This is a genomic window from Erysipelothrix aquatica, assembly GCF_009828825.1.
GTDB classification, from domain to species: domain Bacteria; phylum Bacillota_I; class Bacilli_A; order Erysipelotrichales; family Erysipelotrichaceae; genus Erysipelothrix; species Erysipelothrix aquatica_A.
This window is the reverse complement of sequence record NZ_WTTA01000001.1, coordinates 1-115,343: the sequence shown is the minus strand read 5'-3', so window position 1 is coordinate 115,343 and position 115,343 is coordinate 1. Positions and strand designations below refer to the sequence as shown.

121 protein-coding genes, 2 tRNA genes, 1 rRNA gene and 1 other annotated feature (1 of these 125 running past the window's edge) are annotated in these 115,343 nt (G+C 38.2%); of the genes, 11 read left to right on the top strand and 113 right to left on the bottom strand.

Annotated elements, in window-relative coordinates; translation table 11 throughout:
• The 12 genes from GVV22_RS00615 to GVV22_RS00560 all read right to left on the bottom strand — a co-directional run.
• A protein-coding gene (locus tag GVV22_RS00615) for an LPXTG cell wall anchor domain-containing protein (RefSeq protein ID WP_159648278.1) crosses the window boundary here: on the bottom strand, positions 1-4,727 show its 5' portion. Its footprint begins 3,178 nt before the window's first position; 4,727 of the gene's 7,905 nt are visible here — the first part of the coding sequence; it begins with the start codon at positions 4,725-4,727; its stop codon lies off the left edge, out of view.
• A 503-nt stretch (positions 4,728-5,230) separates the two neighbouring features.
• Positions 5,231-6,661, bottom strand: a complete 1,431-nt coding sequence (locus GVV22_RS00610) for a 6-phospho-beta-glucosidase (RefSeq protein ID WP_159648277.1) — start codon at positions 6,659-6,661, stop codon at positions 5,231-5,233.
• Between the two features lie 152 nt (positions 6,662-6,813).
• Positions 6,814-7,263, bottom strand: coding sequence for a hypothetical protein (locus GVV22_RS00605; RefSeq protein WP_159648276.1), 450 nt, complete (start codon positions 7,261-7,263; stop codon positions 6,814-6,816).
• 102 nt (positions 7,264-7,365) lie between these two features.
• Entirely contained in the window at positions 7,366-9,093 is a 1,728-nt protein-coding gene (locus tag GVV22_RS00600; protein WP_159648275.1) for a BspA family leucine-rich repeat surface protein, read from the bottom strand.
• 128 nt (positions 9,094-9,221) lie between these two features.
• Entirely contained in the window at positions 9,222-10,292 is a 1,071-nt protein-coding gene (locus GVV22_RS00595) for a M50 family metallopeptidase (protein ID WP_159648274.1), read from the bottom strand.
• A gap of 12 nt (positions 10,293-10,304) precedes the next feature.
• Entirely contained in the window at positions 10,305-11,072 is a 768-nt protein-coding gene (locus GVV22_RS00590) for a phosphatidate cytidylyltransferase (RefSeq protein ID WP_159648273.1), read from the bottom strand.
• 1 nt (position 11,073) lies between these two features.
• Positions 11,074-11,754 (bottom strand): isoprenyl transferase, encoded by a 681-nt coding sequence (locus GVV22_RS00585; RefSeq protein WP_159648272.1) that lies wholly within the window; start codon positions 11,752-11,754, stop codon positions 11,074-11,076.
• A gap of 2 nt (positions 11,755-11,756) precedes the next feature.
• Entirely contained in the window at positions 11,757-12,302 is a 546-nt protein-coding gene (gene frr, locus GVV22_RS00580) for a ribosome recycling factor (RefSeq protein WP_159637823.1), read from the bottom strand.
• Between the two features lie 2 nt (positions 12,303-12,304).
• Positions 12,305-13,015 carry a UMP kinase gene (pyrH, locus tag GVV22_RS00575; protein WP_159648271.1) on the bottom strand — a complete coding sequence of 237 codons (711 nt, stop codon included), beginning with the start codon at positions 13,013-13,015 and terminating at the stop codon, positions 12,305-12,307.
• A gap of 46 nt (positions 13,016-13,061) precedes the next feature.
• On the bottom strand, positions 13,062-13,949 hold the full coding sequence (gene tsf / locus GVV22_RS00570) for a translation elongation factor Ts (RefSeq protein ID WP_159648270.1): 888 nt from the start codon (positions 13,947-13,949) through the stop codon (positions 13,062-13,064).
• Between the two features lie 3 nt (positions 13,950-13,952).
• On the bottom strand, positions 13,953-14,882 hold the full coding sequence (gene rpsB, locus GVV22_RS00565) for a 30S ribosomal protein S2 (protein WP_159648269.1): 930 nt from the start codon (positions 14,880-14,882) through the stop codon (positions 13,953-13,955).
• A 159-nt stretch (positions 14,883-15,041) separates the two neighbouring features.
• Positions 15,042-15,428 carry a hypothetical protein gene (locus GVV22_RS00560; protein ID WP_159648268.1) on the bottom strand — a complete coding sequence of 129 codons (387 nt, stop codon included), beginning with the start codon at positions 15,426-15,428 and terminating at the stop codon, positions 15,042-15,044.
• A gap of 134 nt (positions 15,429-15,562) precedes the next feature.
• On the opposite strand from GVV22_RS00560, the gene GVV22_RS00555 reads away from it, so the two are divergent.
• Positions 15,563-16,915: a D-alanyl-D-alanine carboxypeptidase family protein gene (locus tag GVV22_RS00555; RefSeq protein ID WP_159648267.1), complete on the top strand. Its 1,353-nt coding sequence runs from the start codon at positions 15,563-15,565 to the stop codon at positions 16,913-16,915.
• 56 nt (positions 16,916-16,971) lie between these two features.
• Here the strand turns inward: GVV22_RS00555 and GVV22_RS00550 are convergent, their stop codons facing one another.
• From GVV22_RS00550 to pyrR, 13 genes are all read right to left on the bottom strand, one after another.
• Positions 16,972-17,553 carry an ECF transporter S component gene (locus GVV22_RS00550; RefSeq protein WP_159648266.1) on the bottom strand — a complete coding sequence of 194 codons (582 nt, stop codon included), beginning with the start codon at positions 17,551-17,553 and terminating at the stop codon, positions 16,972-16,974.
• Positions 17,540-18,280, bottom strand: a complete 741-nt coding sequence (locus GVV22_RS00545) for a type III pantothenate kinase (protein WP_159648265.1) — start codon at positions 18,278-18,280, stop codon at positions 17,540-17,542. Before GVV22_RS00545 ends, GVV22_RS00550 begins: the two co-directional genes overlap by 14 nt.
• Entirely contained in the window at positions 18,277-18,822 is a 546-nt protein-coding gene (locus GVV22_RS00540; protein ID WP_159648264.1) for a phosphopantothenoylcysteine decarboxylase, read from the bottom strand. Before GVV22_RS00540 ends, GVV22_RS00545 begins: the two co-directional genes overlap by 4 nt.
• Positions 18,804-19,493 (bottom strand): phosphopantothenoylcysteine decarboxylase, encoded by a 690-nt coding sequence (locus GVV22_RS00535; RefSeq protein ID WP_159648263.1) that lies wholly within the window; start codon positions 19,491-19,493, stop codon positions 18,804-18,806. Before GVV22_RS00535 ends, GVV22_RS00540 begins: the two co-directional genes overlap by 19 nt.
• Positions 19,494-19,574: 81 nt before the next feature.
• Positions 19,575-20,303 (bottom strand): tRNA (guanosine(37)-N1)-methyltransferase TrmD, encoded by a 729-nt coding sequence (trmD, locus tag GVV22_RS00530; protein WP_159641522.1) that lies wholly within the window; start codon positions 20,301-20,303, stop codon positions 19,575-19,577.
• Complete coding sequence (rimM, locus tag GVV22_RS00525; protein ID WP_159648262.1) at positions 20,303-20,800, bottom strand: ribosome maturation factor RimM; 498 nt, start codon at positions 20,798-20,800, stop codon at positions 20,303-20,305. Before rimM ends, trmD begins: the two co-directional genes overlap by 1 nt.
• 38 nt (positions 20,801-20,838) lie before the next feature.
• Positions 20,839-21,087, bottom strand: coding sequence for a KH domain-containing protein (locus GVV22_RS00520; RefSeq protein ID WP_159637838.1), 249 nt, complete (start codon positions 21,085-21,087; stop codon positions 20,839-20,841).
• A 2-nt stretch (positions 21,088-21,089) separates the two neighbouring features.
• Positions 21,090-21,362, bottom strand: coding sequence for a 30S ribosomal protein S16 (rpsP, locus tag GVV22_RS00515; protein WP_159637840.1), 273 nt, complete (start codon positions 21,360-21,362; stop codon positions 21,090-21,092).
• A 280-nt stretch (positions 21,363-21,642) separates the two neighbouring features.
• Entirely contained in the window at positions 21,643-22,401 is a 759-nt protein-coding gene (locus GVV22_RS00510; RefSeq protein ID WP_159648261.1) for a hypothetical protein, read from the bottom strand.
• Positions 22,402-22,476: 75 nt separating this feature from the next.
• Positions 22,477-23,277: a DUF2785 domain-containing protein gene (locus tag GVV22_RS00505; protein ID WP_159648260.1), complete on the bottom strand. Its 801-nt coding sequence runs from the start codon at positions 23,275-23,277 to the stop codon at positions 22,477-22,479.
• A gap of 141 nt (positions 23,278-23,418) precedes the next feature.
• Complete coding sequence (locus tag GVV22_RS00500; RefSeq protein ID WP_159648259.1) at positions 23,419-24,357, bottom strand: 3'-5' exoribonuclease YhaM family protein; 939 nt, start codon at positions 24,355-24,357, stop codon at positions 23,419-23,421.
• Entirely contained in the window at positions 24,347-26,329 is a 1,983-nt protein-coding gene (locus GVV22_RS00495) for a glycosyltransferase (RefSeq protein ID WP_159648258.1), read from the bottom strand. The genes GVV22_RS00500 and GVV22_RS00495 overlap by 11 nt, the downstream gene beginning before the upstream one ends.
• A gap of 50 nt (positions 26,330-26,379) precedes the next feature.
• Complete coding sequence (gene pyrR, locus GVV22_RS00490; protein WP_159637848.1) at positions 26,380-26,886, bottom strand: bifunctional pyr operon transcriptional regulator/uracil phosphoribosyltransferase PyrR; 507 nt, start codon at positions 26,884-26,886, stop codon at positions 26,380-26,382.
• Positions 26,887-26,965: 79 nt separating this feature from the next.
• Here pyrR and GVV22_RS00485 point away from each other — a divergent pair.
• A tRNA-Trp gene (locus GVV22_RS00485) sits at positions 26,966-27,039 on the top strand.
• Between the two features lie 146 nt (positions 27,040-27,185).
• On the opposite strand, the gene GVV22_RS00480 is transcribed toward GVV22_RS00485, so the two are convergent.
• The 6 genes from GVV22_RS00480 to GVV22_RS00455 form a co-directional block, all read right to left on the bottom strand.
• Positions 27,186-27,461, bottom strand: coding sequence for a hypothetical protein (locus GVV22_RS00480; protein WP_159648257.1), 276 nt, complete (start codon positions 27,459-27,461; stop codon positions 27,186-27,188).
• A gap of 446 nt (positions 27,462-27,907) precedes the next feature.
• Positions 27,908-28,666 (bottom strand): hypothetical protein, encoded by a 759-nt coding sequence (locus GVV22_RS00475; RefSeq protein WP_159648256.1) that lies wholly within the window; start codon positions 28,664-28,666, stop codon positions 27,908-27,910.
• Positions 28,667-29,485: 819 nt separating this feature from the next.
• Positions 29,486-30,439: an SH3 domain-containing protein gene (locus GVV22_RS10950; protein ID WP_201290675.1), complete on the bottom strand. Its 954-nt coding sequence runs from the start codon at positions 30,437-30,439 to the stop codon at positions 29,486-29,488.
• A 140-nt stretch (positions 30,440-30,579) separates the two neighbouring features.
• Positions 30,580-30,792, bottom strand: a complete 213-nt coding sequence (locus tag GVV22_RS00465) for a hypothetical protein (protein WP_159648255.1) — start codon at positions 30,790-30,792, stop codon at positions 30,580-30,582.
• Positions 30,793-30,908: 116 nt separating this feature from the next.
• Positions 30,909-31,148 (bottom strand): hypothetical protein, encoded by a 240-nt coding sequence (locus GVV22_RS11160; protein ID WP_159648699.1) that lies wholly within the window; start codon positions 31,146-31,148, stop codon positions 30,909-30,911.
• Positions 31,149-31,483: 335 nt separating this feature from the next.
• Positions 31,484-32,062, bottom strand: a complete 579-nt coding sequence (locus tag GVV22_RS00455; protein WP_159648254.1) for a hypothetical protein — start codon at positions 32,060-32,062, stop codon at positions 31,484-31,486.
• Positions 32,063-32,294: 232 nt separating this feature from the next.
• Between GVV22_RS00455 and GVV22_RS00450 the strand changes: the two genes are divergently transcribed.
• The gene (locus GVV22_RS00450) at positions 32,295-32,453 is read left to right on the top strand and encodes a hypothetical protein (RefSeq protein ID WP_159648253.1); all 159 of its coding nucleotides are present in this window, start codon (positions 32,295-32,297) and stop codon (positions 32,451-32,453) included.
• Between the two features lie 108 nt (positions 32,454-32,561).
• On the opposite strand, the gene dinB is transcribed toward GVV22_RS00450, so the two are convergent.
• The 7 genes from dinB to GVV22_RS00420 all read right to left on the bottom strand — a co-directional run bounded on the left by dinB (position 32,562) and on the right by GVV22_RS00420 (position 39,670).
• On the bottom strand, positions 32,562-33,926 hold the full coding sequence (dinB, locus tag GVV22_RS00445) for a DNA polymerase IV (RefSeq protein ID WP_159648252.1): 1,365 nt from the start codon (positions 33,924-33,926) through the stop codon (positions 32,562-32,564).
• A 9-nt stretch (positions 33,927-33,935) separates the two neighbouring features.
• A complete protein-coding gene (locus GVV22_RS00440) occupies positions 33,936-34,175 on the bottom strand; it encodes a hypothetical protein (protein ID WP_159648251.1) in 240 nt (79 codons plus the stop codon).
• 111 nt (positions 34,176-34,286) lie between these two features.
• On the bottom strand, positions 34,287-34,469 hold the full coding sequence (locus GVV22_RS11145; protein WP_328603010.1) for a GDCCVxC domain-containing (seleno)protein: 183 nt from the start codon (positions 34,467-34,469) through the stop codon (positions 34,287-34,289).
• Between the two features lie 88 nt (positions 34,470-34,557).
• Entirely contained in the window at positions 34,558-36,876 is a 2,319-nt protein-coding gene (locus GVV22_RS00435; protein ID WP_159648250.1) for an HAD-IC family P-type ATPase, read from the bottom strand.
• A 13-nt stretch (positions 36,877-36,889) separates the two neighbouring features.
• Complete coding sequence (locus GVV22_RS00430) at positions 36,890-37,699, bottom strand: LicD family protein (protein WP_159637862.1); 810 nt, start codon at positions 37,697-37,699, stop codon at positions 36,890-36,892.
• A gap of 193 nt (positions 37,700-37,892) precedes the next feature.
• On the bottom strand, positions 37,893-38,441 hold the full coding sequence (gene rsmD, locus GVV22_RS00425) for a 16S rRNA (guanine(966)-N(2))-methyltransferase RsmD (protein ID WP_159648249.1): 549 nt from the start codon (positions 38,439-38,441) through the stop codon (positions 37,893-37,895).
• Positions 38,438-39,670 carry an FtsW/RodA/SpoVE family cell cycle protein gene (locus tag GVV22_RS00420; RefSeq protein WP_159648248.1) on the bottom strand — a complete coding sequence of 411 codons (1,233 nt, stop codon included), beginning with the start codon at positions 39,668-39,670 and terminating at the stop codon, positions 38,438-38,440. The genes rsmD and GVV22_RS00420 overlap by 4 nt, the downstream gene beginning before the upstream one ends.
• Positions 39,671-39,807: 137 nt before the next feature.
• On the opposite strand from GVV22_RS00420, the gene def reads away from it, so the two are divergent.
• The 4 genes from def to GVV22_RS00400 are packed head-to-tail and all read left to right on the top strand — an operon-like array spanning position 39,808 to position 43,684.
• Entirely contained in the window at positions 39,808-40,380 is a 573-nt protein-coding gene (def, locus tag GVV22_RS00415; RefSeq protein ID WP_159648247.1) for a peptide deformylase, read from the top strand.
• An 8-nt stretch (positions 40,381-40,388) separates the two neighbouring features.
• The gene (gene rnjA, locus GVV22_RS00410; RefSeq protein WP_159648246.1) at positions 40,389-42,341 is read left to right on the top strand and encodes a ribonuclease J1; all 1,953 of its coding nucleotides are present in this window, start codon (positions 40,389-40,391) and stop codon (positions 42,339-42,341) included.
• On the top strand, positions 42,331-43,131 hold the full coding sequence (locus GVV22_RS00405; RefSeq protein ID WP_159648245.1) for a metallophosphoesterase: 801 nt from the start codon (positions 42,331-42,333) through the stop codon (positions 43,129-43,131). The genes rnjA and GVV22_RS00405 overlap by 11 nt, the downstream gene beginning before the upstream one ends.
• Before the next feature lie 25 nt (positions 43,132-43,156).
• The gene (locus GVV22_RS00400; protein WP_268890707.1) at positions 43,157-43,684 is read left to right on the top strand and encodes a class I SAM-dependent methyltransferase; all 528 of its coding nucleotides are present in this window, start codon (positions 43,157-43,159) and stop codon (positions 43,682-43,684) included.
• Here the strand turns inward: GVV22_RS00400 and GVV22_RS00395 are convergent.
• The 9 genes from GVV22_RS00395 to trmB form a co-directional block, all read right to left on the bottom strand.
• Positions 43,650-44,156 (bottom strand): NUDIX domain-containing protein, encoded by a 507-nt coding sequence (locus GVV22_RS00395; RefSeq protein ID WP_159648243.1) that lies wholly within the window; start codon positions 44,154-44,156, stop codon positions 43,650-43,652. The two genes, GVV22_RS00400 and GVV22_RS00395, sit on opposite strands and share 35 nt — an antisense overlap.
• Before the next feature lie 262 nt (positions 44,157-44,418).
• The gene (locus tag GVV22_RS00390) at positions 44,419-45,414 is read right to left on the bottom strand and encodes a LacI family DNA-binding transcriptional regulator (protein ID WP_159648242.1); all 996 of its coding nucleotides are present in this window, start codon (positions 45,412-45,414) and stop codon (positions 44,419-44,421) included.
• 1 nt (position 45,415) lies between these two features.
• Complete coding sequence (locus GVV22_RS00385; RefSeq protein WP_159648241.1) at positions 45,416-46,102, bottom strand: hypothetical protein; 687 nt, start codon at positions 46,100-46,102, stop codon at positions 45,416-45,418.
• Positions 46,095-46,538 (bottom strand): hypothetical protein, encoded by a 444-nt coding sequence (locus GVV22_RS00380; RefSeq protein ID WP_159648240.1) that lies wholly within the window; start codon positions 46,536-46,538, stop codon positions 46,095-46,097. Before GVV22_RS00380 ends, GVV22_RS00385 begins: the two co-directional genes overlap by 8 nt.
• Before the next feature lie 47 nt (positions 46,539-46,585).
• Complete coding sequence (murC, locus tag GVV22_RS00375) at positions 46,586-47,911, bottom strand: UDP-N-acetylmuramate--L-alanine ligase (protein ID WP_159648239.1); 1,326 nt, start codon at positions 47,909-47,911, stop codon at positions 46,586-46,588.
• Positions 47,898-48,533 carry a hypothetical protein gene (locus tag GVV22_RS00370; RefSeq protein ID WP_159648238.1) on the bottom strand — a complete coding sequence of 212 codons (636 nt, stop codon included), beginning with the start codon at positions 48,531-48,533 and terminating at the stop codon, positions 47,898-47,900. Before GVV22_RS00370 ends, murC begins: the two co-directional genes overlap by 14 nt.
• A 15-nt stretch (positions 48,534-48,548) precedes the next feature.
• Positions 48,549-49,241 (bottom strand): hypothetical protein, encoded by a 693-nt coding sequence (locus tag GVV22_RS00365; protein ID WP_159648237.1) that lies wholly within the window; start codon positions 49,239-49,241, stop codon positions 48,549-48,551.
• A complete protein-coding gene (locus GVV22_RS00360; protein WP_159648236.1) occupies positions 49,234-50,301 on the bottom strand; it encodes a M42 family metallopeptidase in 1,068 nt (355 codons plus the stop codon). Before GVV22_RS00360 ends, GVV22_RS00365 begins: the two co-directional genes overlap by 8 nt.
• Positions 50,291-50,932 (bottom strand): tRNA (guanosine(46)-N7)-methyltransferase TrmB, encoded by a 642-nt coding sequence (gene trmB / locus GVV22_RS00355; protein ID WP_159637895.1) that lies wholly within the window; start codon positions 50,930-50,932, stop codon positions 50,291-50,293. The genes GVV22_RS00360 and trmB overlap by 11 nt, the downstream gene beginning before the upstream one ends.
• A 95-nt stretch (positions 50,933-51,027) precedes the next feature.
• Here trmB and GVV22_RS00350 point away from each other — a divergent pair, with 95 nt between their 5' ends.
• Entirely contained in the window at positions 51,028-52,089 is a 1,062-nt protein-coding gene (locus GVV22_RS00350) for a nucleotidyltransferase family protein (protein WP_159648235.1), read from the top strand.
• Between the two features lie 68 nt (positions 52,090-52,157).
• Here GVV22_RS00350 and metK read toward each other — a convergent pair whose 3' ends face one another.
• Positions 52,158-53,252: a methionine adenosyltransferase gene (gene metK / locus GVV22_RS00345; protein WP_159648234.1), complete on the bottom strand. Its 1,095-nt coding sequence runs from the start codon at positions 53,250-53,252 to the stop codon at positions 52,158-52,160.
• A gap of 385 nt (positions 53,253-53,637) precedes the next feature.
• Here metK and GVV22_RS00340 point away from each other — a divergent pair, with 385 nt between their 5' ends.
• Positions 53,638-54,255: a hypothetical protein gene (locus GVV22_RS00340; protein WP_159648233.1), complete on the top strand. Its 618-nt coding sequence runs from the start codon at positions 53,638-53,640 to the stop codon at positions 54,253-54,255.
• Positions 54,256-54,277: 22 nt separating this feature from the next.
• On the opposite strand, the gene GVV22_RS00335 is transcribed toward GVV22_RS00340, so the two are convergent.
• From GVV22_RS00335 to rdgB, 7 genes are read right to left on the bottom strand one after another with little or no spacing between them, the layout of a single operon-like run.
• Entirely contained in the window at positions 54,278-55,138 is an 861-nt protein-coding gene (locus GVV22_RS00335) for a YitT family protein (RefSeq protein WP_159648232.1), read from the bottom strand.
• A gap of 36 nt (positions 55,139-55,174) precedes the next feature.
• Positions 55,175-55,618 carry a RidA family protein gene (locus GVV22_RS00330; protein ID WP_159648231.1) on the bottom strand — a complete coding sequence of 148 codons (444 nt, stop codon included), beginning with the start codon at positions 55,616-55,618 and terminating at the stop codon, positions 55,175-55,177.
• A gap of 11 nt (positions 55,619-55,629) precedes the next feature.
• On the bottom strand, positions 55,630-55,770 hold the full coding sequence (locus tag GVV22_RS00325; RefSeq protein ID WP_159637907.1) for a mechanosensitive ion channel protein MscL: 141 nt from the start codon (positions 55,768-55,770) through the stop codon (positions 55,630-55,632).
• Positions 55,771-55,808: 38 nt separating this feature from the next.
• Complete coding sequence (locus GVV22_RS00320; protein WP_159648230.1) at positions 55,809-56,321, bottom strand: hypothetical protein; 513 nt, start codon at positions 56,319-56,321, stop codon at positions 55,809-55,811.
• The gene (locus GVV22_RS00315; protein WP_159648229.1) at positions 56,318-56,830 is read right to left on the bottom strand and encodes a tRNA (cytidine(34)-2'-O)-methyltransferase; all 513 of its coding nucleotides are present in this window, start codon (positions 56,828-56,830) and stop codon (positions 56,318-56,320) included. The genes GVV22_RS00320 and GVV22_RS00315 overlap by 4 nt, the downstream gene beginning before the upstream one ends.
• On the bottom strand, positions 56,827-57,504 hold the full coding sequence (locus tag GVV22_RS00310) for a TIGR01906 family membrane protein (RefSeq protein WP_236261896.1): 678 nt from the start codon (positions 57,502-57,504) through the stop codon (positions 56,827-56,829). Before GVV22_RS00310 ends, GVV22_RS00315 begins: the two co-directional genes overlap by 4 nt.
• Positions 57,505-57,506: 2 nt before the next feature.
• Positions 57,507-58,085, bottom strand: coding sequence for an RdgB/HAM1 family non-canonical purine NTP pyrophosphatase (gene rdgB, locus GVV22_RS00305; protein WP_159648228.1), 579 nt, complete (start codon positions 58,083-58,085; stop codon positions 57,507-57,509).
• A gap of 51 nt (positions 58,086-58,136) precedes the next feature.
• Between rdgB and GVV22_RS00300 the strand changes: the two genes are divergently transcribed.
• Positions 58,137-58,973: a choline kinase family protein gene (locus GVV22_RS00300; protein WP_159648227.1), complete on the top strand. Its 837-nt coding sequence runs from the start codon at positions 58,137-58,139 to the stop codon at positions 58,971-58,973.
• Between the two features lie 14 nt (positions 58,974-58,987).
• Here GVV22_RS00300 and GVV22_RS00295 read toward each other — a convergent pair whose 3' ends face one another.
• The 48 genes from GVV22_RS00295 to GVV22_RS00060 all read right to left on the bottom strand — a co-directional run bounded on the left by GVV22_RS00295 (position 58,988) and on the right by GVV22_RS00060 (position 105,719).
• Positions 58,988-59,428, bottom strand: a complete 441-nt coding sequence (locus GVV22_RS00295; RefSeq protein WP_159648226.1) for a MarR family winged helix-turn-helix transcriptional regulator — start codon at positions 59,426-59,428, stop codon at positions 58,988-58,990.
• Between the two features lie 9 nt (positions 59,429-59,437).
• Positions 59,438-59,797, bottom strand: coding sequence for a 50S ribosomal protein L20 (rplT, locus tag GVV22_RS00290; RefSeq protein ID WP_159637919.1), 360 nt, complete (start codon positions 59,795-59,797; stop codon positions 59,438-59,440).
• Positions 59,798-59,811: 14 nt separating this feature from the next.
• A complete protein-coding gene (gene rpmI, locus GVV22_RS00285) occupies positions 59,812-60,009 on the bottom strand; it encodes a 50S ribosomal protein L35 (protein WP_159637922.1) in 198 nt (65 codons plus the stop codon).
• Positions 60,010-60,032: 23 nt separating this feature from the next.
• Complete coding sequence (gene infC / locus GVV22_RS00280) at positions 60,033-60,566, bottom strand: translation initiation factor IF-3 (protein ID WP_201287539.1); 534 nt, start codon at positions 60,564-60,566, stop codon at positions 60,033-60,035.
• Between the two features lie 36 nt (positions 60,567-60,602).
• Positions 60,603-60,718, bottom strand: a sequence feature (ribosomal protein L20 leader region).
• 85 nt (positions 60,719-60,803) lie between these two features.
• Positions 60,804-60,983: a hypothetical protein gene (locus GVV22_RS00275; protein ID WP_159641491.1), complete on the bottom strand. Its 180-nt coding sequence runs from the start codon at positions 60,981-60,983 to the stop codon at positions 60,804-60,806.
• Positions 60,984-61,056: 73 nt separating this feature from the next.
• Entirely contained in the window at positions 61,057-61,542 is a 486-nt protein-coding gene (locus GVV22_RS00270) for a hypothetical protein (protein WP_159648225.1), read from the bottom strand.
• Between the two features lie 12 nt (positions 61,543-61,554).
• Positions 61,555-62,559 (bottom strand): helix-turn-helix domain-containing protein, encoded by a 1,005-nt coding sequence (locus GVV22_RS00265; protein ID WP_159648224.1) that lies wholly within the window; start codon positions 62,557-62,559, stop codon positions 61,555-61,557.
• Between the two features lies 1 nt (position 62,560).
• Positions 62,561-63,781, bottom strand: a complete 1,221-nt coding sequence (locus tag GVV22_RS00260) for an MFS transporter (RefSeq protein ID WP_159648223.1) — start codon at positions 63,779-63,781, stop codon at positions 62,561-62,563.
• Positions 63,782-63,894: 113 nt separating this feature from the next.
• Entirely contained in the window at positions 63,895-65,634 is a 1,740-nt protein-coding gene (gene aspS / locus GVV22_RS00255) for an aspartate--tRNA ligase (RefSeq protein WP_159648222.1), read from the bottom strand.
• 1 nt (position 65,635) lies between these two features.
• Entirely contained in the window at positions 65,636-66,928 is a 1,293-nt protein-coding gene (hisS, locus tag GVV22_RS00250) for a histidine--tRNA ligase (protein ID WP_159648221.1), read from the bottom strand.
• A gap of 258 nt (positions 66,929-67,186) precedes the next feature.
• A complete protein-coding gene (locus tag GVV22_RS00245) occupies positions 67,187-69,382 on the bottom strand; it encodes a RelA/SpoT family protein (RefSeq protein WP_159648220.1) in 2,196 nt (731 codons plus the stop codon).
• Between the two features lie 47 nt (positions 69,383-69,429).
• Positions 69,430-69,942, bottom strand: a complete 513-nt coding sequence (locus GVV22_RS00240; protein WP_159648219.1) for an adenine phosphoribosyltransferase — start codon at positions 69,940-69,942, stop codon at positions 69,430-69,432.
• A 30-nt stretch (positions 69,943-69,972) separates the two neighbouring features.
• Positions 69,973-71,589 (bottom strand): Ig-like domain-containing protein, encoded by a 1,617-nt coding sequence (locus GVV22_RS00235; protein WP_159648218.1) that lies wholly within the window; start codon positions 71,587-71,589, stop codon positions 69,973-69,975.
• A 33-nt stretch (positions 71,590-71,622) separates the two neighbouring features.
• Positions 71,623-73,167 (bottom strand): single-stranded-DNA-specific exonuclease RecJ, encoded by a 1,545-nt coding sequence (locus GVV22_RS00230; protein WP_236261895.1) that lies wholly within the window; start codon positions 73,165-73,167, stop codon positions 71,623-71,625.
• The gene (locus GVV22_RS00225) at positions 73,148-74,845 is read right to left on the bottom strand and encodes a hypothetical protein (protein WP_159648217.1); all 1,698 of its coding nucleotides are present in this window, start codon (positions 74,843-74,845) and stop codon (positions 73,148-73,150) included. The genes GVV22_RS00230 and GVV22_RS00225 overlap by 20 nt, the downstream gene beginning before the upstream one ends.
• Positions 74,845-75,126, bottom strand: a complete 282-nt coding sequence (locus GVV22_RS00220) for a post-transcriptional regulator (RefSeq protein WP_159648216.1) — start codon at positions 75,124-75,126, stop codon at positions 74,845-74,847. The genes GVV22_RS00225 and GVV22_RS00220 overlap by 1 nt, the downstream gene beginning before the upstream one ends.
• Positions 75,127-75,182: 56 nt before the next feature.
• Entirely contained in the window at positions 75,183-76,466 is a 1,284-nt protein-coding gene (murD, locus tag GVV22_RS00215; RefSeq protein WP_159648215.1) for a UDP-N-acetylmuramoyl-L-alanine--D-glutamate ligase, read from the bottom strand.
• Positions 76,463-77,425, bottom strand: a complete 963-nt coding sequence (mraY, locus tag GVV22_RS00210; protein WP_159648214.1) for a phospho-N-acetylmuramoyl-pentapeptide-transferase — start codon at positions 77,423-77,425, stop codon at positions 76,463-76,465. Before mraY ends, murD begins: the two co-directional genes overlap by 4 nt.
• A gap of 37 nt (positions 77,426-77,462) precedes the next feature.
• Positions 77,463-79,622: a penicillin-binding protein gene (locus GVV22_RS00205; protein WP_159648213.1), complete on the bottom strand. Its 2,160-nt coding sequence runs from the start codon at positions 79,620-79,622 to the stop codon at positions 77,463-77,465.
• Positions 79,623-79,624: 2 nt separating this feature from the next.
• Positions 79,625-79,924 (bottom strand): cell division protein FtsL, encoded by a 300-nt coding sequence (locus GVV22_RS00200; RefSeq protein WP_159648212.1) that lies wholly within the window; start codon positions 79,922-79,924, stop codon positions 79,625-79,627.
• Between the two features lie 2 nt (positions 79,925-79,926).
• On the bottom strand, positions 79,927-80,838 hold the full coding sequence (rsmH, locus tag GVV22_RS00195; RefSeq protein WP_159648211.1) for a 16S rRNA (cytosine(1402)-N(4))-methyltransferase RsmH: 912 nt from the start codon (positions 80,836-80,838) through the stop codon (positions 79,927-79,929).
• Positions 80,835-81,266: a division/cell wall cluster transcriptional repressor MraZ gene (gene mraZ / locus GVV22_RS00190; protein ID WP_159637956.1), complete on the bottom strand. Its 432-nt coding sequence runs from the start codon at positions 81,264-81,266 to the stop codon at positions 80,835-80,837. Before mraZ ends, rsmH begins: the two co-directional genes overlap by 4 nt.
• A gap of 138 nt (positions 81,267-81,404) precedes the next feature.
• The gene (locus GVV22_RS00185) at positions 81,405-82,523 is read right to left on the bottom strand and encodes a VanZ family protein (RefSeq protein ID WP_159648210.1); all 1,119 of its coding nucleotides are present in this window, start codon (positions 82,521-82,523) and stop codon (positions 81,405-81,407) included.
• Between the two features lie 74 nt (positions 82,524-82,597).
• Positions 82,598-84,130 (bottom strand): murein biosynthesis integral membrane protein MurJ, encoded by a 1,533-nt coding sequence (murJ, locus tag GVV22_RS00180; protein WP_159648209.1) that lies wholly within the window; start codon positions 84,128-84,130, stop codon positions 82,598-82,600.
• A gap of 13 nt (positions 84,131-84,143) precedes the next feature.
• Positions 84,144-85,028: a UDP-N-acetylmuramate dehydrogenase gene (gene murB, locus GVV22_RS00175; protein ID WP_159648208.1), complete on the bottom strand. Its 885-nt coding sequence runs from the start codon at positions 85,026-85,028 to the stop codon at positions 84,144-84,146.
• Positions 85,029-85,086: 58 nt separating this feature from the next.
• Positions 85,087-85,800: a CBS domain-containing protein gene (locus tag GVV22_RS00170; RefSeq protein ID WP_159648207.1), complete on the bottom strand. Its 714-nt coding sequence runs from the start codon at positions 85,798-85,800 to the stop codon at positions 85,087-85,089.
• On the bottom strand, positions 85,800-87,185 hold the full coding sequence (locus tag GVV22_RS00165) for an LCP family protein (protein ID WP_159648206.1): 1,386 nt from the start codon (positions 87,183-87,185) through the stop codon (positions 85,800-85,802). Before GVV22_RS00165 ends, GVV22_RS00170 begins: the two co-directional genes overlap by 1 nt.
• A gap of 63 nt (positions 87,186-87,248) precedes the next feature.
• On the bottom strand, positions 87,249-87,395 hold the full coding sequence (rpmF, locus tag GVV22_RS00160) for a 50S ribosomal protein L32 (RefSeq protein WP_159637968.1): 147 nt from the start codon (positions 87,393-87,395) through the stop codon (positions 87,249-87,251).
• A gap of 14 nt (positions 87,396-87,409) precedes the next feature.
• Positions 87,410-87,922 carry a YceD family protein gene (locus GVV22_RS00155; RefSeq protein ID WP_159637970.1) on the bottom strand — a complete coding sequence of 171 codons (513 nt, stop codon included), beginning with the start codon at positions 87,920-87,922 and terminating at the stop codon, positions 87,410-87,412.
• Between the two features lie 157 nt (positions 87,923-88,079).
• A complete protein-coding gene (locus tag GVV22_RS00150; protein ID WP_159648205.1) occupies positions 88,080-88,769 on the bottom strand; it encodes a winged helix-turn-helix domain-containing protein in 690 nt (229 codons plus the stop codon).
• Between the two features lie 505 nt (positions 88,770-89,274).
• Positions 89,275-89,934, bottom strand: coding sequence for an ABC transporter ATP-binding protein (locus tag GVV22_RS00145; RefSeq protein ID WP_159648204.1), 660 nt, complete (start codon positions 89,932-89,934; stop codon positions 89,275-89,277).
• 9 nt (positions 89,935-89,943) lie between these two features.
• Entirely contained in the window at positions 89,944-91,407 is a 1,464-nt protein-coding gene (locus GVV22_RS00140; RefSeq protein WP_159648203.1) for an ABC transporter permease, read from the bottom strand.
• A gap of 102 nt (positions 91,408-91,509) precedes the next feature.
• Positions 91,510-92,877, bottom strand: coding sequence for a sensor histidine kinase (locus tag GVV22_RS00135; protein WP_159648202.1), 1,368 nt, complete (start codon positions 92,875-92,877; stop codon positions 91,510-91,512).
• Positions 92,874-93,548: a response regulator transcription factor gene (locus GVV22_RS00130; protein WP_159648201.1), complete on the bottom strand. Its 675-nt coding sequence runs from the start codon at positions 93,546-93,548 to the stop codon at positions 92,874-92,876. The genes GVV22_RS00135 and GVV22_RS00130 overlap by 4 nt, the downstream gene beginning before the upstream one ends.
• 524 nt (positions 93,549-94,072) lie before the next feature.
• The gene (locus GVV22_RS00125) at positions 94,073-94,276 is read right to left on the bottom strand and encodes a hypothetical protein (RefSeq protein WP_159637983.1); all 204 of its coding nucleotides are present in this window, start codon (positions 94,274-94,276) and stop codon (positions 94,073-94,075) included.
• A gap of 107 nt (positions 94,277-94,383) precedes the next feature.
• Complete coding sequence (locus GVV22_RS00120; RefSeq protein ID WP_159648200.1) at positions 94,384-94,614, bottom strand: alpha/beta fold hydrolase; 231 nt, start codon at positions 94,612-94,614, stop codon at positions 94,384-94,386.
• 119 nt (positions 94,615-94,733) lie between these two features.
• Entirely contained in the window at positions 94,734-95,021 is a 288-nt protein-coding gene (locus GVV22_RS00115) for an alpha/beta fold hydrolase (protein ID WP_159648199.1), read from the bottom strand.
• A 2-nt stretch (positions 95,022-95,023) separates the two neighbouring features.
• Positions 95,024-95,674: an HD domain-containing protein gene (locus tag GVV22_RS00110; RefSeq protein ID WP_159648198.1), complete on the bottom strand. Its 651-nt coding sequence runs from the start codon at positions 95,672-95,674 to the stop codon at positions 95,024-95,026.
• A complete protein-coding gene (ptsP, locus tag GVV22_RS00105) occupies positions 95,664-97,367 on the bottom strand; it encodes a phosphoenolpyruvate--protein phosphotransferase (RefSeq protein WP_159648197.1) in 1,704 nt (567 codons plus the stop codon). The genes GVV22_RS00110 and ptsP overlap by 11 nt, the downstream gene beginning before the upstream one ends.
• 129 nt (positions 97,368-97,496) lie before the next feature.
• Positions 97,497-98,087, bottom strand: a complete 591-nt coding sequence (locus GVV22_RS00100; protein WP_159648196.1) for a V-type ATP synthase subunit D — start codon at positions 98,085-98,087, stop codon at positions 97,497-97,499.
• Positions 98,087-99,532, bottom strand: coding sequence for a V-type ATP synthase subunit B (locus GVV22_RS00095; protein WP_159648195.1), 1,446 nt, complete (start codon positions 99,530-99,532; stop codon positions 98,087-98,089). Before GVV22_RS00095 ends, GVV22_RS00100 begins: the two co-directional genes overlap by 1 nt.
• Before the next feature lie 10 nt (positions 99,533-99,542).
• Entirely contained in the window at positions 99,543-101,267 is a 1,725-nt protein-coding gene (locus GVV22_RS00090; RefSeq protein ID WP_159648194.1) for a V-type ATP synthase subunit A, read from the bottom strand.
• A gap of 11 nt (positions 101,268-101,278) precedes the next feature.
• The gene (locus tag GVV22_RS00085; protein ID WP_159648193.1) at positions 101,279-101,845 is read right to left on the bottom strand and encodes a hypothetical protein; all 567 of its coding nucleotides are present in this window, start codon (positions 101,843-101,845) and stop codon (positions 101,279-101,281) included.
• Positions 101,846-102,154 carry a V-type ATP synthase subunit F gene (locus tag GVV22_RS00080; protein ID WP_159647267.1) on the bottom strand — a complete coding sequence of 103 codons (309 nt, stop codon included), beginning with the start codon at positions 102,152-102,154 and terminating at the stop codon, positions 101,846-101,848.
• A complete protein-coding gene (locus tag GVV22_RS00075; protein ID WP_159638001.1) occupies positions 102,151-102,582 on the bottom strand; it encodes an ATP synthase subunit C in 432 nt (143 codons plus the stop codon). The genes GVV22_RS00080 and GVV22_RS00075 overlap by 4 nt, the downstream gene beginning before the upstream one ends.
• A 14-nt stretch (positions 102,583-102,596) precedes the next feature.
• Entirely contained in the window at positions 102,597-104,387 is a 1,791-nt protein-coding gene (locus GVV22_RS00070) for a V-type ATP synthase subunit I (RefSeq protein ID WP_159648192.1), read from the bottom strand.
• Between the two features lie 11 nt (positions 104,388-104,398).
• Complete coding sequence (locus GVV22_RS00065) at positions 104,399-105,409, bottom strand: V-type ATPase subunit (RefSeq protein WP_159648191.1); 1,011 nt, start codon at positions 105,407-105,409, stop codon at positions 104,399-104,401.
• On the bottom strand, positions 105,399-105,719 hold the full coding sequence (locus GVV22_RS00060) for a hypothetical protein (protein WP_159638007.1): 321 nt from the start codon (positions 105,717-105,719) through the stop codon (positions 105,399-105,401). Before GVV22_RS00060 ends, GVV22_RS00065 begins: the two co-directional genes overlap by 11 nt.
• A gap of 105 nt (positions 105,720-105,824) precedes the next feature.
• Between GVV22_RS00060 and GVV22_RS00055 the strand changes: the two genes are divergently transcribed.
• A tRNA-Ser gene (locus GVV22_RS00055) sits at positions 105,825-105,914 on the top strand.
• 323 nt (positions 105,915-106,237) lie between these two features.
• On the opposite strand, the gene GVV22_RS00050 is transcribed toward GVV22_RS00055, so the two are convergent.
• The 10 genes from GVV22_RS00050 to rrf form a co-directional block, all read right to left on the bottom strand.
• Positions 106,238-107,446, bottom strand: coding sequence for a diphosphate--fructose-6-phosphate 1-phosphotransferase (locus GVV22_RS00050; RefSeq protein WP_159648190.1), 1,209 nt, complete (start codon positions 107,444-107,446; stop codon positions 106,238-106,240).
• A 64-nt stretch (positions 107,447-107,510) separates the two neighbouring features.
• Positions 107,511-109,367, bottom strand: coding sequence for an ABC-F family ATP-binding cassette domain-containing protein (locus GVV22_RS00045; RefSeq protein WP_159648189.1), 1,857 nt, complete (start codon positions 109,365-109,367; stop codon positions 107,511-107,513).
• A gap of 8 nt (positions 109,368-109,375) precedes the next feature.
• On the bottom strand, positions 109,376-110,650 hold the full coding sequence (locus tag GVV22_RS00040) for an N-acetylmuramoyl-L-alanine amidase (protein ID WP_159648188.1): 1,275 nt from the start codon (positions 110,648-110,650) through the stop codon (positions 109,376-109,378).
• 13 nt (positions 110,651-110,663) lie between these two features.
• Positions 110,664-112,046 carry an asparagine--tRNA ligase gene (asnS, locus tag GVV22_RS00035; RefSeq protein WP_159648187.1) on the bottom strand — a complete coding sequence of 461 codons (1,383 nt, stop codon included), beginning with the start codon at positions 112,044-112,046 and terminating at the stop codon, positions 110,664-110,666.
• A gap of 13 nt (positions 112,047-112,059) precedes the next feature.
• Complete coding sequence (locus GVV22_RS00030; protein WP_159638018.1) at positions 112,060-112,692, bottom strand: redox-sensing transcriptional repressor Rex; 633 nt, start codon at positions 112,690-112,692, stop codon at positions 112,060-112,062.
• 57 nt (positions 112,693-112,749) lie between these two features.
• Entirely contained in the window at positions 112,750-113,754 is a 1,005-nt protein-coding gene (gene tsaD, locus GVV22_RS00025) for a tRNA (adenosine(37)-N6)-threonylcarbamoyltransferase complex transferase subunit TsaD (RefSeq protein ID WP_159648186.1), read from the bottom strand.
• A complete protein-coding gene (rimI, locus tag GVV22_RS00020) occupies positions 113,751-114,176 on the bottom strand; it encodes a ribosomal protein S18-alanine N-acetyltransferase (protein WP_159648185.1) in 426 nt (141 codons plus the stop codon). The genes tsaD and rimI overlap by 4 nt, the downstream gene beginning before the upstream one ends.
• Positions 114,173-114,736 (bottom strand): tRNA (adenosine(37)-N6)-threonylcarbamoyltransferase complex dimerization subunit type 1 TsaB, encoded by a 564-nt coding sequence (gene tsaB, locus GVV22_RS00015; RefSeq protein ID WP_159648184.1) that lies wholly within the window; start codon positions 114,734-114,736, stop codon positions 114,173-114,175. The genes rimI and tsaB overlap by 4 nt, the downstream gene beginning before the upstream one ends.
• Positions 114,733-115,158: a tRNA (adenosine(37)-N6)-threonylcarbamoyltransferase complex ATPase subunit type 1 TsaE gene (tsaE, locus tag GVV22_RS00010; RefSeq protein ID WP_159648183.1), complete on the bottom strand. Its 426-nt coding sequence runs from the start codon at positions 115,156-115,158 to the stop codon at positions 114,733-114,735. The genes tsaB and tsaE overlap by 4 nt, the downstream gene beginning before the upstream one ends.
• A gap of 90 nt (positions 115,159-115,248) precedes the next feature.
• Positions 115,249-115,343: ribosomal RNA gene (gene rrf / locus GVV22_RS00005) — 5S ribosomal RNA — on the bottom strand; the annotation flags it as partial.

Sequence of the window (115,343 nt, the reverse complement as noted above, 5' to 3'; positions counted from 1 at the left end):
ACAAGATTTCCAGATGCAAGTTGACTTGCATTAATTTCAACGGATTTATCTTTATTTGTATTTCGTCCGGTTTCAACATAACCCAATGAGTTTGGAACTGAATATCCGTCTGCTACATTAAATTGTTTAACGATATAGTTACCTTTTTCAATATTCTTGAATTCAAGGTAACCATTTTCATCCGGTTGTCCGATACGATAAACGTGGTTGTTTTCAACAAATTTGTTTTGGTAACGGTACAGCACGATAATGGATTGCTCAACATTATTCCCTGTTATACGTTCACCTTTATCCAAATCGGTTGGTAATGCCGGTTGATTGTTGTTGTAACGCATTGTTAATCCAATATCAAAGCGTTCATCATCATAACCACCCGCTTCGTCATTTACTTTAAATGTTACAGCCGCAGTTACTTTGTGATTAATTGGTTGTGCTGCATCAGTGGTGTAAGAAAGATCCGCATGGTTTTTCAATGGAATTTCTTTATTGTCTACAACATGACCAAATGTAGCATATTGAATGCGGATTGGGTTTGACATCGCTTCGCTGAAACGAAGGATAAATCCACTTTCTCCAGTTGTCCAGTTATCTAATGGTTTATTTGCATCTCCATCAGCATTTGTGAGGACATATTTATCGCTTGGAATGGTTCGCCAACTTGATCCTACAAGTTCTTGAATCGAGAATCGATCCAAGACGGCATTTCCTGTACCACTTTGTTCCAAGTCATTGTGATCTTTAATGAATTTGAAAGTATGTTTACTTTCGAGTGTATCCTTAATCACAATATTAGACATATTTTCATACGTTTCATTTAATGTAAGTGTCCATTGAACTTGCTGACGTGACCCTGGATAACTTCCAGAAACAAGGGACCCTGTTTTTTGAACACGGTTCCGATTTCCTAAGTTCGCAGTTGCGATTGCAACACCGGGTTCTGGTAAATCGACTTGATCGGGTTTGTGACCACGTGTATATGTCACTTTGTTTTCAAACTCACCTGTCGCAACAGTATTGGATACTTCGCCTGTTGCATCTGGAATCACTGCTTCATGACTCTCAACGAGCGTGTTGATTTCAAAACGGTATACATATTTCGGATCAAGATGTTTCTTAATCGTATATGTAATTGTATCATTTGAGTCTTCAACAACGAGTTCTCCTGAAGCTTTTGTAACCTCAACAGTTTCGTTAGTTGGTTTCAGATTTCCATCTTTATCAACTTCAAATTTTGCGAGTGTAATCGCATCAATTTCTTGTGGAACAAGGTGTTTATTCCCAAGTGTAAAATCTCCTAGATCACGTGTTTTATCTATGGTATCAACAACAACCATTGGCACTTCATCAACGCGTCGCGTATCAACATCGTAATTAAATGTAATATTCCAATTTGCAGCAAGGCGTTGCCGTCCAGTTGTTGGATCATTGATAACTTTAACGGTTCCCTCTTTCTTCGGTACCGTGTTATATTTAGCAACTTCACCGAGCTCTTTCGACGCTTCAATGCCGCCGCCAGTCCATGTAATGGTGTTTCCTTCACCAATGACCCACGTTGCGAAGGTTAAAGCACCGGCATTTTTTACGGTCTCCATTGGTGCATCGCTTGATAATTTTGTCTTATATAAAATATAGTAAGCATTATCATCTTCGCCGCCAGCTGGTCCGATAGCCTTGTTTGATTCAATAAAATCAATGCGTAAGTCTGTATTTTTAAGAAGTTCTGATTTTGTCGGTGTTGAAACAAATGGATCACCGGGTTCACCATTAACTACTTTACCTTTTAATTGGTTGACATAACCAGGATATTCTTTCGGTTGACTAAGGGCAAATTTTTCATTTGTAAGGGTCGATGAACTGTCTTTTAAATACGCAATATCACTTGGATTCACGTAATTGACGATATCACCATACGTTTTAGAATCTGGTTCCTCTTCATCAAGTTTTTGTTCTAACAGTCCACCTGCACCAACAATTGCATTCGGAATCTCATCCGAATAAATATCGGCGTTATCCATGATTTTCTTAACTTCCGAGATAAATTTCGAATACTCCCCATGAGATGTTTGTGGGGTCTTGGTTGGATCAATTTGGAACATTAAGATTGGATTATTTTCATCCATTGGTTCAAAGAACATACCCGGTGATTTAAAGGTATCAGAATATGTAATGCCTTCCAAACCAATGCGATTTGCTGTTACGGTATTAATCGCAACGCCCCAAATTACTTCTTTGGTACGGTAGTCAATCATCACAGGACGTTTGTCTAGAAGCACAAGGTAGTTAAGCGCTTGTTGTGCTTTTAATTCTTCTTCAGTTGGTTTTGTAGGTTCAATTTCAACTCCGTTAGTGAATGATTTAACGTTTGCATTCCCTTCAAATTTTAATTTTGATGATGTTAATAATTCATCACGAATTGCTTTATCACCTGAATATGGCTCGACAACATCAATTTCATATTTAAACTGGAACTTAACTTCTTTATCAAGAGGTTCTGCAAGTCCTGGTTTCAATCGAATTTTTGCTTCTGTAAAATCTGCATTCCATTCAACTGAGAATCGACCATCTTTAGAAATTTCTTTCCCATCAACAAATACTGTTGTTTTGATCTTCATCTGGTTGTAAGCGACATTAATCTCGCTGTAACTATCTCCAGAGCCGTTATAGCGGTATGCTTTTACTTTGCTTGCGTCAAGATAGAAATTAAAACCATCATTGGGTTGGCGAATCAACTTATTGTTGTTGAACACAACATCCCAATGCAAGCTTGTCGGCGCACCTTCCGCACCTTTAAGACCGTTAATAACGATTGAACGTGGGAATTCTTTTTTGTTTTCAGCGGATTTATTGAATTGATTCTTATTAATTGCTGCACTCAAACGAGCAACTTGATTTCCTTCAATTTCAAGGTTAAGATCCGTATTTGTGTAAGTTTGAGTTACATCGTATTTAATAGCAACATTTTGCCCGTGTGTATCAATGGAAATTGGTTCAATCTTGTCTGTTGCAGCATTTACTTTTTCAATACGTTCTGGAGTTAATGTTGAATTAGGCACGAGTGTCCCGTCATTAAGCACATCAAAATAAGATACATTCACAACTGTTTTAATATTCCAGTTTGATAAACCAGATGTCTTAACAACCGTAGGGGCATCAAATGATAAGTCTAAAGTATTAAGGGTTGATTTACGATTTGTGTTCGCAATGCCATCCCAAACTAATTCAAATCCATTTGGAATTTGTTCAAATGATTTTGCTTCAAGGTTGTTATCAATGCCACCGATTGGTGTAACGGGTAGATTTTGTTTAATATCCTTTTGCGAGTTTAAGATGTTCTTAATCTCTAACGGGTAAACATTTAATTTCTCAAAGCTTGCTTTCGGACTTTGTTGGTAGCGATAGTCATCAACTTTATATTGATCTTCTGTCACAACAATTCCCTGTTTTAAGGCTGCTTTGATATCAGTTAATGATTTTCCTGCTTGCAATTCTTCATAAATATAGTTACTAATTTGTGTTGAAATAAAGTCTTGGAACTTATATTGAACTGCAGCACCTTCAACATTAGATTCAATTTTAATTTCTTCGATATCTAATTTGAATGGTCCTTCGTTAGTACCCGGAGCAACACGTTTAAATGAAGACGTACTATAATCTGATAGTTTCGTGCTCGCTAAAATACTATCGCCTGTTTGATCATAAAATTTAATAACTTCTGGGAATGCATATTCATACTTGAATGGAACTTGTTCTCCATTTTTTTTGTATCGGAAATCCAACGCATTCGTTTTATTCTCTTCAGTGATAAGAGCGAGTGATTGATCATCTAACTTTATGACATAGGAAACACCTAAATGTGTAGGGTTCTCGTCCGTAAATAGATCAATTGAATAATTTGTTGCGGTTTCAGAGTAGTTATTCATCACAATAGGGTTTGAATCATTAATTTCTCTGTTTGCGTGTTTCACGCGAGCCTGTGGATTTCCAACTAATTCAATGTTGATATCCCCTGAGACTTGCGTTTTTACAGTTTCATTGATTTCTTCTGAGACACCATTTTCACCCTTAGGCTTTGTTGTTTCCGGATTACCCACATCAGGTGTTTCTGTCGGTGTTGTTTCAGATTCTTTATCTGAAATCACGTTAAGGGTATTTGTTTGATTCCCTTCAACATTTTTAATAAATGCAATCGTATCTTTAATCAACGGTGCAACTATTGGAAAGTCTTTAAGATCAATCGCTTCAATCAGTTTGCTATCTTCCGCAACATCAAGTTCAAATACTAATCTGAAATCTTCCGGACGTTGTGTGAGATCTTTAAAGTCTATCGCAATCGTGTTATTTTCAGTTTTAATGCGTGTGTCATCTAAAGACTGATAAACGTTGTTTTTAAAGTTTTTATCTGTATTTGCGAACTTTAGATTTTGCTTTGGTGTAAGTTTCATTGAATTTGGAAACTTCATTTCCAAGGGATCTGTTAGGCTTTGAATCGTCACCCAATCCGCATCTTTAACATGAAAATCCATGGTTACTTCAGCTTTATATCCTTCTGAAGTATTTGTCAATGACACTTTAGTATCTTTATCATTGATAATTGCTTGAACGAGTTCATCATTTGTCTTTGGTTTAGTCTCCGTTGCTGCACTAACGGTTAAGCTAGACAGTGTGAGCACAAACGCTAATGCTACGACACTAAAAACGCGCCCAAGTCTTTTCTTTGACTTAAACATATTTCCTCCTTTTTGATGTCGACAGGTAAACTGTGACACACTACCTCGGTACCCCCCTATAGAGTAGAAGATAGTTTTTTGTGCATAGTACTTCACTGATGTATCTTTATAAAAGACATAGTACATACATATATTAATTATACCTTTCATTACGAAAATTCAGATTTTTCTTTTGAACTTCTTGTTCAAAACATAATCCTAACAATCTTAAGATCACTAACGTTTGAATTACCATTGTGTTTATATATTAAATGCATGTTATTTCGAGCCTTTAATACGGCGTTATCGTTCTCACTTCTATTCACAGACATTAAGTTTGAATTGTCACCACTCTATAGGTTTATTGTTTACTTATTATGCTATTGTAATTTATTGCCTTTGTCTGTGATTTCTTTTCGATTTTTCACAATACTACATTGTAAAGTATGTGTAAATTTCTTATATAGCCCTATTCTTAAACCTTATCATAAAAATAACGCAGGAAGCTTCCTGCGTTAAAGTCATTATTTGTCAAACATCGCACCATTTGATGCAATAACATCTTTATACCAATAATACGATTGCTTTGGAATTCGTTTGCCCGTTCCCTTGCCAGAGTCATCATAATCTACATAAATGTAACCATAACGTTTTGACATTTCACCTGTGGACGCACTCACTAAATCAATACAACCCCACGATGTATAGCCCCATAATTCAACTCCATCATGCTTTATGGCATCATGCATTGCTTGAATATGAGCTTGAAGGTAATCAATACGATACGAATCGTGGATTTCTTGTGTTTCCGTTACAGTATCCATTGCACCGAGACCATTTTCAACGACAAATAAAGGTTTTTGATAGCGATCGTACAACTGGTTCATCGTTGTTCGGAATCCTTTTGGATCTATTTGCCAACCCCATTCCGATACCTCAAGGTATGGATTTCTCAATGATGCAAAGACATTCGCATCTGCTGTTTCTTGGTTCGATGATGTTGCAGCTGCAACACGTGACGAGTAGTAAGAAAACGAAATGAAATCAACGGTATGCTCACGCAACAAATTAGCATCCTCAGAATCCATCTCTAAGAAAACACCGAGCTGTTCCATTTTTTTTAACGCGTACGATGGATAATAGCCTCGTGATTGTACATCAATAAAGAAATATCCTTCTCGATCACGCTCCAATGCTTCGAAGACATCATCAGGATGAGGTGTATTGGGATAATTCGCGCCCGCAGCTAACATACACCCCACTTTGTTATTTGGATCAATTTCATGGGCAATTTTTGTAGCAAGTGCACTCGCTACGAGCTCATGATGAATTGCTTGATACTTTATCTGATCCGCATTCTCATGCGACTCAATAATAAGTCCCGCAGCCATGAATGGGGCATGAAGAATCATATTGACTTCATTGAAAGTTAACCAATACGTTACGAGGCCTTTATATCTCGTAAACAGGGTACGCACAAGACGTTCATAAAACGTGATCATTTCTCGACTACGCCATGAACCATATTGCTTCGTCAGATGAATGGGAACATCGAAGTGTGTAATTGTAACTAATGGTTCGATACCATACCGATGACATTCTTTGAACACGTCTTCATAGAATTTGAGTCCTTCTTCGTTCGGAGTCAATTCATCGCCTTTCGGATAGATTCGAGACCACGCAATAGATAGACGATATGTTTTAAACCCCATATCAGCAAACAGTGCAATATCTTCTTTAAAATGATCGTACATATTAATACCTTGCTTTGCGGGATAGTAATATCCTTCCTCGAACTCTAGCATTTTTCGTGTACCCATCGCAACATCCCATCGCTCTTGTCCGTGAGGAATCAAATCGACATTTGCAAGTCCACGTCCGCCCCTGTTATAACCCCCTTCACACTGATTGGCAGCAGTTGCACCACCCCACATAAAACCTTTTGGAAATACCATATGACATCCTCCCGTAGTTGTTTGCAAACATTATAACAAATGAATGATGCAACATTGTGATGACCTATTGAAATTTTTATAATTTCAAAAAATAAAAAAAACATCAAACAGTGTTTGATGTCAAAATTACAATTTTAATTAATGTGAATTTACTATTCGTCAGAATTTTTGACTGGACTATCAAAAACAAGACGTGTTGAATCCTTCACAAGGACACGGCGAACGTCACCATCACCAACATAATCATTGTCATGCATCCATTCCGCAAGACCTGTGTGTACATCCTCAAACGAATCGGTTTCGATACGGATTATCTCACGTGTATCGTTTTTTTCAATGAATGTGAGTGTTGTTTCTTTATCTGTCGGTGCTTCGATAGCTACAAATAATTTAACATCCACAACTTCAATACGATCATCAGAGTCATACCCGATCATATAGTTATATTCTGGCGATGCAAGTTCTATACCCAGACGCGCTAATTCCGAACGCATTGAGTACATCGCACGCACATCTGTGTCGCGAGAAAAGTCTGGTATGGTAAAATCCATGACGGCAAACCATTGTGGTTTTGATTCAATTTTATTTACTGTATAAGCCATAACTTACTCCTTTTGTATCATTATACCATAGATAGAAAAAAAAGGCTTACGCCTTTCTTTCATTCTACGATTCTAATGTCTCAATCTTAGACACTATCAGAATCACGAGTTACTTTCTTTTCGACCATGCGTCTTTGGTTTCAACATAATCAACAAGAAGCCGCCCATTGATGAGATTGCGGCACCTAACCAAAGCATATGCCCTGGATTCTGACCCGTATTGGGCAATGTTTCAACTTCTTTAGGACTCGGATCGACGGGTTTCGGACTTGTTGGATCAACAGGACCTGGAACTTCAGGATCTTCATCCTTTGAATAGATAAATTTTACATGTTTAACTTCAGTTGTATATTGGCCTGTTTCAAATCCGATAATTTCTTTTAATGTATAGCCATTAATAGTCTTGCTTTTAGCAATATATGAACTCCCTATCGGACCATGTGATATGGATTGCTCTGCCAAGACATTACCTTCTGTATCAACAAACTCAACGATTAATTGGCCATTTTTGATAGGCCTTTCCCAAACATACGTTCCAGCAAGATTCCCATTAAAACTTTCCATAAAAATATCGCTTGAACTATAAGTTGTGAAGGGACTCTCAGGTATAATTCGAATCCAACCTCCTGTATACGCACCACTTTCTGTAGAAATTAGCGGTAATCCAGTATAGAATGACTGAAACGTCGTTTTCGCACCGAGCGTAATGCGATTTAATTTTTCATCCATTCCAAAAATATTCTCAGCATTGGTCACCTTTGACGTATCAAAGCTACCAATATCTAGGGTTTCCAAATTTTCCATGCCGCCAAACATTCCGTACATATCTGTAACATTTGACGTATCAAAGTTACTCAAATCTAACTCCGACAATCCGCTAAAGATAAACATACCATTCATATCTGTGACTTTGGATGTATCCCAATTCAGTTTTCCTTCTAAATGAGTTAGAGATTGTGTCATTGCAAACATATTCGCCATTGTTGTGGCATTCGATGTATCCCATTTATGAACATCCAATGATTTTACAGCAGTATAACTAAAAACATATGACATTATGGATACACTTGATGTATCCCATTCACTAACATCAAGTTCTTTTAAAAACCCTGTACCATTAAAGGCCTGATTCAAGTTCACGACATTACGCGTATCCCACTTTGAAACATCTAAAGCGGTAACACCAGACTGTGAGAAAAGAAACGCCATGTTTGTCACATTAGATGTGTCCCACTGACTTACATCAATCGTTTTAAGGGTTCTTTGTCGTTCAAACATGCCCATCATCGATTCCGTCAGCGAGGTATTAAGGTGTCCATTAATCGCTTCCAAGCTCGACCACGAATAGGAGAAGAATAGTTCTGCATTTTTCGGAGTAAAAACGTTACCATGTAAGTTTATCGTTTTTACCTGGCTTTTGACTATTTGATTTTGATTATCAAGAAATTCATAACCTGCTTTATTTTCCAAAAGTCCATCATACACATCTAATGTTGCAGTGTCGACATTGTAGATAACTTTACTACTACCCCATACAGACTCAACAACGTTTGCTTGATTGATTGACATTTCAGTCGTTTCTATTGTTTCATGTGCATCAACACTGTCTTCCTCTTCTAACTGATCCCTCTCATTTAATGTATTTTTCGAATTCAACACGTCCGGATTTAGTTCTAGTCCTTCATCTGCGATTTCGAGATGGGTACTGGATACGTTCTCATCTTGCGAAGCATCGTTCATCGACTGAACAGATAATATTCCTGGAGTCACACTGCTTCCAACAACTCCAAGTACGATTAATATTGAAATAATTTGTATATGTTTACGCATTTGTATATCCCCCCCTTATATTAAAATATTAGACAAATCACACTTCTAAAGATAAAACGATTATACTTGTTTTCTAGATAAATTACGAATTAATTGCATATTTTCGAAAAAAAAAGGCGAACGCCTTTTTAATTTGGAATAATTCTCATCACATCTTGAAAAGATATATACACGAAGAATACAAGGACGAGTGCTACACCAGCAATCATCAAAGCATTTTCCAATTTTTCTGGAATTGGTCTTCGAATTATCATTTCAATAAGTGTAATAACAACCCGTCCACCGTCCATAATTGGAATTGGTAACAAGTTTACAACTGCCAGGTTAACAGATAATAGTGCTACTAGATTAAAGAAATAAACGGCACCATAGGTATTTACTTGAGACGTTGCACCAAATATTGCAATTGGACCACCGAGGCTGTCCAACCCTATTCCTCTAAAGACACGATTCAAAATAAAAATCATTTGCGCAATGACACTGCCTACTTCCGCAAATGCAAAAGGCACAGCCTCAAAAACATTTACATTACGTAGCGTTGCGGCAGGCGCTTGAATTCCTATTACATACACATCTTTATTTCCTTTTGATGGTTCTGGAGTCACCGTGACTGTTTCACTTATACCGTTTCGATCTAGTTTAATAGTCATTGGCTTATCCTTGTACATTGCCATACCTGTTTGTAGGTCAGAAAATGTTTTGGGATGTACAACACTTCCATCCGCAAATGTGATTTCCGTCATGACATCATTTGTTTTCATGCCCGCTTTATCCGCTGGCATGCCTTCAACGACAGCAGCAACGATAGGTTTCGGTACTTCAACGACACCATTCATACTAAACATTCCAGCATAGACAACAACCGCCAACACAAGATTCATAAAAATTCCGGCAAGCATAATAATCAGACGTTTCCAACGGGCGATTCCGATCATCGAACGCTCAACTGGAACACCCATATCACCTTCACCTGGCTCACCCGCCATCGAAACAAACCCTCCAAGCGGCAATGCACGAATACTATAGGTTGTTTCCCAGTGTGGTTTCTTAATTGAAAATACTTTTGGACCCATTCCAATTGCAAATTCTTGACAATATACGCCAAACATTTTCGCTGCAATAAGATGTCCTAACTCATGCACAAACACGAGGATACTTAGAACGAGTGCGAAGTAAATAATTGACATTATGATACTCATATTGACAGCCTCCTAGACAAAAATCTGTAAGAGGATATTGAATGTAAAGAGTGCAAAGATAACGCTATCCACACGGTCTAAGATGCCACCATGACCTGGGAAGATATATCCAAAATCTTTCACATTAAAATATCTCTTGATTAAACTAAATGCTAAATCACCAAATTGACCCATGATAGGAATCAGAACGGCACTTAAATATACAACGATTGCGGGAACATACTCAATTACAAAGATATGGCCAAAGATTAACGCAATTGTCGCGGAAGCAACATATCCAATCACTGCCCCTTCAATTGTTTTCTTTGGTGAAATACGTTCAATAAGTTTATGTTTCCCAAAATGACGACCACCAAAATATGCTGCAGCATCTGTTACATACGTTGCTAACAAAATGAACAAGAAAGTAATCGTGTTAAAGGATAACACCACTTTAACCGCTTGGATTGCAGCCACAAGCATCATTACCATGACAAAAATATAGTTTACATGACTGAAATCAAACCAGTCAAACACTACGGTAAGCACAAATAGGGTCATGATCCATCCCATGATAAACACACTAAGATATTCGGGTCCTAATAACCCACCTAAAATTGTCGAAACAATCAATAACGGTAAGATTATGGGTTTCATCTCGTCTTTTTTTAGACGATAGATTTCATAAGCTCCAATTGTAACTACTGCAAGCAGTAATAAAAAAAGAGCTTGATTACCCATCAAAATTGCCGTTCCGAAAACAACAATTAGTGCAATTCCTGTAATCAAACGCTCTTTCATACTAAAGTCCTCCAAATCGTCTTTGACGTTTTTGATATGCATCAATACATGATTCAAATTGGTCAGGACCAAATTGTGGCCATTCATCATCAACAAAAATCAACTCAGCATACGCCAATTGCCATAATAAATAGTTCGAGAGGCGCTCATCGCCACCTGTACGAATTAATAAATCAACAGCTGGCATTCCCGCTGTATCTAGGTAACTTTCAAAGACTTCTTCAGTAATATCCGTCCGTCCGTCTTGAATAATTTTTCGTGTTGCGCGAACGATTTCATCACGTGATCCATAATTAAGTGCAAAATTAAGGATTAAAGCCTTATTGTCTTTTGTTTTTTCGACAGCGTTTTCCATTACTTTCCGAGTCTTCTCAGGCATCATTGATAAATCGCCAATTGTGCGAATTTGGATTTCCTTTTCGTTAAGTTCTTTAAGAAAGCGCTCAAAAAAGACTGCAGGTAACTTCATTAAGTAATCAATCTCTTTTTGCGGGCGTTTCCAATTTTCCGTAGAAAATGCATAAAGTGTTATGGCTTCGATGCCCAAATCCAACGCTTTCAAGGCTATTTCACGAACATTTTCACTACCAAAGTAGTGTCCAACCGTACGTTCCTTACGTTGTTTTTGAGCCCAACGGCCGTTGCCATCCATGATGATGGCAACATGTTTTAGACTCTCCATAATTAGAGTGACATAATCTCCGCTGATTTCGCTTTCGCAATTTCATCAATTTTCTTGATGAATTCGTCGGTGAGCTTTTGAACATCTTCAAGTAATGCACGCTCTTGATCTTCTGGAAGATCATCTGCCTTTTTCACTTCATCGTTCAAGTCACGACGAACATTTCGAACAACAACTTTTGCGTCTTCTGCGAAGGTTCCAACTGATTTTGAAACTTCACGACGTGCATCTTCTGTTAGTTGAGGTACGTTAATACGTAGAACAGAACCATCGTTTTGAACTGGTAAATTCAATGTTGATTCATTAATTGCACGTTCCATATCTTTCATACTTGATGGGTCAAAAGGTTTCACAACGATTTGACGTCCTTCAACGATTGATAAAGATGCGATTTGTTCAATTGGTGTTGGTGATCCATAGTAATCAACCATAATTCCGTGAAGAATTGATACGTTTGCACGTCCTGTACGAAGTGTTCCTAAACGACCTTCGTATGACTCAATCGCATCTTGCATTAACATGCGACCATCTGTGATAATTGCTTGCATGATTATACCTCCCTAGCAACACGTGTTGCGGTTGCTTCGCCTCTTGCAGCTTTAATTATATTATTTTTTTCATTCATATTAAACACTATAAGGTCAATATCATTATCCATACACATTGATGTTGCAGTTGAATCCATTACCGCAAGTTCTTGCTGTAACACGTCTTTGTAGGATAATGACTCATAGCGCTTAGCATTTGGATTCAAACGTGGGTCTGAATCGTAAACACCATCAACGCCATTTTTAGCCATTAGGATGACATCTGCTTTAATTTCAGATGCTCGTAATGCTGCTGTTGTATCAGTAGAGAAGAATGCAGATCCTGTACCTGCCCCAAATACTACTACGCGTCCCTTTTCGAGATGACGCACTGCACGACGTGGAATATACGGCTCTGCAACTTTAATCATATCAATTGCTGTTTGAACACGAGTTGGTACTCCTTGCGCTTCAAGTGCACCTTGAATAGCAAGTGCGTTGATGACCGTACCAAGCATCCCCATTGAGTCTACTTGTGTACGATCAATCCCTAACTCATCGGCCATACGACCGCGTACAAAGTTTCCACCGCCAACGACGATTGCAACTTCGATACCATCTTCAACAACTGTTTTAATTTGAGCTGCTACATCTTCGAGAACTTCACGACTGAAAATACCCGAATCGGATGCAAGTGCCTCTCCACTCAGTTTTAATAATACCCGTTTGTACATGAGATTTACGCCCTTTCAAAAAGGACACTAAAGAGTGTCCTTATTTTTATTTAACTTGTGATGCTTTTGCAACTTCAGCTGCAAAATCTTCTTCACGTTTTTCGATACCTTCACCGACTGCGTAACGTACAAAGGTTACAACGTCTGTTCCAGCGTCTTTAAGGATTTGTGAAACTTTAGCTTTTCCATCTTTGAAGTAGATTTGGTCTACTAATGAGATATCTTGCATTTGTTTGCTTACGCGTCCTTTAATAATTCCTTGAACAACTTGCTCAGGTTTTGAAGCTAATTCAGCATCATTTTTAACGATTTCCACTTGGATCGCTGTTTCGTGATCTACGATTTCGCTTGGGATTTCTTTTTGTGAAACATATTGTGGGCTCATTGACGCAACTTGCATTGCAATATCACGTGCTAATTCTGCATTGTCACCGTTTAATACAGTAACAGCTGAAATTTTACCACCCATATGGATGTATTCACCGAATACTTGGTTATCTTCTTTTTCTACAACTGCAACGCGACGAAGTGTAATTTTTTCTCCGATGGTTGCTGTAGCTGAAATGATTGCATCATTTACTGTTTGTCCTTTAAGATCGAGTGCTAAAGCAGCATCTAAATCCGCAGGTTTGTTTGCAAGGAAAACTTCTGCTAAATCTTTAACTAATTCTACGAATTGTTCGTTCTTAGCAACAAAGTCTGTTTCTGAGTTAACTTCAAGAATTACTGCTGTATTTCCTGATGATAATACTGTACTTGTTCCTTCTGCAGCGATACGTCCTGATTTTTTAGCGGCGCTTGCCATACCTTTTTCACGTAACCAATCGATTGCAGCTTCGATGTTTCCATCTGTTGCTTCAAGAGCTTTCTTGCAATCCATCATTCCGGCACCAGTACGTTCACGAAGTTCTTTTACTAAACTTGCTGTAATCATAGTTTACGCCTCACTTTTTTCTGTTTTTTTCTCTTCTGTACGTGCTTCACGTTGTTGTTGTGGAGCACCTTCACGGTTGTCATTACGTGGTGTAAAACGTTGTTGACGACGACGGTCATCACGTTTACGACGTTCGTCCATACGTTGACGACGACGACGATCGTTTTCTGCAGCTTGTTGTTCTACGTTAACGATAACATCTTCCATTGTAATGTCTTCTTGGTCTTGGTCTTGGTATGCAACTTGTAATACGCCACCTTTTGGTTCAACCATAGCATCAGCCATAGCACCAACAATTGTACGGATTGAACGAATTGCATCGTCATTTCCAGGAATTGCGAAGTCAACTGTATCTGGATCACAGTTTGTATCGACGATACCAAATACTGGGATTCCTAATTTACGTGCTTCAGCAACTGCGTTTGCATCTTCGAGTGGGTCAACAACGAATACTGCATCTGGAAGTTTCTTCATTTCTTTAATTCCGCCTAAGAAGTTTTCTAAACGGTCTTTTTCTTTAAGTAATAAAGCAATTTCTTTTTTAGTATAAACTTGGATTGATCCACTTGCTTCCATCTCTTCGATTTCTACAAGACGACGGATACTTTTTTGGATTGTACGGAAGTTTGTTAATGTTCCACCTAACCAACGTTGGTTGATAAAGAATGAACCACTACGTAATGCTTCCTCTACAACGATTGTTTGTGCTTGTTTTTTAGTACCAACAATCAATAATTTTCCATTTTTTTCAGCAATTTCTTTCATTGCTGCGTATGCTACATCTAATTTGTCTTGAGTTTTGTTCAAGTCAATGATGTAAATACGGTTTTTAGCTGCATAGATATACGGCTTCATTTTTGGGTTCCAACGACGTGTTTGATGTCCGTAATGAACCCCACTTTCTAATAATTTGCGCATTGTCACAACTGACATAACTAAATTCCTACCTTTCCGTTAGTCCTCCATCACTTCCAAGACGAGACGACTCATATTTGAGCACGGAGTCCGTCAATCCATGATGTGTGAATATAGGTGTCTTTGCACCGTTTATTATTTTAACATATTAATATAGGGAGTTCAAGGTTTTATCCTTTACACATTTTTGATTGATTTGTAGTCTTCTAATTGCGATACCGCATACAGTTTTACAGGCTTTTGATCAATAGTAATCGTTGTAACGCCATAGTCATTTTCGCGTTGGTTATTCCAAGAATTAAACTGTCCAAAAAAACGTGTAATAATTGTTCCCAGCCATAGGTAACCCTCAAGTTTTCCAACAACAATTATTTCATCAGGGCTCTCCGCAATTATAGCTTCTCGAACTTTTGTTATTAATTCTGGCTTCATCGTCTCATAGAGATCCATTAAGTTTTCCACCTCTTGATGACCTCTTCTGAGATCAATGTAAGGCGCATCATAACCTTGTTTTTTCATTTCGTTTTGGATGGTTTCGCCATCCCCAATAATTAGTCGTTTCATAAAAACCTCCACCTACATATTCTATCATAATTCAAAGATTCTTTGGATTATGATGCAGTTTGGTGCAATTCCACCTTTTTTACACAATACCGTTTCTGCTTTTATGGTATATTATTTAAGAAAGGAAATTGTCCATGAAACGAATATTTACTTTACTACTTGTAGGTGCCTTATGTTTTTCTACACCAACGACTGCTTATGCACAAGCACCTACAACTGCCTATCAAACACAAGAAGACCTTATCTCTGTACAAAATATCATGATGTACAGCTCTAATTATCTTTTAATGGATATGGAAAGTGGCCAGGTTCTAACACAAAAGAATGGGTATTCAAAAATTCATCCTGCTTCCATTACCAAAGTACTTACTTTAATTACAGCACTCGAAATGCTTGAATCCCAAAATATATCTCTCAAAGAAACCTATACAATTCCTGCAGAGGTTGTTGATGATTTAACGAGTATTGCATCTGTTGCCGGATTCGAAGGCGGCGATACCGTCACAATTGAAGACATCCTCTACGCTATTATATTACCGTCTGGTGCTGATGCGACACGTGCAATTTCAATGCGCCTCACACAAGATCCTGAGGGTCTTGCACAACACATGAATGCAACCGCAGCAAAAATCGGCATGAAAGATTCTAATTTTCTAAATACCAGTGGCCTCGATGAAGATGATCATCTCTCGACACCCTACGACCTTGCATTACTAGTCCAATACGCAATGAAAAACAAAACATTTGCGAAAATATACAGCACAGTTACGTACACAACATCACCGACACCTACAGCACCAAATGGCATAGAACTTGTAAATCGGTCTTTAGAAGCAGCTCATGACAAAGGGTTTACCGATTTGTATGGCGCTAAGTCTGGTTACACCGAGATGGCTGAACGCTCACTTTCAAGTGTAGCAAAACGTGGAGACTCCCACTTAATTTTTATTAGCACCAATGCACCTAATGAAGACTTACTCTTCACAAACGTAATTGATGCCATCAACGTTTACTCACGTGTCTTTGACGATTTTAAACGAACCACGCTTGTAACTCGCAATACCATCCTACAAGAAATTCCTATACTGCATGCGAGTTCACCCTTTCCGGTAATGCTCGACTACGACATTGTGACCTATTTACCAAACGGAATCGCTCCACAGGATGTCGCTATTGATGTAACAGCAACTCAACCAAACTTTATCGCACCCGTTGCACAAAATACAGATATGGCAAAAATCAAAGTATCCTATAACACTAAAACCGTTTTTGAAACCCAAGTGTTAGCACCCTTAGACATCAATATAAAGGGTACAAAGGTCTTTATGGATTTCATGAAATCCATAGGCCAAGTTGTATTTATCGTCTTCTTGATCCTCGGTGCACTCATTATCACGATTCGCGAAATTAATCGTGTGAGACTGCGCAAGCGCCGAATGCTCCGACGCCAACAAATGGAAATGCAACGTCGAAACCAAAACCATTAAACATGCATTCCTATGACCCCACTAAAGAAAGTAAAAAACATGGCTAGCCCATGTTTTTATTTGTGATCTCGAGGAACACCGTATTTTGTTATGATGCCAGCCGTAAAGGCTTCTGGAATGGCGTTTGTTAAAAGAAGCGTCCCCAAAAACAAAAATAAACCAGAAACAGATACATGCAGTACCTCTTGGAGGACAGGGGCAAAGAAAAGCAACATGCCTCCAAAGACTAGCATCGTATGGATCAGTGTAACACAAACACCCAGCTTAAATCCTCTGAAGTCTTTTTGATACAAATATCCAGATAAGAATCCTAGTAGCATCCGTGGTCCAAAACATATAACCATTGCCCACATCGATCCTTGAGTTGTCCCCGGAAGTGGAATTAAAGGCGAAAACATAAATGATAAAAGGGATGGTGCCATCGTATTCGTCCAAAGACTCGCAAGCCCAAAGATGAACCCCATAATCAACCCACCTTTGGTCCCAAGTAAAATCCCCCCCACAATCACAGGGAGATGGATAAATGTTAAACGGACAGGTCCTATTTGTAGAAATCCTAATGGCGTTAATGCCAACATCATAAGCAGCGCACATAGCAATGCAAGGGTCGTTAGATTCTTAGTTTTATTCTGCATCATAATTTAATAAACTCCTTAGAATTAAATCATCAATAACTTTAATATCGCTAGTCACTAACGATTGTATCGATTTATAACCACCACCCGTTGCAACTACATTTAAAGGCATGAAGCGTGTGGCCATTGTCTTTATTAGTGAATTTACGTAACTTGCAATCATATAAGCAGTTCCTGATTGCATCGCTGACTGTGTCGAATCACCAAGCCAATCATGGGATGTACATTCCGGAAGCAATTCGGGTAATGCCGCAGTACTAATATGCATAGCATTAAGCATCGCTTGATGTCCAGGAACTATGGTTCCACCAACAAAGACTCCTGTTTTATCGATGACGTTGACAGTCATCGCTGTACCAAAATCGATGATTATTGCTGCGTTTTTAGTTGTCCGAAAAACCTCATGAACGATGAGAGCGCGATCAATCCCAAGACCATCGTACACGGTGAAATCGACCTTTTTTAAATCATTAAGTCTTACCTGGTCAACTGCACTTAAATAAGTACCTTCTAACAAATTAATTTGGTGGTCTGTGCGTGATGGAACTACCGATGCTATTTTGATTGTATCAAATCGAGCCGAAAGATTCGTAGTTGAATCCGTAATCGCCTGATTCACTGTTTCGACCGTCTCTGCATTCGCAATTTTAAATTGTTTTAGGATTCCATTATGCATAAATCCCCATCGGGTATGGGTATTACCTATACTAATGACAAGACGGTTCATCATTGTAAATTCTCGAGGACTGTTTGCACAATCACGTCTACATCTGCTAACGCACCTTTACCAACATCTCCACACGCCAATAAAGATGTGCGTGGTTCAATCTCAAGCCATCCTAACTCTTTAAGTTGTTGTAAGTTTTTTTGAACCACGGGATTTCCATACATATTTTGATTCATGGCCGGTGCTATTATTTTCTTCACATTTTGATCAAGCGCCAATGCCGACGTGCTAAGCATATCATCAGCAATACCGAGTGCCAATTTACCAATTGTATTAGCGGTCGCTGGTGCAACAATCAATAGATCCGCCTTTTTGGTAATATCTATGTGAGCAATTTCGGTCGCAATTTTTTCTTCCAGTACATTAAAGTGAACTGGATTCTTCGATAATGTCTGCAATGTTAATGGCGTTATAAAAGCTTGGGCTGCCTGTGTCATCATGACATGAACATCAACATTACTATTGTTTAAACGATTTACAATATCTGCTGCTTTATATGCCGCAATACTTCCACTAACACCTAAAATCACTGTTTTTTTATCCATAAATTTTGAACCTCCTTGAGAATCCCCTGAGCTAGGGTTTCTTTTGTTTCGTACTGTTTCATAATACCTTTTTCGTCCACAATGTAGCCGCGATGCTGTTCTCCCAAGATATCCGCTGCATCGTTTGCAACCACAAAACTACAATCATTTTTAATCATTAAGTTTTGAGCAACGCGAACTAATGTATCAACGGACACCTGACTTAATAGTTTAAATCCTACCAGATGGGTATCCGGATGTTTTTTCTTAATATAGCCAATAACTTTGGGTGATGGCTCGAGTAAAATAGCAAGGTGATCATTGGATGACGGAAGCTTTTGATGGGCATCCTGAGCAACAATTTCAGTTAATTTGCTTCCTTGATACTGAGCTGTTGCCGCAACACGATAATCGCTAATTGCCATCGAATGAATAACGGCATCATATTGATAGCGCGTCATCAACTGATCTAACACACCCAACACTGAATCAACACCTGTCGTCACGTAATGCTTGACTGCTTGCGTTGGTTGGCATGCATTGGCTCCCGACACATAATGGACTTCAATCCCTTGCTTAACAGCATAATCAGCAATATAACTACCTAATTTACCTGTCGCATTATTAGTGATTGATCGTACTGCATCAATGGGCTCTGATGTTGCTCCAGCAGTTATAAGAATTCGTTTCATCTCATCACCTCTTTCGTATGGTTAATTATCGCTTTTCACTTCATGTGTGTCAACGAATTAACAAAAAGAGTAAACAATTGTTTACTCCCCCTGATTTTCTTGTGCAATTTCTTCCATCAATGTTTGTTCTAACTTTGAAAATTCACGATTTTCTAATAAATCAGGACGAACACGTTGTGTTTTTCGTAAAGACTCTTTGAGACGGAATCGTTTGACGTTCTCATGATGCCCACTAACAAGTACATCCGGTACTTCATGACCATCATAGACACGAGGACGGGTGTAATGTGGATATTCTAACAATCCATCACTGAATGAATCATCTTCATGAGACTCTTGGGTGATGACGCCATCAACGAGGCGAATAACTGCATCTGAGATTACCATCGCAGCGGCTTCCCCACCCGTTAATACATAATCACCAATCGACATTTCCATATCAACATACATTCGAATTCGTTCATCAAAACCTTCATAGTGACCACAAACAAGTACAAGATGCTCATGCTTGCTTAAATCATACGCTAAGGATTGTTTCAATGTCTTACCTTGTGGCGTCATCATAATTACTAATGATTTTTCTGTGCGCGTTGCTTTGATTGCATCGATAACAGGTTGGCACATTAAAACAAGACCAGCACCACCACCATAGGGATAATCATCAACCCGATTGTGGCGGTCTTCTGTAAATGAACGCATATCTACAACTTCATATTCGACGATTCCTTTTAGAATCGCCTTATTGATAATTGATGACGTTTTGAAGCCTGTAAACATATCTGGAAAGAGCGTAATAACACTAATCTTCATTACAATCCCTCCATCCAATTGATATCAATACGTTTTTCACTAATATCAACTGAAGCAATAAAACGTTCTACAAACGGAACTAAAATATCGCGTGCTTCCCCTTGAATACGCATGACCGGGTGCGCAGGTGTTTCAACAATTTCAGTTACAGTGCCGATGTGTTCATTATCGCGATACACACCACACCCTACTAAATCGACAAAATAGTATTCATCTTCGGGCAGTTCATGCATTTCATCACGCGGCACAAAGAGTTCACCTTTGTGAAAAAATTCAACATCATTCAAGGAATTAAGTCCTTCAAATTTAATGAGAACTGATCCTTTATGCATGCGCATTGTTTCAATCACAAGCTCTGTTGTTTTACCGTTTAAATGAAATTGAACGACTTGTCCTTTTTTTAATCGTTCTTTAATAAAGTCAGTTTTAGGAAAAATTTTTAATTCTCCACGGACTCCGTGTGGCTTTTGGACAATACCAATACTTATTAGTGACATATTTACCTCCAAAAAAAGGGATGTACTTAAGTACATCCCTAATATGATTCAAATTTAATTGAAATTCTTTGATCAAGGACGCGTGAACCAATTGACATTGTTTGTCGAATTGCATGGGCCATGACGCCTTGACGGCCGATTAAACGTGCAATATCTGAACTTTCAGCATAAATTGCAAGAATAATCTCATTCTCATCCAAACTCGGTAACCTTTTGACACTCAAACTCTTTTCGTCTTCCACTAATGGCAACACTAAATCATATAGAATATCTTCAACCGGTCTCATAATTATTTCGCTAATTTTGATTCATGAAAACGAGTCATGATACCTTCTTTTGAAAGAATGCTACGAACTGTATCTGAAGGTTGAGCACCGACTGATAACCATTTCATTGCTAAAGCTTCGTCAACTTTAACTTCTGCTGGTGATTGTGTTGGGTCATAGTATCCTACGATTTCGATGAAACGTCCATCACGTGGTGCACGTGAATCAGCTGCAACGATACGGTAGAAAGGTTTTTGTTTTGATCCCATTCTTCTTAAACGTAATTTAACTGCCATTATAAAAGCCTCCTAAATGTAATTTACTTTATGAGTATAGCATTCGTCATTATAGGTGTCAAGCCTTTTTACTTAACAGTTTTAAAAATATGACATGTCTATTTAATCTAATATGATTGAATAACTTCTCATGACATTCGTTGTTTTTAAATAGTTAGTATCAACTGTTCCAGACGGTAGAATTGAAGGCAACATGTAAACATAATGAATACATTCACTAAACACGATAGCTTCTTGATCTAAGTTTGTCTCCCTAGAATAATTTTGTTATTCCATCCAGTTAACCCAGCAATTTGTTTACTGATTCCGTTTCGTCAGGATATTTCGACACAAGCCTCTTTTTTCTCAAGTTTGATTTGATAATTTTTTTGATGACTTTATTATCACTTTCAGCATACTTCGATAATAACTCAAATCCCTGTTTAGGATCTACTGCTACAAAGACACTGATTGCATACGCAAGACCTTTTTCTAAAACTTTGAAGTCCTCATGTTTATAAAGACTTGGTGATAATGTGCTTATTTCCCCCAAAAGACAGTCAGAAACGACCAATGAATAATTACACAATACTTGGCTTTCCAACAATTTATAGTCAGCTAACGTCGCGACAACCGCTCTTTTCTGTGAAAATGTACCTATCTTCAAATATGAATTGAATGTATCTATAAGAAGTACCTCATTGTACATTCCTATCCTTTGAAATGCCATGGCCACTGCTTCTTTAATACGCCATGAATCGTTTGCAGACGTTGACAATACGTTCAACACTACAACTTTTTCATCGCTGCTCAGTCGTTCAAAAATACTCCCTAATGTAATGAGTTTGCACATTACAACAAATACCTCTGGTGCATTAGCATCATTGTGACTCAACGTCACCGTGCTCAAGTAAGTAAAATTATAGTCGTTATTCATATAATAGTCGGCAACTTGATTGGCGAGTGTTAAATTTGCCATTCTTCCCGGAAGATTAGAATTTGTGAGTAAAAATGTGGTAATTTTAGAATAATCATTGGTTGCTAAAATCGCATCAATCATCGCGGAGTACCCCTGCTTTTCTCAATTGATTAATTATGTCTCTCACTTAATTCATATGAGATCGAAAAAAGACGTTTAAAATGATCCATATCGTTTATAAAATAAATTTAAAGACATTTTAATTGCACGTTCCGTTTTTTCACCCAAAACATTTTCATTCATCAATGTGAAATTCAATGCAAGTAAATAATTTTTCCAGCAGACTTCATACTGTTGCAAATCATCAAGATGTCGCGAATTATTCCCTAACCATTCCGCAAATACGGCATCATTTAGTTTTCCGTACACCCTCATGTTTGTGCTAGCCTTCGCGAGTCGTCCCTCTTCTCCATATAGGAACCCACCGACATCTACCAGTGCACGGCGTGTTGCTTCCAAACACTGAACAACTTCAATTTCTTGAAAGTAAACAGAGCGCGATGCACTTGCAATCATATCTGCACCATGGGCAAATGCATGTGCCCACCCTTTTTCTTCGACAAATCCTCGATTATCATTTTCGATTCTAAAATATCGTACAGCATCCATCACCAACGCTTTTTCATCCTTGGAGGCAATCCATGGGTTCTTATAATGGTCTTCCAATAATATCACTATAAGTAATGATGTAAAACTCCGTGCGAAGACACTATCTGAGGTTGGTCCATCAATATTTAAAAATAGCTTGTTTTCAGTGAGTACATGATTCAAGATCATGTTTTTTTGCGCAAGATTAAGGCGTTCAGTTTCAAACAAATTACAAAAACCTAAATAGATTGTATTATCACGCAAAACCGGATCTATTGATCCAATTTCAGTTAACATCATTGTGATAATTTCATCTGAAATGGGTGTGTCATTTTGAATGGCACTATTGATTTTATTTATGATAGTCATAGTCTCTCCCTTTATGCTATAACCATAATACAAATCTCTCAAAACATAAAGCATGTTTGCGAAACTTTTGCACGTTTAGGACAATCTTCAGTCAATTGCCTAAAAAAGAACACTTATCATTTAACAATAAGTGTTCTCAAATTATTTAATTCCCTTTGCTTTGTAGAAGTTTCGATTATCGAGAGCAAACATCCGTGGACTGAATTCGCCCTCAGGAAGATCATCATAGAATTTCTCAAACATATTGGTTCGCGCATCGAGATTATCAATGATATTAAGCATTTCTGCTTCTTTAATCATCGGCATCACTGGTGAACCATATTCCATTTGTCCGTGGTGTGACAAAATCATATGACGTAGAATCAATGTTTGTTCTTTATCAGCGTGACCGATCCGCTCGGCAATTGCCGTAAAGTTAGCATGCATAATTGATATGTGACCAAGAAGTCGCCCTGCTACAGAATACTCACTAAGCATTGGCGCTGTATACTCTTCAATTTTACCCATGTCGTGCAAAATAACACCCGCGATGAGCAAATCACGATTATAAAGTGGATACAAGTCACAAATTGCATTTGCTGCCTTAGCCATGCCATATACGTGTGTTGCAAGACCACCAACAAAATCGTGATGATTACGCGTTGCGGCTGGATATTGATAGAATTGATCACCTACTGCTTCAAGGTTTGCAACGACAAGCTCCTTAATGATTGGATCTTCAATCGCGGATACAAATGTTTCAATTTCAGTTTTCAAGAATGATAAGTCATATGTACTTGCGCTCACGTAGTCATCCAACGCATATTGACTTTGATCTTTAAATTCAAGTGTGTGAACACGCATTTGCAACGTTTGACGGTATTGATTTACATCACCTCTAACTTCTAGAATGAGTCCGACTTGAACCATTGCTTCAATTTCAGGTTTCAAATCCCAGACTTTACCTTCAATTTCACCCGAGTTATCTTGGAAGGTAATTGACAAATATGGCGCTCCACTTTGGGTTACTCCACGTACAAACCGTCCTACTAAGAGTGGCCCTTCGAACTTTTGTCCATTTTGTAATTCTTTAATTTTCATTATTTCTTTCCTCCATTACTCGGGATACAAGGTCATAATCATATCCTTTTGATAGTGCATGTTTCACAACATGATTCTTAATTTCGCGTTCCGTATCATAACGTTTTGAGTATCGTGTCCACGCTTTGTCTATAACCAGACGTAGACTGCTTATTTCTTCGTCCTCACCGTAGAAATCATCAATGCGATTCACAATCTCTTTAATGACATTGTAGTCATAACCTTGGCGCAATAGGTGTTGGCTTGCCTTATCAACACGTTGACGCTGCGATCCATCTTTTAAGGTACTCAAATATGCATTTGCACGTTCGATACCTCGTTCTATGTAAAGATCTTGATCTTCACTTTCAAGCGCTTCTGTTATTTTATCGCTCGCAAAACCACGGCGCTGAAGATCTTCAAAGATTCGATAATTTCCACGATTTTGTTCACGGTGATAATCAATTTTATCACGGAAGTATCGCTCATCATCGATAAAGCGTCGTTTAACGAGCAAATCGACAACAATCTCAATCTGTGTTTCATTTAGATCGAACTTAGAGCGTAGATAATCCGCCATTTCATAGGATGTATAATCCCGAAGTCCAATCCGTTGAAGTGCAATTTGGTAGGCTTCGTATATTTGTTGATCATCTTCCATTTCATTTATTTCGAGACGTGACAATGTATCACCTTCTTTAATTTCACGGCGTTCTTGAATAAATTCATCAATAAGTAGTGTTTCTGTATTTCCTTTAGATTCAATTGTAATTTCACTTTGACCATCGCTGCGCTCTTCAACACCAACGACATTGTATCGTCCATGGTACATATCGCCAGCACGTCGGTAAACTGCAAGCATGTTCTCAGCAAAGAGTTTGCTATCAAACGTACTTGCTTTCATAAGCGCATTTGTGCGGATTCGCGCATGCTCTTGCTCAGATGCTTTGATAAACGCTTCTGCTTTATCAGCAAATGTTGTGGCATCTTCAAACAGGTATCCGGTTTCGTCATCAACGATAATACCATCCAAAGGACGATCTGGGCGCGCAAACACACACAGTCCACATGCAAGTGCTTCAATATAGGTTAATCCTTGCGTTTCCGTCAATGATGCGGAAATGAAAGCATCGGCAACATGATAGTAGTTGACGACTTCTTCTGAAGGCACACGCCCAACAAAAATAACGTTATCTTGAATTCCTAAGTCTTTAGCTTGTTCTTTCAAATCGTCATCGGAAGGACCGGCCCCAACGATCATTAAGCGTGCATCACAGCCTTCTCGAACAACCAATTCCTTAAAGCTACGTATAACAACATCGATACTTTTTTCTTTAGCGAGACGCCCAATGTAAACGAATAGTGGAATCCCTTGAAGCGCATAGGTACTGCGAATGGCTTTAACAGCTTCATCATCACGTTTATCAAAACGTTCCAAGTCGAGTCCCGTTGGAATAACAGCAATTTCTTTTTTGATGTCATAACCCAAAAGCATTTTTTTAGTTTTCTCTGATGGTGCAATAATAATTTGTGCTGTTTTGGTAAACATACGACTCATTTTTGCTACAGCAATCCGAGACAAATGGTCCACCGACTTCAAGCCCAACAAGTTCACATAGTGAGTATAGTCTTCATAGGTTGTATGATATGTCGAAACAAGCGGTAGACGTAGATTTCGCGCAATGATGCGTGCAAACATCCCGACTCCGAATTCCGAGTGAACATGAATAACATCCAATTCCATTTCTTTTATGACGGCTTGTGCCTGAATATGAATTGGACTGCTGAGAACATAACCATACAAGAACTTGAGTTCAACCCCTGGCAATCTTAAAACATTATTTTCATAACTTGTTGATGCAATAGATGGCTGGTTTGTAATTATAAATACAGTATGACCTTCTCGTTCAAGTGCATTTTTTAATGTAACAATCGATGTTACGACACCATTTATATCTGGTGTATAGGTATCTGTAAAGAGTCCTATTCTCATAACGTACCTCCTAAAGTTAGATTATGAATAGAAAAGCCCGTAATGGGCTTCTATTGAACTGTAACGCTTTCTTCCCCATCAACTTCGCGAAGTTTTACTTTAACTTTTTCTTCGAGAGCGGTTGGTATATTTTTTCCGACGATATCTGCGCGAATTGGTAATTCGCGATGTCCGCGATCAACAAGCACAGCTAATTGTATTTGTTGTGGCCTTCCGTTATAGACAATGCCATCCATTGCCGCACGTACGGTTCTTCCTTTAAATAGCACGTCATCAACAATAACAACAACGCGGTCTTGCACACTAATTGGTAATCGGAATGCCTGATCTTTTGATTTGAGATCATCGCGCCAATAACTAATGTCCAGCGATGCAACTGGGACACTTACTTTTTCTATTTTTTCCATGAGCTTTGCGATCCGGAATGCAAGCGTGGCTCCACGGGTTTCAATTCCTAATAAAACGACTTTATCGAGACCTTTATTCCGTTCTATGATTTCGTGTGTCATCCGAATCAGTGAGCGATTGATAGCACTTTCGTCCATTATTATTTTCATCTTTGCACCTCTTGAAATATTATATCAAAAACAGGTTGTAATTGGTATAAGACTATGATATTATTTGTGAGCAATCGATAGGGGTATAGTTCAATGGTAGAGCAACGGTCTCCAAAACCGTTAATGTGGGTTCGAGTCCTGCTACCCCTGCCATATATAAATAATACGCACTGTACAGTGCGTTTTTTATTGTTTTCGTTTATCTGATGGCCTACAAATAGCCTACAAGTTAATGTCGAAATACATATTAATATCTTCAAAAAACAGAAAATAATTATTAGAAATTTTCTTTCAACCCTCTATTTCGATGACCTTTTATACTTGTTCAAAATTGCTTCTTGGTTCATTTTATTTTCATAATATTTCATCGTCCTATTTATTTCCCTTAAAAATAGTTCAGTAGGAATTAATCTTTCATCAGCTAATCTGATTCCTTCCAAATTAAATTTTGCAACCATATCAATTCTTAGCTTTCGAACTATACCATGAGGTTTACCAAGAACCTTTTTCATCATCTCCGTATTCAATTCTTCATTCAATAATATTTCATAACGATCTAACCAAATTGTACTCATTTCATTTTCTCCTTAAATCAAATTATAATAGCTATTTATTAGATAAAAACAGACGTGTCAATCAAATAGGTTATAACAGCTATTTATCTATTAATATGTCACTACGACAGTAGTTTATCGTTATGTCAATAATTTTAAACTGTTATATTTCTTCTAAAAAAACTTATCAATTTTGTTGAGTCGCTGATTGCATTAATAAGACACGATTTCTCGTGCCTTTCAAAACTGTAAATTACTGCTTATCAAACTAGCTTTGTAAATTGAGTATCAGAGTTACTTTCGAATTATGTCATTTAATAGTTTATATTCGATGCCAGTCATGCAAATAACGACAATCGCTAAATAATGAGGGACCATCCCTTTTAAGTTAGCTACAAATAGTAGCCAAATTAATGATGAATTCCCTACTAATATAAGTATTTTAAGAACCATCAATTTATTCTTCATTATTTCGAACTACTCCAATGAATAGTTGTGGATTCTGTTGTTGTGACATGTGCATTCCCACTTGATCCATTTCTTGAACGAACTGTACGCCCATTCCAACCTAATACCGTTCGACTTGAGCCCTGACTACTTCTGCTTAGACGAATTTCGACAGGATTGCCATCAGTAGATAAATTGGAAATCTGACTATAAAAGTGTGCATCTAAGACATCTACAACCGCCAACGCAACTGATATTACTGGTCCATATTTGGGGATTGCAGAGAACGCAAGGTCAAATAAATATTTTAAGGCGGTTTCTGATCCAGATGATTGATGTTGAGCAACATATTTATTGGCCAGCGATGCAGTTAAGTATAAAGTTGTAACTTGTTGACCATACCCCCTTGTTTTGACTTCCCAATATGTCGTTGCCGAGTACTTTCCAGAAGGAAGAGAAACATATGTTTCAGTTGTCTCGCTTTTACTTCGTTGTTTCGTTATCAAATTAGACTCATCTAACGAAGCTATGTTTATCGTATAATCTGATTTCATGTTCTTTTTATAGATCACGTATTGCTCTAAAATCATAATTATTTCATCACTATCAAGATCTTCATACAATTGCTCACTGTTTGGAGCAAAAACTGTATTTACTAGTAACTCCATATCATCTTCAGTTATATTATGCGACTCTTCAGCACTTACCGGAATCACCATTACTAGTAACATCAAAAGAGATAAAACGGAAACGCTAAACATCTTAAATATTTTATTCATTTTCATTTGCTCCTTCTACCTCTCGGTTTATATGCAAAACTTAACACGTAGTTTACTTGTGAAATAGTATACTTGATTAAACTGTTGTATTTGATGTCTAAAACGCAAAAAAAGCGCCTTGGAGAAAGGGCGCCTTTTATCAAATAATCCCACCGATCATTTGAATTAAAGTTATATACATTTCCCTTTATTTGATTAAATAAAAGAGTTCAGAGACGGCATATAACCAAAAGTGAATGTACTAATCATGTACATCAAGAAGAAAGGAAGTTCTTCATTTTTCCTTTGCCAAATAGCTATTATAGGAAATGCTATTCAACAATATAATTATATGACCAAACAAACTAAATAATGAAGATATTTTGGTTAGGTTGTTATTTTTGGGGACTATTTGGTAATTTTAAATAAAAAAAAGAAAGATTGACCTTCTTTTTCGCAAACTCACGGAAATAAGTCTGCCGCTAACACTCCAGCGGGAGTAAAATGATTGTATTTTAGATACGAAATGTAAATAAAGGTATGCAACCTTATTAAACATAACACATCAGACGACTTCCCTACATTACACTTTTGTTATAATGCTCAATAAATTGAAGAACGCTGGATACGAACTCCGCAATTTCAAAGCGCTTATCGCCCCAGTACATAGCGAGCAAGTGAATTTTACCGCTTGCATTATAATTAATGCAACATCTATATTTACGCGTTTGTAGTAGCCTTCCATGTACATCCTACTAGATTAGTTTTAATGATAGAAAGCCCTCTATATAGAGGGCTTTCATTTTATGAATTGATGACGGCATTCTAAAGTCGTCTTCACTATTTTATATAACCAAATTTTTCTCCGCCCTGAACTCTCCAAGCAACATAACGTCTTGGCCCAGATGCTGATATGTAACTTAACCAAATATGTCCATCTTTAACGACATATGAATCATATGCAAAGCTTTCACCTTTGAAGTACTGTGCAACTACTCTACCTTGTCTACTTGGATAATCACGTACATTTACCGTTCGGTCCGGGTAAAATCTGTATCCTGTTTCCGGAACTCGAGTAAATTCATCAGTTCCCCCACCAGAACCATTGAGTTTGAAGGATTCAAAGTCAATTCTTGCATCATTAAACGTACCTAATGTTGTATGCTTACCCCTTGCAATCGCAACATGAATATGCGGACCATAAGATAACCCAGTGTTACCTGTATTTCCTAATCTAGTCGAAGCAGAGTAACTTTTACCATTATCTACCATTATTGACTTGTATTGTAGATGGGCATACTGAATAGTTACATTATGTTTTGGAAGGTAATACATTACGTAGTTTCCTAGGTCGGTTTCGTTTCCTCGTCTTGTGGTCCACGTACTATTTATACCGTACCCCATTCTAGTGATCAGAGCATTATCATCAATTGCATATACTGCCTCTCCAATGTCACTACCATAGTCTGCAGCCTTATGGGAATTCTCGTAAAAAGTCGTTGTAAGTTTTCGGCGATAATCATCTCTAAATATTCTTCTTACTGTTTCATGATTATTTGTTCTTCTATCAGCCCTTGACTGAATCATTGTCTGTTCAATATGGTCGTCAGTGTCATCAACTCTTTCAGCCTTGCCTTCAGTTAATACTAAATTGCCATTTTCATCTAAGGATTCCACAATCCACGACCCTTCAACTGAGTCAAAATCAGTCTCCGCAGCAATAGGAGTAATCATTACTCCAACCATCAAAATCGATAAAAAGGAACAACCAATGAATTTCTGAATTCTATTCATAACAATGCCCTCCTTTACCTTTCGGTTATGATTAAACTATAGCATGCAAATAAATTGTGAAACACTTCACTTGAGCAAGTTGTTGAAAATGACGTGCAAAACGCAAATAAGCCACCCTCAATCAAGAGAATGGCTTTAGTTTATATCTTATCGGTTTTCCGTAATGGTATCGGGTCATCTTTTGATTTCTCGAATACGACTCTTCGCATGGCGACGAGTTCTCCATTAAATATTGCAAAGTTATCATCGACAATTGCGAAATTGTTGTTGACATCTTTATGCATCATTTCATCACGATGTTCCATATTTGTGTTTAAGCGTTCGAGTTGACAATTTGTCTCGTGTTGAGCCATTAACTGGTCCTCGCGCTGTTTTGGATTCTGATTTTAGGTATTTTGTAAGAAAGCCTGCAAATACCGTCACAACACTAACAGTTGTAAGAAGGTTCTTTATGAAGTCATCCATAGAACTATCCTAGAACCTCATTCACTCGAGATTGGACTTCATCTGCATCATATCCTTCTGCATGTAGTTTGTCATAACGAGATTGACCATTTCCATAATCACCTCGAATAACTGCATGAACTACATCATCAATGGATTTTGTAGGTGTGACTCCACCGTTGATAATGTCTTGGATTGCATAGTAGTCATAACCTGCATTTGTAAGTCGATCGTATCGATCACCACAATTACCCCTCCCATATATAAATAATACGCACTGTACAGTGCGTTTTTTATTGTTTTCATTTATTTAAAACCGCACAAATTTAGCGGTCGCTTTGTCATTTTTCGGGTTGCAGACTCAGTCGTTGTGCTGGGATTGAATCGGTAATATCTAGATATTGTTACAACAGTTTGTTGTAACTCTAAGAGATCTTTACATTCTAGCTTTTTTTATCATATTGTTCACGACTCAATCAAAGATAAAAATGACGATTGCTCAGTATATAAGCATCTTGAATCGCCATAGTAGATGTCATCAAACAGATTGTCTCGAATCATCTTCTAATTTAGCACAATGTAAAAATCTACCATGAATACCTACAGGTTATTATTGGCAATTAATTGAAAGTCTTTCAAAGCTTTCCAAATACTTATAATTACTAAAATTTGTGCTATATTTTGGATTATCGTTGCGAGTACTTTGAAATTTGGATTTAATTGAGCCACCGTCGATATCACGATTCCTGCCACAACGATGCCGATATAAAGCATTTTAAATTTCTCCACAAATGACGGATCACCACCGGAAAAAAGAAAATAATTCGCAATAAAGAGTAGAATTGCTGCGACAAATGCTAAGATAGCAACGAAGATCATTGCGAATGGTGCTGCAATAATGAGTAACGTAAAAATAAATAAACCGCCGAATGTGTAAACTGCATATTTATAGTATTTAAACGACACATCTAAATTATCATTTCCAATCCCTAGGGTCTTAAGTTTGGAGAGTGCATAAACAGTTACCCCAAAACTTATAAGAATTAAAACCGAAATAATTAAATTTACCCATAGATTTTTAATACCCAAAATATCACCGAACGATAGAATCAACGGGACAATTAAACTGTAAAGCAAGTAACTATAATACTTAATTCGGTCTTCATTTATTGTTTTCATAAAGAAACCTCCGTTAATGTTCAATATATGGGAATACCACCATTTATACAAGTCTTGGTGATTACGTCGTATGTTTTCTTGCTTAAATCGATGCATTCACAAAGTAGTTAGCCATATTCCGATCCACAATCAACCTACACGTCTTCTGAAAACAAGAACAATTGAAATACAGTTTGGTGTGCCATTGCGCCCTTTTCTTTCATATAATGAGGTAAGAAACGGAGGTTTCTTAATGAATAAGAAAAAGAAGCAATACGAACACGATGCAACAATTTTCGGTATTTGTATAATTCTTGGAATCATTGGAAGTAACTTTATAGAGTATGGAATTGTTAGTATTTTATTAGGGATTGTGATTGGTGCCTTTGTGGCACGAAGACCTTTAGCTTAGTCCTCCATCTTTTGCTTATAAACTATAAAAAAGAAAAACAGAAAACCACATCTTCTATCCGTGATTTTCTGTTTTTTTGTAACACTGGTCTTTAGAGCATTGAATTTTTCAATACTCCCCTTTCCCTCTCATAAAATCTACACGGCTTTTTTGATCATACTTATCTTTTTTGCGAAGGATATTGTTATGTAAATTATCAGTGTCTAAGTTGTAATCTTTTTTTCTTCCTGGAAAGACAGAATTGCTGTTTTTAGCATCAAAATTTTCGATATCTTTATTAAGAAGCGACGATGCTCGCTTCACAACATGAAAGCCAAATTTATCCCGCAAAGCGTCAATCGTCTTGTCAACTGTCAAGGACCGCGTTGCATCACTATCCACTGTTTCAAACAAGTTTATTTGTTGTGGAATTGACGTATCATCAACCAGCTTGCTGACATAGACACCAATTGAGCGTAAAGGCAAAACTGAAAAATCATAATTTTCCTCCAACAAATCCATGGCAATACGCAATATTTCCGACGAAACATTGGTTGGTTGCATGACTTTACGTTGGCGGGTAAAACTTCGCAAATTAACGTCTCTCGGTGCAATCGCAATGACAAGTCCTTTCAGTTTTTCATCACGAAGGCGCGATGCCACACTTTCACAAAGACGTTGTAGGATAATTTCGGCTTCACGGAGGGAGTTAATATCGTGGGGTGGTGTCGTGCTATTCCCGATACTCTTTGGTGGTGCAACATAGCCATTCACCTCAACCGTTCTAGTATCGTCACCATTTGCATAATGCCACATTTCTAGCCCTTTAAGCCCAAAACGCTGATACAGGTCATCACGCTGTGTTTGAGCTAAATCTTGGATGGTATATATTCCAATTTCATGAAGTTTTGGTACAGTTTTATTTCCAATAAAGAGTAAATCACCAACAGGTAATGGCCAGACAATCTCCTTGTAGTTATATTTTGTGATTATCACCATTCCTGAAGGTTTTATGAGATCACTCCCTAATTTTGCAAAAACTTTATTCCAACTCACACCAACTGAAACCGTTAATCCATATTCATCCAAAACTCGGCGCTGCATTTCATAAGCCAAGTCATACGGTTTGCCAAATAAATGGTATGAATCAGTAACGTCAATCCATGCTTCATCCAAACCATAAGATTCCACAAGATTTGTGTATTCTTTATAGATTTCTTTAACCTTCGTCGTATAGTAAATATATTCTTGATATTGTGCAGGAACAACAATTAATTGCGGACATTTTCGATATGCATCGCGAAGTGTTTCAGCTGTTTTTACGCCAAATTCCTTAGCTTTCAGATTTCGCGCAAGGACAATTCCACTTCGAGTTTCCTCATCACCTCCGACGCACATAGGAACGTCACGAAGCTTTGGATTCAACATCTCTTCAATTTGTGCAAAACAATGATTTATGTCAATATGAAAAATAATTCGTTCTTTTTCCTTCACTGCTTCCTCCTATGGTTTAGTGCTTTCAATCCACCAACGGTTTTGTTTTACGAATATTCGACGCTCATGTTCTTGAATTATAATACGATACATCAAACCAGACCCTCCGACTTGGGAGGTGGCCTGCCGCACTTCAATAATACGATCAATATCATAATGGTTATTTCCCGTTGATATACTTAGCGGAACATAGGTACCGTCTTTTTTTATGATTGAAACAATTTCAATGTTTTTCTTGTAATATTCCATCTTTATCACCTATTTAAAGTATATCAATAGTATCGGACATTTTTTGACGTCTACTATTATTTCATGCGCTTTTTTAGCTGAAAAAAAGAACCGTATGGGTTCTTCCATTTTCTATTGCATGGATGGACATTTCACTGTTCCATAAGAACAAAATACACAGCAATCACCGGGTTGTGCTTTAATAACAGTTTCACATTGACTGCATTTATAAAAGAATTGACACATATCCTCCGGCATAATTTCGGTACTTTTAAAGCTGCATTGTGGACACGTTAAAGTTGACTCCCTCATCATATTTATTAAGCTCCTTTTATTTCTTACTATCTTATCACTTTATATTTACACTTGTAAACACAATAAAAAAAAGACACCTAGTTGTGTCTTATTTTACATTACTTGAAGATGCATATCGATTCACGATTCGATCAATTATTTTAGTTAGTACAAATAGAGTCGCAAGACCAATAAATGCAAACATTACAGTTAAGACTGTTTCGTGTGAATTCAAACGTGCAAGATGCATTGGTTTATACAAGAAATAACAAACCGTAATCAAACTTGTTGCTGATAAGAATATCACACCAATTCGTTTCCAATTCATTGGTTGGAATAGCTTCACAACCATGACTAATGATAAGAATATCGTTACAAAATACATCATTGTCTGACGAACTGGTAAAGGCATCGGTTGGAATAGAATCAACACGAATACGACAGCAGTTGCTGCAGCATTCGGAAAGATATTTTTCATAATACTTGGGATAATAGCCTCTTTCGGTTTCGCGTAGTTTGATTCAAAGGTTACGAATGATGATGGCATCCCCTCGACAAACATACTCATGATTGAGACTTGAAGCGGTGTGAATGGATAAGGTGTATTCATAAACACTGCCACAAGAGCTAATAAGAAGGTTAGCAAAGTTCCAAGGTAATACATCGATGCTGATCTGGATATATTATTGGTGACTAAACGACCTTCCATAACAACGTCTACCATTGTTGTAAATTCGTTATCCAATAAGATAATCTGTGCAGCTTGACGTGCTGCACTTGATCCAGCACCCATGGCTATCGAACAGTCTGCAGAACGAAGTGCTAAGACATCATTCACACCATCACCAACCATGGCAACACGTTGGCCATTTTGTTGTAACATTTTAACCATTTTTTGTTTTTGATATGGTGAGGCGCGGCCAATGACATTGTAATTAAGTACAGCTGCTTCAAGTTCTGCATCAGATTCAATCTGACTAACATCAATGGCTTTATCGCCATTTTGAATTCCTGTTTTCGTAGCAACCGCCATAAGCGTATTAATATTGTCACCAGAAATAACTTTAACGTTGACTTCATTGTTTTTGAAAAAATCCAATGAGTCGTACACATCCAAACGAACAGGGTCTGCGATCGCAATCAATGCTGTCGGAATTAAATCATCAGGGCGAACAATATCATGCAGTTCATCAGATGTTCGCGCAACGAGTAGAACCCGCGCACCCTCACTTTGATACTGAATTGCTTGTTCTGGTAATTCATAATTATCGATTAAAAATTCAGGTGCACCAAGGAATACTGTCCCATGACCTTCATATGTCATCGAACCCCATTTACGAGCAGATGAGAATGGTGAGACATGAACCGGTTGAATATCACACTCACCCGAGAAGAACGATTTCATCGCTAATGTTGTAGAATCAGAATCCGTTGAATTGCCAACATAGGTACTTATCATTGGTAATGCTTTCGTTTGGTCTTCTAAATAAATTACATCTTGAACTGTCATTTCTCCAGCTGTTAGTGTCCCCGTTTTATCGATACACAACACATCTACTTTGGATAACACTTCAATACTATAGATTTCTTGTACTAGGGTTCGTTTTTGAGCAAGTCTAAAAACAGAAACACCAAATGATAAACTTGTTAATAGAATAAGACCCTTTGGCAATAATCCAAGAAGAACTGTTGATGTCGATAGTACAGTCATTCGCAAACCTTGATGACGGAAGACCATCGCTTGAACAACGAGTATAATCCCAATTGGCAATACAATTCGTGTACACCATCTCGTAATGCGTAAAAATGTCTCCATGAGTTCAGACTCAATTGGCGTGTAGTTACGTGCTTCATTCGTTATTTTTTGGGCAAAACTATCGAGTCCAACGTGTGTTGTACGAGCATATACGGTTCCACTTGTTACAAAACTTCCAGACAGAAGTACTTCCCCACTATTTTTCATAACAGGGACCGATTCTCCAGTTAAATTGGATTCATTCATCTCAGCAGTTCCTTCAATGACAACTGCATCCGCAGAAACTTGGTCTCCCACGCGATAAAGAACCACATCACCTAAAACAAGTGCTTCACTTGGTATATTTTCGATATTGCCTTCACGTATTACCTTAGTATCTTGAGCAATTAATATATTCAAATTCTCAACGATGCGCTTTGACCGTATTTCTTGAAAAGATCGAATCGCAATGTTCATAATAATGACGTTAAGAAAGAAAACACTTAAATACTCACCAACAAATACCAGTGCAGCAGCAATCACAACGTTATACAAGTTAAACAAGTTAAAAGTATGGCCCATTATTATTTGAGCATTCGATTTAGACTTTGTTTTTGGTATAACATTGACATTCCCGCGACTGACTTGCTGATCAACTTCGTGATACGTTAATCCTGTAATCTTTTTATTCATCGCTACCATCTCACTAAATTTCTATATCATCAATATGTTTCGGTTTCTGTTGTTTTTCTGGTGGAAATTGCATGTAGGACTCCCCAAATAGCGATACTAAATACTCGTGGTATCCAGGAGGCATTGGTAACATATGTCCTTCAAATTCCATATCTATCGTTGGCCACATGACTTCATTTGGCACGCGTTGATCTTCTAATTTTGGAAAGAATGTCCATGTTAGATTAAGAGCTGTATATTTCGAATCTTTATGTTTCGCAGCATAACGTTTCGCACGATTGTTGAACCATCGTTTAAGCGGCGCTGCTTGGATTCCAATATTATCCAAGAAGACAAACATTGGCATACATGCAATCGAAAAGCAAAGGCTTGATAAGTACTTAAATTTACTTTCCGATACCTTATCAACGGCAAATACATCAATAAATAGCCCATCACCTTCACATTTATTCATCAGTAATGAGTTTTGTTCTTTAACATACGTTCCGCCCATACGGAATTTCATTTCAGGAATCAAGACATTGTATGCATCATCTTTTTCCAGGCAGTGATAATAGTAAGGTTCTTGAATTTCATCTGGTAATATTTCCAATAATTTGTGATATGTATCGTAGGTCATCATGACATCCACATCATCATCCCAAGGAATAAACCCTTTATGACGGACCGCACCCAGTGCCGTTCCGTATCCTAATGCGTACTCAAGATTGTGTTTCTTACAAATACGGTCAAATTCTAAAAGTATTTCTAATGTTTTCATTTGTACGTCACGAAGGGTAATTTCTGATCCATCTTCGCGAACTTTTAATATATATTTTTCCATGGTACCCGTTTCCAGTCTTTGTACATTATATGTTATCTTAGTTGATTCGCAACTAACAATAATGTCATTTTATCATACTTATTGTCCTAAAAGAATGCTCACAGTGTTCAATCCCATGATTTTACATACCTAAAAAACATAAAATTATGGTTTATTTGCAATTTTCCATACTTCTTTTGATAAAAACACCACATTATTGTGGTGCATGTTCATAGAACTTTACTTTTGAAATGCCATACGATTTCGTGTCATAACACTGCCAATCGCCAATTTGATCCATTAAATCTGCGCGACTATCCATTTCAACGATCACGATACTATCCGGATGCAATAGATTCCCATCAATCAAATTTTGAAATACACCTGGTAATTCGGTATATGCATATGGCGGATCCATAAAGATCACATCGAACGTTCCAAATAATCGCTTTGTTACTGTCAGGGCATCTCCCTTTTGTACTGTTACTTGTGGTGTCACATTCAGTGTCTTAACATTGTCTTGAATAACTTTGAGTGCACGACTATCCTTTTCAATAATCGTTGCGGCATGCATTCCTCGACTTATTGCCTCCAATGCCATGGCACCACTACCACCAAATACATCAAGAAATGTACCACCATCAAAATATGGTCCAATCTTACTGAAAATGGCACCTCTTACTTTATCTGTTGTTGGTCGTGTTGTCTGTCCTGGCAAAGTCTTAAGGACACGAGATCCATGTGTTCCTGCTACGATTCTCATAAACCTTGTTGCTCCATTCGTTTCTTTTGCGCTAATACTTTTTGCTCAACATTGTAATTACTGATGACATGTTGAACCAAACCAATTGCAATCATAATGGCCATTTTGCTTGACCCACCGGCCGAAACAAAGAGTAACGGAACCCCTGTTAGTGGCACTAGGCCCGTGACACCTCCGACATTAAAGACAAAGTGAATCATTAGATAAGACGCTACCCCGACCAAAATAACTTTATCGCGCTCGAGTTTCACATACAATGCATACTTAAAGGTGTTGTAGAGAATCACACCGTAACCCACCAATACCACAAGGATTCCTAAGATTCCAAGTTCTTCAACTACAATCGCGAGCACAAAGTCTGTGTGCGCTTCTGGTAAGTATCCTAATTTGTTGAGACTGTTTCCATACCCTTTTCCGAATAAGCCTGCGTCCAACCCTTGAATCATTGCGACAAGACTCATAAATAACTGGTATGAATCACCATATCGCTCTCCTAAAGGATCGGCTGATGATTTAAAGCGTCCAAGCATATAGTCATGTGCTCCAATTTTATTAAGAATGCTTTCAACCAAATGTAAACCCGTTTCGGTCCCTAAAAACACCACTAAAATGATTCCAATCAGGAGGAAGATCGTCATATACTTTTGGAACTTATCCAGTTTTCTATTTGACGGGACCAAGAAACACATATAACCAACACCAAGAAGTACAACAGCAGAGCCTAGGTCTCTTTGAAGTGCAATAATAATCGCACTGAAAATGAGAATGAAGATTAAGGGCTCTTTAACTAAATCCCATGTCTTCGCCACCCGATGGCGCTGTTTGTCCCCAAGGTTAATTGCAACAAGAATAATGACCCAAATCTTCGCAAACTCAGCTGGTTGAATTGTAATTGGTCCAAAACGAAGCCATGCGCGTGCTCCATTAACAGGCGGAAAGACGAGGACTGATAACAAGACTGCAATCACACAAAGACTAATAATTCGTTGATACTTTGTGACAAATTTAAATGAAAAATTACGAGCTGTAAAAATCATTAATACATAAGAAATCACAACGAAACCCAGTTCCTTCGCACCCGCGAATAATAAGGAACCGTTTGTTGCATCCGTGGACATACTCGCTGAAATAACCATTAAAACTCCAAAGAGATTTAGAATTAAGACAGCCGCATGAATTGCACGATTATAGCCCGCAGGCATTTTAAGTGAGAATCTGTTCTTTTTCATACGATTATCATAGCATAACTTCCTTGAAAAATATGCGAAAGCCTTTCAAAAATGTTAAAAATACGCTAAACTATACCTAACGAGTTTATGTCAAACAATCATAAAGAACTCATATTTTGAATAGAGGAATTTTTAATATGCATAAAATAAATATGGACACAATCGTCCAAGACCCAAATCCCGTTTTGCGTCAAAAAGCAAAACCGGTATCTTTTCCTTTGCAATCAGAGGATATTGAAACGATCGAATCAATGTTGAAATATGTGCGTGATTCACGCGTCGATGAACTTGCAGAAAAGTATAATCTACAACCAGCAAATGGTATTGCGGCACCTCAAATTGGTATCTCAAAGCAAATGACAGTCATCGTTATCGAAGATGAAGATAAAGATGGCAATTACTTTGAAATCGAGTATGCGTTAATCAATCCACGGATTGTTTCCCATGCAGTGCGTCAAGCAGCATTATCTTATGGTGAAGGATGTCTATCCATTCAAAAAGTATATGAAGGCCTCGTACCTAGAAGTCAGCGCATCAAAGTTGAAGCGTACGATTATTTAAGAGGCGAAAACGTTACAATTGTCGCAAAAGATTTCCTGGCAATTGTTTTACAACATGAAATTGATCATTTAAACGGTGTGTTATTCTACGATCATATTAATAAACAAGATCCATGGGCACACGATGATAAACTCAAAATTATAGAATAGGAGCTATTATGGCAGAAAATAACAATTCAATTCGCAAAACCGATACCCTTGTATATGCTTTAGGTGGTTTAGGCGAAGTTGGTAAAAATATGTATGTCATTGAGCACGATGATGAGATTATCATCATTGATGCCGGTGTCATGTTCCCAGAGGACGATTTGCTTGGCGTTGACTATGTCATCCCCGACTTTTCATATCTTGTAAAAAACCAACACAAAATTAAAGCATTAATCATCACTCACGGTCACGAAGACCACATCGGAGGAATTCCATTTCTTCTACAACGCGTAACCATTCCAATGATTTACGCGCCACGCTTTGCGAAAGCACAAATCGAACGTAAACTTGAAGAACGCAAGATTAAAACAAAGCACAAAATTCAAGAAATTAGTTCTGAATCAAAAGTTACAACAAAACACTTTGTAATTGGCTTCTTTAATGTCGTTCACTCAATTCCTGATGCTTTAGGAGTTCTTGTAAATACACCAAACGGAAGAATCGTATCAACCGGTGACTTTAAGTTCGACTTAACACCTGTTGGGGAAAATCCAGATTATCAAATTATGTCTTATATGGGAGAAATCGGTGTCACGCTTCTTATGAGTGATTCGACCAATGCTCAAGTTAGCGGATTCTCAATCAGTGAACGAGATGTTGCGAAAGAAATTAATCGCATCTTTAAAAAGGTTGAAGGTCGCATTATCATTGCTACCTTTGCTTCCAACGTTTACCGCGTCCAACAAATCATTGAAGCAGCAATCGCACAAGATCGAAAAATCGCTGTATTTGGACGAAGCATGGAAAACGTCATCACGATTGCTCGAAAACTAGGTCACATTAAAGCATCCGATAAAAACTTCATCAATGCTAACCAACTCAATAAATTGCCTGCTGATAAAGTTCTAGTACTCTGTACAGGATCTCAAGGTGAGCCACTTGCTGCGCTTAGCCGTATCGCAAACGGAACACACCGACAAGTAAGCATTATTCCTGGAGATACTGTGATTTTCTCATCAAGTCCAATTCCTGGAAATGGCCCGAGTGTGTCACAAGTCGTGAACCGCCTCAGTCGTGCTGGAGCAAACGTCCTTACTAATTCACCACTCAATTCACTTCACACTACAGGGCATGCCTCCAAAGATGAACAGACCTTGATGTTACAACTCATTAAACCTAAATACTTCATGCCAATGCATGGAGAATATAAAATGTTAAAAACACACAAAGAGACAGCTATCGAAACAGGTGTTAAACCTGAAAACATCTTTATCTGTTCTAACGGTGATGTACTCGCAATTCGAAGTGGCGAAGTCTTCCAAACAGACGTTCGTATTCAAGCGGATGACATCTACGTAGACGGTAACGACTCCAGTGGACTTTCTACTGCCGTAATTAAAGACCGTAAAATCTTATCTGATAGTGGATTGGTAAGTGTCGTGGTTACAATTGATTCCCGACAAAACAAGATATTGGCTAAACCAAGTATCGTAAGTCGTGGATTCGTCTTTATTAAAGAAAATCAAACACTTCTCAAAGAAGCAGAACAAGTTGTGTACGAAGCACTCAAAAAACGTATGCAAAAGAAAGTTACATTTGGTGAAATTAAAAATACAATTCGCGGTTCTCTAGAACCATTCTTGTACAAACACACCCAACGTAACCCGCTTGTAATTCCAGTTATCTTAAACCAAAGGCAAACTGTGGACGCATCAGCGCCACAGAAGAATTCCAAGCAAAAACAAGGGAAAGCTCAAAAGCCAAAACAAAACAAGCAAGATCAGAACAATAAACCCAAAGCTGAATCAAAGGACCAAAAACAAAACAGTCCAGCGAAACAACCAAAGCCTAAGAATAATCCCAATCAACAAGTAAAGAAACCCGCTCAAGCGAAAGCAAAACAACCGACGAAGACTGACGTTGTAAAGCAACCTGAATCTTCAGTAGAAACTCATGAAGCGTAAGAAAAGACAAATAATTTCCTTACTGATTATATTTTCATTACTTGTTGGAGTTTATTTAGAAATGACTGTGTTTTCATTAAGTCGGGTATCGCTTCGCTTCGAAACTGTAGTATCCGAAAAGATACCACCCTCATTCCATAATGCATCAATTGGTGTTATTTCGGATGTGAATGGAAATATCTCAAACTTAAATAAAGCTGTTGATCATTTAAAAATATATCAACCGGATATCGTTGTCTTCTCTGGTAACTTATTCGACGAAACAACAACCGCAAGTGATGAAGTTGCTATTCGTGACTTACTCACAAGTATTCCAGACAAACTTGGAAAATATGCGGTTCTTGGAAGTGGCGATATTCCAAGTTCAAACGACATAGCACGTCAAACCCTTCAAACTTCTGGGTTTCGCATTCTCGACAACAGTGTGACGCCAATTCATAACCAAACGAATGAATCGATTCAACTCGTTGGCTTGAACACAAATGCAAGTATCACCTATCCAACCGTTGTTGATGGTGGCTTTGTTATTACCGTTGCACACAATCCGGATGTCTACGACAGTTTACGAGATCAGACCATGGATGTCATGATTACTGGGAAATCTATGAATGGAAAAATTAGACTTCCACTCATTGGAGCCCTGTTCCCATCCAGTAAGTACAATGAAAAACGCAAACAATATGATGAAACAATTATGATTCAAAGTTCTGGTGTAGGCACAAGCAAACCAGAATTTAGATTGTTTACAAATCCAGATGTTGTTATTATTAGATTACAAAACCCTCAGTAAATGAGGGTTCTTTTTTGAAAGGACGATTCTTATGAACCACAAGCAACTAGCCCATCTTTTTATGCAAAAGTTTCTTGATGAAACGAGCAACGTTGTTGATATGACGGCTGGCAACGGTCACGACACTTTGTTCTTAGCACAACACGCAAAACATGTCACGGCAATCGATATCCAAGCAGAAGCTATCAGAAGCGCCCAAGAGCGTACTAAAGAGTATCACAACATTACCTACCTAAATCAGAGTCACGACCTTGTAGACTACGCCCTACTCGCGCCTATAACCGGCGTCATTTACAATCTCGGATTTTTACCGTCAAGTAACAAAGAAATCATTACAACTGCAGCAACTACCATTGCTTCTTTACATCGTATTCTTCCTTATGTCGATAAGTTTATCGTCGTATCCTGCTACCTCAAACATGATGGTGGATATGACGAATATCTTGCAGTAAAAAACTTCGTAGAAGCCTTGAACAAGCCATACGAAGTTCTTGAATACGAGACACCATTGAGTCCCGTTACTTATTTAATTGATTTAAGTAATAGTCAATAATGAAACGCTCCCGGTCATGGACTAATTCATTAACCATTTCTCGTGGTTCATTTAGAATCTCTCGCCATGTCTCAGGCGTTTTCCAAACCACACCATCAAACCATTCTTTCTCAGCATCGGTCCACGCAGTCGATGCTTTTTTTGTAATTCGAACGACAAAGAAATGATGCATGGTAATCACTTCCAGTAAATTGTAACGATTAATAACTGAACCGAAATACGATTCAATCTCGCACTCATAACCCACCTCCTCAAGGACTTCTCGCTTGATTGCTTCAACAAGAGTCTCTGAGCCTTCTACGCCACCCCCTGGCGTCTCATAATGATCCCGTGGTCCAAAGATATCATTTCCTTTAATATGCATCATTGCGACCTCATTGTGCTCGTTTAGCACAATTGCTCTGGTAGTCTTGCGAATGGATGTAAATCCAGTATTTGGATATAATGTGTCATAAAATTCATGCAGTAACATTTTGTGGCCCCCTAAAATAAAAAAGACGCTGCTGCGCCTTTCAATGAAGTTGTCTATCGAACAAATATCTTGGGTGGGGGGGTAAAGATTATTTGTCGATAAACGATTGGCCATCTCTGACCATGTATAATATTACCTCTTTCGATAGTTTCTGTCAATAGATAAACACAAATATTTAATTTTCTATATAAATCACATTATTCATACCTTTCATTAAAATATTAAGTATTTGTGAATGTAAGAAAAAAAGAGATTGCTCTCTTTAGTTTCGTGTTGATTGACGTGGTGTATAAAGGTAACTGAGTTCGATTTCTTTGTCTTCTACCTCATCGTCATTAAGCATTTTGGTAAGGACTCGCATCGATACCGCACCCAAGTCATAAGCTGGGATTGCAAAGCTTGAGAGGCGAGGACGTACCATTGAATTGTACTTCGAGTCAATTAAGCAGACAATTTCTAAGTCATCTGGAATTGACATTCCCCGTTCATGTGCAGCATTCATGGCTGAGATGGCTTGTGAGTCACGGTTAGCAATTAAGAAGTCGTATTCCATATCCTCGATGTGATCTAAGAAATAATCATACGAACGACGGTATTCAGATGGAATTTCAATATATCCTTCTGTATCGCGTCCCATTTCAGCATAAGCACGACGTACGCCTTGAATCATTTGATTGGTTGTAAAGTCGTTCTTACGGTCTTGAATAATACCAACTTTACGGTCTTTGTTTTTCGCAAGTTGATTCATTGTAAGTTCATAAACTGCTTTTTCAATATCAACATATACTGATGAAATTTGTTTGTCTGACATCTTATTTCCAATAATAACGATTGGGAATTGATATTTACTTAACTCTTCCAATTCAGTATCCATTAATTTGTCGTTATAAATAATAACACCGTCAACACGTGACTTGATAACATCATCGATAACATCTTTGATATCAACAATTCCTTCTGTCATCGTGTGCAACATAATGCTATACTTGTAAATTTTCGCTACATCGATCAAACCGTTAATGATTTGGCCAGTATATGCAAAGCTCGCTTCTGGAACAAGTAATGCAATTGTTGTTGTTTTTTGAAGTGCTAAACCTTGGGCGATAGCATTGGGTTTGTAACCAAGCTTATCAATAGCGGATTCGACTTTAACACGTGTTTCTTCACGAACAATTTCAAGTCCGTTTATAACTCGTGAAACTGTAGCAAGGGATACTCCCGCTTCTTTTGCTACGTCGTATATAGTGACGCGTTTCATATTAATTATCATCCTTCTGTTCAGTTGTGTGTTCAGTCACATCTTCAATGACATCACGTAGTTCATCAGTTGATGATACGTAAATTGAGGATGGATCTGATGGTTTTTCTTTAGTTTCAGACACTTTATCAGCAACGAATTTCGATGTATCTTGGATGACTTTAGCACCATACTCTACAGCTTCCTTCGTTTTTTCTTTGAGTGTTTCTACATTCTTAACAACAGTTGGATTTGTTGCAAATTCATCCCAACTATCTTGTACTTTTTTGAACCCTACTTGTGCAGAATCAGTAATGCGATCGATTGTACCAGAATCTTCAACACGTTTCACCATATCTTTAGCTTGTGTATAGACACCACTTGCAAAATTTTGAACATCTTCTAAGAATTCACTTTTGTTTGGTGATGCTTCAATGACATCATACGCTGATTGGATAAGTTGAATATTCTTGTCATAAAGATTTTCAGTACGTTCGCGAACAAGACTTTCACTTCTAAATCCAGAAATCATTTCCAATGAACGAACATTCATATCATTAATGGTATTGATTGTTTTATCACGGAATGTGAAGAGGCGGTCTTGATTGGCTTTGGTTGCAATGAGTTCATTACTTTTACTATAAAAATCGTACACCACATCGTCTATTTTATAAACGACTTCGTTGAGTATATCATCATATTTAGTCATAAATTCCAAAATCCTCTACTTTCTCTTCAGCTTTTCGGGCTTCTGCTTCTGCATGTCCACGTGCTTCTTTTCGTACTTCTTTTTCTTCTTTTCGCTGGGTTCGTTGTTGTTGGTTGTTTCGGAACCATTCAACGATTGCATCAGAATGCTTGATTGACATATTAACTGCCTTACTTGCAAATCCTACAGCAGAATCATTCACAAGATCTACTGTATTCGAAACATTGTTTAAGGTAGTAAGTGGTGCATCCAATTTGTCTACTGATCTTTGTGTAGCATCTATCACCCCATCGATTTTTGTGACTGTCTTTGGAAGTTCTTGTACGATTTTATAGATTCGATAGAGAATCATCGCAAGAAGGACTAAGCAAACCACACCAATTGTTGGTAATAGTACAAGTGATACGTCGTGTAAACTCAATAGTAATTTATCCATCTTTTCACCTCTTATAGTTATTATTATACGTCTTTATGAAAAATGTTTCAATCATTGAAACGGCGTTTCAATGCATCTTTGAAATCATAAATATCTTTACTGCTCATAAACACATAAACAGCAGGACCGTATTTTTGGAGTTGATCTAACGATTCTTCTGATTTTTCATCAACAACGATGCTTCCATTGATACGTTCTTGAAGGTATGTTATATCAATATCGATACCTTCTTCTTGGTCATCAATACTTGTAAATGGCATCAACGCAACATGATCCGCTAAGTTAAGAGCATCGGCAAACGCGTCAGCAAAGTAGTAAACCCGACCTGTTCTGTGTGGTTTAAAAATCGCAACCAAACGACGGTCTGGATAACGCGTATGTGCGGCTTCCAACGTAACTTTAATTTCAGTTGGGTGGTGCGCATAATCATCGATATAAATGTTTTCTTTGCCTTCTTCAATTACAAATCGGCGTTTTGCGCCTTTAAAATTCTGAATGCCCTTTTCAATGGCATCAACAGCAATTCCTTCATAAAGACCTACACCAATTACTGCTAACGCATTAAGAATCATATGATCACCCACAAGTGGTAAATCAAAACGCTTTACGAAGACATCATTATGATAGAGATCGAAAATACTATGGGTTGTTGTTCGTTCTATATTTCGGGCTTGAAGGTTATTGGAATCTGAGAATCCATAGGTCCATACACTCTTATCTTTGAAATTTAAATCACGATAATGTGGATCATCACCCCATACAATAATAAGCTCTTCGACATTTTCAGCAAATTCTTCATACGCCGACAGGTAATCTTTTTCAGATTTAAAATAGTCTACATGATCAATTTCAAAATTGGTCATAATCGCTACCTTTGGACGATACGCTAAGAAATGACGACGGAATTCGCAGGCTTCAACCGCAAAGTAATCATCTTGGCTTGATAAATCACCACGTCCATCACCAATGAGATAGCCAGTATTCTTTGAATAATCAAGCATATCCTTTAACAGTGTTGTCGTCGTTGTTTTCCCATGTGATCCACTGACAGTAACAGTACGAAACTTCGTGACCAAATCACCGAGATAATCGTGATAACGATAAACGCTAACTGTATCGTTTGACAGCGCAGCAACTACTTCTTCGTGGTCATCACCAAACGCATTCCCAACAATAACGGTCATGCCATCTTTAATATTGTTAGCATCAAAATCTAAAATTGGGATTTCTAATGCGCGAAGTGAATCTTCGGTAAAAAAGTGACGTGAAATGTCTGAACCCGATACATCATAATCGAGATTACGCATAATCTTGGCTAACGATGCCATCCCGGTCCCTTTAATTCCAACAAAAAATAATTTATTTTGATTCATGCTTATCAAGCTCCTCAAGATAGTCATAGAGTGACACTTGGACTTCTTCCTCTGTACGCTCTGGTGCTAATAATTCAGTGACGTCCATATCCATGACATCTTCTGAGATTTGTTCATGTACAGGTTCTGTTACTTCAATTTGTCCGAACATTGGACTAATCACACTTGTTTTAGGTGCACGTGATTTTGCATCTTGATAGTGCGGTTTTGAATTCGATAGTGGTTCAGCACCATTATCAGAACCACCAAAGATTGGACTGATAATCTCTTTACGTTGATATTTTACCTCGCGACGCGCAGAAGCTTTTTCCTCGGTTTTCACTTTGGTTTCTTTCACTTCAGGATGCGTATCAATATCCACATCAATCATCATCGATTTACGTGTTTCTTGAGTAGACTCTGTACTGTTGTAAGTTTCTTCTTTTTTTGAGTATTTAAATGTCGGTACTGGTGTTGAGACTGCGGAAGCAGGCTCTACTTTCGTATCCTTTGGTTTTGCGACCATTGGCTTCAGATTTGGAATGACAAGTGATTCCTCTTCTTTTTTATCATGCTTTTCAATTTCTTCTTCAATCACAATTTCCTCTTCTTTGAAGAGAAGTGATGTTAATTTTTTAAACATTTTTAATCGTTCCCCCTACTCTTTTGGCGTTTCCGCTGGTTGTTCAGTCTTTGGAACTTCGATCGGATTATCTGGGTGAAGTTGATTATAGATTTCAATCAGGCTTCCTTCCTCAGGCACTTTGTGATCAAAGAAATTCTCATGAACGGCTTTATAGTCAATGATTTCTTTGTTTGAATAGTATGCAACAACTTCGTCTTCGTTCACTTCCGTGCTTCGCATTGTTACAAACATAGAATCGGCTACATATGCTAAATTTGATGGTGATACGATTCCAACTAAGGTCACGATACCATTTTCTAAAATTATTGTTTTCTTGTTACCGCTTGGTAGGACCGTAAAGATAAACTGACGTTCAACATCATTACGGTCTAAATAGGTCCCTGACTGGGTATACTCAACGGTATCTGCGTTCAATTTTGTTTCGAGAACTGCTGAATCATAGTACTTACGCCCGATAATCTCTGATACATCTAAGGTCATCATGACGGGTTCTGACATCACAGTCATCATGGTTGAGAGTTGTGTGGTTTCTTTGACGCCAGTATCTGGTAAGACATAATACTTTAGATACTGTTTGTTCTTATTTGGTGATTGAACAAGAGGTCTGGATAAGGCATCCTGAACAACCGTTTCATAAGGTTTTGGCGAGCTACACCCAGCAAGAATAACTAACACTAGGGCACTCGCGATGATTCGTTTAAACAATCACATCACTCCAAACATTGCTGTCCATGAATCGAACAATTGCTTCTTTTGCTGCAGTATAGTCATCTGTATCAAGAATACTTCCTGACGTATGTATATTGCGAGCAACCACACAACATGTAATTGTTTTGATTCCTTCATTTGATTTGTGGACGATTCCTGCATCAGTTCCACCTGGTGAATAGTAGAATTGATGTTTAATATCATGTTCAACACAAATGTCTTGTAGTTTGTAGATTAGGTCTTTGGTTGCAATCATGCTACCATCTGCCATTCGCAAGAGAATTCCAGCTCCTAGTTTTCCAAGCGCTTCTGAATCCATTGTATCGATTGCTGGAGAACAATCAAGAATAATTGCAAGATCTGGCTTAATGAGTTGTGTAATCGTCTGGGCGCCGCGAAGTCCAACTTCTTCTTGAACACTTGCACCAACATAGAGATCATAGTCTAATTCTTGGTCTTTAAGTGCATCCAGTAAATCAAGTCCCATGACACAGCCATAACGGTTATCAAATGCTTTGGCAAGAAGACGTTTCCCACCATTAAGAATCTCAAATCCGCCATCAACAACAATCATGTCTCCAGGTTGAATTCCCATCTTTTTGATGTCGTCAGCATCCGTTGCTCCAACATCCACAAGCATTTGTGGAATATCGATAGGTTTAGCACGATCTTCAGGACTCAACATATGTGGTGGAATGCTTCCGATTGTTCCAGGATAGATATCGCCTTTTCGCGTTGTAACGCGAACACGGTGTGCTAGTAACGTTTGATTAAACCATCCACCAACTGGATGAATCTTTAAAACACCTGTTTTTGTGACCTCTTTGACAAGAAATCCAACTTCATCCATATGCCCTAACACCATGACACGTTTAGCATTGGGATTCTTACTTTTACGTACTGCCATAATACTTCCAAGATTATCCTGGATAATCTCATCAACACCAAGCTTTTCATATTCTTTGCGCAAGTATGCAGCAACTTGATGTTCATGTCCACTAACACCATCTAATTGTGTCAATGTTTCGAACCATTGTAATTGTTGTTTACTTAACATCTTTTTTCCTCCAAATCGCTCTAAATATTGGTTGTCCCATTTCATGGAACTTACGTTCATATTCCGTGAAAGGATCGTTATCATCAGTTGTCCGGAAATCAACGTGGACATCCACTAATTCAAATTTGTGACTGCCAACGCTTACTAAGGAATAATTGAAGAGTCCAACATTATCTGTTTTCATCCAAATTTCTCCAGTATCAGTGAGTACGTCATAGTAATCATCTAATTTTGTCTTGTACGTTAAACGGCGTTTTTCATGTCGATTCTTTTTCCAAGGATCACTGAAGTTTAAATGAACCACATCAACCTCTTTCGGTCCAAACATCTCTGAGAGTTTTTCGGCATCACCATAGATGAAACGTTTTCGTTCACCAGGGTTGCTTTCTAACTTTTTGAGTGCGATAGAACTAGCTGTAAAATCACGTTCCATTGCTACTATCCCGCGTTCAGGGTATAGGGCTGACATTTGGTGCCAGTAATCCCCTTTTCCTGCACCAATTTCCACATGGAGTTTATCGGTCTTTAGGGTTTCTTTCCAGTTGCCTTTAATGGCTTCAAAATCGCTTATTAAATAATCAGAAAATTGTTCGAAAACCTCCGAACTCCAGTCTTTTTTACGTAATCTCATGTCTTATACCTCTTTATGTTCCTATTGTATCATGCTTACATTATGAATATCGTATTTTTTACATTATTTTCATCATTATGTGATAAAATACAATTATGACAAAAAAATACAGTGTAACAGGCATTGTCGTGGAATATAACCCACTTCATAATGGCCACATTTATCATATCAAGAAGGCCCGCGAAATCACAAATTGTGATGTTTTAATTGCGGTCATGTCTGGCAATTTTGTCCAGCGTGGAGAACCCGCATTTATTAATAAATGGGAACGCACTGAAGCTGCGTTAAATTATGGCGTTGATATCGTGATTGAACTCCCCACACCATTCGTTTTACAAAGCGCTGACTTTTTTGCAGAAGCTGCTGTGACACTTCTACATCGGATGGGTGTTGACACCATTGTCTTCGGCTCAGAATCCAATAATATAGAGCATATCAAATCACAATTTCATTATGATCCAGACGTAGGTCAAAGCTATGCTCGACAAATGGGAACCTCACGCAACGCTAATGACATTCTTGGTTTTCAATACATTCGTGTCGCTGAAATGCTTGGCATCGCTACGCGTACAATCCAACGCACAAACAATTATCATGGAACAGATATTGACTCTGACATTGCCTCCGCGACCGCAATCCGCAGTCACTATGGCCACAAACCAATTGCACACACGACCCCTTTAGATCTTGATCGCAGCACACTGCATCGCCTTGAAGCATATGATTTGCAAATACGTGCAATCATACTTCAAAACGATACATCGTGGTTACAATCAATTCATCTTGTTGACGAGGGCATCGAGAATCTGTTAAAGAAAAATGTTCACCTTCCCATCACGGAACTGATTGAAGCTTGCGTTTCAAAGCGCTACACGCGATCTCGCATCCAACGAACTTTAATGATGATTTTACTAGGCATTAAACGTTCCGATGTGATTTTACCGTCAAATACTCGCATTCTTGGTATGACGAAACCTGGACAAGCGTATTTGAAAGCCCAACGGGAAACAACCAACGCTGTAACGGCCTATAAGTATTATGACGACAATAATTTCGAAATGCGTGCGACACTTGCATACAGCATGCCGTACCCCAAAGACTATCGAAATTGGTTGATTCAAATGGAAAAGTCCGGATTAATATGGACTGAATCGTAAACAAAAACGAATCCAGAACATGCACCTCAACTTATGATTGACGGAGCGTTCCAAATTCGTTTTTTAGTTTAGAATTTTAATGGTTTAATTGCTTCCCATGGGAAACCATCACGACCAAAATGACCAAAGTTTGCACTTTCTCGATAAATCGGACGTAACAAATCAAGTTCTTTAATAATATTTCCAACTTTAAAATCAAAGTTTGCGTTAATGATTTCTAGAATTTCTGCTTCGGGACGTTTCGCTGTTCCAAATGTGTCAATATGAATTGACAATGGGTCGGATAAGCCAATTGCATAACTTAATTGAATTTCAATTTTATCTGCTAATCCAGCAGCTACCACCGACTTCGCAACATAACGTGAGAAATATGCAGCCGACCGGTCAACTTTTGATGGGTCTTTTGAACTAAAGCATCCACCGCCAATGCGACCAACGCCACCGTATGTGTCAACAACAATTTTACGGCCAGTCGTTCCTGAATCACTAAATGGTCCGGCAATACTGAACTCGCCGCTTGGATTGATAATAAAGCGCGTTTCATCTGTAATCCAGTGGGCATCGATTGTTGGTAGAATAACATCATTCATAATTGTTTCTTGAATTGTTTCCAATGGAATGCCAGCTTGGTGTGACGCACTAACTAAGACAGTATGGACATACACCGGCTTGTTACCATCGTACGCAACGGTAACTTGTGTTTTTCCATCCGGTAATAACCAATCAATCGTTGCTTTAGCGTCACTAAGACGTTGGGATAGCGCATGTGCCAAAGCAATTGGTAACGGCATATAGTTTTCAGTTTCATTCGTTGCATATCCAAACATAATCCCTTGATCACCGGCTCCGACACTTTCATCACTCACAACCGCATGATTGATTTGTGATGACTGCTTGTTAACTTTCACTAAGACATCGTAGGTTTCTTTGTACCCGATATCAGCAAGAACCTGTTTTGCAATTGCAGCATAATCTACTGTTGCTTGTGTATTTGCCTCACCATAAACAAGAATAAAATCATCTTTAATGGTAGCCTCAACTGCCATTTTTGAATTTGCATCTTCTCTCAATGCTGCATCTAAAATTGCATCTGCGATTTGATCACAGATTTTATCAGGGTGACCATCCGTCACACTTTCTGATGTAAAATATACGTATTCCATTCTAATACTAGCCTCTTTTTCTAACGACATAAAAAAAAGTCCTAGCAACAACACTAAGGCTCATTATTAAATAATGATAGCTCATCGTTGTTAGCTGTACCACCTTACATTGTGTAGGTTGGTATGAGGTCAACGAGCTAACTCTCTACCTCAACTCTTGATAATCGCTCACCAATTATATGCTATCTTTTTGATGATTGCAAGTATACCAGCAATCATTTCACAAATAAATCGACGCTTTGACGCTTCCAGACAGTGCAATGAAGTGCGTGTATCAAAGTCTAGAATCTGTATATGCTTATGACTTCTTTTTTTACCCGTTCTAATTATATTTCCGCTTCTTTATTTTATCCATGTTATAGTATAGAAAAGGAAGTACAGACACATGACACAACTTGACACAGCACTCCAACAATTAGTAAATGACTATTCTCAGAAAGCCGAGGCAGCTTTTGAAGCTGCCTTGCGTGACACTCATATCTATATAATTCAAGATTTCTCAATCGCAACCGATGATGGTATCACTATCATTCCTGTTTTTTCAAACGATTGCTATGCAGAAGAAATGGGTGTAATTGATTCACCCATTCACGTTCAATTTTTACGTGACCTCACGTTAAAACCAGGTTATGAAATTGTCATTAATCCCATGCATGAAGCAATTTCACTGGACAGCTCAATGCTTGAACTTATTTTCGATGAAAATCCGGAGGTTTCAATTAAACCTGCCGACAACACTGCACTCATGGTTATCTTCACGTTAAAAGATCGACTGGATGCCTATGGTGATATTATAGCTGCATCGCTTGGAATCCTCCAAACCGGAAGACGTAGCGAATTTGTAGTTATTATCGATGGTGTTGAGGAAGAGGCTGCGCTACGAGAGATTGCTGAAACGCTCTTGGCTGACATCAACGCTCCACTTCCGGTAGATTTGTATCCGCGTAATTCTGAACTCGGACAAGCCATTGTAAACATTACGAAACCATTTTATACCAAATAAAAAGTAGCCTCGGCTACTTTTTTTAATCCAGTGGTTTCTGTCGATAGTTTCCTTCAATCCGTTCAACCGAAGATACCTCGATGAAAGCTTTAGGGTCTGCTGCAACAACTTGATCGACAATTGATTTAATCTCGAATTCATTCACAACCATGTATAACATGGCACGATATTGATGTTTATAAACACCCATACCATTTAATTGGGTTATTCCATGACGCGTGACACTCAAAACAGCAGTACAGACTGCATCCGGTTCAACTGTAATTATACGCATACTGCTTAGCTTATATCTGTTGTGGTATGTTTCAATAATCTTCGTTGATGCGACTTGGTAAATAATTGAATACAACGCCAGGCTCCAATCGTACATCCACCCAGAGTAAAGTAACACACAGACATTGAAGAACATGATTTTATCCCACATTGGCTTATTCTTAACCATTGAGAAGTAAATAGCTATAAAATCTGTTCCACCTGCTGAACCATTCATTCTCAGTGCAATCGATGAACCCACCCCATTCACAACACCACCAAAAACTGCAAGAAGAATAGGATCATACGTTAACTTAAACGCTGGCAAAATTTCTACAAAAATACTTGTCAAAAAGACATGCATAAACGATAAAATTAAAAAACGTTTCCCGAGTTTTTTAATCACAAACGAAAGCAAGATAATATTAATAATTAGGAACAAGAATCCATACGAGAGCGTTAACCCAAACAAACGGTTCATTTCTTTGATAAGAAGGATGGTAACACCACCAACTCCTGCCGGCACTAAGTCAGCAGGCCTTACAAAAGATGTTATGGCAGTAGCCGACAACATTGCTCCTAGTATTACTCCGATATATTGCTTTGGTTCTATTTTTTTAAAGTATTCCATAATCTATCTCTGTTAATCGTGTCGATTGTCTCGTTGCTAGTCGATACAATATTTTCCTTTACATTTTTGAGTCTTCTTTTCATCTTCAAAATTAGGTAACTCTGATGCCACTGCGATTGCCTCGATTTCAACGAGCGCATTTTTTGGCAAACGCGCTACTTCGAAAGCAGTGCGCGCAGGATAAGGATGTGCAAAGTAGATTGCATACGTTTGATTCATTAGTTCAAAGTTATCCATATCACTGAGGTAAACCGTAGTTTTAACAATGTCTTTGAGTTCGAGTCCCGCACTCCTCAAAGTATTCTCTAAGTTTTCGATTGCTTTACGCGTTTGTGTGACAATATCATCGCCCACAAGGTTCGCTTCAAGGTCAATACCGAGCTGTCCCGAGACATAAACAGTATGATCGACTTGAATCGCTGCTGAATACGGTCCAACTGCTTTCGGACCATTTTTAACTATAATTTGTCTACGCTTCATTTGATTTACCTCTATAGGAGATCACGATAGTATTCATCGGATTTTTCTTGACGGTCTAAACTTGCATTCATACGTACAAATCCCGTAATACTTCCAACAACTATCACGAGCAAAAGTACAACACTTACAAATCCATTAAAATCTTCAATCATAACTCATCACCTCTATTGTTTTCATTATAGGTAAAATGCTAGAGAACTTCAACATAGTCGCCTAGTATCAATACTGGCATGACTAAACATGTACAAATCATTACAAACGCAAGGACAGCGTCAAACCAAGCAATTGAATGCATAATTTGGAATCCTTGCTCAATACTGTTGGTATTCATTGCAATGGTAAGTCCAATTAGAATCACGGAATACGCAATCCCTCCCGCAAACATAATCAGAGTGTGTTTTAACCAAAATTTAGTTCTAAAGAATGTAACAAACCACAGTATGATAAAAATATAGACAGTAACGGGGATCGTTGCATTCAGACGTTCAAGAAGAATTGTCGGGCTATGCGAATACTGCATAACGTTCCTTACAACAGCAATAATCCAACTACCACTCACATTCAGTAGTTCCATGGCTCCATCGACAGTATGTGTATTGATGACAGCAATACTCAATAAGAGCACTTCTAGAAACATTGCCACCATTGCCGCAAAAAATGTCATGAGAATTGCAATGTATAACTTTTTATAGTCGCGAATCATTGATAATCCTTAAGAAAATCTTTGCCTTTTTGAACCTCAACACGCGATAATCCGTCATATTCTTTTTGACGCAATACTTCGAATACACAAATCGCGACAGTATTAGATAGATTCATACTACGCGCTGAAGGTGCCATTGGTATCCGGAAGCAACGATCATAGTTTGCTTTGAGAATATCTTTGGGAATCCCGGTACTCTCTTTTCCGAAAACAAGGTAAATGTCTTGATCGATACTTGCGTAATCAAAATCTGAATGTGTATATTCACCATAACGTGTCAAGAAGAACATAGGTCCTTTTGTTTGATTTACAAACGCCTGCCAATCGACATGACGAATCACCTCAAGGTCTTCAGAATAGTCCATTACACTTCGTTTAACACGCTTTTCATCCAAAATGAATCCTAAAGGTTCAATTAAATGGAGTGTTGCTCCAGCGGCAGCACACGTTCTCATAATATTTCCGGTATTTTGCGGAATTTCGGGTTCATACAATACAACATGAATCATAAACGTTTCACCGTTCTTTCTAAACCAAATAAAACTGCAATCGCTCCTGCAACAATAGCACCGACTGCAACAATAATACGATATACAAGCCCCATAAAGAAAGGCTCCGGAACCATCATAATTAAACGATCAACGTTTGGGTTCAGCAACCATAGATCGTTTGTGAAAACGAGCTGATGGAATGAAATCCAGAACGCTTGGAAATCAATGAGTGCATAAAGTCCCACGATACCAACAACACTTCCAAGGATTAATAAAGAGGCTTTCCATATGTCGCGAGATAGGACAAAATTAAGGTAATCACCCGACCCCAGACTCACCAGGACCATAAATGCAACAAAAATCATTGCAATATTACGGAAGTGAACCGCACCTAAGTATAATGCTTTAACATCAACCATATGGTCTTTTTCTTTTTGGTTGAACATTTGAACATCACGCCCATCAACACTCACACTCAAATCAAGTGTTTGACGGTCATCTTTTATGTAATCAATAAGCACATCAGTAGCTTCATTCAACTCTGCTTCGGTTATGCGAATCGTTTGAGCCGTATTGAGTTTATGATACATTTTCGAATAGTAACTTTTTTGGAAGGATAGTGCAAAAATTGCAGTAAGCATCATTGAAATAAGAAATAAAGATGCTGCAAGTATATAAAGCATTTTTTTCATGTTCACGCCCCCATGAAGTCAATAAATTTTTGGAGTGCGATTGCACGGTGTGAAATCTTGTTTTTGACATCAGCATCAAGCATTCCAAAAGATACGGTCATGCCGCTTGGAATAAAAATTGGATCATATCCAAATCCACCTTCGCCCATAATTGCCTCAGCTATCGAACCATCAATACGCCCTTCAAAGGCATGAATTCCCTGGTCATCAATCATAACGATTGCACTTGTGAAGTACGCATCGCGTTGCGATTCACCCTCAAGACGCTTCAAAATTTCATTATTTTTATCGACATAGGGTGTTTCCTCGCCCATAAAACGTGCGGAATAAACACCAAGAATATCAGGTAGTGCCGAAATCGTGAGACCCGAATCGTCTGCGATTGTTGGAAGTCCTGTTTGCTCATGGACAAAAGCAGCTTTGATAATACTATTTTCAACAAATGTTGCACCTGTTTCTTCGACTGAATCCATTGATACACCCTGTTCTTTTGCAGTTACAACAGTGTATCCCAATGGTTCAAGTATAGACTTAAATTCCTTTAATTTTCCTTGATTATTACTTGCTACGATAATTTTCATACTTTCACTCCTAAACATATGAAATTATACCATTTATGATATAATTTCACTATGAAAACATACCAAACTTTAAAAACTCAATACGATTTAGAGGTATTGTCCGAGGATTACATTCCTTCTGGACTGACGAATGCGAATTATCATGTCCTTACGAATAAAGGAGAATTTGTTGTACGAATGCCAAAACCCGAGAATGCAGGGTTGTTTGACTATCATCATGAGGCCCATGTACTCGCACTTATCGAACCCCTCAACCTCGATACACCGCTTTATGCTTATAGCCCAAATACAGGCATTAAAATAAGTGAATATGTTCCAAACACCCATACATATAGGGCTGATCATTTGGCTGATGCCGCAGTCCTCATCAAGACCTTGCATGATGCAAATCTTAAATCCGGAATTCGTTTTGATTTAATTAATAAATACGATCTTTTCCAAACTCGGAATACCTACCAAAAGTATAATACAATTCCTTACCGATACTTACTCGAAGAAACCCAAGCAATGGTTTCAAACGTCAGACTTTGCCATAATGACCTTGTAGAGGGCAACTTACTATTTTCAAATCAACGCCATTATTTAATTGACTACGAGTATGCGATGGATAATGACCCCTACTTTGATATCATGTCCTTTCTAACTGAAAATGATATTCAAGATACGCAATCACGTCGTATTTTTTATGAGGCTTACTTTGGTTACCAACCCAACGACATAATGATGAGCAAGTTATGGCATTTTGAAGTCTCACATCACCTGATTTGGTGTGAATGGGCTCAAATGATGTATGCACACCACCATGATGAAATATATAATGACATTGCGGAACTAAAGTACACTCGTCTTCTCGAATGCATCACCGAACATAATAAAAACTCCCAATGATTTCGGGAGTTTTTTTAGATATCGTACAAGTCTTTAAAGAAGGAGTTGATCTGATTAACAGAATCAATAAGATTACTACTATCATCAATATGTAAAAGTAATCTATCTACCATTTCTTCGTGGAAATGGTTATGGATATCCATAACTTCTTTCCCTTTTTCAGTCAATCCGAGACGATAGATACGTCTATCGTTCACGTCTTGTTCTCTATACACATATCCCTTGTGAGTTAAACGATTGATTGTTGTTGTCAGCGTTCCTTGGGTAATCCTAAGGCGCGCTGCAACATCACTCATCATTTTGGTATCACTATTTTGTATGCCTTCAAGCGTATGAACTTCAGTCATGGATAGTTTTACGCCATGAACACGATGGTAGCGTTCTTCAATAATCAAAATTTGATTAAAAATATCGACCAGCAATTCATTCAATACCTTTCGAGCATCAGCTGTCATATGCTAGATTTACGCTTCTAAAGCTTTTTGAGCTTTTGTTACTAATGTAGCAAATCCTTTTGGATCGTGAATCGCAATTTCTGATAACATTTTACGGTTAATATCGATGTTTGCTAAACGAAGTCCATGCATTAAAGTGCTGTAGCTCATGTCATTTTGACGTGCTGCTGCATTAATACGTGTAATCCAAAGTTTACGCATTTCACGTTTAAGTTGTTTACGGTCACGGTAAGCGTAACGTAGTGAACGCATAACTTGTTCATTCGCTGTACGGTATAACGTATGTTTTGAACCATAGTACCCTTTAGCTAATTTTAAAACCTTTTTACGGCGTGCACGTGACGCCACTGAATTTGTTGATCTTGGCATTTAATTCGTCCTCCTTAGAAACCTTGTAACAAGTGTTTAATACGTTTGTAGTCGCTCTTAGAAACAAGAACAGCCCCACGTAATTGACGGTTTTGTTTTGTTGTTTTGTGACGTTTAAAGTGAGAAACGTATGCTTGTTGGCGTTTTAATTTTCCCGTACCTGTACGTTTTACACGTTTTGCTAAAGTACGCTTTGTTTTCATTTTAGGCATTCTGAAGCCCTCCTTCAATATTCTTAGTTTTTATTTGGAGAGATAACTACTGACATTGTGTTACCTTCGAGTTTAGGCATTTTTTCGACACTACCCAAGTCTTTTGTCTCCTCGATGAAACGATTCATTGTCTTGCGACCAACATCGATACGTGTCATCATACGACCTCTAAATCGCATATCAAGCTTAACTTTTGTGCCTTCTGCGAGCCATTTACGAGCATGCTTTAATTTTGTATCAAAGTCATGTTGGTCAATAACTGGAGAAAGACGCAATGGTTTAATTTGAGTAACGTGTTGATTACGTTTCGCTTCTTTGGCCTTCTTTTGTTGCTCATAGCGGTAACGCCCGTGATCGAGAATTTTCGCTACTGGCGGATTACCATTTGGCGCAACAACAACTAAGTCAAGATTTAGCTCAGATGCTTTTTCCAAAGCTTCGCGGCGCATCAAAATACCAAGTTGTTCTCCGTTTGGTCCGATAACTAACAATTCTTTAAAGCGAATTGCATCGTTCACCATATCATCTTGAGCTGGCTTGCGATTGTCTTGTCCCATTCTTCTACTGATAAAACTCACCTCCTCTGGTGTTGAAACAATAAAAAAGTGTGTACATATTATAAGAACACACTCAAAGGTTATAATTTAGAACCTAAGCCTTTACCTATGACGTCAGTCATCAGGTGAGAAGAGTGCTTCTACTTTCTTATTGCTCGTAAAGTATAGCATCCCCACTGGTTTTCGTCAAGGTTTTATCTTATTTAATTTGTCGCAGAATAAAGCTGTCTTAAGCTTTTATTGTTCATCTTGTGTTGCTTCAAGTTTTTCAAGCATTTCATCAATCTGAACTACTTTATCAAGGAATACTTTTCGTTGATCATCTGTTAATGTATCTCCGTATTTCTCGATAAAACGTAAAATCGTTTCAAATCCACTTTCGATTTTCTCAACTGTTTTTTCTAGATTCTTGTCCATAATATCTCCTTACTAGATTAGTGTAACAAATTACAACTCATTCTGTCTAACTAAATTCATATACCGGTTTCATTTAGGTAAAATAGGCAGTCTTCAATCCCTTTCGGAATTGTTCGTTGTACTCTTTCACTTCAAGATACAGGTTGTCCCTATAGAGACGGTCAGCACGTTCTACAAACTCTATCGAGATTCCTGTGGCTTCAACATCGATTTTATAGTTTTCATTCAGTACATTTTCAAGTAGCATGATGAAGTTTTGTAATTGTAATGTATTTTGAAGGTTTTCAGAGTATTTTATGAATGTATAATCATTGATGTACATTTCTGCTGTTACTTCGCCAACAAGATTATCTGCATTATTAAACAGAATCCACGTTGGATTATCAGATGATTTGCGAGGTTTTCCCTGTCGCCACAAATCATCAGGCAAATCAAAGACATCATGACAACATGAGCACATTCCATCTGTAAAACTGATTGCGAAAAAATCAACATCAAGTGATTCAGCAGTCACATTCTTAAAAACATCATATTTGATTAGTGTATCCAGTGTATGCATCACGATTCACCCCTAATTCTGTATAAAAATCTGTTCGAAGAGTGCTAAGTCTTCTTTCACTTTTTCAATATTTGTCTGATAGTATGCTCTTTTATTTATGATTTCAACTGTTACATAACTCAGGTTTAACAGTGCTTGCATATGATGACTCACAGTTGCACCACTGATATTCAGTTCTTCAGCCAATTGCGCACCATACTTTGTTTCTTCCAAACAGCGTTTCAAAATTTCAAATTTTGTGGTCTCCCCTAAAACTTTCAAGCCATCTTGAAACCTCTTTTCGGTAGCTTCAAGATTTGTTTCCAATTGTTCTAACTCCAGCATAATGTCCGAAACAACAATTTGGACTTCATTGTGAAAAGGTGTGTGATTGATCGTCAACCGATCATGAAATAGAAAACTTGGTGTCAGTAAAACAGTCGGGATTTTTTTTATTTGCGGAAAAAATCCTGCAACAACATCAATCATTTTTTGCTTATCGATGGTTTTCTCAAAAGCAGTATTTACTGTAGGAAGTTGTTGATCAAGCTGTGCGATTAGCGCTGTATAATGATCCATTGTTCGTGCATAAACGACCTCAACAATCTCTCGATCATGCATCAATAGATTCAGACGATATTTATCTTCAACTTGAATGGAATCAGATTCGATGATGAATTGAGAGATTGTATGCATACTTTCAAACGTCGTGTTCAATGCCTCATTGATAATGTCAATCATTTTATCACTACCAAAGTGTTTGACCAAGCAAAAAAGCTCCGCAAGTGAATAACGATTATTGACATTAAGTGGTTTAAACATTAGGTCATAGTCATTGTTTTCTACTATGCCGTAGGCTTCAATAAAACGATGACGCTCAACAAAAGCTTCCGACAATGTGAGTGCAACATCCTGTTTGGTACTAAAACGCTGATCTAACGTATCCAAGTTTAGAGGTACTTTATGTTCATAACGCAATGTCAAATACCGAAGTAATTCTTGGGTTACAGTTCCGAGTGGTTTGATTGATATTTCCATATTAGGCCATCCTTTGCATCAAGCGATCATTTTTATATCGCAAGAGTATTGATATCAACAGTATACCATAGGTCATTGCTATCAAGGGTAATGGAATTTGAGTCATTAATAGTGTTGTAATGAGTGATCCTAAGGGCATTGAACCATAAACTGCTGCATTTAACAACGCACTAACGCGTGCAAGTTGATCTTTATCAACTGATTTCATGAGTGATACATTAATCGTTGGATTAAGGATACCGAATCCAACACTTAAAACTGTAACACTAATTCCCATCATAGCGGTCATAAAGGAAACATACCCTACGGTTCCCATTAATAAAAGACCACTACATCCAACTAAACCCGACACAATAAATAACGTGTATGGATTATATTTTTGAGCAAGTGTTGGGTAAATGAATGACCCAAACAGGGTTCCTAACAGAAAGAGAATATTTAAGAATGCGAGCGTCTCTGGTCCACCAAAGATAACTTCAATTGTGATTGGGGTCATGATAATATTAATCCCTGTCAAAAATACTTGCATTAAGAAAATCACGACTGTTAGCTTTACAAGATAAGGGTGACGAATAAATGTTTCCCACCCTTCTTTAAGTGACTCGCTATAGGATTGTTTTTCGATTGAACGATTTCTTGCATCTGTTTTTAGCCGTATGAGGATGAGTGCACTGATAAAGAATGAAATCCCATCAACCCACAATGCTGCAATACTTCCAAACATCGCAATGACAATCCCTGCAAGGGATGTTCCTATGAGTGCCGATAATGTCGCAGACATTTGACGTAGTGATGTTGCTGATTCAAAATGTTCCACGTCAACGATATGTGGCATTAAGGATGTTGCTGCCGGTTGTCGCAATGACTCCATGCATGTCATTAAGAATGTAAACACAAGTATAAGATACCCATTTGTATACCCTAAGTTGGTCATCATAATGAGTGTGAGCACCAAAACGCCACGCCCAACATCTGTTACAACCATTACCCAACGTTTCGACAATCGTTCGATATATACACCTAGAAATGGTTGAATAATAAGATTCGGAATTGCATTGATAGTGAAGTTTAGCGCAAACCAAAATTTTGATCCAGTAATCTCGTAGACTAGCCAGGACATTGCTAGTGCATCAAAACTATCGCCAAACGTATTAATAACGCCAGCAATCCAAACTTTGATGAAGTCTGGATACTTCTTTAGAACTATATATGATTTTATCATTAGATTCACCTCTAATGATATTGTAGACTATAGTTAGACATGTGTCAATACTTCATTAGATAACCATCTAATTTTAATAGCAAAGAAAAAGACCCACTCGGGTCTCTTTCTAATTAGTCTTCATGAACGATTTCGAGATGTAATTCGTTCAACTGTTTTTCAACCGCAGGGCTTGGTGCATTTGTAAGTGGGCATCGTGCAGATGCATTTTTAGGGAATGCTATAACGTCACGAATTGTATCCGAATGTGTTAATGCCATCGCGAATCGGTCAAGGCCAAACGCAATTCCTCCATGTGGCGGTGTTCCATATTGGAATGCATCCACAAAGAATCCGAAACGACGTTGAATTTCTTCGTCGGTAAATCCGATCATTTGGAAAAGTTTTTGTTGAAGTTCTTGTTGGAAGATACGCATTGATCCACCAGCTACCTCAAAACCATTTAATACGAGGTCATATGCTTGAGCAATTACTTCTAGAGGCTTTTCATCTAGCAATGCGACATCTTCAGCTTTAGGCGCTGTAAATGGATGGTGACGTGCAACTAATACGCCATCTTCTTCCGCAAACATTGGGAAGTCGACAACCCAGCAATATGCAAATGTGTTTGATGGTACAAGATCGAAGTCTTTACCTAAAGCAAGGCGTAAAGCTCCAATCGCTGTAGCAGTAAGTTCCCATTCACCACTTCCGATGAAGACAACGTCACCAACTTCAAGATTGAACGCTTTAATCATTGCTTCGCGTTCTTGCTCACTAATAAATTTCGCAGCAGATCCATTCAATGCGTCTGCTTCTACTTTTAAGACAACAAGTCCTTTAAGACCATATTTTTTTACAAGGTCTGTATATTTATCCGTTACTTTACGGGTGATGGCATCTGCTTGTCCTTTAAGAATCAACCCCTTCAATGATCCACCTGACGTTAAAGTATCACTAAATACTTTAAATTCGGAAGTAGCAAAGATTTCACCAAAATCTTTTAGTTTCATGTCAAAACGCAAATCTGGTTTATCACTTCCATAGTCATTCATTGCATCAACAAACTTAATTTTAGGAATATCTGGTTTGGTTTCACCTAAAACGTTCACCATAACATTATCTACAATTCCTTCGATAATTTCTTGGAATTGATTTTCTGACAAGAAGGATGCTTCGATATCGACTTGCGTGAAGTCCAATTGGCGGTCAGCACGTAAGTCTTCATCACGGAAGCAACGCGCTACTTGGTAATAACGTTCAAACCCACCAATCATTAATAGTTGTTTGAAGATTTGTGGTGATTGAGCAAGCGCATAAAATTCTCCTGGATGCACACGGGATGGTACGAGATATTCACGAGCACCTTCAGGTGTGGATTTAGTTAACATTGGTGTTTCAATATCAATGAAATCTTGTTCCTCTAGTGTACGACGCATTTCACCCACGATTTTCGCACGGGTCACAAGGCGTTGTTGCATGATTGGACGACGTAAATCTAAATAACGGTACTTCAATCGTGTTTCTTCGAGTGCATCTGTTTCATCAGCAATAATCATTGGTGTTTGTGCTGCTTTATTGATAATTTCAACGTTTGAGATTTCAATTTCAACATCACCTGTTGCAATTTTAGGGTTCTTATCTTGGCGTTCACGAACAATTCCCGTTACCGCTAAGACATATTCATTTTTTATCCCTTCAACAATTGGGTACTCATCATGATTGACTACAAGTTGGACAATTCCACTGCGGTCACGAAGATCAATAAAGTTGATGGAGCCAAAGTTTCGGCGTTTTGCTACCCATCCGACTAGTGATACTTCTTGACCGACATGTTCCATTCGTAATGTTCCATTATGATGTGTTCTATTCATACTATTTTTCTCCTAACCATGCTTTTACATGTGTTACAACTTCGTTCGCACTGACACGAATTTGTTCCTGTGTTTCAATATTTTTAAGTGTGAATTCCCCTTTTTCAAGTTCGTCATCACCGCATAATAATGCGATTTTCGCATTATTACGATCAACCAATTTAAACTGTGCTTTAAATGATTTGTTTTCAACATCCATGTCGCAGCTATAGCCTTCTTGACGCAATGTTTGAATCATTGCAAAGACCGCATTATTAGATGCAGCTCCCATCGGCATGCCAAAGACATCAACACCGTCCTCAGTATCGAACGCAATCCCTGAATCTTCCGCTAGAATAAGCAAGCGTTCAAGCCCAATTCCCAGACCAACAGCACCTGTTTCCGGACCACCAAAATAGTCAATGAGGTGGTTATAACGTCCACCGCCAAAGATGGTTGATTGTGCACCTGCTTTTTCATCTGTAGAAACTACTTCAAAGACAGTGTGGTGGTAGTAATCCAAACCACGAACCAATCGACTATCTATTTCATACGTGATACCCTGCGCATCAAGTAGTGACTTGAGGGATTCGAAGTATTCACGTGACATCTCATTTAAGTAAGCGTAGTTTGTTGGGGCTGTTTGAACTGCGACGTGATCGTGATCTACTTTACAATCAAGCATACGGAGTGGGTTTTGCTCGTAGCGACGGTTGCAATCACCACACATTGTCGAAAGATGCGGTTTGAAATGTTCACGTAGCGCAACTTTATAATTTTCTTGACTTTCTGCATCTCCGATTGTATTGACCAGGAGTTTGAATTTCTTCAATCCAACTTCATGTAAGAATGATAATCCTACTGAAATTGCTTCTACATCAACCATTGGGCTAATTGGACCAATTAATTCAACTCCAAATTGGTGGTGAATGCGCATGCGTCCTTTTTGCGGACGTTCATAACGGAAGTTTGGCGCGATATAGAAATATTTTTGATAGCTTCCTCCAGTTGCATACAATTTGTGTTGTACAAAAGCGCGGGCAACACCTGCAGTTCCTTCAGGACGAAGTGTTAGTGAAGGACTCTCACCATCACGATTCTTGATCACAAATGTGTACATTTCTTTGTTAACAACATCACTTGCATCATTTTCACGTTTGAATACTTCAGTATGTTCATACATAGGGGTACGCATTTCTTGGATATGGTAACGATCACAAATCTCACGTGCAATCTTTTCAAGTTTTTGCCATTTTCGGGCTTCAGCACCATAAACATCTTGTGTACCACGGGGTGCAATATATTTTTGACTCATGTCTGTTCCTCCTCGAATATATAAAAAGGTGCTACCAAGGACGTCTGCGACGTGGTACCACCTTTGTTTGTTTACTCAAACCTTTAACGCAGGTATACGACAACCCCTACTCATTTCAGGGTTATTTCTCCCATGTGTCCCATTGCTTCACGTACATGTGCTTTTCACCAACCAGCACTTCTCTTTGCTACGTTCAACAACTTAATCATGTTCTTCGAATATTGATATCACTTTAACATAGTATGTTTGAAAAGGCAATCACAATGTTATCCGGTCAACACGTAAAACGCTATCAACTTTGCGCAGGTTAACGATTAAATTACGTAAATGATCAGCATCTTTGACAACGACACGCATGGTTGTATTAACATGGATGGCATCAGGATCAACTTCGGAATTAACGGCATTAAGTTTTACTTTAAGTTGCGACACAATCGTAACTAAGTCCGTCAATAAGAAACTTCGATCAGTGGACAGAATTTTTAATACTGCCTCGTATTCTTTGCCACTGTGTTCGTCTTCCCAATAAACATCAATCAAGCGTGATGTCTCGTTCACAATATTGGGGCAATCCGTACGGTGCACCTTTACGCCGCTTCCTTTGGAAACATAGCCAATGATTTCATCACCATATACAGGATTACAACATTGACTTAAACTAATCATCATGGAATCAATTCCCGGAACACGAACACCAGTTTTTCCATTTGATTGTTTGCTAGACTGTAGTGCGTTACGACTTACAGCACGGTCAAGCTTGCTAGACTCTTGTTGAATTTTAATATCAAGACGTTCAAACAATGCAGGTAATGATAATGATTTCGTCGCAATGGCAAACATCAAATCATCGTACGATGCCACCGAGAATTCTTTGTATGCAGCTTCAAATTTTTTAGAATGACGCAATTCTTTCTCATCAACACCACGACGTTTACATTCTTCTTTGAACATAGTTTCGCCTTTACTGATGTATTGGGTTTTATCATCTTGCTGTTTCTTTTGAATGTAACTTCGGATTTTGTTCCGAGCATGTGTCGTTTTCACAACTTTAAGCCAGTCTTCACTTGGTGTAGACTGTTTATTGGTTTTCAGCTGAACAACATCTCCTGTTTTAAGTGGCGTATTTAGTGGCACGAGTGTTCCATTAACAATTGCTCCGACTGTTTGATGTCCTACCTCTGTATGTACACGATATGCAAAATCAATCGGTGTGGCACCATTGGGTAAATCAATCACGCGGCCTTTGGGTGTCATAACATACACATTTGCTTCAAAAATATCTTTTTGTAACAAATTCATGTAGTCCTCTGCGTTTTGATCGACCCCTTCAGTAATGGTATTAAAATCTCTAAACCATGAGAGACGGTCTTCAATTTCACGTTGGTTAGTTTCCGTATTTGTGGATCCCTCTTTGTATCGCCAGTGAGCCGCAACCCCACGTTCAGCAATTTCATCCATTCGCTTCGTACGAATTTGGACTTCAAAAATATTGCCTTCATCACCAACAATGGTGGTATGAAGTGATTGGTACATATTCATCTTCGGCATCGCAATATAGTCTTTCAAACGCCCTGGAATAGGACGATACGTTGCATGAATATGCCCTAAGATTTCATAGCAGTTTAGTTCTGTTTCGGTAATGATACGAATTGCGAGCAAATCCAAAATCTCATCAAATCGTTTATGTTTTTGATTCATTTTTTTATAAATACTGTAGAGGTGTTTTGAACGCCCAAACACATTAAACTTAATATTATTTTCAAGCAAGAGCTCAGCAATTTCTTCAATCATGCTTGTGACCGATGCATCACGTTCCGCTTTCCGAGAATCGACAAGACGAGCGATTTCATAATACTTATCTCGGTGAAGATAGCTAAAACTCAAATCTTCAAGTTCGTTTTTGATTTCTCCAAGCCCAAGTCTATGGGCAATTGGTGCATAAACATCGAGTGTTTCTGCAGCAATTTTCTGTTGTTTTTCTGGTTTTTGATATTGTAACGTTCGCATATTATGGAGGCGATCCACCAGTTTGATGAAAATAACGCGAACATCTTTCGCCATCGCAATAAAGATTTTACGGTGATTTGCAGCGAGGTACTCTCGCTCATCTTTAAATTCAATATTTCCAATTTTAGTAACACTTTCGACAAGCGTCGCAATCTCTTCAGAGAAGGCTTCAGTTAGTTCTTCTTTAGTAACATCTGTATCTTCAACAACATCGTGGAGCAAACCCGCCGCAATGGTTGTCGGTGACATTCCCATATCAGCTAAAATATAGCCAACATGGACTAAATGGACAAGGTAAGGTTCCCCACTTTTACGATATTGACCGTCATGATGTTCTTTGGCATATGTGTACGCACGTTCGATAAGATCGATGTTTTCTGGGTTTGTAATATATTTCCCGACTTCATCCATCATTGTTTCGAATGACACTTCTTTGAATTGACTCATGGTTACCCCTCCTTAATTTGGAAAAAAACGAAGTTTACACTTCGTTATTAATATTGCATCATTGCAAAGACTTCAATGCCTTCTAATTTTTTACGGCCTTCGAGCTCTTCAAGTTCAATTAAGAACCCACACCCGACGACTTCACCACCTAGTTCACGCACAAGCGCAACGCTTGCTTCGATGGTACCACCAGTTGCTAAGAGGTCATCAATAATGAGGACCTTTTGTCCTGGTTTTATGCCATCTTTATGAATATGAAGTTCATTGGATCCATACTCTAAATCATAAGCATAGCTTACTGTTTCTCGTGGTAATTTACCTGGCTTACGTACTGGAATAAATCCAACTTCTAAGTTATAGGCAACAGGACATCCAAAGATAAATCCGCGTGATTCGGGTCCAACAATAACGTCAGCACCGACTTTCTTCGCAAATTCTGTGAAACGTCGCGTAGCTTCTGCAAATGCTTCACCATTCGCCATTAATGGCGTAATATCTCTGAATTTAATACCTGGTTTGGGAAAATCTTCGATTGTAGCAATATAGTTTTTTAATTCCATAATGTCCTCCATAGTGCAATTGACATTATATCATATTTTTTTCTGTTTTTGATAACGATTAAAATAAAATAAACCAAAGCCAGCACCTAATAAAAGTACAATACTTCCAAGAATCCAAATAACCGTCATGTCTGACGTTTTTGATGCTTTATTGAACGACAACACCAGACGGGAATCAAGCGGAACTATCGTTACTTTTTTATCAGCAGTCGTGACAGTTTGTGGATTATTCCCTAACTCTGACCCACTGACTGTATATACAAAATGAATTTGACTATCACTAGACTCAAAGATTTTAGCTGGAAATGTAACTTTGACACCATTTACATCCAAATTCTTAGGAAAACGAATATCAAATGCTTTGCCATGAACATGTTCTCTTAAAGGTGATGTATTAGATAGCGGATCAATCGCAAAGCGCATATTGTAATCTTTGGTTAGCGGTTTTGAAAACGTATACTCTGCAACTGTTCGCTTTTGTTCGCTGGCTTGAAGTTCAACAATTAGTGGTGTATCTGCAAGCGTCGCTAACGACCCTTCAGGAACCTTGATTGCATCAATACGTGACATGTTTTTCTCAAAGTACTGACTTGGAAGTTGGACGATAATTTTTTGCTTTCCTGCGATTGCTTTCGCAATGATGTCTTCAGAAATAGTCAGTGATTGTTTCATTTTATCATTTATTTGGTTCTTCTGAAGTCCAACGGTTATTGTATCATTTGTCACCCCAAGTTCAGAAAGTGTAATCATTTCAGCACCTGATTCAGTTTGTTTGGGTGTTACTTCAATCGCTAACACTGTAGAAATTTCGTTAACTGTCGCGGTAATCGTAGTTTTTCCAACATTTAGACCAACAATCATTGATTCTTCAATCTGGACAATGCTTGGATCTTTAACGCTATATTCGACGTGACGTTTTGTACTCGTATCATAAGGAACATAAATGAGACCTGGTAAATCTTTGCTATTTCCTTCAATGATTGAAAGAGATTCGGGATTAAATGTAATACTTTCTAGCGGTACAACAACATTTACTTTTAACGATGCAACTTGATTTCCAATAGAAGCAGATATGGTTGTCTCACCAATACTATGACCCATTACAGTTCCGTTCTCTACCGTAGCAACAGCAGAATTAGTACTACTCCATACAATTGCACTTTGGTTTAAGTTTGGATCGGAAAGCGTATATTCTAGTGCATAACTGGAACCTCGGTTCAAGGAGATTTCATTATGGGCGAAGGTTACCGAACCACCAACGGGTTTAACCGTAACTAGAATGTCTTTTTGATATCGTTCACCTTCTATAACTGCGTAAATCGATACTGTTGTCGTTCCAGGATTTTTTGCACTGACAAACCCTTTACTATCGATTGTTGCGATATTGGCATCTGCTGTCGAAAACGTGACTTGAGCTTCTTTATTATCAACAATTGAGTAGGTAATTGTTGTCGCTTGAAACTGTTCCAATGTTAATTGCGTTTCGTTTACGATAATTGGATCTGTGAGATTTTCTTTGGGTTCTGTCGCTGTTGTGTCGTCTGATACCTCAGCATGAACTTTGAATGTATGTGGAACGACAGTGGGAACTATCAGTGACACAATTAAAAATATCCCCAATGTATTGCGTAATCTTAGACGTATCATAGGCGTTCCTCCTTTTTATTTATCATAACACACTTAAATTATATCTTCGATTAATATTGATAATTTGCGTGTGTTGCTTAAGTCTAATTCACCAATCATATAGGTTCTGCCAACAAGTTGGTTACGTGTATATTGTTTCGTGAAAAACACTGCTTCTTGAATCGGATAATCACTGAATGTAAATTTAAATCCGTAACCATTGAGATTAACAAGTCCATAAACAGGTGGTAATGGAATCTTAACTTTTGGTAGCTTAAACGCCTCGCCATACGGTTCAAAATCGGTTAACTGACGCATTGCTTTGTGCGTAACATCTTTGGGATCTACCGAAACGATAGCTGTATCCGTTTGTACAAATGGCGGTAATGTATCAACAACTGCTCTTATGTCAGTGACAAATCGAGAGTAAAATTCCTTTTTTATTGTCATCCCAAATGCAAAGTCGTGTCCCCCCATCGCTTCAAAATAGTCACGATTAATACTGGAGAAGATATCCTGCAATGAGTGAGTCATTGAACGTCCACTCCCTTTAAGTGTTGTTTCATATTCCGTCAAAACTAACGTTGGCTTTTGTGTTACTGATGCAACTTGATTAGCAACAATTCCAAGAAGACCTTCATGAAATGAAGCATCCGTAATAATCTGAATGGCATCATCGGTCACTTTCTCCATAGCGACGGCTTGAAGTTGTTTCGCTTTTTCTTTTCGGAAATCATTCAATCTGAGTAGCTGTTTTGAATATGAATTAATGATTGCATCATCTGTTGTTGTAAAATACCGAACCACTGTATTAACATTCGCAACATCAGCCATTCGACCAACACTGTTGATTTTCGGTACGAGCTGAAATGCTAATAATTTGGCAGAATAATGCGTATATTGGTTTCGTTTAACAATTTTATCAAATTGTTTGAACTGGTTTTCATTCAGTGCTTTTGTACCACGACGCACGATTTCACGATTTTTGCCCCATAGTGGCATCACATCCGCAACCGTTGCGAGTGCTGCAAGGGAAAGCATGTAATCATCAGCAAGTCCCATCGTCTCTGCAACACAATAAATTAAACCCGTTGCACACATCGATGCAGCATAGGGTTCACAAACATCTGGATGTAAGAACGCTTCGATAGGAAGTGGTTCTTCAATGATATGATGATCTACAACAGCAACCCGCATACCATAGGACAGTGCTCGTTCAATTTCAACGTGGGCTTTAACCCCATTGTCAATTATTAAGATATCCGTATATCCCTTTTTATGGGCAGCATCAATCGTTTTGACATTAACACCATAGCCTTCCTTAAATCGGTCTGGAATATAGTAACCAGGATCTAAACCAAGTTTTCGGGCCAAAAGTACTGTCAAACTCGTGGATGCGATTCCGTCACAATCATAATCTCCACAGATTATCAATTTATCGGCAGACTTTAAAAAATCCGCAATATGCGCTATTGCTGGATTTTCTACTTTTTTTGTTTCAGGGTGAATCAGTGCTAACTCTTGTGCATCACTCAGGTCGAGTGCTTCAAAGAGTTTTTGAACTAAAGGTTCATAATGTTTAAGATGTGAAGTCATCATAAGATTTAAATACCTTTCTTTTTAGAAGACAGAGCCCATAATATGTAACAATTGCAACTAAAATTGATACGACCACAAAGAAGAAATTTTTACTAATTTCTATACCTGTCGTTAGTGGAATAACGATCAGTATCACCGATATAATCGATGCAAGTATACTTCCGAGCATAAATGCTGTCGTTACAAATTTATTCACGAAATTGTCAAAATCCAAATTGTTTTCGAGCATCAATTCGTTGGAATAGATGTTGGATACGATAAACGGTATTGCCCATGTGACAAAAATCATTTCACGATTCCAACGAACACTGAAAATCATTGAGAAGAGGACATAGAAGACAAACGACAAAAGACTGATCATCCCTGCCATTACTGTTGGTGTTTTAACGTAAACAAGTCGTAACATTAACATCGCAACCACGGACATTAAAACGTAGGTAAGGTAGAATTCTGGTCGCACCAATGGAAATGGAATGGACTCAGTTGAGTAGTACGAACTCTCAAATCCGGTTTTCTTCGCAATTGATTCGCGCGCAATTTGTAAATCAATCGTATCTACATTTTCATCGAAATAAATCCAGATGTAGCCTTGTTCACTCACTTGATAATCAATTTGATTCTCAAACATTCCAATTGAATTTAAAATAGCTTCTATTTCTAAGTAAGTACGTGAACTACCGTGCGGAACAATTAAAACATTCTGTTTTGCAAAATCCTTACTCTTGTGGAACCGTGGTGTGTTGTTGATGGAGAAAAGACCCATAATAATGACAATTCCTGTTACTAGAATTAAAATGTTATAGAATGCTCGACGGGGCTGGCTCGGTTTACCGAAGAAGTCTTGTTCAGTAAAGATTAGATCTTCCGGTTCAAGGTGATTTTTAATTCGGTTGAAGGCCCACTGTGAAATCATGATATCAACCATAAAATATGCAAACGTAAAGACTAAGACATAGGATGCATTAATGGTAAAACCATAACCATAAAATGTATACATGAGTAAAGCAATCACAGCAAAGCTGGATGCCATAATCTCTGCGCGTCTCATACTCAATTTGGATTGATTTACAGATTCTATGGACTTACCATTGTGTGTTCTATTAAAGACATGTGTTTGAATCATCGCAATTAGGTAAACAAGGACAATCGTATACCAGAGTGATTTGGTAAACGGATAACCCATGATATCCATAAATAGAAGACCCGCAAGAATCGCAACACTAATTTGTGTCGCACTTAAAATTCCGACAAAGCGGAATTTTACAATTAGGAATATATACGTTAATGCAACGATCGCGATGATATACAAACTAACGAAGCTTTGATTGTTACTAAGTTTCGTTGTCGAGCCAAAGGTATCCAGACGCAATACCTCTACATCATCGACGCTGGATATCATTGCTTTACGGAAATCTTCCGCACTTTCAACGCCTGAAATTGTAATGATAAATGTATCATCCGATATCTGTTTACGTTCCCATTCACGATTTTGTGTTGTTTGACTGTCCAAAAATGAATTCAGAGACGGCACATCACTTGTCTTCACGATTGTTGAGATATCACGTCCAAAACCTATTCCCGTATGAATTGAACTGGAAATAGCCAAAGTAAAAAAAACCATCCCTAGCGTTAGGATGAGTCCAATAAACGCGAGTCGATAATCTTTTCTTGTTTTCATTAAAGCTCCTCAGTATCCAACAACACTTTGAAATCATCGAGTGTTGATTTGTAGCCTTGGATTTTTGATTCTACAGCGAGCCAACGTATAATATCTTCATCTTTTATATTAAGAACTTGATCTGCCAAATCACTAAGGCGTGTCGGTTTTTGGTTTTTCCAAATATGCGTCGTAAACATACGATACAAATCGTCATAGGAAATTCCCTCAAGCCCTCCGTTATGGAGTTGTCGCAATTTTAATGTTAGTAACAATCTAAATTGTTGAGAATTCTCGTTCATTGCTTCACCCCATTCATACCTATCATCATACACGAAAATGCACAAATAAAAAACTCTTATTCAAGAGTTTTTATGTATTCTTTAAAGATTGTTCCCCGCTGCTCGTAGTTATCAAATTGATCATAACTTGCACATGCTGGAGACAAAAGGACTACATCGCCACTAACAGCTGTGTTTATGGCATTTTTGGTTCCATCGAGCATTGTTTTGACCACAACTGCTTTGGGAAAAACTGATTTAATTTGTTCAGCACTTTCACCAAAAACAAAAATGGCTTTAATGCGATTTGCGTAAGGACGAAGCCCCTCAAATGATATTCGTTTGTCAAATCCACCAGCAAGTAAGATGATATTTTTGTCAAATGCTTTTAGAGCAACTTCTGTCGATTCAGGATTTGTTGCTTTGGAGTCATTATAATAGCGAACACCATTCACTGTCGCTACATACTCTATACGATGCTCAACGCCAGTAAACGATGCAATCACATTTTGGATTGCCTCAACTGGGACATTAGCCCGATAGGCCATATACGCCGCCATTGTGGCGTTATAAATGTTATGCTCGCCTACAATTTTTAACGACGATAGGTCAAACAGTCTGATATCCCGATACATAATATGCGTTCCATCACGATAAATATCTGTGTTTTGATTTTTAAGTGAAAGGGTTATTGTTTCGCCTTGATAGTTTTGCGTTAAGCGTACGATATTTGCATCATCCATGTTTTTTACAAAACATTTAACATTTGGCAAGATTCGTACCTTTTCAGCATAATATGCCTCAGCATTGCCGTCATAACGATCCAAGTGGTCAGGACTTAAGTTTAATATCCCGTAAACATCCGGTGCAAACGAAGGCGTACCTTCCATTTGAAAAGCCGAAATTTCTAAAGCAACATCACGCACCATATCCCCATCTTGGAAGACTGCTTCACTTAATGCATAACCCACATTCCCAGCAAGCAACGCATTGTCATTTTTCGACACGAGCATTTTATTTAACAGCGATACAGTCGTTGTTTTACCATTCGTTCCCGATACGGCGTAGTACGTGTAATGAGGCGCAAACCATGTTGCTACTTCAATCTCGTTAACGACCGATTTGAATTTGCAGACTAAAGGGTGATTATTGGGAATTCCAGGATTCTTGACAACCACATTATACGGCTTTACTAAATTTAAATCGCGGTCATTGAGTGACACATGAATGCCTAAACGCTCTATTGCATCACGTTGTGGGAAATCTTGATTCGTGGTGAGCGTAACATCATACCCCTTAGTTTTCAAAAGTTTAGCCACAGCTAAACCCGAACGTGCACCACCGATAACTAATGCATTCATGTGAGTGCAATCAAGACTGATCCAATCACCATACACACAAGTCCGATTGCATAAAAAAGATTTACAACATCTGTTTCTTCCCAACCATTTAATGTAAAACTATAGTGAATTGGTGTATAACGGAAAACTCGTTTTTTACGAATTTTCCATGAAGTACGTTGGATAATAACACATACTGTTTCAAAAACGAAAACACCACCAACAACTGCAAAGATAAGCTCGGCACCTAATAGCACTGAAATCGCAGCGAGCGCTGCGCCCAATGCTAACGAACCAACGTCACCCATAAATATTTTTGCAGGTTTACGGTTAAATACTAAGAAACCAATTAAGGCACCAATTAAGGATAGTACAAAAAGAAGGACACTATTACGACCTATTTTAATCGCAAGATATGCAAACGGAATCAGTGCAATCAGGGTTGTTCCACCTGCTAAGCCATCCATACCATCTGTTAAGTTTACAGCATTGGATGCTCCAGCAAACATAAACATAATCAAGAACAAGTAGCCAATTCCCAAATCTATCGGTTGTTTAACAAACGGAATTGCGAGTAAATTATCGCCCCCTGTTTGAATATAGATTGCGTAGAACACAACTGATAAAACAAGCTGTGAAAGCATTTTGGTGCGTGGAGAAATACCATCGTTTTTTCCCTCAGTCACAATTTTGTAATCATCCACAAAACCTATAAAAGCATAGCTTCCAAAGACAAGGACTAACAACCATAAATCACGATTAACATTAAATCCATTCAGGATTAATGCCACAACAATAGGCACAATAACAAACAATGCGCCACCAAATGTTGGTGTTTTTTTCTTATTCTTAAATGCGTCTAGAGCATACTCACTCACAGTTTGCTTTGACCCACGTGTTTCTAAAAAAGCAATGAAACGAGGATACGCTAAGATCGTAAGTATTGCTGAGGCAACAAGGCCTAACAATGCGATTTCCATATACAATTCTCCTTAAATCTGTACTATTATACCAAATTTATGACAATTTGACACTGATTGTTGTGTCGGCGCTCAGTACAGTACCCGCTGCGACACTTTGTGATGCGACATATCCAGAACCTTCAATTGAAATGACATAACCAGTCATCGATATGAATGATGTAACTTCTTTATGAGACCATCCCGTCATATCTGGCATAACAATTTCACTTCCCCCGGTATATAGGATAACCCGTTCATTCGCAATCATATTCGTTTCTGGCAATGGGAATTGTTTAATAACATGTGATCCATTTCCAGCACGAATCGGTGTAAGTCCGTGTGACTTAACACTTTCCTCTGCGGTCACTGCATTGGTATTCGTATAGTTTTCTAATGCTGTTGGTTTAACAGCTTCAATCACGGAATTTCCGTTTGCCTGACTCACATTCATCGCATTAACTGCCGCTTTCACAATTTTATTGACATGAACAGCAGAATAGTCAACATCGTGACCATATTTCGCAGCATAGGATGTATAAACAATGACCTCTGGGTCGTTGTAAGGGAATCCTTGAACACTTGAGAAGATATAATCTTCTTTCGAGTAGACTCCATTTTCAACATATTGAGCCGTTCCGGTTTTCGCAATAATCTCAACATCTGGGCTATCAAATCGACGTGCCGAACCCGTTGTAACAACTTGGCGCATCAAGTCACGCATGTGTGCCGCCGTTTCTGGCGAATAAACACGTCCTAGGTTTTGCGTTTTTCCAATTTGCACCTTTTCTTTTGTGACTGGATCGGTAAATGAATCTATGATATACGGTTTAATTAAACTTCCATCTGTCATCACCGTCGTATAAGCTTGCGCAATTTGCGCCGAGTTCACCGTTAGAGCATGTCCAAAACCTCGCGACAATTTGGACGCTGGTGACATGTCGTCTGGATTGTAATACCCTTCAGAAGTTTTGACGCGGTCAATTTCAATCGGTTGAAAGAAACGAAGTTTGGTTAAATAGTTTTGATAAACATCGTATTTAAGTTGATATGATAACATTTCCGCGATCATGACGTTTGATGATACAGCATAACCATAATCATATCGGTACATCCCACTATCACTTTCGTTGGCATTCGTAATTGTATTTGTAGCATTTTCAGGCGTCGATAAACGAATTGGATTCCCATTTGCATCTTCACCGACATGAAATGGACCTGTGTCATAGACAGCAGCATCATCCCATACGCCTTCTTCAATGGCACTCGCAACTGTGAAGGTCTTCATCGTTGATCCTGGCTCATAGGTCCACGTTCCAACACGATCTTCGTAAACATTACCTTCTTTATCCGGATCAAATCCAGGATATTCACCCCAAGCTAGGATTCGTCCCGTTTTTGCTTCCATAACCAGACCCCATGCCGCCGTTGCTTTAACACCTGGATCTTCTGTAATACCGCGTAGTGATTCATCCAACTGCCGTTGTATATTAGCATCTAAGGTTAATTGTACATCTTGGCCGTTCTTCGGTTCTTTTCGATCGTCAACGGTGCTGTAGAGTTTATAACCATCTCGATCTTGCTGATATTTCTCATAACCATTGGTTCCACTCAACTCATTATCATAGAGTTGTTCAATTCCCATCGCACCTTTTAGCTTGTCATCCTCATCGTCATAATACGTATTTCCGATAAGTTTCGATGTTCCAGCCGTATTTGGATACTCGCGGGTACGCACTTGGGTGAATCCTAATCCTTTAAGACCGCTCTCTTCAAGCTGCGCCTTCATCGATGCAGTTATATATTTTCCTTCATACCCAAACTCAACTTGCTTCGCATCTGTGTTCAGATGTTGTAGCGTTGTGGTTGGATTTTGTCCAATTATGCTACCAATAATTTCCGCAGCAGCTTCTTTATCATCAATGTGTGCTATCGTCCCATCAGCAGCAACACGTTCCGTATCAATGTTTGCTGATAAAGTATACGCAATAACATCCTGCGCAAGCACAACACCATTTCGATCTAAAATTCGACCACGTTCGGCCAGTAATTTTTGATCAACTTTATGTATTCCTTTAATCTCATTACCAATATTAGTCCCTGAGTTGAGATGGTATCCAAACACAGACACAATAAAAACATTGGCACCCACTACTGTAAAGGTGAGCGCCATGCCTAATGTGATCATCAATACTTTAAAATTAACAGAACGTTTCAAAACTATTCACCCTTAATCGTTACTGTATTCTTGCTCGCTTGAAGACCTGCTTCATTTGCGATACCAACGATGCGTGTTGCGTCACGTAATTGTTGGATGCTAACAGTTACGGATTCATTGGCAGTTTGAACATTCATAATTTCAGCTTCAATTTTTTGAATGTTGGTTGCAAGGTGTTGGTTTGTTGTCTTCACAAAGATTTGTGTTACAAATGTGAAGCATAACGAAAGTGCGAAGATTGATCCAATCAATCCACTCCAACGTACTTTTCTTGTTTTCTTAACGATTATATGTTTTGCCATGTCTATTTTACCCTTTCGATTCCTCTTAAGATCGCACTGTGCGCACGATTGTTTGTCTCTAGTTCAGAAGTCGATGCTTTTATAGCTTTCGATACCAATTTGTAATCCAATACTTCTTCTTCAATAACTGGTATACGTGGGTTGACTTTAGTTGGTTTTCCGTATTTGTTAAATATATTCTTAACTATACGATCTTCCAATGAATGGAAAGTAATAACCACAACACGTCCCCCAACGTTAACTGCGTTTATTGCTTGTTCGATAGCACTTTGTGCTTCTTCGAATTCGTTGTTTACTTCAATCCTTAATGCTTGAAATACTTTCTTTGCAGGATGTCCCTTTTTTAAATCTTTAGCTGGATACGCTGCACGGATACATTCAACCAATTCAAATGTCGTGGTTACCGGCCTGTTACTCATAACATTTTTCACAATACGAGCCGCATACCGTTCTTCAGCATTCTCTTTGAAAATCCGAATAAGTTCAGTGTCACTGTACTCATTGACAACTTCATAGGCGCTCAGAGCTTGTGTTTGATCCATTCGCATATCAAGTCGTGCATCATAGCGATAACTAAAGCCGCGCTGTGGATCATCAAACTGTGGTGATGACACCCCTAAATCAAAGAGAACACCATCAACTGCTTCAATATTTAACGATTTTAATGTTTCTGCAAGTTGTGTATAACTCCCTTGCACAAATGTTACTTTATCGGAATATGCTTCGAGACGCTTTTTTGTACGCTCTAACGCATCATAATCTTTATCAAACCCTATTAAACGTCCAGTAGTCAATTGCTTCACAATTTCGAAGCTATGACCGCCTGCTCCCAATGTTGCATCTATGTAGATGCCATCGGGTTTTATATTTAAGAGATCGATTGTTTCTTTAAGCATTACTGGTATATGTTTCATTCAAAAAACTCCGTTAGAGATTCCGCAATCTCTTCAAAATTCTCACTAGCAAGTGCATAGTAGTTATCCCACTTGTCTTTATCCCATATTTCGACATGATCACTCACACCGACAAGCACACAGTTTTTCTCTAGTGTTGCTTCTTTAACGAGATGACTGGGAATACGGATACGCCCTTGTCCATCGATATCACATTCAGCGGCCTTCGACATAATCATGTGCGTATACATACGCGCCTCACGTTTTGTTGAAGGAAGGCGTTTCAAGTTTTCGTAAACTTTAAGCCATTGATCTTGTGTGTAGATAGCCAAACAGCCGTCAAGCCATCGGGTAACAATCATTGTTTCACCGAGTTCATCACGGAACTTAGCAGGTACGATGATACGTCCCTTGCTATCGATTGTATGTTGGTACTCGCCCATGAACATGACGTAACACCCCACTTTCTACCACTTTTCACCACTTTCTACCACTATATTATCATAAACGTCCACGATAGTGTACGGAAACATAAAAAAAAGAGCTGTTTTCACAACTCTTGTAGAAAAATTTAAGAAGTTTGGCGGTTACTTGTGATAATTTGAGTCTAAGGTAACCCCACTCATCTTTTCGAAGAAAAGAACATAGGGACGACGGATTAATAACTGAACCCAGTAAATCATTTCAAATAGAATGACACCCGCAATGATTGCACCCCCACCCATGATAATCATCGGCTCTTCGAAAAACAGTAATGATTCACTCAACGCATTCACGATAATCCCTGGACTATACAGTACAAAGAAAACTAACAATGCGCGCCATAGATAGCGGAATACTTTGAAGGACAGTTCATGAGAATTGAAACGGGTCTTCAACACTTTACTTCCAACAGTATAGCCCTTTGTAAGATAAGGTACTAATACAAAGTAAAGCACAAAGACAATCCCCTGAAGCACTGCTTCATTAATTGGTCTTTCAATGGCATAAAGGCAAATTGTGACTAGCATCACCAAAATGTTAATCATGATGAGATCAACTACAAATCCCGTGAATCGTTTCCAAATGGTAACATGGTTTGTATAATCTTGATGTCGTTCGAGCATTTTATCCTGATTTGGTAGCACACTAATAAAGAGTGGGGCAATTGCATAACCAATAAGCCCTCCGAGTGTGTTGAGTATCAAATCATCAACATCGAAAAGACGATACGGACCTGGATAAATAAAGAATAATCCAGAAAGTTGGCTTAACTCAAAGAATAATGCAAGCGCAAAGGACATCATAAAAGTTTGGAGCAATGAGCGCTTAAAGAAATAACGTAAATATACACCAAATGGTATGGTAAGAATAACATTGAAGAGCACTTGTGTCACAACAGGTTGTTTGAGTGCACTTATGTATGTTGATGGATTGGATAATACCAAGCCTGCTTCATTGCGGATATCAGCAACAAATTGAAACGGCACGAGTTGCATCATCTCTCGATATGTGCTGTGAACAGATTCTCGTGCTGGCAACGGTAGAATTACCATAAAATAAGCATTCATCATATAGTAGAGAAATGAGAAAATGACAAATGTTCGAAATAATGGAATGACACCATATTTACGGTATTGGTAAATTGTGTACGGCATTGTAAATAGAAATGCCAAAACCGGAAAAATAAACAGAGCGGTTTTAACCGGATAAATAAATGATTGCATAGCGTTCCCCTTTTCCTATTAATACTAGCAAAAGAAAAGACTCAAGGAAAGTCCTTAAGTCTTAAATTCATGTATTAGTTGGTTTCTTTAAAGAGAACACTTGATAGAAGTGAAAGTGCAAAACGAGTACGAAGTGCAATTAATGCAACAATGTAAACAATTCCTGCACCCACGATTGCAACCAATGTTCCTATTCGACCTGGCATCACACTTAGTAGTGGTCCTTTCACTAACAAGAGGAACACTCCCATCACTAAAGCAGACAACAGAATCTTGGTCATGTCTTTAACGATATATTTAAAGTATGTTTTTCCTATCAGTTTCTTAGCACTCTTGAAGAGTGGTACAACTGCAATTAGTGCAGCTACTGAATATGAGAACGAGAGCCCAGCAAGTGGATGTCCTAGTTTTCCAAATAAGAATGGGAAAATGATAAGTCCAATAATAAAGACAATCGTTACAAAGACGGTATTGCGTACCGGTGACTTCATGTCATGATATGCGTAGTGAATTCTAAAGAGTAATTCGCGCATCCCCATCGCAAGAAGCACTAGTGCATCTGCAACAAAGATCGGAACGATGATATTTACATCGGATGCAGTTACCTCACCACTCAAGAAGACAAATTCAATGATAGGACGTGCTAATGTAATAAACCCAACAACAGCTGGTGTTACAAACACGAAGATCATTAAGATTGCATCGTTAATTGATTTGTTTAGACGTTTGTTATCATTATTTACAACATTTTGAGCAATCGTTGGATAGGATACATTAAGAATCGCAGTTATGAATATCCCTGATACAAATCCGATTAGCTTTGTAGCGTAAGACATATAACTGTATCCACCGACCGGCACAAGGACTGTCGCAAAGTTTTTCATAATAATATCGTTTAATTGACCTAAGACAGCCGATAAGAGTAATGGCAATGCTAATGTAACCATCAAGCGTAAATCTTTATCATTTAAGTCAATCACCGCACGATAATCAAAACCCATCTTTTTCATATAAATGAATATGACTGCAGCTTGGAAAATTAAAGCAGCAAGTTGTCCATATGCAAGTAAGAGCGTATTCCCACTTTTATTTGCAATAATAATCGCAACAATAACAATTACGTTTGATGGAATTGACACCAATGCAGGGATAATAAAGTTTTTCTTGACGTTTAGATAGCCACTTCCGAGTTGGACTATGGCAATCGAGAAGATTCCAAAGGCAATAACTCGTAAAAACGGTACAGCATACAACATCGCTTCATGACTTAAATTTGAAGCAAATAAGAAAATTACAAATTCAGGTAATACAAACATCAAGACCATCATGACCATACAGAATAGCAACATGATATTTAAGATATTACTTGTGAATCGGTTTGCGCGATCTTCGTCTTCATTAAGAATTCGTGTTAGCATCGGGATAATCCCCGTTACCAATACTGCTCCAATGATTGAAAGAACACTATTTGGAATGGTAATAGCAAGTGTGAATGAATCTGAAACTGCACCAAATCCAAAGTTAGAACTAAGCGTTATGTCTCGTATAAATCCCAATACTTTCGAAAGTATGGTTATGAACATAACGACCACGGTCATTTTTTTCATAGTTTCTACTTCCTTAGCGGATTACGCGCCATTCTAATTCAAGTTGGACATCATACGTATCTTTAACACGTGTTATGCATTCATTGATAACTGCTTTCATATCCGCAACCGTTGCGTTTCCAGTGTTGACAATAAATCCTGGGTGTTTTTCTGATACCATCGCTCCCCCAGATGTGAAGCCACGAAGGTTGACCCCATCGAATAATTTCCATACGAAGAGTGAGTTTCCATCTTTGTCTTTTGGACGTTTAAACACACTTCCAGCATTTGCGAAATTACGCGGTTGCTTAACGTAACGTTCATGACGGTAGTAAAGCATCTTCTCAAGAGATTCGTTATAATCGCCTTTAGGAGCACTGAGTCCTGCGCGCAACATGAAGACAGGCATTTGCGTGAGTCGTGAATAGCGATAAGCAAAGAATGCTTCATCTGGCTCAATACGTTCAACCTGGTCGGTCTCATAATTATACACTTCAATCCAGTTTACATATTGGCCAATAGCATACTGCCATTGGCCGGCATTCATAATCAATGCACCACCCATGGTACCAGGAATATCCTCACAGAATTCATAGCCTCCAATAGATTGTTCACATGAGAACCATGCGAGACGATTGAGACGTGTCCCAGCTTCAACGACGATTTCTCCATCATTGAGTTCGATATCGTTTATCATCGATGTGATAATAAATACCGTGCTGTCATCAAAATAATCTTGATCAAACATCATATTTGATCCATTTCCAATAATTACAATTTTTTTATCTTTAAATGCTCGCAATGCTTGCACGAATCCATTGATCGTGTGCGGCATTACAATCGTATCAGCTTTAACATCTAATCTTAGTGTATTGAAGCGTTTCAAAGACGCATCTCTCATTACGAAGTATTCAGTCATACAAACTCCTTTTTTAACGTGTAGTCATCAACCTAAAGTCTATCATTTTTAGGGGTCATTATTCAAGTTCTGATAGAATTTTCGGCACATCTGCTACCGTGATAATTCCAATCGGTTTTTCGTTCACAAATCCTTGTTCAGTAATAATCATTGCAATCATAGATTGCCCTTTTTCATGCATCCGATTAAATATCTTTAACACATCGTACAATGTAGTCTCACCACTTACAAAAATAACTCGCGAGTCTTTTTCATAGTACTTGAGAATATCGTTCACAGTATATTGTTTAAGGTCTAACGTAGCGTCAGCATTTTGTTCTAAGAACATTTGATAAAGGCGCGTGTGTAATAAACCAACATACCGGTTATCCCGATAAACAGGTACAGCTGAATAGTTTTGCTCACGTTGAATTTTTAAAATCTCCGAGAACGATTCGGTGCCTTCCGCAACAAACACACGATTCATGGAAAAAACATCACGGACACGACGAGGCGACTCCAAAGCTTGAATAATCAACGCCATCGTCTCAATTACAGAATCATGAGGTTCAGCTATCGCTTCATTTTTTCCTGCCCGATTATGAACGATGGCATTACGTAGTTGTCCGAACTCAGTCAGCTCGTTTTTGTAGGTTCCAATCACCGGGTGTTTCGGTGCGGCCATATGAACCATTTGCGAAAAGCCAACATTGGGACTGCCCAAATAGTCTTTCAAGTACATTTCAATCGTTACAAAAGCGTCAATAAATTTTTCAGAATTTTTGGTATCCATTATGATTCCTCACTTACTGTCATTATATCATCAATTTGACGTCGGATTTCTTGTAAACTTTCGGCATTTGGCCAGTAAACATAGTATTTGTAATCTGATGGTAAGGAATAAACCTCTTGCATATCACCGGTTCCGCCAAGTATTGCCTCATGGATGGTCCAATTGTTGTTTTGAGATAAGTGTTGTGACAGTAATTTTGATATGTCGTCCTCTGTTAAGTTGGTATCGACCATATCTTTGAAGTATCGACTCAATTGTGGAATTTTCATCATTTGTTCAGATGACGAAATCTTCGTAATAATTCCTTTTAGTAAGGCTTGATGATTCGCTACCCGAGCAAGGTCACCTGATTCGATATTATAACGCTCACGTGCAAATTCTAATGCCTGCGTGCCATCCAGGGTATTCATACCTTTTTTGATATGCATTCCTGAATCAGTCGTAAACTCATTATCTGAGTAAACATCTACACCACCCAGAATATCAATGATATCTACTAATCCTGTAAAGTTTATTCGGACAAAATAATTAATCGGCTGGTCCACAAGGTTCTCAACAGTTTTAACAGTACATGAGATTCCATAAAGTCCTGCGTGTGTAAGTTTATCGAGTGATCCATCCTCACACCCAAGCGGTACATAAGCATCACGTGGTAGGCTTACACTCAACAATGACTGAGTTGCTGGATTAACTGCAACAATCATATTCATGTCACTACGTGATCGAGTCACTACATCACCATAGAGATCAACACCACTTATCAATACTGTGAAAGGCTCCTTCGTAACATCTACAGGTTTTACAATCTCTGGACGTGCTACTTGAAAGACAATTTTCTCAGATACATGAGCCCATGATTCGAAATCTGTTTCAAAGAACATAATATCTTGTAAAACGTTGCTTTGAGATAAAATACCATCGATTTTTTCTGACTTAAGATCGTCGACTAATTGGTTGGTATCTCCATAATGTATTAATTCTGCTTTAGCAACTTGTTCGTTATTCTTTTTAACGTCCGCTAACGTCTCTTTAGAAAAATGACCGTAATAGCCAACTTTATTTATTGTATCTGCAACAACGTCATTACGACGCACTACCACAAATTCCAAGACTTCATAGTCTTTAGCATCGGATAGATTATCAACAAATTGTTGTCCCAACACAAAACCAAAAGCAACAATCAACATAGAAACACCTAAAGTATATCGCCAGATTGATTTTTTTGTTAAGAGTAAAACTAACATTGAAAGTGCCCCACACGCAAAGATTAGTATCAATCGATACTGCATCGGTAAGAATCGCATACTTAAAAGTGACATCACTAAGATGGCACTCGCTATGACGATGAAGATTGTTGCATAAGGTTTTACCGTTTTGTTTTTCATCCTGTCACTTCCTTTTCCCACAAAATCACATAAAAAAAGTCTTGTTATCCAAGACTATTTTTATTATTTAACCTCTTTACGGTCAACACGATGAGGTACTTTCCACTCACCTGTTTGTGGGTCTTTAGCTAGAGTTACTCTAGGTAATTTGTAATGTGTACGACGGCTGTTTTTGCGAGCCTTAGAAGTACGTCTTTTTGGAACTGCCATGTTTTCACCTCCGTTTAATCAAACTTGAAATCTTTCAATTTCGCGAGTCTAGGATCAATTTCTTGACTTTTTTCGTTTATATAATCTTCTTCAGTCATCACTACCCAGCCATCACCTTCAGGATATGTTTCCAAATCCGGGTGAACTGCTTTCAGTGGAACTTCAGCAAAGATTGCATCCATAAAATATGGAGACAAATCAAGTGTTTCCCCTTCAACTTCTTCTATACCTTCGTCTTCTGGTCCTAATGGATCAAAACTAAACATATCATCCACACGTACTGAGAATTCAATATCAAATGGACGTAATGTTATCGCACAAGGCACTGTCATGATCCCCTCAACCCGAAGATCTAAAATCAGTCTTGAAGAGTGGCTGTCATAATAACCATGACCTACTGCGAAGATATCACGTAAACCTAAGAGACGAGGGTTTTCTTTAAGTCGTGTTGGGTCTAATTCCACAGCCTCATCCAGATCGATACGTTGTGACGTTAGCTTGTCCAAATCATTTCTAACAAAAATCATACTCTCACCTACTTTTTTAACGCTACTTAATTATAGAGAAAAGCACCTATCTTGTCAAACGAATTGTGACTGATTTGGTGCTTTCTTCTGATTATTAATTTATTTATTGTAATCATTTCTTTTTCTAAATTAGTTTCAATGGATTTTGAACAGAGAATTATCCTAAAATTGCGTTTAAGTTAATGAAATAGCCACGACCACGGACGGTTCGAATTGAATCACGGCCGAGTTTGTCACGAATGTTTTTAATGTGAACATCTACGAAACGGTGGTTCACACTCACATCATCACGTTTTTCTGGATAGAGTGTTTCCATAACTTCTTGACGTGTTACAATATTCTCTTTCGCATCGATGAGCAACAAGAGAATTTCTTTTTCAATCGCGGTTAATGAAACCATTTGTTTACCACGTTGTATTGTATTGGTCAGGTTATTTATTTCTAAATCATTATCCAAATAACGAATTGGCTCATAGCCAGAGTTACGTGTCTTTTTCAATGAATCGCATTCTGTTACAGCTTTCAGTACATAGGCTTTAATCAGATCAATGTTAGCATCGCGATGTGTATGGAATCGAATATCACGTTGAATGATTTCTAGTTCCGTTTCATCACCATCATCATGTAACAATACAATCGCAGAGTTCTTATTTTGAAATTTCAAAATCTCATAATAATCAATCCAGTTGAACCGTTCCATATGCGCATCCATAACAAAGCAAATATCTCCATAGTTTTGTGTCAACGCCTCTAATGGCGTTACCACATCAACGATGGATTTTATGCCCGTTAAAGCGTCTCGAAGCTCATGACTTTTAAAGACGTCCTCACTTATAATTGTAATCATAGAATACCCCCCTGATTTTCTATATATAAATTGTATGTCATTTTTGAAGATAATTTAAATTAATTTTTGAACAAGTTAATCAAAATTTAATAATTATGTTTTTTTATTTTCATGGATAATACAGATGTTTCATTTTTTTACATCACAAAAAAGAGGCGATAATGAGCCTCTTTTTCTTAAGGGAAAGAATATGTAATATCTGATAATTCACAGGGGAATGAATTATTTGGAGAACTAACATATGTAAGAATTATCTTACAGTGTTAGTATACTGTACCTTTGTGATTAGAATACGATAGAACTATGGAAGAAAATGTGACTGTTTTAGCGAAAAAAAGAGGCGATTATGAGCCTCTTTTTTTAAGGGAGAAGAATATGTAATATCTGATAATTCACAGGGGGATGAATTATTTGGAGAACTAACATATGTAAGAATTATCTTACAGTGTTAGTATACTGTACCTTTGTGATTAGAATACGATAAAACTATGGAAGAAAATGTGACTTATCCTTCGACTAGTCTTCCCGCTTCCATTCGATACACTTTGTCACTACCTTGTGATACATCATTCGAATGCGTAACGACAATCACACATTTATTATACTCATGTGCCAGTGTTTTGAAGACGTTAATAATTTCCTGTTGGGTTTTCTTATCGAGATTACCCGTCGGCTCATCAGCGAGCATAATATCAATATCCGTTGCAAGAGCACGCGCAATCGCAACACGCTGTTGTTCGCCCCCAGATAATTGCGTTACTGGACGTTTCGCCATACGTTCAGTAATTCCTAAATCCTCTAGAATTTCAAGGGCCCTTTGTGTTCCACCTACTACGTTGTCGGTAATAGACATCGCGACCAAGACATTTTGTAAGCCTGACATATAAGGAATCAAATGAAAATTCTGGAAGACAATACCAATCTCATTGCGCCGATACTTTTGAAGACCTGTCTTTTGAATGTCACGACCATCGCACAGAATTCGCCCCCTTTCCGGTACATCTAAAGCGCTCAACATAGAAAGTAATGTAGTCTTTCCGGATCCCGATTCACCTAAAATAGTATAAAAAACACCCCTTTCAAAATTGGCATTGATATCATCCAAGACATTTTTGCGTTGTGTACCATCCTGATAGCTAAATGAAACATTTTCGATTTCTAACATAAATACCTCCTATAGTAAGATTTCTCTTGGTTTAAGTCTTAAAATATAAATAGATGAAACCATGGTTGCAGCAAGGGTTGTACCAAGCATGATGCTATAAAAAACCACAACATATTCTTCACTGATTTCAACTTTAAAGTTTTTTGCAATCTCTTCTTCTGTAATATCTGCGAGTTGGTTTTCCGACCCTCCAATACTCATGACAAAATTTCCTTCTGGTCGTGTTTCTTGTTGTTTTAACTGATTTTGAATCATCGACTGTGATAAGCCGCCTGCCAGTTTCAATCCAGTAAAGAGCGCTAAACTTACCGCAAGTACCGATATTAAGATTACTTCTAGAAGTACTTGGAACATTGATTTTAATTTTGTCTCACCTAAAGCCTGATAGATACCAAACTCATGTTTGCGATCACGCATAAACAAGATAAGAACTAATGATAATACCAAAACAGAGCCTCCAACTCCAAATAGTAGAATTGTGTTCGACATTTCCTTCATGTTCATCAATGATCCAGCAACGGCATCAAAACTATCTTTAGTCGTTTCGATTTTAAATTGCTTATTATTTAGTAGTTGGTTTGCCTTCTCAACAAACTGATCAATAACATCAGGTGACGTTAATTCATACGTTGGCGTTACCATGGTACGACATGTTTCGACACTGTCACAAAAACCCTTTTCAAATGTCGCCATGACTTTGGCATCCGCTAAATCTAAGGCTGCTAGAAACTCATAGTTCGTGTACAGGGTGTTGTGTTGTCCTTCTTCCATAAAAGAAGCCATGGGGTCATTACTTGACGCTGAGTCCGTTGTGTCAAAGATTCCCACAACTTTAAAAGTAAATGACTCCTTCTGTTTAACTTCGATATCTTGTGCTTTCGGATCAAATTCTATAAGGCTGTGATCCAATGTTATTTCAGACCCCAGTTCAAGTGCATTTTGTGCTGCAAGTTTTTTGGAAATAAGAATTTCGCGCTCTGTATCACTTGCTTTAGGATATCTTCCTTCAACAATTTTTTGCTTTCCATTCATAAATTCATTCGGGAGTTCATGCTTACTTCCAACCAAGCTAAAATTCGCAAAGTCAGCAAGACCTGCACTTCCAGAAATCATGATGCTATTAGACGTGTCATCTTGCTTCTCTTGAGTGTAACGTTTTAGTTTCTCCGAACCCATATGCGTATTCAATTGGTAGGAAACTGATTTCACTTCAGGAAGCTTACCGATCGTATCTGCTTGATCTGCCGTTAACGGTATAATTGCCTCATTTTGTTTTAGATTCATAAAGTCCAAGTCAACGCGTGCTTTAGCACCCAACTGTTCTTTCATTGATATTTCTAATTGCTGGGTCGCATTGTAGACTGCTGCCGCACCTGCAATTAAATTCCCAAGAAGAAAAACGACCATGAATAAGATGAGTGTCTTTCCATTTCGTTTCGAGATACTCGTAAGTGCTCGTTGATAAATGTTCATGTATATTCCTCGCTTTCGAAGCCATCATAACAAGGAAATATGGAGTACTTATGGGGTCAAGATGAAGTTAACGTAAAGATAAAAAGAAGCCCTACGGCTTCATTAAAAAAATATTGTAAAGGTAAAACAGTGCGCGAGTGAATCGTACACATAATTATAGGAATAGTTATATTTATTGAGAATCATAGATACGACATAGAGTCCCAGTCCGTGGCTATCATCACGATGCTCCATGCTGGTAAAAGGTGCGCAAAGATTGACACTGTCATTCCATTCACCATCATAGGTATTTGAGACACTGAGTTTTGCATCAGACAGAAGCACTTTAATGGTAGAATCTGCAGTTCCATACCGGATTGCGTTTCCAATTAAGTTAGAAGTAACCCGGCTAAAATCTAATTCGCTCATTGGAACAGTCGAAGACACAATCTCTAAATCAAGATGTTGATGATTATCAACCAACATCGGATGATACAGCGCTTGTAGCATATCTAACGGTTCTTTGACGTTTAGGATTGGAATATCGCGAATCGACTCTAAGCGACTTACCTTTAAGGTCTCATGAATCAACGCATTCATATGCACTAATTTATGATTTAGTTCATAAATTATCTCCTGGTAATTTGACGGGAGTTCTTCATCATGCATTAACTCTTCAATATATAAACTCATGACCATAAGTGGTGTCTTAAGCTCATGAATACTTCCTTTCATAAAGATATCGCGATCTTTTTCAAATTTTTGGATGGTATCCATTTCATGGATGAGACGTTTGTATAAGTGATCAATTTGATTTTCCAAAGTTGCGATTTCATCACCACAAACCGGTGCATCTAAAGCAACGTATTGAAACGCCTCCATCGTTTCCATAACATGATTTAGATGGATAATTTTCCGAGCAGTATACCGTGCGTAAAGATATGAAATTAAAGCTGAAACGATAAGCCCTACAACAACCATATATGGCATTACACTAAAAAATATTGACGAGAACATGTCATTATCGATACCTGCATTCGAGACGACACGCACTGTATAGACATTTCCAGCATTAACAAGCTGAAACTCTTTAACTCTCGTCGCTGAAGCGTCACCAACAACACTGGCCGATATACTCACATCGCTAGAAACAATATGGGTTGGCGCAGTTTCTAAAGCCGGCAAATAGATTCCACCAGTATACGGATATACAACATTCCGATATCCATCTGCCACAACAATATATACCCCAGCATTGCGTTCAAATTCAATCAACTTATTGTTTAGAATAAGATTGTCCATTGATGCGGTTTCCAACATCTTCTGCACTTGTATAACAGAACTGTTGAATTGCTTATCAAGAAAATTATTAATGTACGATGTATACATAAATTTGAAGCCAAACGCAAAGACCATGATTGTGGTCAAGATTGTAATTAGGGTCAGTGCGAATGTTTTTGGGAAAAGCTTGAGGTTTTTAAAGTACTTCATTGCGATTTGACCTCCACACGGTAACCCACACCTTTAATTGTTGCGATACACTGAATCGGAAGTTTTTTACGAAGATTTTTGACGTGCACATCAATATTACGAGCATCCCCAAAATAATCATAACCCCATACCAACGTTAAAATTTCCTCACGCGTAAAGACACGGCCAATATTCAACATCAAAAGTTGCAAAATTTCAAATTCCTTAGCTGTTAGAACAATTGTAGTTTGCTGGTAACGCACTTCGTAATTATCAATCGATAGCACTAACCCCTCATAGTTGATTGTATCTTCGTGAGCTGTTTCTTTCGGGATACGTCGCAAGACTGCTTTAATTTTATATGTGAGAATATTCATCGAAAATGGTTTCACAACATAATCATCAACGTCATGGTCAAATGCTTTGTACTGAATTTGCTCATCGCTTAATGCGCTTATCACAAGTATAGGAATTGTCTGATTTTGTTGACGCAATGTTTCCAAAAAAACATCTCCTTGCATTTGAGGTAGCATCATATCGAGTAGAATGAGATCGATTGCATATTTATCAAGAAGATCAAATCCTTCTTCAGCATACCCAGTCGCATAGACTAAAAAACCTTCTTTCTCAAGGTTCTTAACGAGTGAGCGTCGAATTTCAAGTTCATCTTCAATTACAAGTATTGTTTCCATAATATCACCATTTTGATTATAGCATAGCACACTGTTTCATCTCCCTGTTCTCCGTTATCTTCACCACAACTTCATATCAAGCACAAAAAAAGAGGCGATTATGTGCCTCGTTTCTTTTTAGGGAAAGAATATGGATTAATAAGATACATTGTAATTCATAGGGGAATGAATTGTAGGAGAAGATCTTATTAATGTCGTAAGAAGGAGTTCTTACATCTGTAAGTATAGCTACCAAATACGGATAAACTTTCATAGGTTCATGTTAGAATGTGTGATTACATTTAAAATAAAAAAAAGAGGCGATTATATGCCTCATTTTTCTCTTAAGGGGAAAGAATATGGAATAATAAGATACATTAAATTCACAGGGAATGAATTATAGGAGAAGATCTTATTATTGAGTCGTAAGAAGGAGTTCTTACATGTGTAAGTATAGCAAGACATTACGGTGAAAATACCATAAGATAATGTTAGAATATGTGACTCTTATTAAGCAAAGAAAAAACAAAAGGTTTCCCTTTTGCTTAGTCTTCTAAAATTTCGATACGTTTGCCTTCCATGATTTCTTCACCATATTTTTCTTGAAGATAATCAAGGGCTTCTTTGGCCTTACGTTTGTTTTGAGCTGCTTCTGAATCTCGTAACTGGTAGTATGCGAATGAACCCGCAGCTACTGTTAAACCCGTTGCAAAAGCAATTCCTAATCCAAATTTTGTTGATTGTTTCATAGTAATACCCCCTTTATATTATCTTAACAGATTTTGAGTGGTATATCATCGTTATTCATGTGACAGACTTGAATATTCCGTGAATTTTTATGTGAAACTTGTATTGATTATTCACCACACACAATACTGTTGAGTATCTCAGCAAGCTCTAACGGATTATCAGTATTGACTTCGTGGCCCGCATCACTTATCTCTTTAAAAGTCGCATTCGATAGCAAAGCGGTTAATAACTCTGCCGCTTTTCGATTCGCGCGGTCTTTGGCACCACATAGAACCACTGTACTCATATGAACTGCATCCAAACGCGATGTGAAATCTAAATGTGTCATTGATTTCATTAATGATAGCGTATCATCCTTTGAAAACCCCATATCTTTGAAAGATTTTTGAGGAAGAAATCGAAAAACTACATTTTGTATCGTAAAGAGGAACTTAGGGATACGATGTTGTGGTGCAATCAAGACCAGTGAGTTAACGCGGTCAGATGATCAATAGCGTAATTCAGAGATAAAATTGCCCCTAGCGAAAGTCCACACAACTGGATTGGTGCTTTGTATTCTAAGCACATAGTCTCAAAATCTTTATAAAGTGCTTGATATGTGAGTTGCTGTACACCAGTAGGCTTCGTTAAACTTGGAACACGAAGTGTAAGTGCACCTGACATTGCTTTTAGGACATCATTCCATGCCGTCGCATCTTGGCCTAAGCCATGTACAAAAACCATCGTGTTTTCGTCCTGTGCCATGATTAAATATCCATTTCTTTGTAAAACTGATCTTTAAACGCCTGCATAACATCGTGACGCTCCTGCGCCATACGTTTACCCTCAGGCGTTTTAATCCAGTCAATGAGCTTTAATAGTTTTTCATCAAAGTGATCAATAGCATTACGTTGCACATTGCGATAGTCATCATAACTCTCGATTGTGACACCTTTGAGCGAAGGATCATAAATCGGTGTTCCTTTGGATCCTGCATAATAAAAGGTTCGCGCAATGCCGATTGCACCCATTGAGTCAATCATATCTGCATCACTCACATACTGAGCCGCATACGTTTTATTTACAACGCCATGTCCACCCTTGTAACCAATTTGTGCGACACCATCAATTATTTCGGATTCTAGTCCTTCAAAGTCAAGATTCCATGATTTAAACAACTCGCGTAACGAGCTATCTAAGTCATCTGTTGGATTGACTTTGTCATCAAAAACATCATGAAAATACGCAATCAGAAGTGCCAAATATCGGGCCTCGTCCTCTAAAGCAATTAAGCGTGAAGTGATATCCACAACACGCTTAATATGATAGTAATCATGACCACTCGTTTCATTTTGAAAATAATCAAAAATATGAGTGTCGATATTTGATAAAACTGATTGTTCGTGCTTACTTAACATTTGCAGCCAATAACTCAAGAACATCTTCAGTTGTTGGCATATCTAATGCTTTAGTAGCTAAGTCTTGCATTTCAGCAAAGCTTAAGTCACGGATAATACGACGTGCTTCAAGAATTGATGATGCTGACATTGAGAATTCGTCAAGTCCAAGTCCTAATAACAATGGAATTGCACGCTCATCTCCTGCCATCTCTCCACACATTCCGACCCATTTCCCTTCTTTATGTCCACCATCAATCGTAAGTTTGATGAGGCGTAGAATGGATGGGCTATATGGTTGGTAAAGGTATGAAACTTTTTCGTTCATACGGTCTGCAGCCATTGAATATTGAATTAAGTCGTTCGTACCAATACTGAAGAAATCAGCTTCTTTAGCAAATTGGTCTGCTAACATTGCTGCTGCAGGAATTTCAACCATCATTCCTAATTCGATATCATCACTGAATGCAATACCTTCTTTTGATAGGTTTTTCTTTTCATCTTCAACAAGTGCTTTTGCTTGACGGAATTCTTGAATTGTCGCAATCATTGGGAACATGATGCTTAATTTTCCGAATACACTTGCGCGTAAGAGTGCACGTAATTGAACACGGAAGATATCTGGACGGTCTAGACATAGACGAATCGCACGGTATCCTAAGAACGGATTCATTTCGTGTGGGAATTTTAGATATGATAACTCTTTGTCACCACCAATGTCGAGTGTACGAACGACAACACGACCTGGGGCCATATTTTCAAGAACTGCTTTATAAGCTTGGAATTGATCTTCTTCGTTTGGGAGTTCTGATGCATCCATGTATAAGAATTCTGTACGGTATAATCCAACACCTTCTCCACCATTGTTGATAACACCCTCAACGTCTTTTGGTGTTCCGATGTTACCTGCAAGTTCAACGTGGTGTCCATCTGTTGTTACTGTTTCTGCATCTTTAAGTGCAAGTAAACTAGCTTTATGAGCTGCGAATGCTTGACCTTTTTCAGCATATTCAGTTTTTTGTGCTTCTGTAGGTTTGAAGATAATTGTTCCTTCGATTGCATCTAAGATTATTTCATCACCATGTTCGCATTTATCGAGTAATGTCCCTGCTCCTACAACAGCTGGAATTTCAAGGCTACGCGCCATAATTGCTGAGTGAGAAGTACGTCCACCAATTTCTGTTGCAAATCCTTTTACAAATTCACGGTTCAATTGAGCAGTGTCTGAAGGTGTTAAGTCTTCAGCTACAATCACGACTTCTTCATTGATTGCTGATAAATCAGGAATCATAAGTCCAAGTACGTGAACTTTGATACGGAATGTGACATCTTTGATATCGGCTGCACGTTCACGGAAATATTCATCTTCCATGCTTTCAAACATACCAATAAACATGTTTGAAACTTGTTCAACTGCAAATTCTGCGTTTACTGCGTCATTTTTGATCATTTCTTCGATTTGGCCAACAAATTCTGGGTCTTGTGAAACCATTAAGTGAGCATCAAAAATAGCAAGTTCCTCGTCAGCAAGGCGTCCTACCGCTTTTGCTTTAATCATTTCAATGTCTTTTTGTGTTGCAGCAATTGCATTGTGCAATTTCGCTAATTCTTCCTCAACGATTGCATCACGGCGTTCAATTACAAATTCTGGGTGTTGTAATTTGAATACTTTTGATACTGATACTCCTGCTGATGCAGCAATTCCTTTAATCATAAACTAATCTCCTTTTTCCTTATTACATCTTCTTCATTCTATCACTTTTATAGGTGCTTATCAAAGTCTTTTAAACTTGTATATTTGAGAATTTATTCTTAAATGTAAAAAGCAGCACAAATTGTGCTGCTAGAGTTTTTTTACCATCTTCATGCGCAGGAATTCCTCACGCTCTTTTTCTTCAAGGGCTTCTGAAATTGTTTTAATGTCCCGTTCAAGATTCGGAATAACAACACGATCCAGAGCATTCGCTCGTTTACGACTCTTTTCGATGGCTTTCGCCAAGCGATACATGCCATTATCAAGTTCTGCTAATTTCACGGTGTAATACTTTACAGTCCGCATTTTTAGGTAGACATCATCTAATTTTGAATTGGTAATTCCAAGAGAAAATGGAATTTCTAATGGTTTATCTTCCAGTGATACTTTGGGAATTTCAATTCCCATTACCGAACGATAGACGATTTTTATATCTTCTTCGACAGGCATTAATTGCGCAATGCGATCAATAACCCCATAACTTACGTTGGCTTTTTGAAGTGCAATATATGCTTCTTCGTATGCATTATCAATCACTTCACGTAAATCTTTAACATCATCCATCATTTTTGAAAGTTCTTGCATGAGAATGATACGTTTTCGATCCATTAGCTCATAGCCCAAATTCGCTAATCGAAGTGATTCTTTGCTTGCGAGTAAGTTACCTTTGGTAATTAACACTAGTTATTGCCTTCAAGAAGACTATCATCAATCACAGTTGGGCTATTAACTTTGAAATAGTTGATGGCTTCTTGATTATTGTAGAACGTTTCAAGTGTCTCTGCATCAAGACGATCTAAGTCGTATTTTGGCAATAGTGATAAAAGATGCCAACCAATATCTAAAGTTTCAGTGATTGGTCGGTTACTATTTCCACCTTGACCTACAAAGAAATGTTCGAAGAGACGACCAAACCCAAGATAGCGTTGATCATGGCGTGAAAGTTCATCCAGTCCAATGACAGACGCGAGGTTACGAACATCAATTACTTTCGCATAAGCTGCAAACAATTGTGCGGAAACACTGGAATGGTCTTTTCGCGTCAATCCTTCACCGATACCATCCTTCATCAAGCGTGATAATGATGGTAACACATTAATTGGTGGGTAGATACCTTGTTGGGTCATGCCTCGATCCAATACAATTTGACCTTCGGTAATGTAGCCCGTACAGTCTGGAATTGGATGTGAAATATCATCATTTGGCATCGTGAGAATTGGAATTTGTGTTAACGATCCCGTACTTCCTTCGATACATCCGGCACGTTCATACATCGATGCAAGGTCGGAGTAGAGGTATCCTGGATATCCTTTACGACCTGGAACTTCTTCTTTAGAGGAACTGTACTCACGCAGTGCCTCACAATACGACGTAATATCAGTCATAACAACAAGAATATGTTTGTTCTTTTCAAATGCTAAGTACTCAGCGGCCGTTAATGCAAAACGCGGCGTCAAAATTCTTTCAATAATTGGATCATTAGCGAGGTTGAGGAACATTGTAACGTGATCCATAACCCCGTGATCTAAAAATGTTTGTTTAAAGAAAGCCGCAACATCATGCTTAACACCCATTGCCGCAAAGACAATCGCAAAGTCTTCGCCAGAATCCCCGTGTAATTTCGCTTGACGCACAATTTGTGCCGCAAGTTCATTATGGGATAAACCACTTCCCGAGAAGATTGGTAGTTTTTGACCACGAATCAAGGTATTAAGTCCGTCTATAGCACTAATTCCTGTATTGATGAAGTTACGAGGATATGTTCGTGCGACTGGGTTGATAACACGGCCATTAATATCAGCATGTTTGTCAATAAAGACCGGACCAAGACCGTCAATTGGGGCACCCGAGCCATTGAAAGAACGCCCGAGAATTTCCTCAGATAATCCAATTTCAATCGGACGACCCGTTAATTTTGAGACAACATTATTTTTTGAGAGTCCTTCGGTACTCTCAAAGACTTGGATGAGGGCACGGTCTCCCTGAATTTCAATGATACGTCCCAGACGTGTGTGGTCATTTTCATCAATCAACTCAACAAGTTCATCGTAAGATGCCGTTTCAACACCCTCTATTGCAACAAGAGGACCATTGATACTTGATAATCCTTTAAAATAGATACTCATGAATGTCCTCCTATTCTATCGATGCAAGTGCTGCATCAATTTTGTCATAATAAGTTTTAAATTGTGATAAATCCTCATCGATAACATACTTCAGACCAATGATTTCTTCAAAGATACGTGTTTCGATAATCGCATTCATCGTTTTCTTTTGATCCAGTAATTTTTGACTTTGATCAAAAACATATTTAATTAATTTGAGCATTTCATATTGTTTTTGCAACGATACTGAACTATCAAATTTATGGAAAGCGTTTTGTTGAAGATATCCAACACGAATAACACGCGCGATTTCCAACACCAGTTTTTGACGGTCTGCAAGAACGTCTTGCCCAATCAATTTAACAATTTCCATTAAACTCGTCTCTTCATTAAGAATGGATAAAACCATTTGGCGAAGATCCAAATAATCTTCAGCTATGTTTACGGTATACCAATCTTGTAATTGGACTAAATATTCGGAATAGCTTTGGGTGTAGTTAATGGATGGGAAATGGCGAATATACGCCAATGATTTATCCAATGCCCAGAAACTTCCAATAAATCGTTGCGTGTTTTGAGTTACCGGTTCAGAGAAGTCCGCACCTTGAGGTGAAATTGCACCAACAATACTAATTGAACCAATATCTCCATTTAATGTGTTTACGAAAGAACTTCGTTCATAGAATTGCGCTAATCGTGATGCGAGATATGCTGGGAATCCTTCTTCCGCAGGCATTTCTTCCAATCGACCTGAAAGTTCACGCAAAGCTTCGGCCCAACGAGACGTTGAATCTGCCATTAAGGCAACATGATACCCCATGTCCCGATAGTACTCAGCAAATGTGATTCCGGTATAAATTGACGCTTCACGTGCAGCAACAGGCATGTTTGAGGTATTCGCAATTAAGATAGTCCGTTCAAGCATTGTACGTCCTGTCTTAGGGTCCACCAATTCGGAGAACTCTTCAAGAACTTGCGCCATTTCGTTACCACGCTCACCACAACCAATATAGACAATGATATCTGCATCACACCATTTTGCAAGTTGATGCTGGAGCATTGTTTTTCCAGCACCGAATCCACCAGGAATTGCGGCACTTCCACCTTTAACAATTGGGAACAATGTATCAATAACACGTTGTCCCGTAATAAGTGGCTCTTTTGCATCGATACGACTTGTTACAGGACGCTCGTGGCGAATTGGCCAATGTTCGGACATTGAGAGTGTTGTTCCATCTTCATAGTGTAAGACAACGTCATCAAGCCCGTATGGACCATCCACAGGGTCAATAGAAACAATTCCTTCGTGTGTTGCCATTAAACGGTGTTCTATAGAACCCGTTTCTTGAAAAACCGCATAAACTTGACCACGTTTGACAAAATCACCTTTCGCAACCTTGTATGTAACATTCCATTTTTTTGAGTCTGGAAGTGTTCGCATACTTTGACCAACTTCCAAATAAGAGCCATATTTTTCTGATAAACCTTTTAATGGACGGCCAATCCCATCATAAATATTTCCTAATAAACCTGGACCAAGTTCAACACTCAACGGTTTCCCAGTATGTGTAATGCTTTCACCCACACGCATTGATGTTGTTGATTCATAAACTTGGATGGTGACATACTCAGAATCAATTCCGATGACCTCACCCATAATGTGACTATTACCAACGTAAACCATTTCTGACATTACGAAGTTGTCAACATCACGACTTTTAATAATTGGACCATTTATCCAATATACTGTACTCATATTGACGCCTCCTAAATGTTTACTTTACTTTCATTGATAAATTCTGTCATTGCATTTTTAAACCGCGTTTCTAATGAAAAATCAAGAATACTATTTTCAAATTCACACATCAATCCGCCCATTTTTAAATCAGCATATTCTGCATGAACTTTACGATTCAAAAGTTCATAGTCTTGTTTACGAACCAAAATTTTGGCACGTGTTAAATCAATACGTGATTCTAAGTAGTCAAGGGTTCCGTTTAAATACGCACTATACCCGTAACTCTGTAAGAATCGAGCAAGATCATCTTTGAGTTCTTTCTCAAACTGTGCCAGTAATGCATTGCGTTTCTCACGCAACGCTTTTGCGACTTCAAAGCGCATTTCTGATTCAAGTTTAAATCGTTCACGATCGGCTTTGTCGCGCAGTGTTTCGAGTTTTGTATTAATAATACTTTCTTTTTTTTCTCGGTATTCATCCACTTCTTGTTGTAGGCGTTTATCAAAATGAGAATTAATGTCATTTGTTTCACGCTTTACATCCTCAATAATCGAATCAACGATATCTTGAGTAACTTTTGCTTTAATATTCTCCATTTAAACCACCTTTCCAACGATTTTAGAAATTGTCTCATCAATCATTGCTTGAACTTCATGGGACTTGTGACGGTCACTGATTTCAACAATTAATGGTTGTTTCAAAGTCAATTTCAAATCTAATATATGCTCACGATCCAAGTCGAAAAGTTTTGTTGTTAACAATAAGACACCAATGGTATCATCTTGCAAGACGTCTTGAATGGCTTCCTTAAGTTCATCTGCTTCATGAACAACGATTCCTTCAATACCCGCAAGACGTAATCCCATTTGAGTATCAATATTGTCGCTGATAAGAAACATTTTCATAATTTAGCAATAATTTGGATAGCGATTAGAAGTCCATAAATAGCAACCCCTTCAGCAAGCGCAACGAAAATCATTGCTTTACCAAAGTTTTCTGAGTTTTCTGAGATAGCACCGATAGCAGCAGGAGCAGCTTGACCTACGGCATAACCCGCACCCAATACTGAAGCACTAACGGCAATAGAAGCAGCAATGAATCCCATACCTTGGCCAAAACTTCCTTGGAACCCTGTTGCAACTTCTTCCGCAGCATAGGTAGCACCTGTAATTAATACTGTTCCAATCAATGCAACAAAGAACATTGATACTTGCATATAAACTCTAAATTTTGCATTACGGACATCAACTTTCCCTCTAAATACTGGAATGAGTGGTAACGTAATTACCGCGATTAACACTAGTGGTAAAATAATTTCTAATAAACTTAACATCGTCATATTCCTCCTTAGTTAACTGACTTAAACGGCTTACCGCCACCATCATAATAACGACTAAACATTTCGTAGTATTGTAGACGCAATGTCTGGATCCCTACGATTAGACCCTCGAGCCCGATGACAATGATATTACCGATAATAAAGACGATAAATCCCGCGCCACCTGACATATCTTTTAAAACCATAACGACACTCATCATCCCTGCGTGACTCAGGATAAACCCACCAACACGTAAGAACGATAATGTATTGGTCACAAATCCAAGTAAAACTTCAAACAATTCAAAGAATCCTTCCACTATATAACCACCCCAACCCTCTTGCGGCGTAACCTTCATTTTTGCAATAAGATTTGATAAAGGTTCGTGGAAGAGTATCGATAGAAGCGGAATAACAATGAACACACAAATTGTGAGGGGGTTCATAATTGAATATCCCAATGTCATTGTTACAATCCAAGCCATCATGAACCCATAAAACATGAGTCCGGCAAGTCCATTCTGTGAGAATAAAGCTCGGGTATAACGTTTATGCTTCAACGACACAATAATATTTATTAATATCGATCCTAGAATTAGGACAACCCCGATTCCAACTGTAGAAATCAAGAGGTTACTTGTAAAGTCTGGACTTGCAACATGAATTGGAAGCCCTAATGGTTTTAAGAATGGCGTCAGCAATTCTTCATTTCCAAACACTGATCCATAAATTATCCCAAAGAACATTGAGAAGAATCCCAATCGGAACATAATTCGCCCTAACATCATATCTTTTTTCTTAGCAAGCAAATATCCAACTAGGACAATCACAAGTCCTTGTCCAACATCTCCAAACATCATTCCGAATAGTAAGGAATACGTAATCGCAAAGTAACGCGTTGGATCATATTCCCCATATTTTGGAAGTCCATACATTTCAACAAGCATCTCAAACGGGTAAGAAAACCAATTATTCTTTAATGCTGTTGGCGCCAGAATTTCTTTTTGGATTTCTGGTGGGAAGTCATACGTTTTAACCCGATCATCGAATAATTGATCAAACGCTTCCAAGTTTCCTTCAGATACAAAACCAGTCATCGTTGTTTGACCGTTGTAAACCGAAATATACTTATAGAAAGCTTCACGTTCTGCTTGTTCTTTAACGTAGCCATAGGTTTCGTTAAGAAGTCCTGCAAAATCAAATGCAAGTGTTTTCTCACGCGATTCTGGAATCGCTATTGGTTCAAAATACATGGACTCAAAAAACTCAGCAAAATGCTCTTCTTTTGATTTAAGACATACATAGATAATCCACGCATTGTGCTTATTACGATGTAACTCTGTAAACACAAATTCTTCGTTATGATACAAAGTTAACTTTTGGAACGAATTAAGCGGCATCCGGCCAAATTTAAATGTAATGAAACCTTCATCCAATTCATCAAGGGGATAGGACTGCAAGTTCTCCAACGCAATCTTATCATCCTTGTGTAATGTTGAAATAGTCGTTGCAATCGCCACGTTCTTATCACACACTGCTTCCGCAGCTGCAATATTTTTTTCAACAGTTTCTAAATCCATATCTTTTACATATGTTGGTTTGATATGAATATCATATTCGTGTATTAAATGCTCAATCCTTGATAAATAAGCTTCATAGATATGATCTGCCACATACGGCTCACCACCATCATCGTTTGTCATGACATCCGTCGACAATTCGGGATGGAAATGCTCATACTCCTTAATTGCACTTATCATATTCAAGACATTGTCTGGCGTTGTCACAGTTAACACCAAACGCATCTTTTCAATTGCCACAGAAACACCTCCTACTTCGTAAGCAATTTCATAATTTCTTCAGAATTCATTTGATATCGAACACCTTCAATGACATCAATTATATTATCAATTTCAAAGCTTAGTAATGTCATATATGAAAGCATGGTTAAATTCGTATTCGTTGTAAATCGCAGATAGTGTTGCGCAATTAACTTACGAATATTGTTGAGATGCAATTCAATATTGACTTCTTCTGGTGCTTCGACGTATTTACCATATGGTGACTTATGAAAAGCATCTAAGAACTCTTCTGCATTCATGGTGCGAATCCATTTTTCCATACGCGCTACAGGGATGAGGTACGGTTCATAATGGATCATTGTAAGGATTTCTTCGGCAGGCGTATCATAATACTTTTTGAGACGGTACACATATCCAATTGTTTTTAATTCAATTTCAAGATTGAAGGCATCTTGAATATCTTTATTACTTGGTTCTTTCTGAATTAGTTTCTTAAAGAAATCTTGGTAATAAGCGTTCAGTTCATATTCACATTTCCCAATATCAACATTTTCATCAAGAAGTCCCGTCAAGACACCTCGATAATCTGTAAGTTCTAAAAAATCATGCAATGCAGAGAAGCTTTTTAGCTCTGCTAATTTATGTACGTCAAACGACAACATTTCATTAATATCATCAATGTAATAATTCACATGATGATCAACACCCGATTCAATCGAGTGTAAAACAAATAAAATTTGTTCAATCTCACGACGCTTTGTATAGTAGGAAAAGAAATTTACCCGATTAACTTTCACGTAATGCATTAACTTAACAAACTCAACCTGTCCCATGATACGAACTTTTTGTTCCAAAACCTCACGGTGAATCGACGATTCGTTGATGCCGTCCAATACCTGTGCATAGCGCGTATCATTTTTTAGATATGCTGCAATACTTGGGACATCTTTATAGTTTGTCATTATACGATATTGCTCAGCCGTTAAATGTTGAGAAAACAAAGAACGTGCCTTCGCAGCCATTGCATAATCACTTGCCATCTGGAAGGGTTATCCTTTCATACAGCTTTGAGTACCATTCGGATTTGGCACCATTAAATCGATCAACAAGGTTTGAGACACGCTCTTGATATTCTTGATCGTATTTGGGTTTCATCGATGCACGGTATGAATCTGTTTCATTTAAGATAGACTCAGTTTCTGTTGCTAAATATGTTTCCAATTCTTGATCAATTTTTTGTTTCATTTCTTTGATTGCTTCTAGCCCATCTGCATGAGAGTCAAGTGTGTCTTTCACTTGGTCTTTCGCTACTGAATTCGCTTTAAGAATCTGTAAAATGTAATCATCCATTAACTGTCCCTCCTTAAAAAGACAAAATCAATAATACTCCTAAGTTTTTTGAATTTCAAGAATATTATTCCATTTGATAATTATTTTTGCTATAATCATCACGTTGGAGAAATACCCAAGAGGCTGAAGGGGTCGGTCTCGAAAACCGATAGGAGTTCATAGCTCGCGAGGGTTCAAATCCCTCTTTCTCCGCCAATTAAACAATTCACCCACTTAAGAGTGGGTTTTTTTGTGCCTAAGAAGACTTTGAATTGGTATGCAAGTTCTAAAACCCAGCAAGCACCTCAAGATTTCTTACAAATTCCCTTCCCATTCAAAACTTGAATTTGCAACTTTGAGAACTCGTTTCACAAAAAATCAATATTGAATTGTGTTTTTCGTGTACATCTAAATTAAACCACTTGTATGCGATATAGTCAACTTATATAGCGGTTATCGTGCATCTAAACGCTTTCATCATGAATAATTTTTTGTCAAAAGAAAAAGCCATTGCTCACAAGCAATGGCTTTATGGTTTATTAACGCATGTAGTAAGGTTTTACTTGGCGTGGTAATCCTTTTTCATCACGCATGATTTCTGGTTGACCTACTAAGAGTGGTGCAAAGTAATCATGAGCTTCTTGAGTGATTCCAGCATATTCTGGTAAGATCCACTCTGTTGGGAAGTGACGTACATGGTTCGCAATGTTGCTTGATGCAGTTGCTAAGAATTCTACGTCGTATGTTTCGCCTTCAATACGTTTAACATATACAGTTTGTCCTGTAAATGATGGATCGATTGAACGCATGTGTGCTGACATTCCAAGTTTGAATGATTCTTCAACGTCAACTTTTGATTGCTCACTTGCATGTGAACGTTGTGCGTTGCTTAAGTCTTGAACTTTAGCACGTTCTGATACACCTGCTTCAAGGATCATTTCACGTAAGGCGTGACCTGAACCACCTAAAACAGCATGTCCGAATGTATCATTTTTTGATTCTCCAGCCGAAAGGTATGTTCCGTCTTCGTAACGTACCCCTTCACTGACAACGATGTAGCATTTGTTTTTTGCATCAACATGTTTCTTAACTGTTGCTAAGAATGATTCTTTATCGAATGGTACTTCTGGAAGAACGACCATATCAACGATACCTGAAACACATGCACTCGCTGCTAACCAACCTGCATCGCGTCCCATTGTTTCAAGAATGAAAACATCTTGACGCGTATAGACTGTTGAGTCCATCCATGTTTGGTAAGCTGTTGTTGCAATGAATTTAGCTGCTGAAGCAAATCCAGGAGCATGATCCATGACCATTAAGTCATTATCAACTGTTTTAGGGCATCCAACAAATTGGAAGCCTTCGATTCCGTTTGCTTTTGCATATTCGTCAAGCGCAGCAACTGTATCCATTGAGTCGTTACCACCTGTATAGAACATTGTACGGATATCGTGTTTTTCAAGGATTGCGAATAGTTTTTCGAAATCTGCTTTGTTTTCACGTTTTAATTTGTAACGGCATGATCCTAAAGCACTTGAAGGTGATTGACGTAACACACGGTTTTCGTCCTCACTCATGTGTGTGAGATCCACAAATAGTTCATCAAGAATTCCTTCGATTCCATGAAGACCACCTAAGACTGTGTCATAGACTGGGTTTAATTGGTTTGCTTTAACGACACCCGCAATGGTTGCGTTAATAACTGATGTTGGCCCACCTGATTGAGCCACTAAACATTTAGCCATATAGTATACCTACTCCTTTTTTTTCCATTCTCATTATACACAATAAAATCTAATTAACCAAGCCCTATCCGTTGTTACTCTCTTCTAAAGCCTCAGCAATCTCTGCCCACTCGATTTCAAGGTGTTTGATTTCATTATGAATACCGTCAATTACGGCATTAAGTTCATCCATTTTTTCGAAATCGTGATAATACTCGGGATCAAAACGCAATTCGCGATGCACTTCTAAATCTTCAGATAACTCAACAAGTTCTTCCTCGATTTTCTTAATGCGATTTTTCATTTTTTTAATATTTTGATATGAAAGCTTATTGATTTCTTTTTGCTCGTCAACTTGTTGCTTCGACTCCGCAAGGATTTCAGTCACTTTCTTTTCAGTATGTGTTATCGCACCATCTTTGATGACATATGTGTCTGTTGCCATCTTCTCGATAAAGTAACGATCGTGGGATACAAAAATCATCGTTCCGTCATAATCACTCAGCGCTTTTTCTAATGCTTCTTTCCCTTGGATATCCAAGTGGTTTGTCGGCTCATCAAGAATTAAAAGATTATCCTGTTTCAACATGAGCTTTACTAATGCCAAACGAACTCGCTCGCCCCCTGATAAAACACCTACCGATTTAAACACTTCTTCCCCTTTGAACAAGAATCGTCCTAACGCTGTGCGAATTTCAGTATGATCAAGTTCTGGAAAACCATCCCAGACCTCCTCAAGGACTGTTTTATTCATGTTAAACTCCAACAATTGTTGGTCAAAATATCCCATTTCAATTTGATGTCCCAAGAGGACCTCACCACTTAACGCTTCCATACGACCCGAAATAGTTTTAAGCAATGTTGATTTACCAGTCCCATTATCACCAATTATGGCATACCGCTTACCACGGTTAAAGATGCCACTGAACTCCAACAACGGTTTGTCATAACCAACTTGGAGTTCATTAGCAGTCAAGACATCTTTTCCACCGCGTAAACGTGCTTTAAAATCAGCTTTAAATTCACGTTTGGATTCCGTCTTCTTTTCAAGCTTGTCCATGCGATCGAGATATTTTATCTTCGACTGCGCAAATGCAGCTTTACTCCGTTTGTATCGGAACTTTTCGATAAGTTTCTCCAATCGCTCGATTTCACGTTGTTGATTCTCATATTTAACATTATGACGCTCAATCATGATTTCTTTTTGTTTGAGATAGCCTGAATAGTTCGACTCAAATCGCGTTGCTTGATAATCATCAATTTCAACTACAACATTACATACACGATCAAGAAATAAACGGTCGTGAGATACCACAACAACAGCACCGTCGTATTTATTCAAGTAACCTTCTAACCATTCGATCGTTGAGATGTCCAGATGGTTCGTCGGCTCATCTAAAAAAAGAATATCTGGTTTACTTAAAAGGAGTCTAATAAACGCCAACCGTGTTACTTGACCACCTGAAAATGTGCTTAACGAACGATTGAGATCTTCAACTGAGAAATTAAACTGTGTCAGAATTGTATGGATTTCTGTTTCGTAGGTATAGCCACCACGACGCAAGAACTCATGTTGAACACGGTCAAATTGTTTTAAGTTTTTCTCACTAGGATCCTCCTGAAGTATTCGTTCCAGTTCATTCAAACGGTTTTGAAGTTCGAAAACATCTTGGAAGACCTCATCAAAATAATCCTTAACGAGAATACTGTCCTGGGTTACATGAATCTGTTCAAGAAAACCTGTACGGACACCCGACTTCCAAAAGACATCTCCTTCATCTAACGAGATTTCTCCCGAAAGTACGTGAAAAAGTGTTGATTTACCAACACCGTTTGCACCAATAAGTGCTACTTTTTCATTTTCTTTGATCAACATATTAAGATCTTTAAACAGGTCTTGCGAACCAAATGATTTTGTAGCATTTCTAACTTGTACGATCATAATCTCACCTAACTTGCTAATTCAATGGCAATACCATCTGCAACAGCCTTCGCAATTTGATCAAACTCAGCGAACCAAGTTTCATAAGTTTTTGCGTCTTCGATGTAGCCAAATTCAATAACAGTTCCTTGCATTCCACGATTACTGTCTTTGGCAAAAGTATTCCATTCTCTAAATGCTTCGAGTACACCCGCACCCGTAAAACGACCACCAGCCTCACGAATTTTAGCATTATTATCATAACCATCTACTTTAGATGTCTGAACGATTCCTTCATGAGAACCATAGTCAAACAATTCAAGTGTTGTTTGAGCTTCCAGCTGTTTCGCAATGGTCGAGGCCATACGGCTTGTTGCATGACTCGAATATATAATTGATGCTCCTGTTTCTTTAGGATATGGTTGCTGCAACATTGTTAAATTAACATAATATTTTGCATCTGCTAAATAACCAGCATGAATACGCCCATTCACATCATTAGTATCGCGAGGTTTGTCTTTCTCACGAACGATTTTCACTTTATAACCAGCACTGGTCAGTTGTGCTTCAATAGCTTCTGCCATACGGTACATTTCTTTTGATTCAACAAAATCTTTAAATTCACTACCATGTAGAATCATGCCCATATCGTCATAAAGACCACTTGGGTCAAGTACTACATCATAAGTATTCGCATCTATTTGTGTATTTTTCACGTCTAAAAATGCATAGTGTTGATCCATAATTGTTTCTTCATCTGTATTAAATAAATTTTTGTTTGCGATTAAGCGTACTTCTCGTGCTTCTCCACTACGAGATGTAGCATGAAAGACTTCATCCATTTTTTCATCTGCAATAAGACGTGAACGTTCAAACCCAACACTAACTTCGATAATGTAGAATCCTGGATCTAACGCATTCATCGGAATTTTAGCATCTAACTCCGATCCCATAAGAAACACTTGCTCTGTGCCCGTGCAAAGGTTAGTTAGAAAGACAGTGCGTCCATTGAATGGGTCTGCAGTAGTTACTTGATAATCTGCACCATACAAGCCCAAAGATTGCCCGTAGACGCCATAATCGGAGAACTCAATCACATTGTCCGTTAAATTCTTTTTAATCACACTCCGTGACTCTTCTGGTGTCATGCGGCAAAATGCGAATTGTTCCTGATTTTCTACAGGTTTTGGACGTAAAGCATGAATCCCATAAACAATCAGTAACGCCAATACAAACAGAAAAGGAACTACAATTTTGTAGTTCACTTTTTTAGTCTTCGGAACATAGTTTGATCTATAGTCCATAGAAACCTCACGCTTAATATTCTAAATTTCTTGGTGTACGTGGGAATGGCACAACATCACGAATGTTTTGCATACCGGTAATGTACATGAGGAAACGGTCAAATCCGATTCCAAATCCCGCATGTTTAACGCCACCATAACGGCGTAAATCTAAGTACCACTGTAAGTGTTCTTTGGGTATGTTTAACTCATCCATACGTTCTTCAAGAAGATCCAAACGTTCTTCACGTTGTGATCCACCAACTAACTCCCCTACATAAGGAACCAGTAAGTCACATGCTGCTACCGTTTTTCCATCATCATTCAATCGCATGTAGAATGATTTAATGTCTTTCGGATAGTCTGTTAAGAACACAGGACCCTTAACAACTTCCTCACTCAAGTAACGCTCGTGCTCAGACTGAAGGTCACTTCCCCATTCAACTTTATACTCGAAACGATCGTTTACTTTTTCGAGGATTTCGATTGCTTCCGTATATGGCATACGTTTGAATTCGCTATTTACGATTCCATTGAGACGCTCAAGAAGCGTTCTATCAATACGTTCATTGAAGAATTTCATCTCCTCTGGAGCATTCTCTAAGACATACTCAATCGTATATTTTACAAGATCCTCAATAAGGTTCATGTTGTCCTCTAGATCAGCAAACGCAATTTCTGGTTCAATCATCCAGAATTCACTCGCATGACGTGCGGTATTTGATTTTTCCGCTCTAAATGTTGGCCCAAATGTATAGATGTCGCGGAATGCAAGCGCAAATGCTTCACCATGCAATTGTCCTGAAACTGTTAAACTCGCTTTTTTACCAAAGAAGTCTTCTTCATATTTATCATCATGACGGGTTGTAACTACAAAAGCCTCTCCCGCGCCCTCAGCGTCGTTTCCAGTAATAATTGGCGAATGAACATACACGAATCCCTGATTTTGGAAGAACTCATGAATTGCCATTGATAATACTGAACGTACTCTAAAGACAGCCATAAATGTATTAGTACGAGTGCGTAAGTGCGCAATCTCTCGTAAATATTCATAGCTATGACGTTTTTTTTGCATTGGGTAGTCTGACGAGGCAGCACCCTCTAAAATAACTTCAGTTACGTCAATTTCAAAAGGTTGACGACCATCTGGTGTACGCTTAAACTTTCCTGTAACTGTAATTGCAGTTCCAGTTCCGTATTTACCGATTTCATCATAATTGGAAATCTCAGCAGCATAAACACACTGGGCATTTTTAAAGTAAGTTCCATCATTCAATTCGATAAAACCAACATTTTTACCTTTACGATTGGTACGAATCCATCCTTGAAGTTGCACATACTCAATGGCATCTATCTCGATGTCTGATCCATAGGACATTAAGTCATAAATTTCTCTAATTGTTAAATACGATATCATTCTACACCTCTTATTATCGAATATTATTAGTTTGGAAGATTAGCTCCTGAATTGTCGAGACAACATCAACAGTTTTTACGACAACATCTTTAGGAACTTGAATATGCTCACTTGAAAAGTCAACAATCCCGACAATTCCTAAATCGACAAGTCGATCAATGGTCTCTTGCACATTTTTAGATACAGTTACTATTGCAATACGGCATCCTTTGGGAATCCGCTCCTCGAGCTCGCTCATATGGTAAATCGGGATATCCGATACTTCACCCAGTTTATTTGGGTCAATATCAAATGCACATGAAATTTCGCCGACTACATGGTTCCATCGGTTATAGTTCAAGATTGCACGCCCGAGATTCCCCGCTCCAACAAGAATTAATTCTTCATCAAAGCTAACCCCTAATAGGTTATCAAAGGTGTCAATAAGCGTCTTTACGTCATAGCCATAGCCTTGTTTTCCTAAAGATCCAATAAAGGAAAAGTCTCGTCGGATCGTTGTTGATTCGATATCAACAAACAACGACAACTCTCGAGATAAAATACGTTCTACACCCATATTATAGAGTTTTCGAAGCGCTTTAAGATATATTGGATAACGTTGCATTGTTGCTTTTGGTACATTATTTGAATTGATTTGATTAATCATGTTATCACCACCGTGTAAATCATATCACAAAGTCAGTGGTGATAGAATGTGAAAATATTAATAAGATTGGAGTTGTTTGTTAGATTGTGCTGTTAATTCACAAGTTGCACGGGCACCTTTTTCAAATGCCGTGAATGCCGCAAGACCAATCATTGCCGCTTGATCCATACATGCCCATAAAGGTGGTTGAAGAATGTTAAGTTCCGGATAAGTATCCTTCAATCCATTCATTTGCTTTCGAACCTCAGAGTTCGCAGCAACACCTCCTGCTAACGCGAGTGTCTTCACATCATACAAACTAAGTGCTTTTTTCACTCGTGACACCAATTCATTTACTGCTGCATGTTGAAATGCATAGGCAACATCTTCCACTATAACAGGACGATCGTTGCGTTCCTCACGTAACGTCAACTGACGAACCGCAGATTTAAGACCACTAAAAGAAAAGTCTAATGGATTATCTGTTTTTACTTTGGGCAAGATATAGTTTGCCTTACCCTGTTGCGCCATTTTATCGATGATAGGACCGCCAGGGTATGAAAGCCCAAGAAGACGTGCTACTTTATCATAAGCTTCCCCTACTGCATCATCTTGAGTTTTCCCAATGATTTCAAAATGATAATCACTTTCCATATAAATTAATTCAGTATGTCCACCAGAAACAACTAATGATAGGAGTGGAAATTCCAACGTACCCGAAAGTTTATTTGCATAAATATGTCCAGCAATGTGATGAACAGGGATAAGGGGCTTATCCAATGCCCATGCGAGTGATTTCGCTGCAGTTACCCCAACATGCAATGACCCCACTAGACCGGGACCTTCAGTAACGGCAATAGCATCGATATCGTCAAATGTTACATTCGCTTTTTCCAGCGATTCTTTTATTACAAAGTTTATTTTTTCAACATGTAGACGGGATGCAACTTCTGGAAACACACCACCAAATTGTTTATGTATATCTATTTGTGTTGAGACAACATTACTCAATACGTCTTGACCATTTTCGACAACCGCTGCTGAAGTTTCATCACAACTTGATTCAATTGCTAATATTTTCATTTTAAATCCTTCCTTAAGATATGTGCAGCCGTACCATCATCATAATAATTGTGACGCACGGTGATATCTTCAAAACCTAAATTTGTGTACAGTGCACGCGCACTGATATTATTTGAAGCCACTTCAAGAAATATAGAGCCTCGATACTGCATTTCCTGTTCAATATGCTTTAGCAGTCGAGTACCAATACCTTGACGTTGTTGCTGCGACGAAACTGCAATTTGTAATATTTCTGCCTCAGCACCAAGATTAAGCGCAACTACGAATCCATGGGTTGCCCCATTTTCTTCATAAACAAAAAACCAATAATTGTCATTGTTTATTGCATCATTATAGGACACTAGTGACCAATGATTATGAAGTGACTCTGTGTCAATCACAATAATTTTAGCTAGATCCTGTACCGTTGCTCGACGTATCATTTGAGATAATCGGGGACAAGGGTATCAATTGAATCTACTGGTTTCCATAAGTGTTGAATGGACACAATGTTCTCCAAAACCGAACCATATCGTTTCTCTTTATCGATTAAGTCTAAGTCACCATATAACTCCGTGTTTATTTGAGCTACTTCATCAATTGTGTAGACACGTTGGTCCCGAATGACGCCCTCGTCCACATAGGCTCCAAACGTACGTTTGGATCGCGCATCAATGAACACAAACCCAGAATTCCCACCGACAAGACTTGCAAGTGTATTCACGGTATAGACGTTCAAATTTGGATTCGCAATCGCAAAGGTCTTTACGAAAGTCATTCCAATTCTAAGTCCAGTATAACTTCCGGGTCCTACAGTTAAAACTACATTGTTAATCTCAAGTGGATTGATATCATGCGCTTTCAATGCAGCATCTACAATTGGAAGCAATTGCTCAGAGTGAGACTTATTAACTTGTTCTTGGTAATTGTAAACTAACGTCTCGTCAATAACCAATCCTACAGCTAACAAAGTATGTGATGTATCAATAATTAATGTATTCATGAAAGTTCCTCAATTCTAATCAAACGCTCATTTTCTGAAATATAGTCAATTGTTACGATATAATCTGGTACAAAATCAAGATCTTCCAAGAAATTGCTCCATTCCAATACCACAACATTCCCATCATCAATAAGATCAAATAAGCCTAAGGAGTCGGAATCAATCCCCTCTAATCGATAGGCGTCAATGTGTTTTAAGTTTAGACGGCCTTCGTATTCTTTGAGAAGCGTGAAAGTCGGACTCGTTACTGCTTCAGTAATATCAAGTCCTAATGCAATTCCTTTTGTGAATGCAGTTTTCCCTACTCCTAAATCACCAGCAAGAGCAATCAACGCTCCTGTTGTCAAAGTTTCTGTTAATCTCTTTCCGCACTGAATTGTCTCATCGACGGAATTTGTTTTATATTCTTTTATATTTTTCATAATATCACCATGTTAAATATTATATCATAATCACAAGTTCAGTAGTGCATTCAAACCTATAAAAAAAGACATCCAAATGGATGTCGAATTACCTGGCAATGAGCTATCTTCACTAACGCTTGGCTAGATATTGTCGCCGCTAAAGTGCTTAACTTCTGTGTTCGAGATGGGAACAGGTGTGACCA

Coding starts and splice junctions, on each gene's coding strand:
- GVV22_RS00610 (WP_159648277.1), bottom strand. CDS start 6,661: ATGGTATTTCCAAAAGGTTTTATGTGGGGTGGTGCAACTGCTGCCAAT.
- GVV22_RS00605 (WP_159648276.1), bottom strand. CDS start 7,263: ATGGCTTATACAGTAAATAAAATTGAATCAAAACCACAATGGTTTGCC.
- GVV22_RS00600 (WP_159648275.1), bottom strand. CDS start 9,093: ATGCGTAAACATATACAAATTATTTCAATATTAATCGTACTTGGAGTT.
- GVV22_RS00595 (WP_159648274.1), bottom strand. CDS start 10,292: ATGAGTATCATAATGTCAATTATTTACTTCGCACTCGTTCTAAGTATC.
- GVV22_RS00590 (WP_159648273.1), bottom strand. CDS start 11,072: ATGAAAGAGCGTTTGATTACAGGAATTGCACTAATTGTTGTTTTCGGA.
- GVV22_RS00585 (WP_159648272.1), bottom strand. CDS start 11,754: ATGGAGAGTCTAAAACATGTTGCCATCATCATGGATGGCAACGGCCGT.
- frr (WP_159637823.1), bottom strand. CDS start 12,302: ATGCAAGCAATTATCACAGATGGTCGCATGTTAATGCAAGATGCGATT.
- pyrH (WP_159648271.1), bottom strand. CDS start 13,015: ATGTACAAACGGGTATTATTAAAACTGAGTGGAGAGGCACTTGCATCC.
- tsf (WP_159648270.1), bottom strand. CDS start 13,949: ATGATTACAGCAAGTTTAGTAAAAGAACTTCGTGAACGTACTGGTGCC.
- rpsB (WP_159648269.1), bottom strand. CDS start 14,882: ATGTCAGTTGTGACAATGCGCAAATTATTAGAAAGTGGGGTTCATTAC.
- GVV22_RS00560 (WP_159648268.1), bottom strand. CDS start 15,428: ATGAAACGACTAATTATTGGGGATGGCGAAACCATCCAAAACGAAATG.
- GVV22_RS00555 (WP_159648267.1), top strand. CDS start 15,563: ATGAAACGAATATTTACTTTACTACTTGTAGGTGCCTTATGTTTTTCT.
- GVV22_RS00550 (WP_159648266.1), bottom strand. CDS start 17,553: ATGATGCAGAATAAAACTAAGAATCTAACGACCCTTGCATTGCTATGT.
- GVV22_RS00545 (WP_159648265.1), bottom strand. CDS start 18,280: ATGATGAACCGTCTTGTCATTAGTATAGGTAATACCCATACCCGATGG.
- GVV22_RS00540 (WP_159648264.1), bottom strand. CDS start 18,822: ATGGATAAAAAAACAGTGATTTTAGGTGTTAGTGGAAGTATTGCGGCA.
- GVV22_RS00535 (WP_159648263.1), bottom strand. CDS start 19,493: ATGAAACGAATTCTTATAACTGCTGGAGCAACATCAGAGCCCATTGAT.
- trmD (WP_159641522.1), bottom strand. CDS start 20,303: ATGAAGATTAGTGTTATTACGCTCTTTCCAGATATGTTTACAGGCTTC.
- rimM (WP_159648262.1), bottom strand. CDS start 20,800: ATGTCACTAATAAGTATTGGTATTGTCCAAAAGCCACACGGAGTCCGT.
- GVV22_RS00520 (WP_159637838.1), bottom strand. CDS start 21,087: ATGAGACCGGTTGAAGATATTCTATATGATTTAGTGTTGCCATTAGTG.
- rpsP (WP_159637840.1), bottom strand. CDS start 21,362: ATGGCAGTTAAATTACGTTTAAGAAGAATGGGATCAAAACAAAAACCT.
- GVV22_RS00510 (WP_159648261.1), bottom strand. CDS start 22,401: ATGATTGATGCGATTTTAGCAACCAATGATTATTCTAAAATTACCACA.
- GVV22_RS00505 (WP_159648260.1), bottom strand. CDS start 23,277: ATGACTATCATAAATAAAATCAATAGTGCCATTCAAAATGACACACCC.
- GVV22_RS00500 (WP_159648259.1), bottom strand. CDS start 24,357: ATGAAAATTAAAGAATTACAAAATGGACAAAAGTTCGAAGGGCCACTC.
- GVV22_RS00495 (WP_159648258.1), bottom strand. CDS start 26,329: ATGAGAATAGGACTCTTTACAGATACCTATACACCAGATATAAATGGT.
- pyrR (WP_159637848.1), bottom strand. CDS start 26,886: ATGAAAATAATAATGGACGAAAGTGCTATCAATCGCTCACTGATTCGG.
- GVV22_RS00480 (WP_159648257.1), bottom strand. CDS start 27,461: ATGAGTACAATTTGGTTAGATCGTTATGAAATATTATTGAATGAAGAA.
- GVV22_RS00475 (WP_159648256.1), bottom strand. CDS start 28,666: ATGAATAAAATATTTAAGATGTTTAGCGTTTCCGTTTTATCTCTTTTG.
- GVV22_RS10950 (WP_201290675.1), bottom strand. CDS start 30,439: ATGAATAGAATTCAGAAATTCATTGGTTGTTCCTTTTTATCGATTTTG.
- GVV22_RS00465 (WP_159648255.1), bottom strand. CDS start 30,792: ATGGCTCAACACGAGACAAATTGTCAACTCGAACGCTTAAACACAAAT.
- GVV22_RS00455 (WP_159648254.1), bottom strand. CDS start 32,062: ATGAAAACAATAAATGAAGACCGAATTAAGTATTATAGTTACTTGCTT.
- GVV22_RS00450 (WP_159648253.1), top strand. CDS start 32,295: ATGAATAAGAAAAAGAAGCAATACGAACACGATGCAACAATTTTCGGT.
- GVV22_RS00440 (WP_159648251.1), bottom strand. CDS start 34,175: ATGGAATATTACAAGAAAAACATTGAAATTGTTTCAATCATAAAAAAA.
- GVV22_RS11145 (WP_328603010.1), bottom strand. CDS start 34,469: ATGATGAGGGAGTCAACTTTAACGTGTCCACAATGCAGCTTTAAAAGT.
- GVV22_RS00435 (WP_159648250.1), bottom strand. CDS start 36,876: ATGAATAAAAAGATTACAGGATTAACGTATCACGAAGTTGATCAGCAA.
- GVV22_RS00430 (WP_159637862.1), bottom strand. CDS start 37,699: ATGGAAAAATATATATTAAAAGTTCGCGAAGATGGATCAGAAATTACC.
- rsmD (WP_159648249.1), bottom strand. CDS start 38,441: ATGAGAATCGTAGCAGGAACACATGGATCTCGTGTCCTTAAGACTTTG.
- GVV22_RS00420 (WP_159648248.1), bottom strand. CDS start 39,670: ATGAAAAAGAACAGATTCTCACTTAAAATGCCTGCGGGCTATAATCGT.
- def (WP_159648247.1), top strand. CDS start 39,808: ATGCATAAAATAAATATGGACACAATCGTCCAAGACCCAAATCCCGTT.
- rnjA (WP_159648246.1), top strand. CDS start 40,389: ATGGCAGAAAATAACAATTCAATTCGCAAAACCGATACCCTTGTATAT.
- GVV22_RS00405 (WP_159648245.1), top strand. CDS start 42,331: ATGAAGCGTAAGAAAAGACAAATAATTTCCTTACTGATTATATTTTCA.
- GVV22_RS00395 (WP_159648243.1), bottom strand. CDS start 44,156: ATGTTACTGCATGAATTTTATGACACATTATATCCAAATACTGGATTT.
- GVV22_RS00390 (WP_159648242.1), bottom strand. CDS start 45,414: ATGAAACGCGTCACTATATACGACGTAGCAAAAGAAGCGGGAGTATCC.
- GVV22_RS00385 (WP_159648241.1), bottom strand. CDS start 46,102: ATGACTAAATATGATGATATACTCAACGAAGTCGTTTATAAAATAGAC.
- GVV22_RS00380 (WP_159648240.1), bottom strand. CDS start 46,538: ATGGATAAATTACTATTGAGTTTACACGACGTATCACTTGTACTATTA.
- murC (WP_159648239.1), bottom strand. CDS start 47,911: ATGAATCAAAATAAATTATTTTTTGTTGGAATTAAAGGGACCGGGATG.
- GVV22_RS00370 (WP_159648238.1), bottom strand. CDS start 48,533: ATGTTTAAAAAATTAACATCACTTCTCTTCAAAGAAGAGGAAATTGTG.
- GVV22_RS00360 (WP_159648236.1), bottom strand. CDS start 50,301: ATGTTAAGTAAACAACAATTACAATGGTTCGAAACATTGACACAATTA.
- trmB (WP_159637895.1), bottom strand. CDS start 50,932: ATGAGATTACGTAAAAAAGACTGGAGTTCGGAGGTTTTCGAACAATTT.
- GVV22_RS00350 (WP_159648235.1), top strand. CDS start 51,028: ATGACAAAAAAATACAGTGTAACAGGCATTGTCGTGGAATATAACCCA.
- metK (WP_159648234.1), bottom strand. CDS start 53,252: ATGGAATACGTATATTTTACATCAGAAAGTGTGACGGATGGTCACCCT.
- GVV22_RS00340 (WP_159648233.1), top strand. CDS start 53,638: ATGACACAACTTGACACAGCACTCCAACAATTAGTAAATGACTATTCT.
- GVV22_RS00335 (WP_159648232.1), bottom strand. CDS start 55,138: ATGGAATACTTTAAAAAAATAGAACCAAAGCAATATATCGGAGTAATA.
- GVV22_RS00330 (WP_159648231.1), bottom strand. CDS start 55,618: ATGAAGCGTAGACAAATTATAGTTAAAAATGGTCCGAAAGCAGTTGGA.
- GVV22_RS00325 (WP_159637907.1), bottom strand. CDS start 55,770: ATGATTGAAGATTTTAATGGATTTGTAAGTGTTGTACTTTTGCTCGTG.
- GVV22_RS00320 (WP_159648230.1), bottom strand. CDS start 56,321: ATGATTCGCGACTATAAAAAGTTATACATTGCAATTCTCATGACATTT.
- GVV22_RS00315 (WP_159648229.1), bottom strand. CDS start 56,830: ATGATTCATGTTGTATTGTATGAACCCGAAATTCCGCAAAATACCGGA.
- GVV22_RS00310 (WP_236261896.1), bottom strand. CDS start 57,504: ATGAAAAAAATGCTTTATATACTTGCAGCATCTTTATTTCTTATTTCA.
- rdgB (WP_159648228.1), bottom strand. CDS start 58,085: ATGAAAATTATCGTAGCAAGTAATAATCAAGGAAAATTAAAGGAATTT.
- GVV22_RS00300 (WP_159648227.1), top strand. CDS start 58,137: ATGAAAACATACCAAACTTTAAAAACTCAATACGATTTAGAGGTATTG.
- GVV22_RS00295 (WP_159648226.1), bottom strand. CDS start 59,428: ATGACAGCTGATGCTCGAAAGGTATTGAATGAATTGCTGGTCGATATT.
- rplT (WP_159637919.1), bottom strand. CDS start 59,797: ATGCCAAGATCAACAAATTCAGTGGCGTCACGTGCACGCCGTAAAAAG.
- rpmI (WP_159637922.1), bottom strand. CDS start 60,009: ATGCCTAAAATGAAAACAAAGCGTACTTTAGCAAAACGTGTAAAACGT.
- infC (WP_201287539.1), bottom strand. CDS start 60,566: ATGGGACAAGACAATCGCAAGCCAGCTCAAGATGATATGGTGAACGAT.
- GVV22_RS00275 (WP_159641491.1), bottom strand. CDS start 60,983: ATGGACAAGAATCTAGAAAAAACAGTTGAGAAAATCGAAAGTGGATTT.
- GVV22_RS00270 (WP_159648225.1), bottom strand. CDS start 61,542: ATGCATACACTGGATACACTAATCAAATATGATGTTTTTAAGAATGTG.
- GVV22_RS00265 (WP_159648224.1), bottom strand. CDS start 62,559: ATGGAAATATCAATCAAACCACTCGGAACTGTAACCCAAGAATTACTT.
- GVV22_RS00260 (WP_159648223.1), bottom strand. CDS start 63,781: ATGATAAAATCATATATAGTTCTAAAGAAGTATCCAGACTTCATCAAA.
- aspS (WP_159648222.1), bottom strand. CDS start 65,634: ATGAATAGAACACATCATAATGGAACATTACGAATGGAACATGTCGGT.
- hisS (WP_159648221.1), bottom strand. CDS start 66,928: ATGAGTCAAAAATATATTGCACCCCGTGGTACACAAGATGTTTATGGT.
- GVV22_RS00245 (WP_159648220.1), bottom strand. CDS start 69,382: ATGAGTCAATTCAAAGAAGTGTCATTCGAAACAATGATGGATGAAGTC.
- GVV22_RS00240 (WP_159648219.1), bottom strand. CDS start 69,942: ATGGAATTAAAAAACTATATTGCTACAATCGAAGATTTTCCCAAACCA.
- GVV22_RS00235 (WP_159648218.1), bottom strand. CDS start 71,589: ATGATACGTCTAAGATTACGCAATACATTGGGGATATTTTTAATTGTG.
- GVV22_RS00230 (WP_236261895.1), bottom strand. CDS start 73,167: ATGATGACTTCACATCTTAAACATTATGAACCTTTAGTTCAAAAACTC.
- GVV22_RS00225 (WP_159648217.1), bottom strand. CDS start 74,845: ATGAAAACAAGAAAAGATTATCGACTCGCGTTTATTGGACTCATCCTA.
- GVV22_RS00220 (WP_159648216.1), bottom strand. CDS start 75,126: ATGAACGAGAATTCTCAACAATTTAGATTGTTACTAACATTAAAATTG.
- murD (WP_159648215.1), bottom strand. CDS start 76,466: ATGAATGCATTAGTTATCGGTGGTGCACGTTCGGGTTTAGCTGTGGCT.
- mraY (WP_159648214.1), bottom strand. CDS start 77,425: ATGGAAATCGCATTGTTAGGCCTTGTTGCCTCAGCAATACTTACGATC.
- GVV22_RS00200 (WP_159648212.1), bottom strand. CDS start 79,924: ATGGCAAAACATATAATCGTTAAGAAAACAAGAAAAGTACGTTGGAGT.
- rsmH (WP_159648211.1), bottom strand. CDS start 80,838: ATGAAACATATACCAGTAATGCTTAAAGAAACAATCGATCTCTTAAAT.
- mraZ (WP_159637956.1), bottom strand. CDS start 81,266: ATGTTCATGGGCGAGTACCAACATACAATCGATAGCAAGGGACGTATC.
- GVV22_RS00185 (WP_159648210.1), bottom strand. CDS start 82,523: ATGCAATCATTTATTTATCCGGTTAAAACCGCTCTGTTTATTTTTCCG.
- murJ (WP_159648209.1), bottom strand. CDS start 84,130: ATGAAAAAAATGACCGTGGTCGTTATGTTCATAACCATACTTTCGAAA.
- murB (WP_159648208.1), bottom strand. CDS start 85,028: ATGACTGAATACTTCGTAATGAGAGATGCGTCTTTGAAACGCTTCAAT.
- GVV22_RS00170 (WP_159648207.1), bottom strand. CDS start 85,800: ATGGATACCAAAAATTCTGAAAAATTTATTGACGCTTTTGTAACGATT.
- GVV22_RS00165 (WP_159648206.1), bottom strand. CDS start 87,185: ATGAAAAACAAAACGGTAAAACCTTATGCAACAATCTTCATCGTCATA.
- rpmF (WP_159637968.1), bottom strand. CDS start 87,395: ATGGCAGTTCCAAAAAGACGTACTTCTAAGGCTCGCAAAAACAGCCGT.
- GVV22_RS00155 (WP_159637970.1), bottom strand. CDS start 87,922: ATGATTTTTGTTAGAAATGATTTGGACAAGCTAACGTCACAACGTATC.
- GVV22_RS00150 (WP_159648205.1), bottom strand. CDS start 88,769: ATGATTACAATTATAAGTGAGGACGTCTTTAAAAGTCATGAGCTTCGA.
- GVV22_RS00145 (WP_159648204.1), bottom strand. CDS start 89,934: ATGTTAGAAATCGAAAATGTTTCATTTAGCTATCAGGATGGTACACAA.
- GVV22_RS00140 (WP_159648203.1), bottom strand. CDS start 91,407: ATGAACATTTATCAACGAGCACTTACGAGTATCTCGAAACGAAATGGA.
- GVV22_RS00135 (WP_159648202.1), bottom strand. CDS start 92,877: ATGAAGTACTTTAAAAACCTCAAGCTTTTCCCAAAAACATTCGCACTG.
- GVV22_RS00130 (WP_159648201.1), bottom strand. CDS start 93,548: ATGGAAACAATACTTGTAATTGAAGATGAACTTGAAATTCGACGCTCA.
- GVV22_RS00125 (WP_159637983.1), bottom strand. CDS start 94,276: ATGAAACAATCAACAAAATTTGGATTAGGAATTGCTTTTGCAACGGGT.
- GVV22_RS00120 (WP_159648200.1), bottom strand. CDS start 94,614: ATGAAATCAATGACACATTTAGATTTCACATCGCGTTTGGATGCAGTT.
- GVV22_RS00115 (WP_159648199.1), bottom strand. CDS start 95,021: ATGGCACAGGACGAAAACACGATGGTTTTTGTACATGGCTTAGGCCAA.
- GVV22_RS00110 (WP_159648198.1), bottom strand. CDS start 95,674: ATGTTAAGTAAGCACGAACAATCAGTTTTATCAAATATCGACACTCAT.
- ptsP (WP_159648197.1), bottom strand. CDS start 97,367: ATGATTAAAGGAATTGCTGCATCAGCAGGAGTATCAGTATCAAAAGTA.
- GVV22_RS00095 (WP_159648195.1), bottom strand. CDS start 99,532: ATGAGTATCTATTTTAAAGGATTATCAAGTATCAATGGTCCTCTTGTT.
- GVV22_RS00090 (WP_159648194.1), bottom strand. CDS start 101,267: ATGAGTACAGTATATTGGATAAATGGTCCAATTATTAAAAGTCGTGAT.
- GVV22_RS00085 (WP_159648193.1), bottom strand. CDS start 101,845: ATGGAGAATATTAAAGCAAAAGTTACTCAAGATATCGTTGATTCGATT.
- GVV22_RS00080 (WP_159647267.1), bottom strand. CDS start 102,154: ATGAAAATGTTTCTTATCAGCGACAATATTGATACTCAAATGGGATTA.
- GVV22_RS00075 (WP_159638001.1), bottom strand. CDS start 102,582: ATGTTAAGTTTATTAGAAATTATTTTACCACTAGTGTTAATCGCGGTA.
- GVV22_RS00065 (WP_159648191.1), bottom strand. CDS start 105,409: ATGGCAAGTGATTATGCAATGGCTGCGAAGGCACGTTCTTTGTTTTCT.
- GVV22_RS00060 (WP_159638007.1), bottom strand. CDS start 105,719: ATGGATGATTACATTTTACAGATTCTTAAAGCGAATTCAGTAGCGAAA.
- GVV22_RS00050 (WP_159648190.1), bottom strand. CDS start 107,446: ATGGCTAAATGTTTAGTGGCTCAATCAGGTGGGCCAACATCAGTTATT.
- GVV22_RS00045 (WP_159648189.1), bottom strand. CDS start 109,367: ATGATCGTACAAGTTAGAAATGCTACAAAATCATTTGGTTCGCAAGAC.
- GVV22_RS00040 (WP_159648188.1), bottom strand. CDS start 110,650: ATGGACTATAGATCAAACTATGTTCCGAAGACTAAAAAAGTGAACTAC.
- asnS (WP_159648187.1), bottom strand. CDS start 112,046: ATGATATCGTATTTAACAATTAGAGAAATTTATGACTTAATGTCCTAT.
- GVV22_RS00030 (WP_159638018.1), bottom strand. CDS start 112,692: ATGATTAATCAAATCAATTCAAATAATGTACCAAAAGCAACAATGCAA.
- tsaD (WP_159648186.1), bottom strand. CDS start 113,754: ATGAAAATATTAGCAATTGAATCAAGTTGTGATGAAACTTCAGCAGCG.
- rimI (WP_159648185.1), bottom strand. CDS start 114,176: ATGATACGTCGAGCAACGGTACAGGATCTAGCTAAAATTATTGTGATT.
- tsaB (WP_159648184.1), bottom strand. CDS start 114,736: ATGAATACATTAATTATTGATACATCACATACTTTGTTAGCTGTAGGA.
- tsaE (WP_159648183.1), bottom strand. CDS start 115,158: ATGAAAAATATAAAAGAATATAAAACAAATTCCGTCGATGAGACAATT.